The following is a 99,320-nucleotide window of genomic DNA, read 5'->3' as shown; positions in this document are numbered from 1 at the left end:
GGCCCCGCCCGTACGGTGCGTACGGGCGGGGCCGCCGAGGTGTGCGCAGGGCGCGGTCAGCTGCCGCCGCTGCCGAAGACGAGGGCCAGCGGGTCCTCCTCGTCGTACGAGCCCGAGGGCTTGTCGGCGTAGACGGTGCTCATATACAGCCGCTGCTGGGAGTAGATGATCTCCGAATAGGTGGGGCTGAACTTCATCTCCATCGCCCCGCTGGAGGTCGGGTTCTGCAGCAGCTTCGCCTTCTCGTACGACTTGGGGTCGACGCGCCAGACGGCGCCGCCCTGGTCGAACGTGCTCTCCTGGTAGGCGAGCACGAAGCCGTCCTCGTCGAGCCCGAGCGGGGTCATCGCGGCGCCCTTGGCACCGTCCGCCTTGCCGACCGGCTTGCCGGTGGCCAGGCTGAACGCCACGATCTCGTTGGCGGTGGTGCCGCTGTCGTAGCTATTGCGGTCCTCCGACCCCAGGAAGAGGGCGTCGGCCGACTTGCTGACGGCGACCTGCTTGCAGTCCTCGACACTGGTCGAGCCGCACCTGGCCTGATACTTGCCGTTCTCAGTGCTGATCTTGCCACGCACCGTACCGGCCTTGGCGCTGTCGTCGACGGACAAGAAGTCGGAGACCCCGGAGCTGGACGAGTCGCCCGCGTCGAGCCCGATCACCAGCGGATCGACGGACACGATGTACACGAACTTGAGGCCCCGCGTCACCTTATACTCGGACTTCACCGCACCCGTCTTCGGGTTCAGCGTCTGGACCAGGATCTGCGGATTGTCGAACCGACCGCACTGGCGCGCCGCGACCAGCTTGGTGTCACTGCCGGCGTAGCCGCGGTCCTTGCAGTCACCGGTGGACTGCGGCTTCCACAGCTGCTTGCCCGAGGTCGACCAGGCGGCGCCGCCACTGGAACCGCCCGCGGCGATCGTGCCACCGCCGATGGTCACCTGGTCGAAGGAGACCTTCTCGTCGCCCTCGCTGATGTCCCGGTGCCAGCGCATCTTGCCGTTCTTCAGGTCCAGCAGCGCGACCTGGCTGCAGCTCGGGTACTGGTCCTCCTTGGAGGGCTTGGCCTCCTGGTAGACGACCGCGGTCAGACCGTCCTTGGTGACATGCTCCGAGGACCAGCAGACCGCGCCGGCCAGCGGGATCGACCACTTCGGGCTGCCGCCGTTCAGCGGATAGCCGTCGATCTTGTTGGCACCGGCCTTCACGAAGGTGTCGTCGGTGGTCCACATGCCCTGGACCACGACCTGGCTCTTGACCTTCGGCATCGGGAGCTTGTTGATCAGCTGGGCGTTGACCGTCTTCGGGGCGGGCTTGTTCTCGGTGCCGCCGGTGCCGCCGCTGCTGCTGCCCTGGGTGGTCTGCTTGCCCTTGTCCTTGGCCTGCTCGTCGGACTTGTCGTCACCGCTGGTCGCGAACCATATGCCGCCGCCGATGATCAGGGCGACCGCGACCACCGCGCTGACGATGACCGCCATCCGCTGCTTGGACCGGCCGCTGCCGCCGGGGCCGCCGTGGCCCGGGCCGCCGGGGTACTGCGGCTGGGGCGGGTAGCCGTACTGCTGCTGGCCGTAGGGCTGCTGCCCGTACTGCTGGCCGAATTGCTGCTGTCCGTGCTGCTGCTGGTACGGGCTCGGGTAGCCGTAACCGCCCGCGCCCTGCGGGGGCGTCTGCGGCGGCGTCTGCGGCGGCTGCGGCGGCGGGCCGGGGGGCGGCGGGGGCGGGACGGGCGGCTGCTGCGGATAGCCGTAACTCGGCTCCTGCGGCGCGCCGAAGCCGCCCTGCGGCGGCTGATTCGGCGGCGGAGGCGGCTGTGACATGCGTATTCCTCTGTACGCGAGCCCATGAACCGACTCGGCCTCCCCCGCTATCCCGGAGGCGTTGGTGCCAAAGGCCGCCAGGATGGAGTGAATCGGACATGCGACCCGCCGGTGAGCAGCAGGGCAAGGCGGGAGTTCTTTGTATCACCCGGTCATGACAAGCCACGGACCGGTCGCCAACTCATTGAGCAGCTGAGACCGGCCCGTGACGCGACTGTTGCTCATGCGTCGTCGGCGAGTTCCAGCCAGCGCGTCTCCAGGTCGTCCCGCTCCCCCGTCAGCTCCCGCAGCTTGGCGTCCAGCTCGGCGACCCGGGCGAAGTCCGTGGCGTCCTCGGCGATCTGGGCGTGCAGCGTGGACTCCTGCTCGCTGATGCGGTCCAGCCGCCGCTCGATCTTCTGGAGTTCCTTCTTCGCGGCACGCTGCTCGGCCGCCGAACGCTGCGGCGCCTGCCCGTCGGACGGCGTCTCCGCGGCCTTCTGCTTGCCGGAACCGGAACCGGAGCCGGACGCGGACGGCGTCGCGGCCAGCGCCCGCTGCCGCCGCTCCAGGTACTCGTCCACCCCGCGCGGCAGCATCCGCAGCGTGGCGTCGCCCAGCAGGGCGAGCACCCGGTCGGTGGTGCGCTCCAGGAAGTACCGGTCGTGGCTGATGACCACGAGCGAGCCCGGCCAGCTGTCGAGTACGTCCTCCAGCTGGGTCAGGGTCTCGATGTCCAGGTCATTCGTCGGCTCGTCCAGGAACAGCACATTGGGCTCGTCCATCAGCAGCCGCAGGATCTGCAGCCGCCGCCGCTCACCGCCGGACAGGTCGCCGACCGGCGTCCACTGCTTCTCCTTCGTGAAGCCGAACTTCTCGCACAGCTGGGAGGCGGTCATCTCCTTGCCCTTGCCCAGCTCGACGCGCTGCTTCACCTGCTCGACGGCCTCCAGGACGCGGAGGCGCTTGTCGAGTTCGGCGACCTCCTGCGAGAGGTACGCGAGCTTCACGGTCTTGCCGACGGTGATCCGGCCGCTTGCGGGCTGCTGTTCGCCCTCGCTGCGCGCGGCCTCGGCGAGGGCGCGCAGCAGCGATGTCTTGCCCGCGCCGTTCACGCCCACCAGGCCGATCCGGTCGCCGGGCCCCAGCTGCCAGGTCAGATGCTTGAGCAGCATCTTCGGCCCGGCGGTGACGGTCACGTCCTCCAGCTCGAAGACGGTCTTGCCGAGGCGGGAGTTGGCGAACTTCATCAGCTCGGCGGTGTCGCGGGGCGGCGGGACGTCCTCGATCAGCGCGTTCGCCGCCTCGATGCGGAAGCGCGGCTTGCTGGTGCGGGCCGGGGCGCCGCGGCGCAGCCAGGCCAGCTCCTTGCGCATCAGGTTCTGCCGCTTGGCCTCCTCGGTGGCGGCGATGCGCTCGCGCTCGGCCCGGGCGAAGACGTAGTCGCTGTAGCCGCCCTCGTACTCGTGCACCGCGCCGCGCTGCACGTCCCACATGCGGGTGCAGACCTGGTCGAGGAACCAGCGGTCGTGGGTGACCACCACCAGCGCGGAGCGGCGGGCCCGCAGATGACCGGCCAGCCAGGAGATGCCCTCGACGTCGAGGTGGTTGGTCGGCTCGTCGAGGACGATCAGGTCCTGTTCGGCGATCAGCAGCTTGGCGAGCGCGATACGGCGGCGCTCGCCGCCGGACAGCGGGCCGATGACGGTGTCCAGGCCCTGCGGGAAGGCGGGCAGGTCGAGCCCGCCGAACAGCCCGGTGAGGATGTCCCGGATCTTGGCGTCGCCCGCCCACTCGTGGTCGGCGAGGTCGCCGATCACCTCGTGCCGGACGGTGGCGGCGGGGTCGAGCGAGTCGTGCTGGGTGAGCACGCCCGCCCGCAGGTCCCCGGAGTGGGTGACGCGGCCGTTGTCGGCCGGTTCGAGCTTGGCGAGGATCCGGATGAGCGTGGTCTTCCCGTCCCCGTTACGGCCGACGACGCCGATCCGGTCCCCCTCGTTGACCCCGAGGGACACCCCGTCCAGCAGTGCACGGGTGCCGTACACCTTGCCGACGGCTTCGACGTTGACCAAGTTGGTGACCATCACACTCCAGATACGCGGATCGACCGACGTCCCAGGGTAGTCGCGTCCGCGCACGGCTACGGCGGGCGGGCTCTCCGCTGACCGCTTACGGCGCGATGACCGCCGCCCCGGCCGCCGGACCGGACGCCGTCCGTACGGTGCGGCAGGTGCCGGAGGCCGTGAGCGCGGTGGCCACGGTCTGGGCGGCCTCCGCGTCCTTCGCCAGGAACGCGCAGGTCGGGCCCGATCCGGAGACCAGCGACGCGAGCGCCCCGGCGTCCGCGCCCGCGCGCAGGGTCTCGGCGAGCGCCGGGCGCAGGGAGAGCGCGGCGGGCTGCAGATCGTTGGTCACGGCGGCGGCCAGCGCGGCGGGGTCCCCGGTGCGCAGCGCCGTGAGCAGCGCCTCCGACGGCTCGGGGTCGGGGATGTCCTCGACGGTCGCGCCCGCCCCGGTCTCCTCCCGGAGCCGGTCGCACTCCCGGTAGACGGCCGGGGTGGACAGCCCGCCGTCCGCGACCGCGAACACCCAGTGGAACGTGCCGCCCGTCTCCAGCGGCGTCAGCAGCTCCCCCCGCCCCCGGCCGAGGGCCGCGCCGCCGACCAGGCTGAACGGGACGTCACTGCCCAGGTCGGCGCAGAGCGCGAGGAGTTCGGCGCGGCTCGTCTCCGTCCTCCACAGCGCGTCGCACGCCAGCAGCGCCCCGGCGGCGTCCGCACTGCCGCCCGCCATGCCGCCCGCGACGGGGATGTCCTTGGCGATGTGCAGATGGACATCCGGGGCGATGCCGTGCCGTGCGGCGAGCGCGATCGCGGCGCGGGCGGCGAGGTTGGTGTGGTCGGCGGGGACGTGGTGGGCGTCCGCGCCCTCGACGGTGACGCGGAGGGTGTCGGCCGGGGTGGCCGTGACCTCGTCGTGGAGCCCTACGGCGAGGAAGACGTTGGCCAGGTCGTGAAAGCCGTCGGGGCGCAGGCCGCCGACCGCGAGCTGAACGTTGACCTTCGCGGGGACGCGGGCGGTCACGGATCGGGTCACGGGGCTCCTCGGTGAGTTCGAATGTCCGGCGCCCCCATTGTCCCGCCTGCGGCGAACCGCCCCCACCAAGCCCCCTGGCGGCGTCCCGCCCCTCGGCCCGGGGCGCCTGCGGCGAGCCGTCCCCACCCCGCCCCTTCCCGAACCGGAGCTCCGCCCCGGCCCCCGCTCCTCAATCGCCGGAGAGGCTGGGATGCGGCGCCTCCGCCCCGGACCCAGCGGGGCCCGGGGACAGCCCCGAAGCGGCGACCCGAGGCAAAGGCCCTACGAGGCCCAGGGCACAGCCCTGGTGGAGGCCCGGGGGCGCAGCCCCGGTGGGGGTCCGGGGGCGCAGCCCCGGTGAGGGCCCGGAGGCACAGCCCTGGCGAGGGCCCGGGACGCAGCCCCGGCGGGGGCCCGGGGACGCAACCCCGGGCACAACCCCAGTGAGCGACCGGAGGCGCAGCCCCGAAGCGGCGGGCTGGGGCGCAGCCCTGGCGGGGTGCGGGGCGGAGCCCCGCAGTTGGGGGGCCGGGGGCTTTCCCCCGGGTCGGGCAGGGGGGGGGGGGGGGGGCCCCCCCCCTGTTGGGGGGCGGGGGGTGCCCCCCGGTTCGGGAAGGGGCGGGGTGGGGAACAAGCCCGGCGCAGGCGCCCCGTGCGGTCAGGCGGGCGGGGCGTGTTCGGCGATTTTGGCGAAGTCTTCTACCGTCAGGGACTCGCCCCGGGCCTGGGGGGAGATGCCTGCCGCCGTGAGGGCGGCCTCGGCGGCGGGGGCCGAACCAGCCCAGCCGGACAGGGCCGCGCGCAGGGTCTTGCGCCGCTGGGCGAAGGCCGCGTCGACGACGGCGAAGACCTCGTCGCGGGAGGCGGTCGTCGCGAGGGGTTCGTCGCGGCGGACCAGGGAGACGAGCCCGGAGTCGACGTTCGGGGCGGGCCAGAAGACGCTGCGCCCGATGGCGCCCGCGCGCTTGACGTGGGCGTACCACGCGGCCTTCACGGAGGGCACGCCGTACACCTTGGACCCGGGCGGGGCCGCGAGGCGGTCGGCGACCTCCGACTGCACCATCACCAGCGTGCGCTCGATGGTGGGGAAGCGGGCGAGCATGTTGAGCAGCACGGGGACGGCCACGTTGTACGGGAGGTTCGCGACCAGGGCGGTCGGCGCGGGCCCCGGCAGCTCGGTGACCTGCATCGCGTCGGAGTGGACGAGCGCGAAGCGGTCGGCGCGCCCCGGCAGCCGGGCGGCCACGGTGGCCGGGAGGGCGGCGGCCAGCACCTCGTCGATCTCGACCGCGACGACCCGGTCGGCGGCCTCCAGCAGGGCCAGGGTCAGGGAGCCGAGACCGGGGCCGACCTCGACGACGACGTCGTCGGGCCGCACCTCGGCGGTGCGCACGATGCGCCGCACCGTGTTGGCGTCGATGACGAAGTTCTGGCCGCGCTGCTTGGTGGGGCGTACGCCGAGCCGGGCCGCGAGGTCGCGGATGTCGGCGGGGCCCAGCAGGGCGTCAATGGGGTCGGTTGAGCTCACCGGGGAAGTTTACGGGGCGGCAGCGGGACCGTTCACTGGCGCAGCTTCTGGCCGCAGTGCGGCCACGGCGCGGAGCCGCGCTGCACGTACAGCTTCTTGGCCCGGTACGTCTGCTCGGCCGGAGGCGCGTCCTGGGGGCTGCCGTGGCCGCCGAGGGCCTGCCAGGTCTGGCGGTCGAGCTGGTAGAGCCCGCCGTAGCGGCCGGAGCTGTCGACGGCGCCCGGGCGGCCGCCCGATTCGCAGCGGGCCATGGCCTGCCAGTCGAGCCGGTCGGCCCCGGCGACGGCGGTGGGCGGGGTCATGGTGCCGACCCGGACGATGCGCGCGACGGGCGCCCGTACGGTCTCGGTGCGCACCTTGCGGGGCCGCTGCCGTACGCCGTCGACGGTGCGCACCTGGTAGATGGTGCGCAGGGTGCCGGGGTGGCCCTCCCGGGCGACCAGGTGGGTGCCCTTGAACAGGGTGGGGTCGGCGCGCTGGATGGTCGGGAACGGGACCGGCGTCTCGCGGATCTCCCTGCCGCCGGTGATGCGCATGACCCTCACGATCTGGCCGTCGCGCGGGAAGGTGTCCTGCGGCACGGAGGTGGTGTCGTGGCCGCGCAGGGTGATCCCGGCCGCCGCGAGCGCCTCGCCGATGGTGGCGGCGTTGGTGCGGACGGGGCGCTCGCGCCCGTCGGCCAGGAAGGTGACGGTGCGCTCGGTGCGGACGTGGAGATCGAGCCCGCTCCGGGTGATGGCGGCGGAGCGGGACGCCGACAGATAGGCGCCCTCGGCGCGCACACCGAGCTGGCGCAGCGCGCCGTCGACGGTATGGGCGGTGGTCCACACCCGGCGGCGCTCGCCGTCGACGGTGAGGGCGACGGGGCGGCCGTAGCGGACGGCGATCTCGGCGCCGCTGGTGAGGGGCTGGCCGGGGGCGGGGGCGACGATGTCGTGCGGGCTGACGTCGACGTCCTCGTCGGCGAGGAGTTCGGCCACGTCGTCGGCGTAGGTGTGGAGGGTGCGGGTGTGGCCGTCGACGCTGAGCCGGACCGCCTTGTCCTGGGCGACGAAGGCGGAGGTGCCCCCGGCCAGGGCGGCGACCACGAGCGCCTGCGGCAGCAGCCGCCGCACCGGGTCGGTACGGGCCGGGAGGCGTCCGCGCCGGGCGGCTCGGCGGGCGGCGGCACGGCCGCCCGGGACGCGGTGGCTGCCCTGCGTACGGCTCACGACAACACTCCACGGGTCACGCCTTAAAGGTGCCGCGGACTGTAGCGGAGTGTTCCGTCACTCTCCAAAGCCGATTAATTACCCTTCGTCGTCAACGGTCTTGGGGAGCACCCGGGTTCGGATAGCCGAAGACGCGCGCGGTGTTGACCGCCACGGCGGCCGCCAGGGTGCCCTCGGGGACGTCCTTGACGTCGGCCATGGCCCGCAGGGTGAACGGAATCAGGTACGGGGCGTTGGGCCGTCCGCGGTAGGGCGCGGGGGTGAGGAACGGCGCGTCGGTCTCCACGAGGAGGAGGTCGAGGGGGGCGACGGCGAGGGCGTCGCGCAGCGGCTGGGCGTTCTTGAAGGTGACGTTCCCGGCGAACGACATGTAGTAGCCGTGCTCGGCGCACACCTTGGCCATGGCGGCGTCGCCGGAGTAGCAGTGGAAGACGACGGTGTCGGGGGCGCCCTCCTCGGCGAGCACCCGCAGGACGTCGTCGTGGGCTTCCCGGTCGTGGATGACCAGGGCCTTGCCGTGCCGCTTGGCGATGTCGATGTGGCGGCGGAAGGAGCGCTCCTGGGCGGCCATGCCGTCGGGTCCGGTGCGGAAGTAGTCGAGGCCGGTCTCGCCGACGCCGCGCACCTGGGGGAGGGCTGCGAGGGTGTCGATCTCGGCGAGGGCCGCGTCGAGGGCCCGGTCGCCGCCGGGTTCCCTGGCGCCCTGCCGGGACCAGCCGTCAGGGTCACCCAGCACGATGCGGGGCGCCTCGTTGGGGTGGAGGGCGACGGTGGCCCAGACGGCGTCGTGGGCGGCCGCGGTCTCGGCAGCCCACCGCGATCCGGCGATGTCGCACCCCACCTGGACGACGGTCGTCACACCGACCGAGGCCGCCTTGGCGAGGGCGTCCTCGACGGTTCCCGTCTGCATGTCCAGGTGGGTGTGCGAGTCGGCGACCGGTACCCGCAGGGGGTCCGGGAGCGGGGGCGGAGCGTCCTTTTCCTTTTGCCTGCCGTTTTGTCCGCCGTTGTTCTTCGATGCTGATTGCGCCATGTGCGTGATTCTATGAATGCGAGCAAATGGCGCTCAGCTGACCCCTGCCGGGCTCATTTGCGATGGTGCGAAAAGGGGTGCAGCAGATTCGACAGGTGCCAGTGGTGCCCACGGCGCCGCGTGGGGCTCTCGGCGTCCGCCGCGCCGTCCGGCTCCGAACCATCCGGCTTCGGCTCCGTCATCGCACGCGGGGCGCCGCGGCGGGCGCTCTCCAGGACCGACGCGACCTGCCCCGCGCGCATGATGCGCACCAGATGCGCACCGCAGTTGACGCAGTCGGGGCTCGTCAGCGGAGACGGAACGCGCGTGCCGCCGGTGAAGTACACGACGAAGGGGTGGCCCTCGCCGTCCACGTGGTGCTCGATGTCGTACGACCGTTCCCAACCGTGCCCGCACTTCATGCAGGCGAAGGCGTAGGCCTCGTGGGCCACCTCACCGCCCGCCGGGCCGTCGGTGGGACGGGTTATCGGGTGCACGCCGTTCGAGGCTCCCGCTATTTCGGTCATGGCAGCTCCTCTTGCCCGCAGGACAAGTCTTCCGGGATTGGTACGTCCCCTTCGCTTCTCCTCCAGTGGACGCCTTTCCCGGCGGGATCGCAGCAGCTCTTCCCTCTCTTTGGGGGAGATTTAGCTGTGCACTATCGAAACCGCCCGAACGGCAGGCCTGCCCTTTGCCATTCAGTGGTGAGCTTTACCTTCGCGTGGCGCGCCCGCGGCCGCGTTCTTTGCCGCCACGACCGCATCGAACACCACCCTTTTGGGTACCCCGGCGGCCTGCGCGACCGCCGCGATGGCCTCCTTGCGGCGCTCCCCGGCCTCCTCGCGCACCGCGACCCGGCGGGCCAGCTCATCGGGACCGGCCTCGTCGGGGCCCGGTTCCGCGGCGCCCTCGACGACGACGGTGATCTCGCCCCGTACGCCCTCGGCGGCCCACGCCGCCAGCTCCTCCAGGGGGCCGCGCCGGACCTCCTCGTACGTCTTCGTCAGCTCCCGGCACACCGCGGCCCGCCGGTCCGCGCCGAACACCTCCGCCATGGCGGCCAGGGTGTCGGCCAGCCGGTGCGGGGCCTCGAAGTACACCAGGGTGCGGCGCTCCTCGGCGGCCTCGCGCAGCCGCCCCAGCCGCTCCCCCGCCTTGCGCGGCGGGAAGCCCTCGAAGCAGAAGCGGTCCACCGGCAGCCCGGATACGGCCAGCGCGGTGAGCACGGCGGACGGGCCGGGCACCGCGGTGACCGCGATGCCGTGCTCGACGGCGGCGGCGACCAGCCGGTAGCCGGGGTCGGAGACCGAGGGCATGCCCGCGTCGGTGACCAGCAGCACCCGGGCGCCGCCCGCCAGCGCCTCGACCAGCTCGGGGGTGCGCGCCGACTCGTTCCCCTCGAAGTAGGACACCACCCGGCCGCCCGGCTGGACGTCCAGCGCCTGGGTGAGGCGGCGCAGCCGCCGGGTGTCCTCGGCGGCGATCACGTCGGCCGCCGCCAGTTCGGCGGCCAGGCGCGGGGGCGCGTCCGCGGTGTCGCCGATGGGGGTCCCTGCGAGTACGAGCGTTCCAGTCACCCGGTCATCCTCGCAGCCCGCGGTTTCCGCCGCGTCGGCCGCTGTTTCCGCCGCGTCGGCCGCCGCTTCCGCGAGACACCACCTGATCCACGCCACACTCACAGACCGCTTCCCTACGATGGCCCGGTGAGCAGTGACACCGCGACCCACGCCCAGCCGGGCCGAGCCGCCGGCCAGCACCCGCCGGCCTGGCAGCGCCGGCTGCGCCGTTTCGGATACGCGGGCCGCCCCCGGCCCGGCGTACGGGAACGGCTGGTCCCGCCGTACCAGCAGCCGGGCACCCGGCTGTGGGAGACGCTCGGGGCGACCCCCGCGGTGGCGGCCAGAATCGCCCGCTGGAGCGGCTGGGGCGGGCCGCTGCTGGTCGCGCTCGTCGCCGGGCTGACCCGTTTCTGGCGCCTCGGCAGCCCGGACAACGTCATATTCGACGAGACGTACTACGCCAAGGACGCCTGGTCGGTCTGGCAGTTCGGCTACGAGGGCACCTGGCCGAAAACGGCCAACGACAAGATCCTCGACTCGCCGCAGCACATCCCGCTGAGCGACGCCGCGTCCTATGTGGTCCATCCGCCGGTCGGCAAGTGGGTCATCGGGCTGGGCGAGCAGTTCTTCGGGCTGACCCCCTTCGGCTGGCGGTTCATGCTCGCCCTGCTCGGCACCCTGTCGGTGCTGATGCTGTGCCGGATCGGGCGGCGGCTCTTCCGCTCCACGTTCCTCGGGTGCCTCGCGGGCGCACTGATGGCCGTGGACGGTCTGCACTATGTGATGAGCCGCACAGCGCTGCTCGATCTGGTGCTGATGTTCTTCGTGCTGTCCGCCTTCGGCTGTCTGCTCATCGACCGGGACAAGGCCCGGGCCCGGCTCGCGGCGGCGCTGCCGTCAGCGGTTCCGGGCAGCGACGACGAACCGGCCCGGCCCGACGCGACGGTCGGCCGGAGCCTGAAGCTGGGCGCCCGGCCGTGGCGGATCGCGGCCGGGGTGCTGCTGGGCCTGGCCGTCGGCACCAAGTGGAACGGGCTGTACGTACTGGCCGTGTTCGGCCTCATGACCGTCCTGTGGGACGTCGGCGCGCGCCGCACCGCTGGCGCCCCGCGCCCCTACCGGACGGTGCTGCGCCGCGATCTGCCGTGGGCGTTCCTGTCGACGGTGCCGGTGGCGGTCCTCACGTACGTCGCCTCCTGGTCGGGCTGGTTCGCCGCGAGCGGCACCTTCAGCCGGGCGCGCGGCTGGCGGGACAGCGGCTACTTCCGCCACTGGGCCGAGTCCCCGAAGCCGGACGGCGGCGGCTACGGCACCGGCGGTGTCTTCGACTGGCTGCTCAACCCGCTGCGCAGCCTGTGGCACTACGAGACCGAGGTCTACAAGTTCCATGTGGGCCTGGACTCGCCGCACGTCTACCAGTCCAACCCGTGGAGCTGGCTGGTCCAGTCCCGGCCGGTCTCGTACTTCTACGAGTCGCCGCGCGCCGGACAGGACGGCTGCCCCGAGGACGCCGCCGAGAAGTGCGCGCGCGAGGTGCTGGCGCTGGGCACCCCGCTGCTGTGGTGGGCGGCCTGCTTCGCCGTGCTCTACCTGCTCTTCCGGTGGGCGCTGCGGCGCGACTGGCGGGCGGGCGCGGTGCTGGCCGGGATCGCGGCCGGGTATCTGCCGTGGTTCCTCTACCAGGACCGCACGATCTTCTCCTTCTACGCCGTCGTGTTCGTGCCGTTCCTGTGTCTGGCGGTGGCCATGATGATCGGCGCCCTGCTGGGTCCGCCGGGGGCCACCGACACCCGGCGGGTGGTGGGCGCGGTCGGCTCGGGCGCCCTCGTCCTGCTCATCATCTGGAACTTCATCTACTTCTTCCCGCTGTACACGGGCCAGACGATGCCGATGGACGCCTGGCGGGCCCGCATGTGGCTCGACACCTGGATCTGACTCCCTGGATCTGATACTGGGCCAGGCCCCCGGAAGAAGGCGTTCCGAAGGGGTCGCGGGAGGTTCACACGATGCCGGTAGAGTGCCTCGAACCGCGGCCCCCACCGCACCGGTGGGGGGACTCGAAGAACACAGTGGGGGTTCTGCATGCGGAGTGGCGCGAGAGCCGCGATCGTCAGTGCGGTGTTCGCCGCCATGGTCGTCAGTGTTGCCGGCTGCGGCAGCGGCCAGGATGACTCGTCGGGTTCCCAGGACGGCGCGAACGCGTCGGGCGACGAGAAGAACACCGTGAAGAAGGTGAAGACCGGCCCGCCCAGCGCGGCCGAGGTCAAGACCACCGCCCGCACGTTCCTGGCGGCATGGTCGGCGGGCGAGACGGCGAAGGCCGCCGCCCTGACGGACGACAGCGACGCGGCCACCGCGGCGCTGAGCGGTTACCGCAAGAAGGCCCATATCGACAAGGTGGAGCTGAATCCGGGACAGGCCAGCGGCGCCAAGGTGCCGTTCGCGGTCAACGCCCAGATCGCGTACAGCGGTGAGAGCGTCCCCTGGACGTATGAATCCGCGCTGTCCGTGACGCGCGACACCAAGACGGGCAAGCCGGTCGTCGACTGGCAGCCCTCGGTCGTCCACCCCAAGCTGGGTGAGGGCGACACCCTGAAGACCGGCGAGTCCGAGGCTCCGCCGATCAAGGCCGTCGACCGGGACGGTACGGAGCTGAGCGCCACCGACCACCCGACGCTGAAGACGGTGCTGTCCGGGCTGCGCGAGCGGTACGGCAAGAAGGCCGGCGGCAAGGCGGGCGTGGAGACCTTCATCGCCCGCGGCAAGGGCTCCAAGTCCCCCGACGAGACGCTGAAGGTGCTCTCCAAGGGCACTCCGGGCACGCTGAAGACGACGATCGACGCGAAGCTGCAGGCCACCGCCGAACAGCAGGTGAGCAAGCGCAGCAAGGCGTCGGTGGTGGCCGTCAAGCCGAGCACCGGTGAGATCCTCGCGGTGGCCAACTCGCCCGCGAGCGGCTTCAACACGGCGCTCCAGGGCTCGTACGCGCCGGGCTCGACCATGAAGGTCATCACGGCGGCGACGCTGATCGACAAGGGACTGGCCGGGTACGGCAAGGCACATCCGTGCCCGAAGTACTTCAGCTACGGCGGCTGGAAGTTCCAGAACGACAAGAAGTTCGAGATCAAGAACGGCACGTTCGAGCAGAGCTTCGCCCGTTCCTGCAACACCGCCTTCATCAGCCAGGCGGGGAAGCTCAAGGACGACGATCTGACCAAGGAGGCCCGTGATGTCTTCGGCATCGGCCTCAACTGGCAGACCGGCGTGCCCACCTTCGACGGCGCGGTGCCGGTCCAGTCCGCGGCGTCCAAGGCCGCGTCGCTGATCGGCCAGGGCGGGGTGCGGATGAACCCGCTCAACATGGCGTCGGTCTCGGCCACGGCGTCCACCGGCACGTTCCGGCAGCCGTACCTGGTCGCGCCGTCCGTGGACAACCGGACGCTGGCCAAGGCGAGCAAGACGATGAAGTCGAGCACCAAGGACCAGCTGCGCAAGCTGATGAACCTGACCGCCACCTCCGGCACCGCCGCCCAGGCGATGTCCGGGATGAGCGGTGACTTCGGCGCCAAGACCGGCTCGGCCGAGGTCGACAACCAGGAGAAGCCGAACGGCTGGTTCACCGCGTACAACGGCGACCTCGCGGCCGCCGGTGTGGTCCCCGAGGGCGGCCACGGCGGCGACACGGCGGGCCCGATCGTGTCGGCCCTGCTGCGCGCGGGCGGCTGACGCCCCGGCATACGGCTGAGGAGCCGGGCGGGACGCGGTGATTCCGCGCCCGCCCGGCTTTCTGTTGGGCCGGTCAGCAGTGCGGCATACCGGCATGGCCGTTCTGCAGGGCCAGTTCCGTCACATAGCCGTTGGACGGGCCCAACTGGTCGAGCTGGACCCAGATGTTGCTGGTCCGGCCGCCCAGGCTGGCCTCCCCGCCCTCGGTGAAGCAGATGGCCTCCTCGTCGCTGCCGAACTGGACGTTGCCCCAGTTGGCGCCGGTGGTGGCGGGCACCGACCGGATGTAGGCGTCGGTCGTCACATGAACCGGGACGTTCGCCGCCTCCGCCTTGGTGCCGATGGAGTCGGCGGGCTGGGCGCTGGCCGCGGTCGCGCTCAGTCCCACCATCGCCACCGCGGCGATACCAAGACCGGCCCCCGTCAGGCGTCCACGTACACGCATGGGTCTCGCTCCTTCAGTCGTTGTGCTGCTCGTCGTGCTGTCCAGTGCCGCCGGTCGTGCTCCCCGTGGCGGCACATATGACTCTCCCGGGTGGGTGTGGAAGGGAGGTTGAAGAAACGTTGACCGGTCATTTACCGGGGTGGTTCAGGCTCGTCGTAGAGGACGTGACAGGGGGTCGAGGTGGAGTTCCGGTTGCTGGGCCCGGTGGAGGCGTCGGCCGATGGCCGACCCGTCGACCTGGGCCATCCCAAGCAGCGCACCGTCGCGGCGGTGCTCCTGTGCGAACTGGGCCGCGCGCTGCCCGCGGAGCGGCTGATCGACCGGGTGTGGGGCGAGGATCCGCCGTGCTCGGTCCGCAACATCCTCTACGGGTACATCGGGCGGCTGCGCACCGCCCTCGCCGACTGCGGCGTACCCGACGTGCGGCTGACGCGCCGCTCCGGCGGCTACGTCCTGGAGGCCGACCCCGACCGGGTGGACCTGCACCGCTTCCACCGCCTCACGGCCGCCGCCCGCGACCGTGACGACCGCGTCGGCCCGTTACGGGACGCGCTGGACCTGTGGCGCGGCGACGCCCTCACCGGGCTGCCCGGAGCCTGGGCGGAGGCGACCCGGACCCGCCTGGCGGACGAACGGCTCGCGGCGCGGCTGGAGTTGTACGATGCCGAGCTGCGACTCGGCCGCCACCGCGAACTGCTGGCGGAGCTGCGCGCCCAGGCGGCGGCGTACCCGCTGGACGAGCGGGCCGTACGGCAGCTGATGACGGCGCTGTACCGCGGCGAGCGGCAGGCGGAGGCGCTGGAGCTGTACGAGGTCACGCGGCACCGGCTGGCCGACGACCTCGGCGTCGATCCCGGGCCCGAACTGCGCGGAGTGCATCAGCGCATCCTGAGCGAGGACCCGTCCCTGGCCGCGCCGGGTGTGGTGCCCGAAGTGCCGATCGAGGCGGGCGCCCCCGGACCGCCCGCCGACTCCGCTCCCGCCGACTCCGCTCCCGCCGACTCCGCATCGCCGCAGGTGCCCGCCGGGCTGCCGCATGTGGTGGGCGGGTTCCGTGGGCGGGACGAGGAACTGGCCCGGCTGGACGCCCTGCTGCCGTCCGGCGCCGCTCCGTACACGGAGGCCGAAAACCCCGCCGGGGCGGTGGCCATCGCGGCGGTCTGCGGCACGGCCGGGGTCGGCAAGACCGCCCTGGCCGTCCACTGGGGGCACCGGGCCCGGGACCGCTTCCCCGACGGCCAGCTCTATGTGGATCTGCGCGGCTTCGACCACGACAGCGAGCCGCTGCGCCCCGGCGAGGCCATCGGGCAGTTGCTGCACGGCCTCGGGGTGGCCCGGGAGCGGGTTCCGGCCGACCGGGACGAGCAGGCGCATCTGTACCGCTCGCTGCTGGCCGGGCGGCGCATGCTGGTCGTACTGGACAACGCCGCCTCGGCGGAACAGGTGCGTCCGCTGCTGCCCGGCGGTCCCGCCTGCCAGGTGCTGGTGACCAGCCGTCAGCGGCTGAGCGGTCTGGTCGCCCGCGACGGGGCGCGGCCGCTCGTCCTCGGTTCGCTCGCCCCGGACGCCGCGCGCGAGGTGCTGACGGCCGCCGTGGGCGAGGACCGGATCGCGGCCGAACCTGAGGCCGCCGACCGGCTCGTCCTGCGGTGCGGCGCGCTGCCGCTGGCGCTGCGGGTCGCCGCGGCGCAGCTGGTCTGCGACCCCGGGCGCCCGGTCGCCGATCTGGCCGACGAGCTGGGCGACGGCGACCGGCTGGCGGCCCTGGAGCTGGACGGTGACCCGGCGTCCGCGGTCCGGCGCGCCTTCACGCTGTCGTACCGCGCCCTGGCCCCCGGGCCGCGGCACCTCTTCCGGCTGCTGGGCGTGGCCCCCGGGCCGGAGGTCACCGTGTCCGCCGCGGCCGCCCTGCTGGACACCGGCGAGCGGGAGGCCGCCGGGCTGCTGCGGGCGCTGGACGCGGCGCATCTGGTCGAGTCGCCGCGTCCGGGCCGCTACCGGCCGCACGACCTGCTGCGCGAGTACGCCGCCGAGCGGGCCCGCGCCGAGTGCGGCGCCGCCGAGCGCGGCGAGGCCCTGGAGCGGCTGCTCGCCTGGTTCCTGCGGCACGCCGACGCCGCCACCGCGTACGGGTACACCCCGCCGGTCCGGCTGGAGCGGGCCCGCGCCCAGGGCGGCGCGTTCGCGGGGCGGGACGAGGCGCTGGCGTGGCTGGAGGACGAGCGCGCCAACCTGGTCGCCGCCGTCGTCCGCGCCGCCGAGTCCGGTCCGTACCGGGCCGCCTGGCAGCTCGCGGACGAGCTGCGCACGTACTTCTACCAGCGGCGCCATCTCTCCGCGTGGGAGGACGCGGCCCAGGCCGGGCTGCGGGCGGCGCGGCGCGGCGGCGATCCGCTGGGCGAGGCGGCCATGCTGCACAGCCTGGGGACGCTGTACCGGCACACCGGCGAGGTCGAGGTGTCGCTGGAGTACCACCGGTCGGCGCTGGAGGGATACCGCCGGGCGGGGTTCGCGGAGGGGGAGGCCGCGATGCTGTGCAACCTGGGCGCCCTGTACGACGACATGGGGGACATGCGGCGCGCGGCCCAGTGGCAGGAGCGGGGCATCCGGATGTTCCGTACGCTCGACCGGCCCGGGCTGCTCGGCCCCGCGCTCACCAACAGCTCCGCCGTCGACGTCCAGCTCGGCGAGCTGCGGCGCGCGGTGGACCGGGCGACCGAGGCCATCGGGATCTACGGGCGGCAGCAGGCCTCGTCCGGCACGGTCACCGCGATGATCAACCGAGGCCAGGCACACCGGCTGCTCGGCGAACCGGACCGGGCCCTGGAAGACGGCCGGACGGCGGCGCGGCTGTGCCGGGAGCTGAGCCAGCGTCACAACGAGGCCAGCGCGCACGATCTGCTGGCCCAGGTGCACGGCGACGCCGGGCGGCCCGAGACCGCCTTCGCGCACGCCGAACGCGCCCTGGAGATCGCGGTCGAGACCAGCACCCCCAAGGACGAGGCCGACGCGCTCACCACACTCGGCGACCTGCACAGCGCGGACGGCCGCTCCGACCGCGCCGAGGCCCGGCTCACCGAGGCCCTGGACACCGCCGCCTCCCGGGGCCTGCGGCGCCAAGAGGCCGAGGCCCACATGGGCCTGGCCCGGCTCCGGGACGGCTCACGGGCGTACGAGGCGGCCGCCGACCACGCCGAACGCGCCCTGGCCATCGCCCGCGACCAGGGACTACGCCTGGTGGAATGCCGGGCTCACCACACCCTGGCCACCCTGCGCCATGCCCTGGGCGACCCACCCCAAGCCGAACACCACGCCGCCCGAGCCCAACACATCCGCTCCCAAACCGGCTACCGCCCGGCGAGACACGGCTGAGGCCGTGGCCGGTGGTGCGGTCCACGGGAGCCGGGACGAACGCCGGTGCGCGTTCCGGAGTTCCGGCACCCGCGAAATGTCGGCTCGCGGGCGTACGAGGCGCCGCCGGTCACGCGGAACGTGACCTGGTGCGGGGCATACCGCCCGCACCAGGCCGATCCGGCGCACCCGGCCGTCGCGGGCCAGGCCGATACGCCGTCGTCACGGGCGGTCGACAGCGCGCCGGGGGCCGCCCGCCGTGGCCCACGCCGCCCACAGCCCGCCGAGCGCGGGCACGCGCACGCCGGACAGCTGAGCGCGCGGCCGGGGGGCGGTGCGGGGTGCGGCACCCGGCACCGCGGCGACCGCGAAATGTCCTCGCGCGGGTCCGGCGCCCGCCGATAGCGTCGGCGCCATGGTCTCCCACACCTCTGACACCGCCGCCCATCCCCGCTTCGCCGAAGCCCTGCGCGACCTCGGCCTGGACGTGGAGATCCGGCGCTTCCCCGATGCCACCCGCACCGCCGTCGAGGCGGCCGAGGCGGTCGGCTGCGAGCTGAGCCAGATCGTCAAGTCCCTCGTCTTCGAGGCGGACGGGGCGCCGGTGGTGGTCCTGGTGGACGGCGCGTCACGGGTCGATGTCGAACTGGTGCGCCGCGCGCTGGACACGGGCGCGGTGCGGCGGGCGAGCGCCGCGCTCGTGCGCGAGACGACCGGCTACGCCATCGGCGGCGTACCGCCCTTCGGGCACCGCACCCGCACCCGGGTCCTGGCCGACCGGCGGCTGCTGGACCACGGAGTCGTCTGGGCGGCGGCGGGCACCCCGCACTCCGTGTTCGCCCTCGACCCCACGTCGCTGATCGCGCACGCCGAAGGGACCCTGGCCGACGTACGCGACACCACCGGATGACCCCGCTCGTCGCCGCCGCGGTCCTCCTCGCGGCGGTCACCCACGCGAGCTGGAACGCCATCGCCCACAACATCCGCGATCAGCTGCTCTCCTTCACCCTGGTGAGCGGCGGCGGGGCGCTGTGCGGGGTGGTGCTGGCCGCCTTCAGCCCGTTGCCCGCGGCGGACGCCTGGCCGTATCTGATCGCCTCAGCGGTGATCCACCTCGTGTACTACGCGCTGCTCATGCGCTCGTTCCACCTGGGCGACTTCGGCCAGATGTACCCGATCGCCCGGGGCACCGCGCCGCTGGTGGTGACCGTGCTCGCCGCGGTCTTCGCCGCCGAGACCCCGGACGCCTGGCAGGCGGCGGGCATCGCGGTGTCCTCGGCGGGGCTGCTGGGCGTGGCGCTGTGGGGCGCGCGGGGCGCCCGTACGAAGGAGGACGGCGCCCGTACGGCGGGGCGCGGCGGCAGGCCCGGGCTCGCGCTGGCCGCCGCCGTGGCCACCGGGCTGTCCATCGCCGCGTACACCGTCGTGGACGGCCTCGGCGTGCGCGCCTCCGGCACCCCGCTCGGCTACATCGCCTGGCTGATGATCCTGGAGGGGTTCGCGATCCCCGCCTACGCCCTCGCCACCCGCCGCCGCGCGCTCGCCGCCCAGCTCCGCCCGGTCGCCGTGCGCGGCCTGCTCGGCGGCGTCCTCTCGGTGTGCGCGTACGGCCTGGTGCTGTGGGCCCAGACGCGCGCCGCGCTCGCCCCTGTCGCCGCCCTGCGCGAGTCGTCCATCATCGTGGGCGCGGCCATCGGCACCCTCTTCTTCAAGGAGCGCTTCGGCGCCCCGCGCATCGCGGCGGCGGGCCTGATGGTGGCGGGCATCGGCCTGATGTGGCACCCGGGTTGAGCCTGCGGGCTCAGTCCGGCCGGACGGCCGGGGCGGGGGCTTGCGAGGGGAGCGGGGACGGGGCCGGGCGGTGCGGGCGGGTGGACTTGATGCGGTGCACGGACGCCAGCAGGTCGACCTGGGTCACCCGGGGCCGCCCGGTGCGCAGCACCTCCGCGGCCGCGTCGATCACCGCGCGGCAGATGTCGCGCCCGGTGACATCGTCGACGGCGGCCAGCTGCTCCGGGGAGACGTCGCCGTCCAGCGGCAGGGCGTCGGGCAGATGGCGGCGCCAGATCTCGACGCGGGCCGCCCGGTCCGGGCTCGGGAAGCGCACATGCCAGACGCGGCTGTCGAACGCGGTGTCGTAGCTGGTCACCAGGTTGGTGGCGAGCACGACCAGCCCCTCGTGGCCGTCGAGCGCGGTCAGCATCTCGCTGCGCATCGCGTTCACCGCGTGCTCCGAACCGTGGCTGGTGGTCTCGAAACGGGCGGACATCAGCGCGTCCGCCTCGTCCAGGAAGAGCACCGCGCCCTGCTCGCGGGCGGCGTGGAAGAGCGCGCCGAGGTTCTTCGGCCCCTCCCCGTGGAACTTGCTCTCCAGCTGCGAGGCGCGGGCCGCGATCACCGGGCGGCCCAGCCGGTCCGCGATCGCGTGGGCGGCCAGGGTCTTGCCGGTGCCGGGGGCGCCCTCCAGGTTGACCGCCGAGCTGGGGTGCGGCTGGATGCTGCGCAGCCCCCAGTCGTCGTACAGGACCCGCCGCTGCTCCACGGTGTGCACCGCGCGCAGCAGCTGGTCGAGCGTGCGGGCGGGGAGGACGAGGCGGTCGAAGCTGTGCAGCGGGGCGGTCGCGGTGAAGCGCGCGGCCCGCTCGGCCTCCGACGGTTCGTCCGCCTCGCGCCGCGCCCCCGGCTCGTCGGCGCGCGGGGGCGCGGTGGGCCCGGTGGGGGCGCCGGGCGGCTGGTTGGTGATGGTGACCGTGAGCGGCTGGGGTCCGTGATGGCCGCTGAACGCCTTGGCGGCGGCGATCAGACGGGTGCGCAGCAAGCCCGCCTCCACGTCGTCCGCGCCGTGCGGTATGCCGGTGACGGCGAAGGCGGTGGCGGTGGCTCCGTGGTGTTTCACCGGTGTCCTCTCTCCCCCGCCCGAGGGCGGGCGGCGGGGGTCAGCCCCAGACGGCGACTTGGTGGTTGGCGTGGGCGTTGCGGACGCGCTCGTCGGCCTGCTTGCCCTCGACGCGGCGGCTTTCGACGAACTGCTCGCGCGCGGTGTCGAATAACCCCTGGACATAGGCGACATTGCCGTCCCGGATGGACTCGGAGACGGTGACGCAGCGCAGATCGGGGTCGGTCTGCAGCCGCTCGCTGCGGGCCCGGAACCAGTCGGCGAGGTATTCGATGGTCACGACGACCACGTAGACCACCGCGACCGCCCCGAGCCCGCCGAGCGCGACGAGGACCATGGCCAGCAGGCTCAGCACGAGGGCACCGCCTTCCCGAAGATGATGAGGTCCTTGTCGCCGAAGGCCGCGGACAGCTCCTCGTCCAGCTGCCGGGTGCGGCAGACCCAGACCGGGGCGGGCGTACCGGTGCCGCGCACCGGGGTGTTGTCCGCGTCGAGGAAGAAGGTCTGGACGAGGTATTCGCGGCCCCGGCGCCGCCGCAGCACGGCCCCGGCCTCCGCCTCCGGCACCCGGGGGCGGTTGCGGACCAGGAACGCGACCACGTCGGCGTAGCCGAGGACGGGGCGCAGCGGGGCGCGCCGGGCGGCGAGCCCGTCCCGGGCCTCGCCGACCTGGTCGCCCCAGTCGATGAGGGTGTCTATCTGCCGGAGCATCAGGTCGACGGTGTCGAGCAGGGGGTTGGCGGCGGGCTTGTCGTCGGGGACGAGGGGTTCTGCCATGGGTGTCCTCCCGTGGGGCGGGCCCGGCTGAGGTGCCGGGCCCGGCACCTCCGATGCTCCTCGCCCCGCGTGTCGCCGCGCGTCCCACGGCACGGCGGGAATTTCGGCGCGCCGCTGTCGTCACCGCGTACGACAGAAACCGACACCGGCCCGCGTACGGGACGTACGGGGCCTACAGCGCTCCGTTGCCCCGGCGCGGCGCATGGGCGCCGAGCGCGGTGAGGCGGCGCAGCAGCTGGTCGGGTTTGGTGTGCCGGGAGCAGACGTACATCGCGAACATCATGCGGATGTCGGCCGGTTTGGAGCTGATGCCGCAGGCGGTCATGGCCCGGTCGATCTGGGTGCGCACGGTGGAGACCTTCACATCGAGCTGGGCGGCGGTCTCCTCGTACGAATAGCCGTCCGCGTACCACTCCAGCGCCCGTACCTGGCCCTCGCTCAGGCCCGCCGCCCAGTGGGAGAACACCACGGGCTGGTGGGCGGGCGGCTGTTCGGCCGAGGAGGCCATGTAGAGCGTGTCCAGCAGGGTCAGCTGGCCCAGCCCGGTGCGGGCGCACTGCATCCGGAACAGCTCCAGGTCTTCGCGGTAGCGGCTGTCCGCGACGTCCAGCTCCTCCAGGATCCAGGCCACCCGGGTGCCGCGCGCGGTGCGGGCGAGCAGCTCGGCGAGGTACGACGGGATGGTGAGCCCGCATTCGCGCACGGCGGTCTCCAGGGCGGACGCCAGATGCGGTTTCAGCCAGTGCGGATGGTGCCGGGCGTCCCATACGGCGTTCGCGAGGACGGCCGCGCCGACCGTCTTGCCGAAGACCGCCCGCGCCCCGCACACCCAGGGGGCGACGCGCTGGCGCCACTGCTCGGCGGCCGTGCACACCACCACGTCCGACCGGCGCACCAGGTCGGCGAACTGCTCGGCGGTGCCGACGCCCATCAGGTCGGCCACGCACACGTCGTACTCGGCGCCGCTGATGTCCAGCCCCTCCACCGAGTCGACCGCGCTGACCACGGTCAGCCGCGGGTCCGCGTTCAGCGCGGCCACCAGGCCCCGTCTGGTCATCTCGTGGTCCTCGACCACCGCCACCTGTAAGGGCTGCCCGCTGCCGCGCCCGCTCTCGTCCGTCACGCCGACGCCTCCTTTCCCGGCTCCCCCGGCTCTCCCGCCGTGACCGCTTTCCGCGCCCGTTCGCCCTGTGCGCGCCCGCCCTGCGCGCGTCCGCCCTGTGCCCGCCCGCTCCGGGCCCGTCCACCGCGCCCCCGTACGCCGCGTACGCGCCCGTCCCGCGCGCCGGGCGCGCGCTCGGCCGCCGCCGGGGCGGGGGCGATCGGCAGGGTCAGCGTCACCTGGGTGAGGCCGGGCACCGAGAGCACCCGCAGCGCCCCGCCGTACTCCGCCAGCAGCCGCTGATGGACGGCCAGGGAGCGCATCCCGGCGACCCCGGCCGCCAGCGCCTCGGGCGGGAACCCGGCGCCCTCGTCGGTGACCACCAGTTCCACCAGCTCCCCCGCACCGGCGGCCGGGTCGTTCACGATGTCCACGTGCAGCAGCGCCTCGCGCACCCCGGCGCCGCGCTCCACGTTGATCAGCAGCGCGCGCAGCGCGGCCTCCAGCAGCTCCACCTCGTGCGGACGGACCCGGGCCGCCGCGCCGACCACGCGCTCGGTGACGATGGGCTCCACCGTGAGGGTGTCGTTGGCCGCCAGCGCGACCTGCCGGTGGACCATGCCGATCAGCGGCACCGACGCGCTGAACCGGCCGGTGCTGATGAAGGTGCGCAGCCGCTCCAGGGCGACCATCGCGGACGTGCGCAGCGACGCGAGCTGATCGGTGTCGGTCACGTCGATCCGCTGGAACGCGCCCAGGGTGTGGCCGATGTGGTTGTGCAGCTCGATGGCGAGCAGCCGCCGCTGCTGCACCTCGTGCAGCTGAAGGCTCATATCGCCCAGGTCGGCGGCGAGTTGCAGCAGATACAGCGCGCCGCGCCGGATCAGATAGGCGAGCGCCGCGTAACCGGTGAGCCCGATCAGCACATCGGAGTGGGTCAGCGCCTCCGGGACACCCAGGGCGATCACCGCGGCGTACGAGGCGGCGACCGCGCCGGTGCCCGCGACGAGGACGCGCAGCGGCTGGCCGAGCGCCGAGCCGATGCTCGCACCGGAGATCTGCTCGGTGGTGAGCACCAGCAGCGGGGCCATGTCCTGCGCCCGGTCGGGGCCCATGACCACGACGCAGGCCCACAGGGAGGCGACGGCGGAGCACAGTTCGACACCGGCCGCGAGGCCGTCGTACACGACCGGCCGGGCGTCGCCCCGGTCGTCGGCGGCGTGGTCCTCCTCGTCGCGCGCCGCCACCCGCCGGTGGTTGCGGAAGATGTGCAGGGTGAACCACAGCGATTCGGCCACCACCGCCACCAGCAGCACCAACCCGCCCGTGCGGTGGGCGAGATGGCCCGCGATACCGGGCACGGTCACCGCGAACTGGATGGCGTGCATCAGCCGGAAGATCAGCAGGATGCGCAGCATCTGCCATTCCATGTCCCGCCGCGCGAGCCGGTGCCGCTGAGCCGGTGGCTCCCCCGTACGCGCGCGTGCGCCCCGTAACCCCCGTGTCCGCTCCACGCGTTGTCCCCCGTGATTCCCCCCGGGAGAGCCGCCCCCTACGGCTCTCACCCCCGGAAGGATCCCCAGTCTGGGCAGGGCCGGAACCATGCGACAGGGCCCCTTGGCCCCACGAACCCGGCGTGTGCGTGTGCGAGAGGGCGCGCGAAGGCACGAAGGAGCGTACGAACAGCGCGCTAAGCCTCCTGGCTACGCCTCCTGGGCCGCCAGCGCCGTCCGTACGGCGCGCACCAGGGCCTGCGCCCGCGGGTCCGCGGTGACGCCGCGCCGCATGCCGTTGGTGACGTACGCGAAGCCGATCCGCGCCCCCGGATCGGCGAAGGCGAGCGAACCGCCCCGCCCCGGGTGGCCGAAGGACCCCGGGCCCAGCAGCGGGCAGGCCGGGCCGTGCAGCATGTAGCCGAGCCCGAAGCGGGTCCCGACCACCAGCACTCGGTCCGGCCCGGCCGACTCCTCCGTACGCGCCAGGGTCAGCGTCGCCGGCGCGAAGAGGCGGCCGCCCGCGCGGGCCGTGCGCGCCGACGGCAGCGGGCCGATCAGCGCCGCGTAGAAGCGGGCCAGCGCGTCGGCGGTGGCGACCCCGCCGGAGGCGGGCAGCCCGGCGGCGAGGTACGCGGGATCGTTCTCGTCGGGCGCCGGGCTGATCGCGCCGAACGCCCGCCGGGTCAGCGACTCCGGGTCGGCGTACGCCTCGGCCACCGACCGCTTGGGCCGCAGCCGCAGCCCCTGCCCGGCGGGCGCCGCCGGGGCCTCCACCCGCTCGATCCGGCCGGTCCGGTGCAACTGGTCCTCGGGCAGCCCGAGCCACAGGTCCAGGGCGAGCGGCCGGGCGATCTCCTCCGCGATCCAGCGGCCGATGGTGCGCCCGGTGACGCGCTTCACCAGCTCGCTCAGCAGCCAGCTGTAGGTCTGGGCGTGATAGCCGTGGGCCGTGCCGGGCTCCCAGTCGGGGTGCTGGGCGGCGACGGCCCGCGGCCCGGATATGCCGTCGATGGCCTCGGCCGGGGTCAGCGGGGTGTCGAGGGCGGGCAGCCCGGCGCGGTGGGCGAGCAGATGCCGCACCAGCACCCGTTCCTTGCCGTTCTCCTTGAACTCGGGCCAGTACGTGCCGACCCGGCCGTCCAGGTCGAGCTGGCCGCGCTGGTGGAGCAGCAGCGGTACGGCGGAGGCGACGCCCTTGGTGACGGAGCGGACGACCTGCGCGGTGTCCTGGGCCCACGGCTCGCCGTCGCCCTCCTGGCCCGGATCCCGGGTACCGCCCCACAGGTCGACGGCCTTCTCGCCGTCCCGGTAGAGGACCAGGGCCGCGCCGCGCTCACCGCGCTTCGCGAAGTTCTCCGCGAAGGCGTCCCGGACCGGTTCGAATCCGTCGGCCACCGTGCCCTGGACGTCCACCACTGATCCGACTCCCACCCTGCTGATCCGACCGTGCTGCCGTCCTTATGGTGCAACGTGCCCGGCCGGGACGTCAGACCGGGGCCTCGGACCGGGACATCAGACCGGGGCCTTCACCGAGCGCGGATCGAAGCCGAAGGGCAGTTCCAGCCGGTGCTCCCGCATCAGCTCCTGGTCGCACAGCAATTCCTGCGTACCCCCATCGGCCGCGATCACTCCCCCGCTGAGCACCACGGACCTCGGGCACAGCTCCAGCGCGTACGGCAGGTCATGGGTGACCATCAGCACGGTGACGTCCAGGGAGCGCAGGATGTCGGCGAGTTCACGGCGCGAGGCGGGGTCGAGGTTGGAGGACGGCTCGTCCAGGACGAGGATCTCCGGCTCCATCGCCAGCACGGTCGCGACCGCCACCCGGCGGCGCTGCCCGAACGACAGATGGTGCGGCGGCCGGTCCGCGAACTCCGCCATCCCCACCCGGTCCAGCGCCCGGTGCACCCGCTCCGCCAGCTCCGCGCCGCGCATCCCGGCGGCGGCCGGGCCGAACGCCACGTCCTCCCGCACGGTCGGCATGAACAGCTGGTCGTCCGGGTCCTGGAAGACGATGCCCACCCGGCGGCGGATCTCGGCCAGGTTCCGCTTTCCCACGGGCAGCCCGGCGACCGTGACCGATCCGGCGCCCGCCTCCAGGATGCCGTTCAGATGCAGCACCAGGGTGGTCTTGCCCGCCCCGTTGGGGCCGAGCAGCGCCACCCGCTCCCCGCGCGCCACGGTCAGCTCGACGCCGAAGAGCGCCTGATGGCCGTCGGGGTAGGCGTAGGCGAGGCCGGACACCTGGAGGGAGGGCGGGGTGGCGGCGGGGCCGGTCATACGAGCATCCATCCGGTCAGGCAGACCGCGAGCGCGGTCAGCGGAAGTGCGGCGGCGTAACCCCACTGTGCACGGTCCGCGGTCACCTCGTCGATCACCGGCATCGTGCCCGTGTAGCCGCGGCTGAGCATCGCCAGATGGACCCGTTCGCCGCGCTCGTAGGACCGGATGAACAGCGCCCCGGCGGACTTCGCAAGCACGCCCCACTGCCGCACTCCGCGCGCCTCGAACCCGCGCGAGCGGCGGGCGATCCGCATCCGGCGCATCTCGTCGGTGATGACGTCCCCGTAGCGGATCATGAACGACGCGATCTGCACCAGCAGCGGCGGCAGCCGCAGCCGCTGGAGCCCCAGCAGCAGCGCGCGCAGCTCGGTCGTGGACGCCAGGATGACGGACGCCGCGACCCCGAGCGTGCCCTTGGCCAGGATGTTCCAGGCGCCCCACAGCCCGGACTGGCTGAGCGACAGCCCGAGCACGTCCACCCGCGCGCCCTCCGCGACGAACGGCATCAGCAGGGCGAACGTCACGAACGGGATCTCGATCAGCAGCCGCTTCAGCAGGAACCCGGCCGGGATACGGGCCGTCGCCGCCACCCCGGCCAGCAGCACGGCGTACAGGCCGAACGCCCACAGCGCCTCGCGGGGCGTCGCGACGACGACGAGGACGAAGCAGAAGACGGCGGCGATCTTGCAGTGCGGGGGCAGGGCGTGCACCGGGGAGCGGCCCGCCCGGTAGAGCGCATGCGCGTGTCCCGCGCCCATCTCAGCCCGCCTCGGCGTCGGCCCCGGCCCGGCGGCGCCGTACGACGACGAAGACCCCGGTGCCCACGGCGAGCGTCGCGCCGACCCCGATCACCCCGGCGAGGCCGCCGGAGAGCCGGGCGTTGGAGATGTCCTTGACGCCGTAGTCGGCGAGCGGGGAGTCCTTGGCGGCGTGGTCCTCGGTCTTCTTGTCGATGCCCTTGTCGGCGGCGACCTTCTCCAGTCCGTCCGGGCTGGCGGAGGCGTAGAAGCTCACGACGCCCGCGCACAGCAGCGCGGCCCCGAGCCCGGCCGCCCACACCCGGCGCGCGGAGCGGCGCGGTGCGGCGGGGGCGGGGGCGTCCGCCTCCTTGGCGGCGGGCGCCGCGGTGACCGTACGGGCGGTGGCGGGCGCGGCCCCGGCGGGGGTGGTGGACCCGGCGGGCGCCGCGGACCCGGCGGGCGCCGGAGTGCGCCCCGGGGTCGCGGGCGTACCGGTGCGCAGTTCCAGGCGGCGCGCGGCCACGTCCCGCGCGCCGTGGACGAGATCCGGCCGTACGGCCATCACGGCACCGACTGTCAGGGCCGTGATGGCTGCCTCGCCGATGCCGATCAGTACGTGCACGCCGACCATCGCGGTGAAGACCTTGCCGATCGCGACGTCCGCTGTGCCGCCCAGCGCGTAGAGCGCGGTGAAGGCGATGGCGGCGGCCGGGACGGATATCAGGGCGGCGACGAAGGACGCGACGGTGACCGTGCGGCGCCGGTTGGGGGCGATCTTCAGGATGGCGCGGAAGATCCCGTAGGCCACGACCGTGGTGACCACCGCCATGTCCGTGATGTTGACGCCGAGCGCGGTGAGGCCGCCGTCCGCGAACAGGACGGCCTGCATGAGCAGCACCACGGAGACGCACAGCACGCCCGTATAGGGGCCGACGAGGATCGCGGCCAGCGCCCCGCCGAGCAGATGGCCGCTGGTGCCCGCGGCGACGGGGAAGTTCAGCATCTGGACGGCGAAGATGAACGCCGCGACCAGACCGGCCAGCGGCGCGGCCTGCTCGTCGAGTTCGCGCCGCGCACCGCGCAGGCTGACCGCGACCGCGGCGGCGGCGACGGCACCGGTCGCCACCGACACCGGGGCGTCGATGAATCCATCGGGGACATGCATGCGGGGCTCCGCTCCTGAGCTGCGGGTATCCGGTCGATGGTGGCCTACCTGCACATCGTTCGCAAGAGCGCCTGCCACGCGAAAGCCCCGGCGGCGCCCCTTCCGCGAGGGAAGAGCCGCCGCCGGGGCGCGCGTTGGCCGATATACGGCCGTCTTACGCCCGGCTCACACCCGGCTCAGTTCCGGGTCCTTGTCGGAGTCCTTGACGTGCGATTCCTGCCCCGGGGTGTCCTTGTCGAGCTGCTCGCGCAGCCCCTCACCCTCGACGTCCACGTTCGGCAGCGCCTTGTCGAGCCAGCGCGGCAGCCACCACGCGGACTTGCCGAGCAGCCCCAGCACCGCCGGGACGATGGCCATGCGGACCACGAAGGCGTCGAAGAGGACCGCGGTGGCCAGGCCGAAGCCGATCATCTTCACCATCGCCTCGGACGAGCCGATGAACCCGGCGAAGACGCTGATCATGATGACGGCGGCCGCGGAGACCACCCGGGCGCCGTGCCGGAAGCCGGTGACGACGGCCTGGCCGGGGCGCTCGCCGTGGATGTACGCCTCCCGCATCCGGGTCACCAGGAAGACCTCGTAGTCCATGGCGAGCCCGAACACCACACCGATCATGAAGATCGGCATCATGCTCATGATCGGGCCGGTCTCCTCGACGCCGAACAGCTCCGCCGCCCAGCCCCACTGGAAGACCGCGACCACCGCGCCGAGCGCCGCGACGACGGACAGCAGGAAGCCGAGCGCCGCCTTGAGCGGGACGAGGATGGACCGGAAGACGATCATCAGCAGCAGGAAGGCCAGCCCGACGACGAGTGCCAGATACGGCACCAGCGCGTCGTTCAGCTTCTGCGAGATGTCGATGTTCATCGCTGTCTGACCGGTCACCAGCACCTCGGCGCCGGTGTCGGACTTAAAGGAGCCCGCCTCGTCCCGGATGTCGGCGACGACCTTCTCGGTGTCGACGCTGCTCGGCTTGTACTTCGGCACGACGGTGAGCATCGCGGTGTCGCCGGACTTGTTGAACGTCGCCGGGGTGACGGCCGCGACGCCGTCGATACCGGCGATCGTCTTGGTCACCTTGTTCACGGCGGCCTTGGGGTCGTCGCTGCCCTTGGTGTCGGCGACCACCATCAGCGGACCGTTGAAGCCCGGGCCGAAGCCGTCGGAGATCATGTCGTACGCCTGCCGCTTCTGGCTGCTGACCGGCTGCGAACCGTCGTCCGGCAGCCCCAGCTCCAGGCTGAGCGCGGGCACCGCGGCAGCGCCGAGGCCGAGCACGCCGAGCAGCAGCACCGCCACCGGGCGGCGCAGCACGAACCGCGCCCAGCGGGTGCCCATGTTGGGCTTCTCCTCCGCCTGCTCGCCCTCCGCGGCGGCGGCCGACGCGGCGGCCATCCGCTCGCGCGCCTTGCGCCCGTACACCCGCTTGCCCGCGAAGCCCAGCAGCGCGGGGATGAGGCTGATCGCGATGAGGACGGCGATGACCACCGTGCCCGCCGCCGCGAAGCCCATCTTGGACAGCATCGGGATGTTGACGACCGCGAGGCCGACCAGTGCGATGACGACGGTGAGACCGGCGAACACCACCGCGGAGCCCGCGGTGCCCACGGCCCGCCCGGCGGCCTCCTCGCGCTCCCGGCCCTCGGCCAGTTCGGCGCGGTAGCGGGAGACGATGAAGAGCGCGTAGTCGATGCCGACCGCGAGGCCGATCATCATCGCCAGTGTCGACGTGGTCGTGGACAGCCCGAGGGGGGTGGCGAGCGCGGTGATCCCGGAGATGCCGATGCCGACGCCGATGAGCGCGGTCAGGAGCGGCATTCCGGCGGCCACCAGCGAGCCGAAGGTGATGGCGAGCACGATCGCGGAGATCACGATGCCGATGACCTCGGTGGAGCCCGTCTCGGGTATCTCCTGGAGCGCGTCACCGCCGATCGCCACCGTGAGATCCGACTTCTGCGCCTTCTCCCCGGCCTCCGTCAAGCCGTCCTTGGCGGTCTCCTCCAGCTCCATGGCGTTGACCTTGTAGCTGGTCAGGATGTACGCCGTGGAGCCGTCCTTGGAGACGGCGCGGGCCTGGTACGGGTCGGCGACCGAGGCGACCTGCGGAGAGCTGGCCTTGAGGTCGGCGACGGTCTTCGTGACCACGGCCTTGTTGTCCGGGTCGGTCATCTTCTCGCCCTGGGGCGCGCGGAAGACCACCCGGGCGGTGGCGCCGTCGGCGTTACCACCGGGGAAACGCTTCTCCAGGAGATCGAAGGCCTTCTGGGCCTCGGTCCCCGGGATGGAGAAGCTGTCGTTGGCGGGCGGCGAGGCGGTCGCGGCGCCGACTCCGGCGACGGCCAGGAGCGCCACCCATATGAGGGCGACGAACCGGCGTCGCCGGAAGGCGAATCGACCGAGTTTGTAGAGGAACGTGGCCACGAGGAGAGGTGCTCCCGTCGAGTCGGTGTCACTGCTGGTCACTGCTGGCAGGTGTGGGTGACCGGACCGGCGACGAGAGCGGCGCGCCGGCCGGGTACGTATGGGGTGGTGCGGGGTGGGGAGATTCAGAGGCCGAGGGCGGGGAGGACCACGGCGTCGACGTATTCGCTGAGGTAGGCGACATCCGGCTCTTCGCCGTCGATCAGCGACCGGGCGACGAGGGCGCCGCACATCATGTGCACGACATAACCCAGGGCGGGTCTGTCCGGAGCCACTTCCCCCCGGTCGACGGCCCGCCGCAGCAGTACGTCGAGCGCGGACATCTCGGGATGGAACAGCAGCTCCCGGAGGGCCTGGTGCAGGTCCGGATGGGTGTGGATGGCCTGGGCCAGCCCCCTCATCAGGGCCGCGTCGCGCGCCGGGGCGCCGTCGGCGCACCGCACGATCTCGTGCAGGTCGCCGCGCAGCGATCCGGTGTCGACGTCCAGGATCGAAACGGGCTTGGTGTGCCGCAGCGCGGAGGCCACCAGCTGCGGTTTGCTCTTCCACTGGCGGTAGAGCGTGGCCTTGCTGGAGTGCGTGCGTGCGGCGACGGCGTCCATGGTCAGCGCGTCGTAACCGACCTCCCCGAGAAGCTCGACCACGGCCTCGTACAGCTCACCCTCCCGCTCGGGGGACAGCCTGCTGCGGCGCAGCGTCATGGCATCCCCCTTTCCGAACGAAACGGTTTCGTACTCGTTCAAGCATACGACCGCATCCGCCGCCCTTTTAGCGAAACCAAGCCGTTTCGCTCGTGGTATGCGTCACAGATTGGAGTTGCTTTGCCGGACCGGGGCCGAAAACATGGATGAGGTGAGGGAAACCAGCGATACCGACCGCGCCTATCTGCGATTTCCGCATCTGCACGGCGACTTGCTGTGCTTCGTCGCCGAGGACGATCTCTGGGTCGCCCCGCTGACCGCACGGGGCGAACCCCCCGGGCGGGCGTGGCGGCTGACCGTCGACCGCACCCGGGTGGGCCACCCCCGCTTCTCCCCCGACGGCTCCCAGATCGCCTACACGAACTGGCGCAGCCTCGACCCGGAGATCCATCTCGCCCCGGTGGACGGCGGCCCCGCCCGGAGACTGACCTACTGGGGCAGCGAGGACGCCCGGGTCTGCGGCTGGACGCCGCCCGACCCCGATCGGGACGGCGCCTCCCACATCCTCGCCGTGTCCTCGCACGGCCAGCCGTTCTCGCACTTCTCCTGGGCCTACAGCCTGCCCACCGACGGCAGCCCCGGCAGCCGACTGCCCTGGGGGCCGGTGGCCGACATCGCCGTAGCCGACCTCTCCGCCACCGCTGCCAACCCCGCCACCGGGCAGGGCGGCGACCGGCGCACCCTGCTGCTCACCGGCAAGCCGCCGCACGAGCCCGCCAGCTGGAAGCGCTACCGGGGCGGCGCGACCGGCCGGCTGTGGCTCGGCGGCGTCCGGCTGCTGCCCGAACTCGACGGCCACCTGGACTCGGTCATGGTGGTCGGCGGCCGCGTCGCCTTCCTCTCCGACCACGAGGGCGTCGGCAATCTCTACTCCTGTCTGCCCGACGGCACGGGTCTGCGCCGCCACACCGACCACGACGACTTCTACGCCCGCCACGCCTCGACCGACGGCAGCCGCGTCGTCTACCAGTGCGCGGGCGAACTGTGGCTGGTGGACGACCTCGGCCCGGACACCGAACCCCGCAGGCTGCGGGTGCGGCTGGGCGGCGCGCGGACCGGCCGGCGGCCCTACCAGGTGCCCGCCGCCTCCCATGTCGACTCACTGTCCGTGGACACCACCGGCCGGGCCAGCGCGGTGTGCGTCCGCGGCAGCCTGTACTGGCTCACCCACCGCGACGGCCCCGCCCGCACCCTCGCCGACACCCCCGGCGTCCGGGTGCGGACGCCCGAGATCCTGGGCTCCAGCGGCCGGGTCGCCTATGTGACGGACGCGGAGGGCGAGGACGCGATCGAGATCGCCTATCTGCCACGGGCGAGCGAGACCGGCGAACCGCGGCGGCTGGCCGCGGGCGGACTGGGCCGGGTGCACGAGATGGAGCCCTCGCCCGACGGCGACCAGCTCGCCGTCGCCGCCAACGACGGCCGACTGCTGCTCGTGGACACCTCCGCGGACGGGGACGGCGAGGTCACCGAGCTGGTCCGGTCGCTCAACGGCCCGGTCGCCGACCTCGCCTTCTCACCCGACTCGGCCTGGCTCGCCTGGTCCCACCCGGGCATCGGCCGCACCCTGCGCTCCATCAAGATCGCGCGGCTGGCGGACCGGACCATAGTGGACGTGACCAGCGGGCGGTTCGAGGACGAGGAACCGGTCTTCACCAGCGACGGCCGCTATCTCGCCTTCCTTTCCTGGCGCGGCTTCGACCCCGTCTACGACGTGCACACCGGTGACCTCTCCTTCCCGCTCGGCTGCCGCCCGTATCTCGTACCGCTGTCCTCCGCCACGCCCTCGCCCTTCGCGCTCTCCCCCGAGGGCCGCCCGGCGGCGGGCGGACTCGACCCGGACGACGACGCCGGGGGCGGGGAGGGCGACGGCACGGTGACCGTCGAGGTGGAGGGGCTGTCCAGCCGGGTCACCGTCTTCCCGGTGGCCGCCTCCAAGTACTCCTCTCTGTGGCCGGTCAGCGGCGGCGGCCTGGTGTGGCTGCGCTGGCCGATCTCGGGTGCGCTCGGCGAGACGTTCGCCAACCCCGCCGACACCTCCGACCGCCCCACCCTCGAACACTTCGACCTGGCCAAGGCCAAGCGCACCGAACTCACCAGTGAGCTGGACTGGTTCCGGGTCAGCGGCGACGGCTCCCGGCTCGTGGTCGTCGACGACGACGATCTGCGGGCGGTGCCCGCCACCGAGTCGGGCGACAGCGACTCCACGGTCCAGATCGACATGCGGCGCATCCAGCACACCGTGGACCCGGCGGCCGAGTGGCGGCAGGCGTACGCGGAGGCGGGCCGCATCACCCGCGCCTATTTCTGGGAGCCGGGCATGTGCGGCGTCGACTGGGACGGGGTGCTCGACCAGTACCGGCCGCTGGTCGAACGGGTCGCCTCGCCCGACGAGTTCGCCGATCTGCTGCGCGAGGTCCTGGGCGAACTGGGCACCTCGCACGCGTATGTGAGCGCCGCGCGCCGCAACGAGGGCCCGGCCCACTACCAGCGCCCCATCGGGCTGCTCGGCGCCGACCTCACGCGCGCCGAGGACGGGGCGTGGCAGGTGTCCCGCATCCTGCCCGGTGAGTCCTCCGACTCCCGGGCGCGCTCGCCGCTGGCGGGCTCCGGCATCCGCGAAGGCGCCCGGCTCACCCATGTCGACGGCCGCCCGGTGGACCCGGTGGCCGGTCCCTATCCGCTGCTGACCGCGGCGGGCGGCACCACGGTCGAGCTGACCTTCGCCTCCCCGGACGGCGAGGGCCCGCCGCGCCGGGCCGCGGTCGTCCCGCTGATCGACGAACGGCCGCTGCGCTACCAGGACTGGGTGGCCAGGCGGCGGGCGGTGGTACGGGAGTTGAGCGACGGGCGGTGCGGCTACCTGCACATCCCGGACATGGGCGGCTCCGGCTGGGCGCAGTTCAACCGGGATCTGCGCCGGGAGGTGTCGTTCCCCGCGCTGATCGTGGACGTCCGGGGGAACGCGGGCGGCAACATCAGCGAGCTGGTGGTCGAGAAGCTGACCCGCACCGTGATGGGCTGGGACCTCACGCGCAACGCCCAGCCGGTGTCGTACACCAGCAACGCGCCGCGCGGGCCGATCGTCGCGGTCGCGGACGAGGCGACCTCCTCGGACGGCGACATGATCACCGCGGCCTTCAAGATCCAGGGCATCGGCCCGGTGGTGGGACTGCGGACCTGGGGCGGCGTGGTCGGCATGACCGGCCGCCATCCGCTCGGAGACGGTACGGCGATCACGGTGCCGATGAACGCCGCCTGGTTCGACGCCTTCGGCTGGGGGGTCGAGAACCATGGCGTGGAGCCGGACATCCCTGCGCCCCGATCCCCGCTGGACTGGGCGGAGGGCCGCTACCCGCAGCTGGGGGTCGCCGTGCGGACGGCGCTGGAACTGCTGGAGCGGCATCCGGCCGCGGCCCCGCCGGGCTACGGACAGGTGCCGGACCGGCGGCGCCCGAAACTCCCCCCGCGAGGAGACAGTTGAGCGGACGAGCTGGGCAACCGAGCTGAGCAATAAAGCAAGTAATAAGCCAAGTAACGAGCTGAGCCGCCGGACCCTGCCGGGCCCTTGAGCCGGGACCTTGAGAGCCGGGACCTTGAGCGCGGCCCGCCTGCGTGCCGGGGGCGCATCCCCTGACGGATGCGCCCCCTCGCGCACACTCTCCGCGAGCCCTTCGGCGAGAGACCCGCCGACGGGCCCGCCAAGGAACCTGCCGACGAGACGACTTACATCTCCTCGAACGGCTCCTGGTCCCGCCTCTCGTCGCCCATGCCCTGCTGACGGCGCTCCCGGCCCATGCGCTCGGCCTGCTCCCGGCCTTCGGGCCGGTCCTGGTCGCGGCGCTGCTCCTGGCCTCGCTGGCCTCGCTCGCCTCGCTGGGCCTCCTGCGCCTGCTGGCCTCGCTGACCCTGCTGACCGCGCTGGGTCTGCTGGCCCTGCTGACCCTGCGCCTTGCGCTTGGCCTGCTGGGCCTTCTCGCTGAACTCGTCCTTCCCCATCTGCGTCACTCCTCATCGGGTGAAAGGGATCGGGCCCGACCAGAGTTACACGCAGGGACATACTCCGCATTTCGATCGACCACATCTATCGAATTCCCAGGTCAGCATGGTTGACAGAGGGTTACCGGTAACGCTGCGTACGGGCGGTGCGCGCCCGCTCGTCCGCCGCGCCGCCTTCGCCCACGAGATGGCCGCGCTGCTCGCGGGTGGCCGCCAGCCGGGGTTCGGCCCGGCGCATCTCACGCCGCCCCACCGCCCCGATCAACGCGGGCAGATAGCCGCGTATGGGCTGCATCCCGCGCAGCCACCACTGCGCGTACACATGGGCCGAGCGGCGCTCTATCCCCGCGACGAGCCGCTCCACGGCCGGGCCCAGCGGATACGTACGCCCCGCAGGCCACGGCATCCGCGACCGCAACTCCCGCATCACCTCGTCCCGGTCGGCGCCGCGCACCATGTCGGTGTCGGTCCAGCTGAGATAGCCGACGCCGACCGTGACGCCCCGGTGGCCCACCTCGGCGCGCAGGCAGTGCGCGAACGCCTCGACCCCCGCCTTGGACGCGCAGTACGCGGTCATCATCGGCGCGGGCGCGAGCGCGGCGAGCGAGGCGATCTGCAGCAGATGGCCACGGCTGGCGATCAGCGCGGGCAGGAACGCGCGGGCCGTGGTGACGCTGCCGAGCAGATTGACCTCCACCACCCGCCGCCAGGCCGTCTCATCGGTGTCGAGGAACGGACCGCCGGTGGCCACCCCGGCATTGGCGCAGACGATGTCCACCGCGCCGAACCGCGCCACCACTTCCTCCGCGACCCGGGTCATCGCGTCCGGGTCGGTCACATCGGCGTGCCAGTGATCGGAGTCGGTGGGCAGCCGCCCCGACACCCGCTTCAGCTCCTCCGGTTCCAGACCCACCAGCGCCACCCTGGCGCCGCGCGCGGACAGGGTGCGGGCCAGCAGCTCGCCGACTCCCCGCGCCGCGCCGGTCACCACCGCGACCCGGCCCTCCAGACTCCTGCGCGCGCTCATGTCGTCCGCTCCTCGACCGGGTGGGGGGCGTGGCCGGTGGCGGTGTCCTGTGCAGCCGTCCCGTATTCCGCGGTGAGGCGGCGGATCACGCGGCTCACCGCCCCGGAGTCCTCCACGGGGGTCATATGGCCGAGCCCGGGCAGCTCGGTGAGGCCGGTGCACCTCGGCAGCGCGGCCGCGATGGCGTGGGCGTGCTCGGGCGGGGTCAGCCGGTCGGCGGTGCCGACGATGACGGCGGCGGGCATGGTCAGCAGGCCGACGCGGGCGTCCAGGTCGAGGTCGCTCATGACATGCGCCCATCCGGCGCGCACGACGCGGGGGCAAGCGTGCACGATCCGCGCGCACGCCTCCACCATGGCGGGCGTGGCGCCCGGGCCCATCGTCCCGTACCGCAGCAGGCGCTTGGCGACGGGCGTGACCGGCCCCATGGGGACGCGCGCGCCGAGGATCGCGCGATGGATCCGCGCCCGTGCCCGCTCGGAGCGCAGCGGCACCACGCGCGCCCGCTCGACCAGCCGGGAGGCGCCGGTGCTGCACAGCACCACGGCGGCGGCGCGCTCGCGCAGTGCCGGGCGCCCGGCGGCGGCCATCACCGTCATCCCGCCCATGGAGTGGCCCACGACCACGGCCCGGCGGCCCGGCTCCAGGGTCTGCTCCAGCACCGCTTCCAGGTCGTCGGCGAGCGTGTCCGTCCGGTAGCCGCCAGGTCCGGGGGCGGTGCTGCGGCCATGGCCGCGCTGGTCGTACACGACCACCCGGTGGTCGGCGGCCAGTTCGCGCAGGACCGGCGCCCAGAAGGCGGTCGAGCAGGTCCAGCCGTGCACCAGGACGACGGCGGGAGCGGCGGGGTCGGCGGGCCCGTACAGCTCCGCGTGCAGCCGGGCGCCGTCCGCCGAGGTGACGGTCAGCTCGTGCGCGCCACCGGGCGGGGCGTACGGCCCGGCGGCGGCGTAAGGAGTGCGCCTCACAGCGATCCCCTCCCCGCGGCCGCCTCGGCGCCCTGACCGGCTCCGGGCCGCTGCCGCAGCACGTCGTACTCCGCGAGCCGCACGTGCCGGGTGGCCCTGGTGAATTCGCCGGTGGAGCCCGGCCACAGGGTCGTATTGCGGCCGTTGTCGTCCAGATACCAGCTGTCGCAGCCGCCCGAGTTCCACACTGTGCGCTTCATCCTCTCCTGGATCATGTCGTTGTAGGCGCGGACCGCCGATGGCCGGGCGTCCAGCGCGACCTTGCCGCCGAGGCCGTCCAACTGCCGCAGATAGTCGGTCAGATAGCTGAGCTGGGCCTCGATCATGAGGATCATCGAGCTGTTGCCGAGCCCGGTGTTGGGCCCGATGATCGTCAGGAAGTTGGGGAAGCCCGCCGCGCTGGCGCCGCGCAGCGCCTCCATTCCGCCCTTCCACTCCTCCGCGAGCGTGGTACCCCTCGCCCCGGTCACGCGCTGGGCGATGGGGATGTCGGTGACGTGGAAGCCCGTCCCGAAGATGATCGCGTCGGCCTCGGTCTCGGTGCCGTCGGAGCCGATCAGCGTGGTGCCGCGGATCTCCTTGAGCCCGCCGACCACCTCCACATGCGGCTTGGCGAGCGCCGGGTAGTAGTCGTTCGACAGCAGGATGCGCTTGCAGCCGATGCGGTAGCGCGGGGTCAGCCTCGCCCGCATCACCGGGTCCTTGACGGCCCGCCGCATATGCTCCCCGGCCAGCCGCTCCACGAATCCCAGCTCGGACGGCCGCTTGGTGAACGCCCCGACCTGCAACTCCCGGATCCCCCACAGCAGCCCGCGCCGCAGCGTCCCGGACACCGGCAGCCTGCTGTGCAGCCAGCGCTCGGCGCCGGTGATCCGGCGGTCCATGCGCGGCAGCACCCAGGGCGGGGTGCGCTGGAAGAGGGTGAGCCCGCGCACCTCCTTCTGGATCTCGGGCACGATCTGGATGGCCGAGGCGCCGGTGCCGACCATCGCGACCCGCTTGCCGCGCAGGTCGTAGCCGTGGTCCCAGCGCGCGGAGTGGAAGACCTTGCCGGGGAAGCCGTCGAGCCCCGGGATGTCCGGGATCTTCGGATCGGAGAGCGGGCCGGTCGCGCTCACCACGACATCGGCGGTCAGCGGCCCGCGCGCGGTCTCGATCTCCCAGTGCAGCGCCGCGCCGTCCCAGCGCAGGGCGAGCACCTCGGCGTCGAAGCGCAGATGCGGCCGCAGCCCGAAGGTGTCGGCGACCCGCTCCAGATAGGCGTGGATGTGCCGCCGCCCGGAGAAGGTGCGCGGCCAGTCGGGATTGGGTGCGAAGGAGAAGGAGTAGAGATGGGACGGGACATCGCAGGCACAGCCCGGATAGCTGTTGTCCCGCCAGGTCCCGCCGACCGCACCGGCCCGCTCCAGGACCACGAAGTCGGTGATGCCCGCGCGGCGCAGCCTCACCGCCGCGCCCAGGCCCCCGAATCCGGACCCGATCACCGCCACCCGCACGTGCTCACGCGTCAGCCCAGCCGCCATGCCGCCGCCTCCCGCCGCTCGAACTGCTCGAAACCGTGCCAGCGTTCACTGGCACGATGGGAGCGTAAGACAGGGATCCGGCGAGCGGTAGGGGCTGTGGATAACTCAGTTACCGGCGGTCACACCCCACCGCCCTCGACATAGGCTGCTGCTGTGGCGACGAGCGAAGCGGACCAGGCACGCGAGTACCGGGTGACGGAACTGGCGGAGAAGGCCGGGATCACCGTACGTACCCTGCGCTTCTACCGCGAGCGCAAACTGATCCCGCCACCCCGCCGGGACGGCCGTATCGCCTGGTACAACGACCACCACCTGGCCCGGCTGCGGACCATCACCGCCCTGCTGGAGCGCGGCCACACCCTGGGCGGGATCGCCGAGTTGATAGCCGCGTTCGAGAGCGGGCGGCGGGACGTCGGCGAACTGCTGGGGCTGGACGGCGGCCTTCCGTCCTGGTCCGAGGAGACCCCGGTCCGGCTCACCCCGCAGGCGCTCGCCGACTATTTCGACAGCGAGGCCACGGCGGAGAACCTCACCGTCTCCCTCGACATCGGCTATCTCGCGGTCGACGGCGACGACATCGTGCACATCAGCCGCCGACTGCTGGACACCTCGCGCGCCCTGGTCGACCAGGGCATCCCGCTGTCGGCCGTCCTCGCGGCCGGGCGCGAGGTCCGGGAGCATGTGGACGCCATCGCCGAGACCTTCGCCACCCTGCTGATCAGCCATGTGCTGGCGGACGCCCGGAAGCGCGGCGAGGAGATCGGCGAGACCGTGGAGCGGCTGCGGCCGCTCGCGAAGAGCGTCGTGGACGCCGAGCTGTCGATGGCCATGGACCGCCGGCTGCGGGCCGGTCTGGCGGAACGGGCGGGCGAGCGCGCGGACGACGCCGGGCACCCGCCGCCGGATCAGTGAGCGGCGCCGTAGGTGACCGTCACCGGGGCGTGGTCGCTCCACCGCTGGTCGTACGCCGGGGCCCGCTCCACGACCGCCTTCAGCGCCCGACCGGCGAGCCCGGGGGTGGCCACTTCGTAGTCGATGCGCCACCCCGCGTCATTGTCGAAGGCCCTGCCCCGGTACGACCACCAGGAGTACGGACCGTCGACGTCCGGGTGCAGCGCGCGCACCACGTCCACGTACCCCGCCTCCTCGAAGACGCGCGACAGCCACGCGCGCTCCTCCGGCAGGAACCCGGACTTCTTCCGGTTGGCCTTCCAGTTCTTCAGATCGGCCTCCCGGTGGGCGATGTTCCAGTCGCCGCACACCAGCGCCTCGCGCCCGTCGGCCGCCGCCCGTTCGCGCAGCTCCTTGAGGTACGGAAGGAACTCCGCCATGAAGCGTTCCTTCTCGTCCTGCCGCTCGGTGCCGACCTCCCCGGAGGGCAGATACAGGCTGCCGACCGTCACGCCCGGCAGATCGACCTCCACATAGCGGCCGCTGCCGTCGAACTCGGAGGAGCCGAAGCCGACCCGTACGCCCTCCAGCTCGCGCCGCGCGTATACCGACACCCCCGCCCGGCCCTTGGCCGCCGCCGGGGCGTGCACCACATGCCACCCATCCGGCTCGCGCACGGCCTCGGGCAGTTCGCGCGGCTCGGCGCGCACCTCCTGGAGGCACACCACATCGGCCGCGGTACCGTCCAGCCAGGACACGAAGCCCTTCTTGGCGGCGGCACGCAGCCCGTTCACATTCACGGTCGTCACGGAGAGCACTACGGCACGATACGACATGGAAATTCCGATGCCGCCCCAGTCGCATAGAAGTACGATCCAGCGCATGAATATCCGAGCGGTTCGCTTTGATCATCCCGACGCGGTGCGGCTCAACGACGAGGTGCAGGCGGAGTACGCCGAACGCTACGACGACGAGGGGGACATGACCCCCTTGGACGCGGCCCAATTCGACCCGCCCCACGGCCTCTACCTGATCGCCTACGACGAGACCGGCCGCCCCGTGGCCACCGGCGGCTGGCGCAGCCAGGATCGGAACGACGAGGGGTACGAGGACGGGGACGCCGAGCTGAAGCGGATGTTCGTCATACAGGAGGCGCGCGGACGCGGCCTGGCCCGCCTGATCCTGGCGGCGCTGGAGGACAGCGCCCGGGCGGCGGGGCGCACCCGTATGGTGCTGGAGACCGGCCTCAAGCAGCCCGAGGCGATCGCGCTGTACACCTCATCGGGCTATGAGCTGGTGAAGAAGTTCGGGCTGTACCGCTTCGAAGAGCTGAGCCGCTGCTTCGGCAAGCCGCTGGCACTCTCTGACGACGCCGCCGTGCACCAGATGGACCAGTCGAGCCCATGTGACGCGTCTTCACCACGCGGATAAACGGAAGGGCGGAACCCGCTCCGTCCCCGGAGCAGGTTCCGCCACACGCCGACCGGGCCTCAGCCCTTGCTGGCGAACTTCTTGCTCATCGCGCCGAACACGCCCTTCGCCTCGGCCCCCAGGTGCGGACCGGCGAGCCAGGTGTGCTCGTTCGAACTGATCGAGCTGTTCGACACCAGCACCGTCTTTCCGCCGCGGTTGACGAACCAGCCGCCGCCGGAGGTGCCACCCGTCATCGAGCAGCCGATGCGATACATGGTCGGCGTGGTCGGCGTGAACGACAACCGGCCGGGCCTGCTGGTGCAGTTGAACATCTTCGCCCCGTCGTAGGGCGGTGCGGCCGGGTAGCCGTACGCCCCGATCGAGCTGACCTTGTTGGCCGACGGAGCCCCGAACCACACCGGCACGGCCGCCCCGACCGTCTCCTGCAGCGACTTGCCGCCGCTGTTCTCCGGCTTCACGTGCAGCACCGCGAAGTCGTACGTGGAGCCCACGTTGCCGGTCTTGCCGCCCGTGTCGATCCACTGGGACGAGGTCTGCGACCAGTCGGCCCACCACACGCCGTACGGGGTCACCTCACGCTGGGCCGCGGTCTCCGCCTTGGCGGCGGGCAGCCCGTCGTCGTTGTACGACGGCACGAACACGATGTTGCGCATCCAGCCGCCCTTCTTGCCGGAGTGCACGCAGTGGCCAGCGGTCCACACCAGGTTCGACTTGCCGGGATGCGCCGGGTCCTCGACGACCGTACCCGAGCACACCATCGGCCCCTCGGGGCTGTCGAAGAACACCTTCCCCACCGGCGCCATGTTCTGGTGGTACGGCCGCGAGACCTGCTTGGCCGGTACGGCGGGCGGCTCCGGATCGGTCGCGGCCTGGCCCTCGCCCGCGCTCTGCGTGGAGAGTGTGTTGGGCGAGTCCTTCGCCTTGGACATCCGGGACGGCTGCCAGAAGTTCTTGATGACGGGATTGGCGAAATCTGACGCGTCGCGCGCCCACTTGTCCCAGTTCTTCCACCCGCCCTCCTTCCACTCCTTCAGGTCGTCCAGACTCGTCGGAACGCCCTCCGGCAGCTTGATCCCGTTGTCGCCCGGCTGACCGGCCGCGGACGTCTCACTCGACTCGGAACCGGCCTTGTCCTCACTCGACCCGCAGGCCGAGGCGGTGACCACGAGCAGTGCGGCCACGGCGGCGGCCGCCGCCGCGGAACGGCGTATGAGTGGCATGGCGCCTTATCCCCCTGTGCTGCTGTTGTTCTGCTGTGCGGAGTTCTGCAGCGGCGCTTTCGCGCCACATCCTTTCCAGGACGCCCCCACTATGCCGGTGCCTCTCGCCAGGGCCATCACCCGTCTCACGGCCCGCACACAACAGGAACGGTGTCAGCACGATTCCCTGACATCGGACGCCCCGTCAGGACGGCGCCACCAGTGCCACATCACGCCGTCTTACGCCCGCCCTCCACCAGAAGGTTCGCCGCGAACCCGAAGAACGCCACCCCGCTCACCTGCTCCATCCGGCGCCGGAACGCGGGCCGCCGGATCCGGTCGCTCAGCGCGGACGCGGCACCGGAGACCACCCAGTACCAGAGCGCCAGCTCGACGATGTCGATCGCGGTGAACACCAGGGTCGCGGTGAACACCGAGGCACCGTCCGGGGTGAACTGGGGAATCAGGCTCATATAGAAGACCCCCGCCTTGGGGTTGAGCAGATTGGTCCCCACCCCCGCGCGGAACGCCGCCCACCGCCCTCGCGACTCCGTTCCGTCCACCGCCCCCGGAAGCGCCTGCTCCGGCTCCACCTCCGACCCCGCCGCCCGGCGCGACCGCCACAGCGCGGACGCCCCCAGCCACACCAGATACGCCGCCCCCGCGACCCGCAGCGTGTCGTACGCCACACGCGAAGCCGTGAGCAGCGCCGTAAGCCCGACCGCCGTAGCGAACCCCCACACCAGACAACCGGCGAGAATCCCGACCGACGCGGCCAGCCCCGCGTTCCGCCCCTGGGACACCGACGTGCGCAGCACGAGCAGGGTGTCGAGCCCCGGAGTGACATTGATGAGCGCGGCAACGCCTGCGAAGGCAAGAGCTGATGTGAGCATGCCCGGAGACTAACCCCTCACAAGCAAAGCCCCCGCCGGGTTTCCCCGGCGGGGGCTTTGAGCTGCGGTGGACCTGAGGGGATTTGAACCCCTGACCCCCTCGATGCGAACGAGGTGCGCTACCAGTCTGCGCCACAGGCCCTTGCAACGAGTGAAACTCTAGCATCCCCTGCGGGGTGCTTGGAAATCCGTTCCCCGCTGGTCAATGGAGTGCGCGTCACTCGTTGGCGGCGCGGGGCCGGTCCTCGTCCGCGTACTGGTCGAAGAGGGGGGTGCGGCCGCGCTCCCGGGGGGTGCGGGACGGGGCCGGGGAGCCCTGGCGGGGGTCGGGCTCGGCGTGCGGTGCCGGGTCGTGGGCCGGGGCGGGGTCGACGGTGCTGGAGCGGGCGGAGCTCCAGGCGTCGGGGGCGGCGAGGTCGACGCTGCCGGTCGCGCGGGGAGCGACGGGCGCCGTGACGTACGTCGGCAGCGGGACCGGCACCGGATCCCAGCCCTCCCCGGCGGCCGGGCCGCGCTCGCGCTCGCGCTCCTGGTCCACCCACTCCGCGTGGTCGGTCTGTTCGACCAGGGCGCGACGCCCGGCCGCGTGCGGGGAGGCGGACGGGACACCGGCGGGCTCGGCCTCGGCGGGGACGGGCGGCTCGGCGGGACGGTCGTCGGCGGAGGGGCCGTCGGCGGGCGGGTGGCTGCGCGGGCGGCGCTCCCGGAGGCGCTGCGCGGCCTGCTCGGCGCGGCGCTGGTCCATGGTGAAGGTGAAGCGGCGGCGCTCCTGGGCGCGCAGATAGGCGATGTACGCGCTGAGCAGTATGGCCGGAATGGCCGGGGCCCACAGGAAGGCGAGACCGCCGACCGCCGCGACGACCGCGCCGACAGTGAAGGCGACGAAGAGGATCACGGTGGTGCGGCGACGGCGCGCAAGCACCCGCGCGCGCCGCCCGCGCTCCAGCGCGCTGGCCACGGCGGAGGCGGCCGGGGCGGCGGCCCCGGTGTCCGCCTGCGGCGCGTCCGGGCCGCCGGGAGCGGGCGCGAGCAGGGTCACGGGCTCGGCGAAGGCCCGGACGTCGACCGCGTCGGTGACGGCTTCCGGGTCGGCTGAGTAGCGGTCGGCCGAGTGGCGTTCCGGGTCGGCGGAGCGACCCCCGGCATCGGGGGCGTCCGTCTCCTGGGCGGTACGTGCCGCCAGGTCGTCCGGGGTCCCCGGGCACTCTCGGTCCTCCAGCCCCTTGGCGTAACGGCGCTCCATGCCCGCCCGTCCGGACAGCAGCCGGATGGCCGTGCTGAAGCGTTCCGTCGGACGGGCCTCATTGAGCTCGTCCTGCCTACGGAGCCACATCGGCACCAAATAGGCGGCCCAGGCCCCGACGATGACTGCGTAGATGAGGCCACTGCTACTCACGCTCACACGGTAGAGGGGTCCGCATGAGGCCATCTGCCAATTGGCGCGGTGTGTCGCACGATCTGGCTGATATCTCGAAAGTTTTTTGTGATTGTTGGGATGACCAGGCTGGGAATGGGCCCAATGTAATCGAACAGAGTTTTTATTTCTGCGATGCCCCTGGTCGGGTCCGGTGCCACCGGGTGAGCAGTCCCTCCGACAGCTCCTCCACGGTGAGCGCGAAGACCAGGTGGTCGCGCCACGCGCCGTCGATGTGCAGATAGCGCGGCCGCAGCCCCTCCTCGCGGAATCCCAGTTTCTCCACCACCCGGCGGCTCGGCAGGTTCTCCGGCCGGATGCACACCTCGATGCGGTGCAGTCCGACGGTGCGGAAGCAGTGGTCGGCGGCGAGCGCGACCGCGGTCGGCATGACGCCGCGCCCGGCCACCGCCTGATCGACCCAGTAGCCGACATGGCCCGAGCACATCGAGCCCCAGGTGATCCCGGCGACCGTCAACTGCCCGGCCAGCCGCCCCTGGTGCTCGATGACGAACGGCAGCATCCGCCCGGCATGCGCCTCGGCGCGCAGATGACGCACCATCTGCCGGTAGGTGGGCCGCTGGGTGACGGGACCGCCGGGCGCGGGCGGCGGGATGGTCGCCTCCCAGGGCCGCAGCCATTCCCGGTTGCGCTGGTTGACCTCGCGCCACACGCGCTGGTCGCGCAGCTTTATGGGGCGCAGGACCGTGTCACCATCCGCCAGCACGACCGGCCAGGGCGCGTTCAGCTCGCGCTCCCGGCGGGACCGGCGGCATCGGCTGCGTCGGCTTCATCGGCCGGTCCGGCAGGTCTGGCGGGTCCGGCGGGTCGGGGGTGGTCGCCGCCGTGGATCTGGTCGACCGCGTGCACCAGGAGCCGCCCGAGCACCGCGAGGCCGTCGCGGACGCCTCCGGTCGAGCCGGGCAGGTTGACGATCAGGGTCGTCCCCGCGACCCCGGCCAGCCCCCGGGAGAGCGCGGCGGTGGGCACCTTGGCGAGCCCTTCGGCGCGGATGGCCTCCGCGATGCCGGGGATCTCGTAGTCCAGCACCCGGCGGGTGGCCTCGGGGGTGCTGTCCATCGGGGTGAGCCCGGTGCCGCCGGTGGACACGACGACGTCGTACGAGGCGGCCACCGCTTCCCGCAGCGTGGCCTCCACCGGGTCGCCGTCGGGCACCACGCGCGGGCCGTCGACCGCGAAGCCGAGCGCGGTCAGCCCCTCGGCGATCAGCGGACCGCCCTTGTCCGGGTAGACCCCGGCGGCGGCGCGGTTGGAGGCCGTGACGACCAGGGCGCGGTACCGCGACGCTCCGTCAGGGGCGCCAGGACCGGCAGAGGCGCTGGGGGCGCTCATTCCCGGCTCCAGTCGCCGGACTTGCCGCCCGTCTTCTCCTCCACCCGTACGTCGGTGATGACCGCGCCCTTGTCGACGGCCTTGACCATGTCGATCACCGTCAGGGCGGCGACCGAGACCGCCGTCAGGGCCTCCATCTCGACGCCCGTACGGTCGGTGGTCTTCACGGTCGCGGTGATCTCGACCGCGTCGTCGGCGACCGTGAGGTCGACCTTCACGCCCGACACGGCGAGCGGATGGCACAACGGGATCAGGTCCGGGGTGCGTTTGGCGCCCATGATGCCCGCGATCCGGGCAGTCGCGAGGGCGTCACCCTTGGGGACGCCCTCGCCCCGGAGCAGTTCGACGACGCGCGGCGCGACGAGCACACGGCCGCTCGCGCGGGCGGTGCGCGCGGTGACGTCCTTGGCCGAGACGTCGACCATGCGCGCCGCGCCCGCCGGGTCGAGATGGGTGAGGTGGTCCTGGGCGCTGCTCATCGTTCTCCCGGTCCGGGCCAGGTGGCTCTGTGCGACGACACCGTACCCGCCGTAGACCCCGGCTAGGCGAGAAGGACGACGTCCACCTCGGTCCCGGGGGCCACCTCGGCCACGTCCTCGGGGATCACGAGCAGCGCGTTGGCCCGGGCGAGAGCCTTGATCAGATGCGATCCGGCGCCGCCCACCGGGGCGACCGTGCCCGGCTCGCCCGGCGTCGCCGACGGCTCGTACCAGCCCCGCAGGAACTGGCGCCGACCCTCCGGCGAGGACGCGATGCCGTCCGGGCAGACGGCCCGCACGGTAGTGCGGTGAACCAGCCCCGCGCCCAGCATGGTGCGGATCACCGGCCGTACGAACAGCTCGAAGGAGACGTACGAGCTGACCGGATTGCCGGGGAGGGCGAGCAGCGGAGTCCGGTCGGAGCCGACCCGCCCGAAGCCCTGAGGCTTGCCGGGCTGCATGCCGACGGTCCGGAACTCGACCTCGTGCATCGCCTCCTTGACCACGTCGTACGCGCCGACGCTGACTCCGCCGCTGGTGACGACGATGTCGGCGCGGCTCAGCTGGTCCTCGACGGTGGAGCGCAGCGTCCCGGCGTCGTCGGCGACCGCGCCCACCCGGTAGGCGATCGCCCCGGCCTCCTGGGCGGCGGCGGTGAGCTGGTAGCTGTTGGAGTCGTAGATGCGGCCGGGCCCGGTCTCCTCACCCGGCTGGACCAGCTCGCTGCCGGTGGACAGCACCACGACGCGGGGCCGCGGACGGACCCTGACCGTGGCCCGGCCGATGGCGGCGAGCAGCCCGATCTGGGCCGCCCCGAGGACCGTACCGGCGCTCAGCGCCAGCTCTCCCGCCCCCGCGTCGCTGCCCCGGGTGCGCACATGCTGCCCGTCCCGGACCGGCCGGAAGACCCGCACCAGGCCGCTGCCGCCGTGCGGATCCGAGCTGCGGGCGGGCATGCCGCTGACCGGACCGTCGTCCAGTCCGCCATCGGTCCACTCGACCGGGACAACGGCCTGTCCGCCGGGCGGCAGCGGGGCGCCGGTCATGATCCGGGCGGCCTCACCGGGGCCGACGGCGGGCAGCTCGCCGCTGCCCGCCGCGATGTCCCCGACGACCGTCAGCACCGCGGGATGCTCGCCCGTCGCCGCCCCGACGTCGGCCGTGCGGACGGCATAGCCGTCCATCGAGCTGTTGTCGAAGGGCGGGAGGGCCGCGGGCACGGTGACGTCCTCGACCAGGACGCAGCCCAGGGCGTCCAGCAGCTGCAGCTCGATGGGGTCCAGCGGGTGGACGTGCCCGAGGATGTCGTCGAGGTGCTCGGCCACCGACCAGACCCGGTGACGCTCCCGGCCCTCGTCCGTGCCCTGATCGGCGGCCCGTGCCGCGGTGCTGCTCAAAGTGCTACATCTCCTCGGTGACGTAACTGCGAAGCCATTCCCGGAAGTCCGGGCCCAGGTCCTCACGTTCGCACGCGAGTCTGACAATGGCACGCAGATAGTCGCCACGGTCGCCTGTGTCGTACCGCCGGCCCTTGAAGACGACGCCGTGCACCGGGCCTCCGATGTCCGGATCCGAGGCGAGCGCCTGGAGCGCGTCGGTCAGCTGGATCTCGCCGCCGCGGCCGGGCTCGGTGCGGCGCAGCACGTCGAAGACGGCCGGGTCCAGCACATAGCGGCCGATGACCGCGTACGCGCTGGGCGCGTCGGCCCGGTCGGGCTTCTCCACCAGTCCGGTGACCTGGACGACGCCCTCGTCCAGGGTGGGCTTCACGGCGGCGCAGCCATAGAGGTGGATCTGCGCGGGATCCACCTCCATCAGGGCGATGACACTGCCGCCGTGCTGCTCCTGTACCTCGACCATCCGGGCCAGAAGCGGGTCGCGGGCATCAATGAGGTCGTCGCCGAGGAGGACGGCAAAGGGCTGGTCACCTACGTGCGGGGCGGCGCACAGCACGGCGTGGCCGAGGCCCCGGGGGTCGCCCTGCCGGACGTAGTGCATGGTCGCCAGGTCGCTGGACTCCTGGACGCGGGCGAGGCGGGTCTCGTCGCCCTTGCGCGTCAGGGCCTCTTCGAGCTCGTAGTTGCGGTCGAAGTGGTCTTCCAGGGGCCGCTTGTTGCGACCGGTGATCATAAGAACGTCGGACAGGCCGGCGGTGACGGCTTCCTCGACGACGTACTGGATCGCCGGCTTGTCGACGACCGGCAGCATCTCCTTCGGGGTGGCCTTGGTGGCCGGGAGGAAGCGGGTTCCGAGGCCCGCGGCAGGGATGACAGCCTTGCTGATCCGAGTACGCGATTGAGTCATGTCCCGAACCTTATCCGGTGCCTTTTAGGCAATTGATGAGGATACGGTGAATATGACATGAGACAGGAAGTATGTGCACTCAGTGAGCACCCCCGACGCTAATAAGCCCACGTTGCGGAGACGTCTCCTGACGGTGAGGTCCGGGTTGACCGCAGATGACATCGAGGCGGCCGGGGCGTCCCTGGCGTGTCGCGCGCTGGAGCTGCCGGAGCTGGCCCGGGCGGGCACCGTGGCGGCCTATGTCTCGGTGGGGCGCGAGCCCGGTACGCGCGCGCTGCGGGACGCGCTGCGGGCGCGGGGCGTACGGGTGCTGCTCCCCGTCCTGCTGCCGGACAACGACCTCGACTGGGGCGCGGACGAGGGCCCGGACGGGCTGGTGCGCGCCGGACGGGGGCTGCTGGAGCCCGGCGGGCCGCGGCTGGGCCCGGAGGCGGTCACCCGGGCGGACGCGGTCCTGCTGCCGGGACTCGCGGTGGACCGGCGCGGTATGCGGCTGGGGCGCGGCGGCGGTTCGTACGACCGGGTGCTGGCCCGGCTGGCGCGGGCCGGGGCCGACCCCGCGCTGGTGGTGCTGCTGTACGACGGCGAGCTGCTGGACGCGGTCCCGGAGGAACCCCATGACCGGCCGGTGCACGCGGCGGTGACGCCGTCGGGGGCACACCGCTTCACCTGAGCCCCAACCGGCGACGGCCCCGCACCGCAACAGCCCCGCCAGGCGGCAGCCCCCGCACGGCAACAGTCCAGCCCGGCAACGCGACGGCCCCGCCACGGGCGCCCGAAGGCGCTGTGGCGGGGCCGGAGGTTCGCGGACCCCCTTCCCCGGGCCGGGGGCGGGAGCGGCCCGCAGCGGGCCGTCTGCGGCCTCAGGGTGTGAGGGCCAGCTGATCGTCCGTCGACTTGTCCACCGCGGTCTTGCTGAACGCCCAGGGCAGCAACTCGCCCTTCGCCCACTTCTCGGTCTGGTCCGTGTAGTGCGCGTTGTAGGCGTGACCGGAGGCACCGGTGAGGTTGATCCACCGCGACTTGTCGAAGTTGTCGAGGTTGACGACCATCCGCATCGACGGCACCCAGGTGACGTCGTAGCCGCCCGCCGCGTTCCAGCCGGTCGCGTTGACCGCGGCCTCGCCGCCCGCGAGGTCCCACGGGCCGCGGTTGAGCATCCACTGGACGACACCCGGGCCCGCGGTGCCCAGCGTCTGGTTCTTCAGCGTCAGCCGGTGCAGCCGGCCCCAGCTCCAGGTGTTGATGTTCTTGCCCAGCTTGGCGGTCAGCTCGGAGCGCGCGTCCTTCATGGCCTCGGCGAGCAGTTCGTCACGGTTGGCCGCGCCCGGCTGGTTGCGGGTGCCCGTGGTCTTCCACCAGTCGCTGCCCGGCTCCTTGAGGAGCTTCCGTACGACCTCGTACCAGCGGTCGCCGCCGTCCGGCTGGGCCTGGTCGGCGTCGCGGGTGCCGCACTCGCGGACCAGCCGGGTGTTGCCGTCCAGGTCCTCGATCGGACCGGAGTCCCCGGCCGGGCGCACCCGCAGGCACTGCCCCTTGACCCGCAGCTCCTTGGGCATCTTCTCGCCGAAGGCGAGCATCAGGGTGTTGCGCCAGACGGCGTTGAAGTACGCGGCGGCCGACGAGTCGGCGTCCTGGGTGTAGTCCCAGCCCTCCAGGAGCTTCTGGGCCTCGCGGACGAACGGGTCCTTGATGTTGATCTTCAACAGATAGGGCGTCAGCACCTTGGCGATCTCACTGCTGTTGTCCGTCTGCAGCGTCTGCATGTCGTCCGTGGAGATCTTCCCGCCGTCCTTGATCTTTGACTCGATCAAGTCGGTGATGCGCTGGCTCCGCGCGCCGTACCCCCAGTCGTCGGTCAGCAGGTACGGGTACTTCTTCTTGTCTATGACGGCCTGGTTGGCGGTGACGATGAAGCCGCGGTCGGGGTTGTACTCCCAGGGCAGCGCCGACTGCGGGATGAACTTCGACCAGCGGTAGCGCGAGTCCCAGCCGGGCGCCGGGTAGCGGCCGTCGCCCTTGGAGCGCACCGGGATCCGGCCCGGCGCCTGGTAGCCGATGTTGCCCTTGGTGTCGGCGTAGATGAGGTTCTGGGAGGGGACCGCGAAGTCGCGGGCCGCCGCGCGGAAGTCGTCGAAGTTCCGTGCCTTGTTCAGCCCGAAGACCGCGTCCATGCTGTTGGACGGCGACAGGGCGGTCCACTTCAGGGAGACCGCGTAACCGTCGCCGCGGTCGGGGGCCACGTCATCGGCCCCGCTGCCGACCGGTGCGTTCTTGCCGACGTTCGTCAGCTCGTCGTCCCGGTCGGAGACGATCGGCCCGTTGTTGGTGCCGCGTACCGTGATCGTGCGGCTCTTGCCGCCCGCGACCTTGATGGTCTCCTCACGGCTGCGGAACGGGACCTGCTTGCCGTCGTAGAGATAGTGCGTCGCGTTGACCTTCTCCAGGTAGAGGTCGCTGACGTCGGCACCCAGGTTGGTCATCCCCCAGCTGATGTCCTGGTTGTGACCTATGACCACGCCGGGCATCCCGGAGAAGGTGTATCCCGCCGTGTCGAACGGGCACTTGCTGCTGACCTGATTGCAGTGCAGGCCCATCTGGTACCAGACGGACGGCAGCTGGGGCGCCAGATGCGGGTCGTTGGCGAGCAGCGGCTTGCCGGTGGTCGTGTACCGGCCGGAGACGACCCACGAGTTGGAGCCGATACCGCTGCCGCTGGGGCCGAGCAGCGCCGGGATCTTCTCCAGGGTCTTGGACATGGACGTGAGCTGGCTCTGCAGGCCCTGGGCCGCTCCGGTGGCCCCGCCCCCGTTCACCGTGCCAGCGGACCCCGCGTTGCCCGTGGTGCCCGTGGACGTCGCCTTGGGGTCGAACTCGTCGGTGGCCTCGTTGAGCGCGCCGCCCTGGACGATCGGCTTGTTCCGGCTGTACGGGTACGACGGGTACAGCTCTTCGATCTGCTTGGCGCTCAGCCGGCTCGACGCCAGCGCGCGGTCCACCTCGTCCTGCATGTTGCCGCGCAGGTCCCACGCCATGGCCTTGAGCCAGGCGACCGAGTCGACCGGGGTCCACTTCTCGGGCTTGTAGCCGTCGTTCTCGAAGCCCAGCGCCGCGTACTCGACCGACAGCGCCTTGCCCTCATGGTCCTTGAGGTAGGCGTTGACGCCGTCGGAGTAGGCCCGCAGATACTTCTTGGTTTCGGGCGACAGCTTGGTGTCGTACTCCTGCTGCGCCACCCGGCGCCAGCCCATGGTCCGCAGGAACGCGTCGGTCTCCACCTGGCTGGAACCGAACATCTCCGAGAGCCGACCGGCCGTCATATGACGGCGGACATCCATCTCCCAGAAGCGGTCCTGCGCCTGGACGAAGCCCTGGGCGCGGAAGAGGTCTTCGGATGAATTGCCGTAGATCTGGGGTATGCCATTTCCGTCGCGCTTGACCTGGACAGGGTCGTCGAGACCCTTGACCTGCAGCGACCCCGTGGTCTCCGGGAAAGAGGCCCGCACGGTACTGATACTCCAGTACGTGCCGAAACCGGTACCCCCCAGGAGCAGCAGCACGACTGCGATCACGATCAGGCGGAGACGTCGGCTCTTCTTCTTAGGAGGAGAGCCGGTTGTGTTGGCGGGCATCGCTGTCCTTCGAGGGGCAGGGTGATCCTGGAGTGCTGGAGCAACCATAGGCGCAGGGCTGTCGCCGCCCCTACGCGGAGTCATGGCTGACGCCGTCCACCGGCCACCCCGGCCTGCCACCGGCTCCCCGGACCGCGCCACCGGCCACCCGTACCGGGTCGCCCGGACCGGCTCAGCGGACGCGCCACCGGACTCCGGACCGGGCCTCCCGCACCTCCGCGGTCGGCCCGCGTGGAAGGCCCGCGTCAAGAACCCGTAAAATGTTAGGTAAGGCAATGAAGTTCCGGTCGGCCGGGAACCGTTCATCTCGTCCCCGAAGGTCCCGCCGCTCACGTGAGAAAGGTTCGGCCCCTGACTGTCCACCACCTCAATGAACTGCTGCTGGTCTGCTCTCTCGTCCTGCTCGTCGCGGTGGCGGCCGTAAGGATCTCCTCCCGCAGCGGGCTTCCCACCCTGCTGCTCTACCTCGGGATGGGCGTCGCCCTGGGCACGGACGGGCTCGGCGTCACCTTCGACAACGCCGAACTGACGCAGGTCATCGGCTACGCCGCGCTGGTGGTGATCCTGGCCGAGGGCGGTCTGGGCACCAAGTGGCGAGAAATCAAACCCGCGCTGCCGACCGCCGCCGCACTGTCGACCGTGGGCGTCGCGGTGAGCGTGGGGGTCACCGCCGCGGCGGCGCACTATGTGGTGGGGCTGGACTGGCGGCAGGCGCTGATCATCGGCGCGGTGGTGTCGTCCACGGACGCGGCGGCGGTCTTCTCCGTGCTGCGCAAGGTGCCGCTGCCCAAGCGGCTCACCGGTGTCCTGGAGGCCGAATCGGGCTTCAACGACGCCCCGGTGGTGATCCTTGTGGTCGCCTTCTCCAGCCAGGGCTCGATCGATCCCTGGTACCAAATGATCGGCTTGATCGCGCTGGAGCTGGCGATCGGCGCGGCGATCGGTCTCGCGATCGGCTGGCTGGGCTCGTACGGTCTGCGCCGGGTGGCCCTGCCCGCCTCGGGCCTGTACCCGATCGCGGTGATGGCCATCGCGGTCGTCGCGTACGCGGGCGGCGCGCTGGCGCACGGCTCCGGCTTCCTCGCCGTCTACCTCGCCTCGCTCGTCATGGGCAACGCGAAGCTGCCGCACTGGCCGGCGACCCGCGGTTTCGCCGAGGGGCTCGGCTGGCTCGCCCAGATCGGCATGTTCGTCCTGCTCGGACTGCTGGTGACGCCGCACGAGCTGGCCGACGACATCTTGCCGGGCGTCGTCGTCGGACTGGTGCTGACCGTGGTCGCCCGGCCCGTGTCGGTACTGGTGAGCACGGCGCCGTTCCGCGTCGCCTGGCGGGAGAAGGCCCTGCTGTCCTGGGCCGGACTGCGCGGCGCGGTGCCCATTGTGCTCGCGACCATCCCCATGGTCGGCGAGGTGCCCGACAGCCGCCGGATCTTCAACATCGTCTTCGTCCTGGTGATCATCTACACCCTGATCCAGGGGCCGACACTGCCCTGGTTCGCCACCCGGCTGCGACTCGAGGAGGCGGAGGGCACCGCGGATCTCGGCATCGAATCGGCGCCGCTGGAGCGGCTGCGCGGCCATCTGCTGTCGGTGTCGATCCCCAGGGACTCCCGGATGCACGGGGTGGAGGTCGCCGAGCTGCGGCTGCCGCCCGGGGCCGCGGTGACCCTCGTCGTCCGGGACGGCAACAGCTTCGTACCGCTACCGTCGACCGTGCTGCGGCGCGGCGACGAACTCCTGGTGGTGGCCACCGACCCGGTACGGGACGCGGCCGAGCAGCGGCTGCGGGCGGTCGGCCGGGGCGGCAAGCTGGCGGGCTGGCTGGGCACCGGTGGCGGCTGATGGCGTGGCGTAGGTCACCGTCTGCCGTACCGCAGTGGACTGGCGGGCCGGAATACTGCACTATGGAGCGTCGTTAGCACTCAACGAGTGAGAGTGCCAGGAGGAAGTACGTGCCGACCTACCAGTACCAGTGCACCGAGTGCGGCGAGGGCCTCGAGGCGGTGCAAAAGTTCACCGACGACGCGCTCACCGAATGCCCCGAGTGCCAGGGACGCCTGAAGAAGGTGTTCTCCGCGGTCGGCATCGTCTTCAAGGGCTCCGGCTTCTACCGGAACGACAGCCGTTCCTCGTCCAGCGGCTCGAGCGGCAGCTCGGCGAAGCCCGCGGCGAAGAGTGACAGCGGCTCGTCGTCGGACAAGGGCTCGTCCCCCTCGTCCTCCTCCTCGGACAGCTCCTCGGGGTCGTCTTCCTCCTCCTCGTCTTCCTCGTCGACGTCTTCTTCTTCGTCGACCACGTCATCGTCGAGCAGCACCAGCTCGGCCGCCTGACACTCACGTCACCGCGCCCCCGCCGCTCCCTCCCGGGAAGCCGCGGGGGCGCGGTGCGTGCGGGCACCGTGAGCGGCGGCTGACTAGGGTGATCGCATGGCTGAGACGAGCAGCACACAAGCGGACATAGGGGTCATCGGAGGGTCGGGGTTCTATGCCTTCCTCGACGATGTGACCGAGATCACCGTAGAGACTCCCTATGGGGCTCCGAGCGATTCGCTCTTCCTTGGCGACATCGCGGGACGGCGGGTCGCCTTCCTGCCCCGGCACGGCCGCGAGCACCATCTGCCACCGCACCGGATCAACTACCGCGCCAACCTGTGGGCCCTGCGCGCGCTCGGGGCGCGGCAGGTGTTCGGACCGTGCGCGGTGGGCGGACTGCGGCCGGAGTACGGGCCGGGGACGCTGCTGGTGCCGGACCAGCTGGTGGACCGTACCAAGGGCCGTACGCAGACCTACTTCGACGGTGAGCCGCTGCCGGACGGGCAGGTGCCGAACGTGGTGCACACGACCTTCGCCGACCCGTACTGCCCGGTGGGGCGGCAGGCCGCGGTGACGGCGGCGCGCGGACGCGGCTGGGAGCCGGTGGACGGCGGGACGATGTGCGTGGTCGAAGGGCCGCGTTTCTCCACTCGCGCGGAATCGCGCTGGCATGCCGCGCAGGGCTGGTCGGTGGTCGGGATGACCGGGCATCCGGAAGCGGTTCTCGCCCGTGAACTGGAGCTGTGCTACACGTCGTTGACGCTGGTCACCGACCTGGACGCAGGGGTGGAGACGGGTGAGGGCGTCTCGCACGCCGAGGTGATGAAGGTGTTCGGCGAGAACGTCGGGCGGCTGCGCGAGGTGCTCTTCGACGCGGTGAGCGGCCTTCCGGACAACGCCGAGCGGGACTGCCTGTGCACGCACGGGCACGACGGCTGGGACCTGGGGATCGAGCTGCCGTAGCGGCTGGACTGGCCGGGGGGTGCGCTCGTGTGGGTGGCCGAGTTGTCCACAAGGCGGCGGCCGTCCACAGGCCCCAGCGGGATCGGGCGGGGCCGGGCATGGTGAAGGGGCCCAGAAGCTCCCGGCTCCTCACGGCAGGCGGTGTTGTGCCATGTCCCATCCGTTCTCCGCGCCCCCGTCCCCCACGTCCCCGTTTCCCGCGCCCCTCTCCCCCGGCTCTTCTCCGCTGACCCGTGCCACTCCCCCGGCCCGGGCGGTGCCGCGCTTCGGTCCGGTGCGGGTGGCGCGCGACGGCAGATACCGGCTGCGGCGGTCCGCGCGGCGACGGCGGCGCTCGATGGCGGCCGGGCTGGCGCTGACGGCCGCCGCGCTCGCCGCCGCCGCACCGTCCGGTCAGGGATCCACGCGCCCGGAGTCCGCACCCGCCGCCCCGGCCGGGGGCCGCTACGAACCGCCGCGCCCCGCCATGGTGTCCGCGCCGGTCCGGATCGCCGACGCGGCGGCGGTGCGGCTGCTGCGCCCCGGCGACCGGGTGGACGTGCTGGCCACGCCCGCGCCCGACGCCGTCCGGCGCAACGGATCCGGTGCCCCGGCGCGGGTGGTCACGCGCGGTGTCCGGGTGGCCGCCGTTCCCGGCCTCCGGGACAGCGGCCCGCCGGATGACGGGGCGCTGGTGGTGCTCAGGGTTCCGCGCGCGGCCGCCGCCTCGCTCGCCGGGGCCGGGGCCACCTCACGGCTGGCGGTGACCCTGTGCCGCTCCTGACATGCGTGCCTCGCCTCCAAGCCCAGCTCGGCGCCGGTGTAGGTTGCGGAACCGTCCGCTCCAGCACCGTGGCGGCGAGAGAAAGGCAGTGGGTTGAGCACAGAGAAGGTGCCCGAGGAGAAGCAGAGCGTCCTGGAGGGCTTCAAAGCCTTCCTGATGCGCGGCAATGTGATCGACCTCGCGGTCGCGGTGGTGATCGGAGCCGCCTTCACATCCGTCGTGAACTCCATAGTGAAGGGCTTCATCAATCCCATCGTGGGTGCCTTCGGCACGAAGGACCTGGAGAAGTACCGCTCCTGCCTCGAGGCACCCTGCGAGACAAACGCGGCGGGCGAGGTGGTGCGCGGCATCCCGATCCTGTGGGGCAGCGTGCTGTCCGCCATCCTGACCTTCCTCATCACCGCGGCGGTGGTGTACTTCCTGATGGTGCTGCCGATGTCGCGCTATCTGGCGCGCAAGGCCGCCAGGGAGCAGCAGGCCGAGGAGGAGCTGGCCGAGACGGAGGCCGAGGAGATCAGCCTGCTCCGCGAGATCCGGGACGAGCTGGTGGCCCGGCGCGAAGGCGGCCCCAGCTCCTAGCCGAGCGCCTGCTCGGCATCGCGCGCCGCCTGGGCTCTCGGCGCAGTCAGGGCCCTCGGCGTGGGGCCTTCCGCCCTCAGAGGTGGTGGGGCGGCTTCTCGTCGAGGAACCGGGCCAGATCCGCGGCGCTGTCGGCGCCGTGGCCGCCGGAAGCCCGCTCGCCCCACCCGCGGTCCGTATCGTCCGAGGACGGCTGCGCCAGCGGATCGTCGAAGATCAGCGCGGCGGCCGGATCGCGCGGTTCAGGGGCGGGGGCGGTGCTCATGGCTCAAGCGTACGACCGCGGCAGCGGTTCGGTGTACCGGCCGAGTTCGTCGTGCCACCACAGGTCCCGGCCGGGCTTCCAGGACACCGGGCGGGAGAGACGGTGCACGACCAGCACGTTCCGGACGCCGGGGCAGCCGGTGAGCGCCCGGTCGACGACCTGCTTGAGCGGGTACTGCTCACCGCAGCGCTGTTCCCCGTCCGCGGTGATGACGATCTTGGCGTCCATCTCCCTGACCCGGTCGCGCAGTTCATGCGGGCGCAGTCCCACCGGCAGGCTGCCGCGTACGACATCGAGGCGGCCGCAGGCGAGCGTGGCGATCACGGATTCGGGCACCAGCGGCAGATGCACCGCCACCCGGTCACCCGCCCGGACCCCCAGCCGGGTGAGAGCGGCGGCGGCCCTGGCGGCCTGGTCGAGCAGTTCGGCGTGGGTCAGCTCCTCGGTGCAGTCGGGCTCGCTGATCCACCGAAGGGCCACTGGGGCGGTCTGCCGGGTGGCGGCGGCCAGCGTCGGGAGCTCCTCCGTACGGGAGGTTCGGAGCGCGGCGGTCTTCATTGAGGCGGGGACGAACGGCATAACGCACAGCCTGCTGTCACGGCATCAACGTCTGATGAACGCCCGCTATATGTGGCCGCGTTGGCCCGGCGCTCGCCCTCCCGAAGTGCCTTCGGGAGCCTTCTTTACGGGGCCGGATACGCCTCGGTGTACGACCATGGCACGAGTCGCCGTGCTACGCATAGCGTTCATGGATGCCGAGCGAACGACCAACGCCGAGCAAACGACCGACGACTTCCCGCGAGCCGGCCGGGCCGACGCACTGACGGACGTACCCGGGCTGCGCGTCGGTCATGCGCGGCGCACCGGAGACGGGTGGCTGACCGGCACCACCGTCGTGCTGGCTCCCGAGGGCGGCGCGGTCGCCGCCGTGGATGTGCGCGGCGGCGGACCGGGCACCCGGGAGACCGACGCCCTCGATCCGCGCAATCTCGTCCAGCGCGTGGACGCGGTCGTGCTGACCGGCGGCAGCGCGTTCGGGCTGGACAGCGCCTCGGGGGTGGCCGGTTGGCTGGAGGAGCGCGGCCGCGGTTTCCGGGTCGGCCCCGATCCGGCGCAGGTCGTCCCGGTCGTCCCGGCGGCCGCCCTCTTCGACCTCGGGCGGGGCGGTGACTGGCGGGCCCGGCCGGGCGCGGACCTGGGCCGGGAGGCCGCCGAGGCGGCGGCCGGAATGGAGCCGGGTGCGCCGTTCGGGCAGGGCAACGCGGGCGCGGGCACGGGCGCGGTGGCCGGTGGGCTCAAGGGCGGCACGGGTTCGGCGTCGCTGGTGCTGCCGTCGGGCATCACGGTGGCGGCGCTGGTGGTGGTCAACGCGGTCGGATCGGTTGTCGACCCGCGGACCGGCGTGCTGTACGGGCAGGGGTATGAGCCGTCCGGTGACGGCGGGCCCTACCGCCCCGGCCGGGAGGAGCACGCGGAGGCGGTGCGCCGTCTGGCCGCCGCGCGGGCCGAGTCGGAGCGGCGCCAGGCCGCGTCGGTGCGGCCTCCGCTGAACACCACCCTGGCCGTGGTCGCCACCGACGCCGCGCTCACCCGGGCCCAGGCGCACAAGCTCGCGGGCACGGCGCACGACGGTCTGGCCCGGTCGATCCGGCCGGTGCATCTGATGTCCGACGGCGACACGGTCTTCGCCCTGGCCACCGGTGATCGCCCGCTGGTGCCGGAGGAGAGCGGGAGCGGTGCGGAAGATCCGGCGTTCGGGGTGCACCGGGAGAGCGGGGCGCTGAACGAGGTGCTGGCAGCGGGGGCGGACGCGCTGACCCGGGCCGTGGTCAAGGCGGTGCTGGCGGCGGAGGGCGTGGACGGCCCGGGCGGGGTCTTCCCCGCGTACCGGGATCTGTACGGCGGACCGTTCTGACCGGACGGCTCCGAGTGGGGCCGAGAGGGACCAACAGGGCTGAGAGGGAGGGGATGCGCCATGGATGCCGATCTGCTGGACGCCGATCTGCTGGTTGTCGGCGGCGGTCCTGCGGGCTGTGCGGCCGCCGTGATGGCGGCGAGCCTCGGGATGCGGTCCGTCCTCGTCGAGTCGGGCGATGTGCTGTGCGGTGCGCTGCGGCGCATCCCGGTGGTGGCAAACGTGCTGGGCTTCACCACCGGCCCCGGGCTGGCGGCGGCGATCGAGGCCGATGTGGAGAGGTGTGGCCTTTGCCGGGTCGACCTCGGGCGGCGTGCCACGCGCATCGACGCGTTCGAGGACCGCGTGGACGTGAGGGTCGAGGGTCCTGAGGGAACCATGGCCGCCGGTGTGCGGCTGACGGCGCCCTATGCCGTTGTCGCCACCGGAGTCGGGCCGCTGGCGCCCGCGGCCGCCGAGTGGCTCGCGGGGGCGGAGGGCCGTGCCCTGCGCCCGCTGTGGGAGGCGGACGCCGAGGCGATCACCGGCCGCACGGTGCTGGTCCTGGGCGCGGACCGTCCACTGGGCACCCTCGTCCGCGCCCACCCGGGGCTGCGGACCCGGTTCCTGGTCGCCCATCCGCCCGAGGACACCTACAAGACCGAGGAGATCGGGCAGGACGCCCGGGTGGAGCTGGTGGCCGTACGGCGGCTGGAGTTGGGGCCGCCGTCGGCGCCGCCGCGAGCCGAGGCGCTGACCGTCGCGGGCGAGCGGCGTGCTCTCACGGCCGACCTGGTGTTCCTGAATCTGGCCAGCGCCCCGGCGCCGCCCGGCGGGTCCCTCGTCTCGGGCGGGTCCGGTTACTGCCCGCCCGGGCGCCAGCACCCGAGGATCCGTACCGCAGGTGATCTGCGCTCCGCCCGCTTCCAGCGCATCGCGACCGCGATGGGCTCGGGCAGCGAGGCCGCGCTCAGCGCCTACTACGCTGCGCGCGGCCTCGCCACGGATGAGTCAGGGGGCGGTTGAGATGGGGTCAGACCGCGACCGCCACCTTCTCCTCGTCCCCGGCGGCGCCCTTCGCGGAGGCGTCACCACCGGCCGGGGCCGTGGCACCGGCCTCCGTCTTCTTCCGCAGCCCCTTGAGGAAGACCACCAGTCCGGCCGACACCACGGTGCCCGCCAGGATGGACAGCAGGTAGAGGAACGGCTGCCCGATCAGCGGGACCACGAAGATGCCGCCGTGCGGGGCGCGCAGCGTGCAGCCGAAGGCCATCGACATCGCACCGGTGATCGCGCCGCCCACCATCGAGGAGGGGATCACCCGCAGCGGGTCCGCCGCCGCGAACGGAATGGCGCCCTCGCTGATGAAGGAGGCGCCCAGCACCCAGGCGGCCTTGCCGTTCTCCCGCTCGGTCTTGGTGAACAGCTTCCCGCGCACGGTGGTGGCCAGCGCCATCGCCAGCGGCGGGACCATACCGGCGGCCATCACCGCGGCCATGATCTTGAGGCTGCCGTCGCTCGGGTTGGACACCGCGATGCCGCCGGTCGCGAACGCGTACGCGACCTTGTTGACCGGACCGCCGAGGTCGAAGCACATCATCAGGCCGAGGATCACGCCGAGGCCGATGGCGTTGGCGCCGGAGAGCCCGTTGAGCCAGTCGGTCATCGCCTCCTGGGCGGAGGCGATGGGCTTGCCGATCACCACGAACATCAGGAAGCCGACGATCGCCGAGGAGACGAGCGGGATCACCACGACCGGCATGATGCCGCGCATCGCCGCCGGGACCTTGAACCGCTGGATGCCCATCACGACCGCGCCCGCGATCAGGCCCGCGGCCAGACCGCCGAGGAAGCCCGCCTTGATCGTGGTCGCGATGAAGCCGCCGACGAAGCCGGGCACGAGCCCGGGCCGGTCGGCCATGCCGTAGGCGATGTACCCGGCCAGGACCGGCACCAGGAAGGTGAAGGCCGCGCTGCCGATCTGGAAGAGCAGCGCCGCCCAGCTGGCGCTCTCGGTCCACGTGAAGTGGTCCGCGACCGACTTGGCGCTGGCGATCTCGTAACCGCCGATCGCGAAGGCGAGCGCGATGAGCAGACCGCCCGCGGCGACGAACGGGACCATGTAGCTGACGCCCGTCATCAGCCACTTGCGCAGCCGGGTGCCGAAGCCGTCGCCGCCCGCGTCCATCGGGGCGGAGCCCTCCGAGGCGTCATCGGCCGCGCCCGCCGGTGCGCTGGTCTCGCCGCGCGCCGCCTTGTCGCGCGCCTCGGCCACCAGCTCGGCCGGGCGGTTGATGCCCGCCTTGACCCCGACGTCCACCGTGGGCTTCCCGGCGAACCGCTCCTTGTCCCGGACCTCCACGTCATGCGCGAAGATCACCGCGTCGGCGGCGGCGATGGTGGCGGCGGGAAGCTTCTCGAACCCGGCCGAGCCCTGGGTCTCCACCACCAGCTCGACACCGGCCTCACGGGCCGCGTTCTCCAGCGACTCGGCGGCCATGTAGGTGTGCGCGATACCGGTGGGACACGAGGTGACGGCGACGATCCGGAAGGGCGCCGTCGGCTCCGTCGGCTCCGCCGGGGCGCTCGCCGCGTCCTTCGGCTCCTCGGCCACGGGCTCCTCCGCCGCGCTGTCCGTGGCGCTGTCCGTGGCGCTGTCCGCCTCGGCGGACGGCTCCTCGTCACCGCGGACCAGGGCGGCCGCCCGGGCCGGGTCGTCGGCGGCCCGCAGGGCGCCGGTGAACTCGGCGTTCATCAGAGACCGGGCGAGGCTGGACAGAATCGTCAGGTGATCGCTGTCCGCGCCCGCGGGGGCCGCGATCAGGAAGATCAGGTCGGCCGGTCCGTCCGGCGCGCCGAAGTCGATCCGGGCCGCGCTCCGCCCGAAGGCCAGCGTCGGCTCGGTGACGTGCTCGCTGCGGCAGTGGGGTATGCCGATGCCGCCGTCCAGGCCGGTCGGCATCTGCTCCTCGCGGGCCGCCACGTCGGCGAGGAAGCCGTCGAGGTCGGTGACCCGGCCGGCCGCGACCATGCGCTCGGCCAGCGACCGGGCGGCGGCTTCCTTGGTGTCGGCGGACAGGTCAAGGTCGACCAGATCCGCGGTGATCAGCTCACTCATCTCGCGGCTCCCTTGGGTGCGATGCCGCCCTGGGACAGGCGGGCGGAGGGGGTGGGGACTAGGGGGTGGGAGTGGGTCGGGCCGGTCACGCGGGCTCCTTGAGCACGCGATCCAGCGGGACGTCCGAGGTCGTGGTGACGGCGGACGGGTTCAGGTCGGCCGGGGTCGGCATCACGCTGCCCGGCAGTTGTACGGCGGCCGCGCCGTGGGCCACGGCCGAGGCGAGCGCCGCGGCTCCGGTGCCGCCCGCGGCGAGGAATCCGGCGAGCGAGGCATCGCCCGCACCGACATTACTGCGGACGGCCGCGACCGTGGCCGTGCCGAAGTACGTACCGGTCCCGTCGACCAGCAGCTGACCGTCGGCGCCGAGGCTGGCCAGGACGGCGCGGGCACCCAGCTCGCGCAGCTCCTCGGCGGCCTTGACCGCCTCGCCCACGGTGGAGATCGGGCGGCCGACGGCCTGGGCCAGTTCCTCGGCGTTGGGCTTCACCACATCGGGGCGCTCGCGCAGGGCCGCGGTCAGGGAGGGGCCGGAGGTGTCCAGGGCGATCTTGGCCCCCGCGCGGTGGGCCCGGGCGACCAGCTCGGCGTACCACTCGGGGGCGAGCCCGCGCGGGAGGCTGCCGCAGCAGGCGATCCAGTCGGCGTCGGCGACCCGGCTGCGCACCGCCTCCAGCAGCGCCTCGGCCTCGGTGTCGCTCAGCTCGGGCCCGCTCGCGTTGAGCTTGGTGAGGGTGCCGTCCGGCTCGGCGACGGAGATGTTGACCCGGGTCGAACCGCGCACCGGCACGCCCGCCGCCTCGATGCCCAGCTCTTCGAGGAGCCGGGCCAGCAGCGCGCCCTCGGGGCCGCCGAGCGGCAGCGCCGCCACGGTGCGGTGCCCGGCGGCGGCCACGGCGCGCGAGACGTTGACGCCCTTGCCGCCGGGGTCGACCCGGTCGGTGGTGGCCCGCAGCACGGCGCCGCGCTCCAGCGCCGGAATCTCGTACGTACGGTCCAGGCTGGGATTGGGGGTGACGGTGAGGATCATGCGCGTGCTACTTCCGTGCCCTGCTTTTCGATGGCGAGGGCGTCCTGTGGGCTGAGGCCGGTGTCGGTGATGAGCAGGTCGACGTGGTCGAGACCGCCGAAGCGGGCGAAGTGCTCCTGGCCGAACTTGCCGGAGTCGGCCAGCAGCACGACCCGGCGGGCGGCGCTGATCATGGCTTGCTTGACGGCGGCCTCCGCGAGGTCGGGGGTGGTCAGCCCGCTCTCCGGTGAGAAGCCGTTGGTGGCGAGGAAGACGACATCGGCCCTGACCTCGCCGTAGCCGCGCAGCGCCCAGGCGTCGACGGCGGCCCGGGTGCGGTGGCGGACGCGGCCGCCGACCAGGTGCAGGGCGATGCCGGGGTGGTCGGCGAGGCGGGCGGCGATCGGCAGCGCGTGGGTGACGACGGTGAGCCCGGCTTCCAGCGGGATGGCGGCGGCGAACCGGGCCGCCGTCGACCCGGCGTCGATGATCACGCTGCCGTCGGCGGGGAGTTCGGCGAGGGCGGCGCGCGCGATGCGGTCCTTCTCATCGGCGGCGGTGCCCTCGCGCTCGGCGAGGTCGGGCTCGAAGTCGAGACGTCCGGCCGGGATCGCACCCCCGTGCACGCGGCGCACCAGACCCGCCCGGTCGAGGGCCCGCAGATCGCGCCGCACGGTCTCGGCGGTGACCTGGAACTCCTCGGCGAGGGACAGGACATCCACCCGTCCGCTGTCGCGGGCGAGCCGGAGGATCTCCTGCTGACGCTCCGGTGCGTACATGTGGGTTTACGTCCCTTCCATGCCCGAACCTGTGATTTCGCGGCCAGATTACGTCGCCGCTTCCGGAAAGTAAACAGACTCGGGCACGAAGCAAACTCGACCGGGCAGACTCTGATCATCTTCACGGCAGACTCGGGTCATCTTCGAAAGCACCGCCCGGCCTGACCTCGACTTCAATGCGAAGTCCGAATGCCGCCAGACACCCCCGCCCCGCCCCGGCAGGATCAGTCATGCCCGAGGGAATCACAGCACATCCGGATCTCCCTCGCTCTCCTCACATTCTTCGTATGCATCGCATCTGGGAGCACACATGACACTCGACGGCAAGGCGGCCCTGGTCACCGGCGGCAGCCGCGGCATCGGTGAGGCCATCGCCCACCGGCTCGCCGAGGACGGCGCGGATGTCGCCCTGACCTACCATCACCAGGCCGACCGCGCGGCGAACATCGTCGAACAGATCAAGGCACTGGGCCGCCGGGCCCTGGCGATACAGGCCGACAGCGCGGACCCGGAGGCGGTGCGGGCGGCCGTGGCCGGGGCCGCCGACGAGTTCGGGCGCCTGGACATCGTCGTCAACAACGCGGGCGCGGGAGCCCTCGGACCGGTCACCGAGCTGTCGCTGGAGGACGTCGACCGCGTCCTGGACGTCAACGTCCGGGCACCGTTCCTGACCGCCCAGGCGGCGGTCGAGCGGCTGACCGACGGCGGGCGGATCATCAACATCGGCAGCTGCATGGCCGAGCGCGTCGCCTTCCCCGGCGGCAGCCTCTACGCGACCAGCAAGACCGCGCTGACCGGCCTGACCAAGGCGCTCGCCCGTGAGCTGGGCCCGCGCGGAATCACCGTCAACCTGATCCACCCCGGCCCGATCGACACCGACATGAACCCCGCCGACGGCGAAAGCGCCCCCATGCAGAGCGGCTTCACCGCGCTCGGCCGCTACGGACTGCCGTCGGAGGTGGCCGCGACCGTCTCCCACCTCGCGGGCGACAGCGGCCGCTACATCAGCGGGGCGTCGATCGCCGTCGACGGCGGCTTCGCCGCCTGACCGAAACCCGGAAAGGAAAGGAAAGGAAAGGAAGAGCCCCGGCGCTCGGGGGAGTGCGCCGGGGCTCGGTCTATGGGGTCTGTGGCGGACAGTCGGTCCATGCGGCGGCGCGGCGGGCTCAGGCCGCGGCGTCGAAGCCGGTCTGGCGGGCCATCTTCTTCAGTTCCAGCAGGGCGTGCTTCTCGATCTGGCGGATGCGCTCACGCGTGAGCCCGTGCTGCTTGCCGACCTCGGTGAGCGTGCGCTCCCGCCCGTCGTCGATGCCGTACCGCGCCTTGATGATGGAGGCGGTCCGGTCGTCGAGGCGGCCGATGAGGTCCTCCAGCTCCTCACTGCGCAGCAGCGTCATCACCGACTGCTCGGGCGAGACGGCCGACGTGTCCTCCAGCAGGTCGCCGAACTGGGTCTCGCCCTCGTCGTCCACCGACATGTTGAGGCTCACCGGGTCGCGCGCCCAGTCGAGCACGTCCGAGACCCGCTCCGGTGTGGAGCCCAGCTCCTCGGCGATCTCCGCGTGCTCCGGCTCGCGGCCGTGCTCACGGTTGAACTCACGCTGCACCCGGCGGATCCGGCCCAGCTCCTCGACCAGGTGGACGGGCAGCCGGATCGTACGGGACTGGTCCGCGATCGAGCGCGTGATGGCCTGGCGGATCCACCACGTGGCATACGTCGAGAACTTGAAACCCTTGGTGTAGTCGAACTTCTCCACGGCGCGCACCAAGCCCGCGTTGCCCTCCTGGATCAGGTCGAGCAAGGGCAGACCACTGCGCGGATAACGGCGCGCCACGGCCACGACCAGGCGCAGGTTGGAGCGGATGAAGACATCCTTGGCGCGGGCGCCCTCGGCGGCTATGGCCTCTAGCTCCTCTCGGCTCGCACCCGCGGCTCCGGTGTCCTCGGCCTCTCCGTCCAAGATCTGCTGGGCATACACACCCGCCTCGACAGCCTGGGACAGCTCGACCTCCTTCGCCGCGTCCAGCAACGGGGTGCGAGCGATCTCGTCGAGATACATGCCGACCAGGTCGCGATCGGCGATCTCCCCGCCTGTGGCGCGAACACTGTTGGCCCCATCAGCCCCACCTGTGGTGGCCTGATTGCGGGCGACGGCACGGGTTGCCATGCGTGCTCCCTTACAGATGGATCGGGCGCGGACTATGAACGGACCTTCCCTGGGCGGGTGCCCCGTCCGATGGAAACAACGACTGGAATCCGGACAGAATTCCCAAGCCGCGCCCACCTTTTTACGATCATGCAGTACCCTGTGCCGCCACAGGGGGTTCAGCGTGACGCCGCAGCGTCGAGAAAGCGCAGGCCAGGGGCACCCCTTGCCGCCGGGACCGCCCGCCTTCCCCACGCCTTCCCGCCTCACTCTCACTCCACAAGACGGATCCCACGGCCTTCTGGTTGCCCGGTCCGGGCTTGCCGGAGACCCGGCGCGGGTGTGCGCTGGAGGGGAGGAGGTTCTGCCATGAACAGTTCCGTCTCGGCCCCCGAGCGCAGGCGCCACCGGCCGCGTCCCCCCGCCACCCCGCTCCACGCCTCCGCCTCCTGGGTGGTCCCCGTCGTACTGGGCGTCCTCAGCGGCGGCTACGCGATGTTCATCGACCACAACCAGGGCTCGACCCTGCCCTCCGCCGCGCTCCTCGGCCTGGTGGCGGCGGTCGTCGTCGGCGTGGCCTGCTATGCGGCCGGGCGGATCCAGGGGCGGGTACTGCCGGAGGTCCGGGCGGGGCTGTACGGAACGCTCCTCGGCTGCGTGATCGGCTTCCTCTACTGCCTGAGCGGTGCGGCGGTGGGGCGGGCGTCCGGCGTCGGCCTGGGGGTGGCGCTGGCGATGGCTGCGGTCACGTTCTACGTCATCCACGCCCGGTCGGACTGAACAGCCCGACGGAACAGTCCGACGGAACAGTCAGGCTAAGCGGCACAGCCTGAGCAGCAGCCACGCCTCAGCCGAACTGCACCGACCGCTTCGCCAGCCCCATCCAGAAGCCGTCGATCACACTCCGCTGGCTGCCCAGCTCCGCCTCCGCCGCGCCCAGCGTGACGAACAGCGGGGCGAAGTGCTCGGTGCGCGGGTGGGCGAGGGCGCCGCTCGGCGAGGCGTGCTCGAAGTCGAGCAGGGCGTCGACGTCCTGCCCGGCGAGCGCCCGCTGCCCCCAGTCGTCGAACTCGGTCGACCAGTCGGGCGGGGTCGGCCCGGTGTGCCGCAGCGCCGCCAGGTTGTGGGTGAAGAAGCCGCTGCCGACGATCAGCACGCCCTCGTCGCGCAGTGGGGCGAGCTTGCGGCCGATGTCCATCAGCTTCCGCGGGTCCAGGGTCGGCATCGAGACCTGTAGGACGGGAATGTCGGCGTCCGGGTACATCTCGGCGAGCGGGACGTAGGCGCCGTGGTCGAGACCCCGGTCGGGGATGTCCTGGACGGGCGTGCCCGCCGCGCGCAGCGTCTTGCGGACGCGCTCGGCCAGCTCGGGGGCGCCGGGCGCGGCGTAGCGAACCCGGTAGTAGTGCTCGGGGAAGCCCCAGAAGTCGTAGACCAGCGGAATCGTCGTGGTGGCCCCGATGGCGAGGGGGGCTTCCTCCCAGTGCGCGGAGATCATCAGAATGGCTGTGGGACGGGACAGTTCCGCCGCCCAGGCGGCGAGCTGTCCGGGCCAGACCGGGTCATCGGCGAGCGGCGGAGCACCATGGCTGAGATAGAGGGCGGGCATACGCGACACGGCGACGGCTCCTCGACCAGACGAACGACCAGACGAACGCAGTAAAGCTTGAAGTCTCAAGCAGTAGCTGAGATGACGGTACCGCACACTTGTTTAAATTTCAAGAAGTAGACTTACTATGAACGATGTGGACGCCATGAACTCCCCCGCAGACGCAGACGCAGGCAAAGACGCCGACGAGCCGCGCTGGCTGAACGATGACGAGCAGCGCACCTGGCTGGCCTACATCCAGGCCAGCATGTTGCTGGAAGACCATCTCGACCGTCAGCTGCAGCGCGACGCGGGCATGCCGCACGTCTACTACAGCCTGCTGGTGAAGCTCTCCTGGGCACCCCGCCACCGGATGCGGATGACCGAACTGGCCGAGGCCGCCAAGATCACCCGTTCCCGCCTCTCCCACGCCATCACCCGCATGGAGAAGGACGGCTGGGTACGGCGCGAGGACTGCTCCTCCGACAAGCGCGGACAGAACGCGGTGCTCACCGAGAAGGGGTTCGGCGTCCTCAAGGAAACCGCCCCCGGCCATGTCGACGCCGTCCGCTCGGCGATCTTCGACCGGCTCACCACGGAGCAGATCGCCCAGTTCGGCGACGCCTGCCGGATCATCGCCGACGGACTCCAACCCGAGGGCGCCGACCTCCCCTGGCTGCGCTGAGCCAAAAGGGCTGAGCCAAACAACAGGGAGGGCCCCGCTCCACCGGGCAACACCGGGGAGCGGGGCCGTCTCATCCGCAGGGGCCGTCATCCGTACGGGCCATCAGTGCGCCATGACCGGAACGGCGTCCTCCACCGCCTCGTCGCCCGAACCGGCGACCGCGCCGCCGCCGTCCTGCCTCCCGGCGCTGATCAGCGTGGTGGCGATCGCCGCCGCCAGCAGCAGGATGCCCACCGCCCAGGCGATGGCCGCGGTGTAGCCGTGCACCATCGACTGCAGCTGCAGCAGCTTCGCCGAAGAGGCCGAAGAGGCCGTGGCCGCGTGGCCCGTGGCGTACGCCGTGGTGGCGCTGGCGGCGATGGTGTTGAGAAGCGCGGTGCCGATCGCGCCGCCCACCTGCTGCGAGGTGTTGACCATCGCGGAGGCGACGCCCGCGTCGCGCGGCTCGACACCATGGGTGGCCAGGCTCATCGCGGGCATGAAGGCCGTACCCATGCCGAGGCCGAGCAGCAGGATCGCGGGCAGGATCACCGCCGGGTACGAGGTGTCCAGGTCGATCTGGGTCAGCAGCAGCATGCCGGACGCGGCGACCAGGAAGCCCGGCCCCATCAGCAGCCTCGGCGGAACCCTGGTCATCAGCCGGGCGCCGATCTGCGTCGAGCCGGTGATCATGCCCGCGACCATCGGCAGGAAGGCGAGACCGGTCTCGACCGGGCTGTACCCCTTGACGATCTGCATGTAGTAGGTGAGGAAGAGGAACAGCCCGAACATGCCGATGACGGCGAGTCCGAGCGAGGCGTAGACCCCGCCCCGGTTGCGGTCGGTGATGACACGCAGCGGCAGCAGCGGCGCCTTCACCCGGGACTCGACGATCACGAAGGCGGTCAGCAGCACGGCGGCCGCGACGTACAGGGCGATGGTCGGCCGCGCGCTCCAGCCGTCGGACTCGGCGCGAGTGAAGGCGTAGACCAGTGCGACCAAGCCCGAAGTGGCCAGCAGCACACCGGGGATGTCCAGCTTGGAGGGGTTACGGCTTTCGCTGGGCTCGCGGATCACCGCGATCGCACCGGCTGCGGCGACGGCGGCGAACGGGATGTTGACGAAGAACGTCCAGCGCCAGTCCAGGTATTCGGTGAGGACGCCGCCGAGGATCAGGCCCACGGCACCGCCGCCGCCCGCGATGGCGCCGAAGACGCCGAACGCCTTGGCCCGCTCCTTGGCGTCGGTGAACATCACGGCGAGCAGCGAGAGCGCGGAGGGCGCGAGCAGCGCGCCGAACACGCCTTGCAGTGCGCGGGCGCCGAGCAGCATGCCGCTGCTCACCGCGGCGCCGCCGAGCGCCGAGGCCGCGGCGAAGCCGACCAGCCCGACGATGAAGGTCTGCTTACGGCCCCACAGGTCCGCGACCCGGCCGCCGAACAGCAGCAGGCCGCCGAAGGCGAGGGCGTACGCGGTGATGACCCACTGCTTGTTGCCGTCGGAGATGTTCAGGTCGGCCTGGGCCGAGGGCAGCGCGATGTTCACGATGGTCGCGTCGAGGACGACCATCAGCTGGGCGAGGGCGATGAATATCAGCGCGTTCCATCGCCGGGGATCGGCATATGACGTCTTATGTGGGGCCGTTTCAGGCATGGATGGGCCTACCTAGCGGTGCGGAGAGTGAGAAAAATGGGACGAGTTGTCACCCGGTTCGCACCGGGTGGAGTCATTGAGTGAGAGCTGACGCCGCGCGACGTCGCACAAGGACGTCACACGAAGGTGAAGACCGGTGGACGCGCGAAAAATAAGCGGTGTGCGGTGAGCGGCCGGGTGCGGGCTACGTCACGGCCGGTGCTGCAGATCCTCCAAGGTGACGGCGGAGCCGGGAAGTTCGGAGCGTGCCGGAGCCGACAGCCCGTCCAGAAAGAGCTGTAGGTGCCGGTGGACGAAGGCGTCGAAGTCCACGCAGCCGCTGCCGGGCAGCGGCCGGGTGAGCTGGGTGAGGGCGACCATCAGATCGCCGACGTCGATGTCGGCGCGCAGCTGGCCGGTCGCCCGGGCGGCCACCATCAGGGCGTCGATACCGGCGTCCAGACGGTCATGGGCGGCGATGTGGTCAGGGTGATCCTTGTCGATGCCGTCGGAGAACAGAGGGCACAGCGCGCCGATCCGCTCATCCGCCGCCGCGTGGACGAAGCGCCGCAGCGCCAGGAAGGCGTCGACCTCCTCGACCAGGGCCGATTCGGCTTGTTCGGCGACGCGGGACATCACCGACAGGGTCACGTGGTGGATCAGTTCACGGCGGTCCGCGAAGTGGCGGTAGAGGGTGGCGTTGCCGACCCCCGCCCGCCGGGCGATCTCGTCGAGCGGGACCTCGGCCCCGTGCTCGACGAGCACTTCGCGCGCGGCCCCGACGATCCGTTCCCGGTTGCGCAGGGCGTCGGCACGCAGCCGGGGCGGTGCGTGCCGTGCGCGATCCGCGGCGCGTGCGGCGGTGACTCCGGCCATGACAGCTTCCCCTTCCGTGTCCGATCGTCCTGGCATCAGAGCATCCGACGATGCTCGGTTCGAGGTTCAAGATTTCCGGGGAGACAGTCCCCGTTTGTGCGATCACCGGTTTAAACGGGGAACCACTCCCCGGAATTTCCCCGTCCATGAGTGACCTGCATCACACCTGATCCGCGCGCATTTCGCCCGCCCGGCCCAGCCGATTCGCCGGAACGGACGCACCCCACGGGCGCCCCCGCGCGCACCGGCACACCGTGAACGGCAATGAAGCAGACCCGCGAGGCCCTCCGCCCTCGAATACGCAGGCTCCGCCGAGGCAGCGCGTTCACCATCGCCACCGTGCTCACGGTCGCGGTGGTCGCCCCGGCGGCGATGCCACGTCCGGGAAAACCGGCGGCCGCCAAGCGGGCCCCGGCTCCCGTGACCACCGCGCGGGCCGGATCGCTGGAACCGTGCTCCCTCGCCCCCGGTCCCGGGCTGCAGATGTCCGAGGGCATCCCCACCAGCCACGGCTACAGCCGCAGTACGGGGACGGTCAACGCCCTCAACCTGATGATCGACTTCCCGGATGTGCGCGGCAAGGGCACGGCCCGCGAGCGCTTCGAGGAGTTCTTCCCGCAGACCTCACGGTGGTTCGCCCGCAGCTCCTACGGACGGCTCGACTACCGGCCCGCGATGCCGGTCGGCCACTGGCTGCGGATGCCGCACTCGTTCCGCTCGTACGGCATAAAGCGCGGCAGCCCCTTCGAGCCCGGCTACCGCAAACTGGTCGCGGACATAGCGAGAACGGCCGACCCGAAGGTGGACTTCCGCCGCTACGACCTGGTGAACGTCCTGGTCACGCCCAACGCCGGGCCGCCCGCCGCGCATGCGGTGCTCTCCGTGACGTACGCCGACAACCAGCGCGCCCCGACCGCGGACGGGGTTCCGCTGGCCAATGTCTCCTTTGTCTACAGCCGTCAGGACGACGGTTCCGGTTCGCTCCGGAAGACCGGCTTCCGGGTCCTCCCCCACGAGAACGGCCATGTCTTCGGCCTGCCCGACCTCTACACCCGTGGCGGCGGCGACAACGTCGGCCACTGGGATGTGATGTCCGAGGACTGGGGCGCCGGGAACGACCTGCTGGCCTGGCACAAGTGGAAGCTCGGCTGGCTCGGCGCCCGCCAGGTCGGCTGCGCCGCCCGCCCCGGCACCACGGTGCACGCGCTGTCGCCGCTGCACCGCCCGGAGGGCACCAAGCTCGTCTTCGTGCCGGTCTCGGACTCCGCCGGATACGCCCTGGAGGCGCGCGCCGAGGGCGGCAACGACGAGGCGGTGTGCAAGCCCGGCGTCCTGGTGACCTGGGTGGACACCCGTATCGACTCGGGCGGCGGCCCGGTCACCGTCATGGACAGCTCCCCGGGCGGCCACGGCTGCACCCAGGAGCGCAACGTCCACCCCGGGCTCAGCGACGCGGCCTTCGGCCCCGGCGAGACGTACCAGGGCGACGCGGACGGCGTGCGCGTCCGCGTCCGGGTCACCGGCCGGGACGCGGACGGCTCCTACCGCGTCGAGGTCACGCGCCGCGCCAGTGCCGGCGCCCGAGGCTGACCAGCAGCAGCTGCTTACGGGCGGTGTCGGCGATCCGCTCGCGCTCCTCCTCGTCCCCCTGCGCCTCCATGAACGCGGTCGCCGTCGTCACCATCCGGTCGACGTACAGCTCGGCCAGCATCCGGACGTCCTCCGGCGGCCAGCCCGCCGGGGTGAGCCGGGGCGCGAAGGCCGTGGCGACCTCGTCGGTCAACCGCCCCAGCTCGGCGGCGATCGCCTCCCGCACCGGCCGCACCCCGCCGTGCCGTTCGCGCGCGATGAAGCGGATGTGGGTGGGGTGGCGGCGCACATGCTCGGCGACCGCCTCCACCACGGCGTCGATCCGCTCCTCGTCCCCGTCCCGCTCGCTGAGGATCGCGCGGATCATGCCCTGCAGGCTGCCCAGGGACTCCTCGACCAGCGCCACGCCCAGATCGGCCATGTCCCGGAAGTGCCGGTAGAAGGCGGCCGGGGCCATGCCCACCACCCGGGTCAGCTCCCGCAGCCCCAGGCTGCTGAGGCTCTGGTCCTCCAGCAGCCCCAGCGCCGCGTCGAGCAGCGCGCGGCGCGATTTGCGCTTACGGGCCTCACGGATCCCGCATGTGTGACTCATATCATTCCAGTAAACAGGTGTTCGCCGACCTTGGCCAGCCGTACGCGGGGGTAGCCTAGATGTCAGTGAACAGTTGTGAATCCAATTGTTCACTTAATGAGTATCCGCACCCCGGATCCACCACCATGAGAGAGGCTCACATGCTCTTCATCGTCGCGGCTCTCGCCCTGATGGGGGTTCTGCTGGGCGCGGCGGCACATACCCCGCTCCCGGTCTTCCTCGCCGCTTCCGGCGTCATCGGCGCATGGCTGCTCATCTTCTTCATCCGTGAACGCACCGGGCACAAGGAGAGCTGACCCATGGCACTCACCGCACCCACCCGCACCTCGCCCCTCCGCGCGCGCCAGGACGCCGACGGCATGGCCGTCGCCTCCTTCGTGCTCGGCCTCATCGGCACCCTCCTCTTCAACGCGGTCTTCGGGCCCTGCGCCATCGTCCTCGGAGCGCTCGCGATCGCCCGCGGCACGAAGCGGCGGGGCCGGGCGCTGCTCGGCATCGCGCTCGGCATCGCGGACGTGATCCTGCTGGTCGTCCTGATGACACTGGACCACTCGGTCTTCTGGCAGTTCGGCAGCTGAGCTGAAGCTCCCGGCGGCCCTTCCACTCAGTGGAAGGGCCGTTGCCGGTGCGTGACCCCCGTCACCACGCTGCTGTGCATGACCGCATTCGCACGGAACCAGTGGTACGTCGCCGCCTACGGCCGGGAAATCGGCCGCGAGCTACTGGGGCGCACCATCCTGAACGAGCCCATCGCCTTCTACCGCACCGAGCCGGACGGCACCGCATCGCAAGGCACCGTCGTCGCGCTCGCCGACCGCTGTGTGCACCGCCGCTACCCGCTCTCGGCCAGCCGACTCGACGGCGACAAGGTCGTCTGCGGCTACCACGGCTTCACCTACGACACCTCCGGCACCTGTGTGTTCGTGCCCGGCCAGAAGCGCGTCCCGCGCACCGCCCGGGTCGCCTCGTACCCCGTCGTCGAGCAGGACTCGCTGGTCTGGGTGTGGATCGGCGATCCGGCGCTCGCCGATCCGGCCGCGATCCCGCGCGCCCCCTGGCTCGCCGATCCGCGCTGGACGACGGTCGGCGGCATGGAGCCGATCGACGCGGGCTACGGGCTGCTCGTGGACAACCTGATGGACCTCTCCCACGAGACGTATCTGCACGGCGGCTACATCGGCACCCCCGAGGTCGCCGAGACCCCCATCACCACCGAGGTCGACGAGGGCGCGGGCATCGTGCGGGTCAGCCGCCACATGGACGACGCCGCCTGTCCTCCCTTCTACGCACGCTCCACCGGCATCGAGGGCCGCATCACCCGCTGGCAGGACATCGAGTACCACGCGCCCTGTCTGTATCTGCTGCACAGCCGCATCGCCCCGGTCGGGGTGCTGCCGGAAGCGGACGGCTCCGATCCGAACGCCTTCCATGTGGAGATCACATACGCCATCACGCCCTCCACGGACCAGCACGTCTATGACTTCTGGGCCGTCTCCCGGGACTTCGCCCAGGACGACGACGAAGTCACCACCTTCCTCCACGACTTCAACCGCACCGTGGTGATGCAGGACGTAGACGCGCTGAACCTGCTCCAGAAGGCGCTGGACACCGAGCGCGAGGGCTATCAGGAGCTGAGCATCAACATCGACACCGGCGGCCTGGCCGCGCGCCGCATCCTCGCCCGCCTCGCCGCCGAGGGCGAGCGGCCTCAGGGTGAACGGAACGCCTCGTCCCCGGCGATGACCGCCCCATGAACACCGCCGAGGTCTACCGCATCGACTGGCTGCCCGGCACCGATGTGCTCCACGGCGTCTGCCACTGCGGTGCCGAGCGCTCCGCCGAGGACCCGGTCGAGCTGTGGCAGTGGATGCTCGCGCACCCCGACGGACACACCCTCGCTCCCCCGCAGCAGAAAGGCCCCACCGCGTGAGCAGCGCCACCTCCAGCGAAACCCAGGAGTACGACGACACCCTGCTGGTGGCCGCCAGAGCCGACGCGGCCACCGACGTGGTGACGCTCACACTCCGTCATCCGGCCGGGCGCGAACTGCCCGGCTGGGAGCCCGGCGCCCATGTCGACCTCGTCCTCGGCGACGGGCTGATCCGCCAGTACTCGCTGTGCGGGGACCCGGCGGACCGTACGGCCTGGCGGATCGCGGTGCTGCGCGCGCCCGATGGACGCGGCGGTTCCGCCCGGGTCCACGACGCGCTCACCGAGGGCGCGGCGGTGCGGGTGCGCGGGCCGCGCAACCACTTCGCGCTGCGCCCGGCCGCCCGTTACCTGTTCATCGCGGGCGGCATCGGCATCACCCCGATCCTCCCGATGACGGCTGCCGCCGAGGCCGCGGGCGCCGACTGGACGCTGCTGTACGGCGGGCGCACCCGCGCCTCCATGGCCTTCGCCGACCAACTCACCGGCCGCTACGGCGAGAAGGTGCGGCTGGTGCCGCAGGACGAGGCGGGGCTGCCGGACCTTGTGACGTATCTCGCCGAGCCCGGCCCCGGCACCCTCGTCTACTGCTGCGGCCCGGAACCGCTGCTGCGGGTCGCGGAGGAGCGGTGCCAGGCCTGGCCGACGGGCGCGCTGCGCACCGAACGGTTCCAGCCCCGTCCGGTGGACACGAGCGACGAGGACGACGGGTCGGAACAAGCGAACTCCGGCGGTTTCGAAGTGATTCTCGACCGATCCGGACGCTCCCTCACCGTCAAACCCGGACATAGCGTGCTGCGTACCCTGGAGGAGGCCGGGGTGCCAGTTTTGTACTCCTGCGAAGAGGGCACGTGTGGTACGTGCGAGACGGATGTCATCGAGGGCGAGGTGGACCACCGCGACTCCGTACTCACCGACGAGGAGCGGTCGTCGGGCGAGACGATGATGATCTGCGTCTCACGCTGCCGGGGCCCAAAGCTGGTGCTGGACCTGTGAACGACCTGTGAAACGACGCTGAACGAGCGCCGCAGCCTCTCAAAGAATGGGACGGGGTAGCCCCGCCCACTGGACAAACGGGTTGGTTAGGCTAACCTAAGTACGCCTTCGGGATGCCGTCCCTGGGCACCGTCCCCGTACATCTGATGAGAAGGCAAGCTCCATGCGGTCCATGCGCCACGCCAGAGAACTTCCGCTCTCCCGTCGCGGTCTCCTCGCCGCAGGCGGGGCCACCGGACTCGGAGCCCTGGTCACCGCCTGCGGTGGCAAGGGCGGTTCGGACTCCGGCGGAAAGGGCGGCGGCTCCTGGTCGTTCACCGACGACCGCGACAAGAAGATCACCAACGATGGTCCTCCCGAGCACATCGTCGCCTACGTCGCCGCGGCGGCCGCGCTGTACGACTTCGGCATCGACAAGCAGATCACCGGCGTCTTCGGCCCGACCAAGCTCAAGAACGGCAAGCCGGACGTGCAGGCCGGGGACATCGACGTCGACCGGCTGACCAGCCTCGGCCAGACCTGGGGCCAGTTCAACGTCGAGAAGTACGCCTCGCTCAACCCCGATCTGCTGATCACCAACATGTTCGACCCGGGCGCGCTCTTCTACATCCCGGACGACAGCAAGAAGAAGATCCTCCAGCTGGCCCCCAGCTGCGCCATCAAAACCGGCCGGGTCTCCATGCTGGAGCCCATCAAGCGCTACGCCGCGCTGGCCGAGGCGCTCGGCGCCGACCTCAAGGCCAAGAAGGTCACCGACGCCAAGGCCCGCTTCGAGAAGGCGTCCGAAGAGCTGCGCAAGACCGTCAAGTCGCACAAGATCCGGGTCATGGCCTGCTCCGGCAGCGCCGATCTCTTCTATGTCTCCAACCCGAAGATCAACGCAGACCTGATCTTCTTCGAGGAGCTGGGCGTCGAGTTCGTACAGCCGCGGAAGCCCGACAAGGGCGGCTACTTCGAGAGCCTGAGCTGGGAGAACGCCGACAAGTACGACGCGGACGTGCTCTTCCTGGACAACCGCACCGCGACCCTCCAGCCGGATGCCCTCAAGTCCAAGCCGACCTGGTCGAAGATGCCCGCAGTCAAGGCCGACCAGATCACGCCCTGGAGCAGCGAGCCGCGCTTCTCCTACGCCGGTGCGGCCCCGCTCATCGAGTCCCTCACCAAGGCCATCCAGGACGCGAAGAAGGTCAGCTGACGCGGACTGACCGGCTACCTGCGCCGACCCCCGTCAAGCGAAGGGAAGACGTCGATCCCATGACGACCGCAGCCACCACCACCCGCCCCGCCACCGCCGTACCGTTCCGCTTCTTCGACGCGCACGTCGTACGGACCCGGGCCCTCGGACCGTCCATGTCCCGGATCACCTTCAGCGGCACCGGCCTCGGGGACTTCACCACCGGCGGCCGCGACCAGCGTTTCAAACTGTTCCTGCCGCACCCCGGCCAGCCCGCCCCGGTCGTGCCGGTGGAGGACGGCGAGGGCTGGTTCGCCACCTGGCGGACGATGGACCCGGCCGTACGCGGCATCATGCGCTCGTACACCGTGCGCGAGCAGCGCCGCGAACCCGACGAGATCGACGTCGACTTCGCGCTGCACCCCGACGGCGGCCCCGCCGCCACCTGGGCCGCGCGCGCCGAGTGCGGCGACCGCGTCACCCTGCTGGGCCCGGTCGTCGAGGACAACGGCGGGGTCGACTTCCGGCCGCCGTCCGGCACCGACTGGGTGCTGATCTCCGGCGACGAGACCGCGCTGCCCGCCGTCGCGGGCATCCTCGACTGGCTGCCCGCGGGCACCCCGGCGAAGGTGTGGATCGAGGTCCAGCACGCCGAGGACATCCAGCGGCTGCACACCGAGGCCGACGCCGAGATCACCTGGCTGGTCCGGGACGGCGCCACCCCCGGCTCCCCGCGCTCCGCCCTGCTGCTGGACGACGTACGCGCCACCGCGCTGCCCTCCGGCACCCCGTACGCCTGGATCGCGGGCGAGGCCGGAACCGTCAAGGAGATGCGCCGCCACCTGGTGCGCGAACGCGGCTTCGAGCGCAAGGCGGTGACCTTCACCGGCTACTGGCGGCTCGGCGCCTGTGAGGAACAGCTCGTCGAGGAGGCCGTGAGCGGCAGCGGCCCGAAGTCCGACGACTGATCCGCCGAAGCCGCCTGAGCCGACTGACCCGCCCGAGCCACGGCCCGCTCCCCCTCCCCGTAACCGCTCACTGACCCCACCACTCGTCCCCCACTGATCACCCATCAACTGGCCGACGGATTCCGATCGCCGCGGCGCGCCACCGCGCGCCCCGGCGCCCCGGCCGGGGCACCCGCATGCCCGCGATCACCCCACAGCCCCACCCCCACACCCCCACAGGCACGCCCGCGGGCGCGCACACACCCGTGCGCCCGCACGCTCCAGGAAGGACAGACCGTGAGTTTCCTCGCGCAGACCGCTGAGGACCCGTCGCCGGAGTCGATACCCGGGGCGGCGGATGGCAGGGCCCACCTCTTCAACGACCGTACGGCGGAGAGCTACCGGCGCTCCGTGACGGACGGCGTCGGCCTGGTGGCCTCCACCGTCGCCCGCACCGAACGCCCGTTCACCGGCGTGACCCCGGGTGAACTGGCCCCCGAGATCTCCGGCATCGACCTGGAACAACCGCTGGGCGACCCGAGCGCCGCGCTGAAAGAACTCGAGCGCGTCTACCTCAAGGACGCCGTCTACTTCCACCACCCCCGCTACCTCGCCCACCTCAACTGCCCGGTGGTCATCCCGGCGCTGCTCGGCGAGGCGGTCCTCACGGCCGTCAACTCCTCCCTCGACACCTGGGACCAGAGCGCGGGCGGCACCCTCATCGAGCGGCGGCTGATCGACTGGACCGCCGAGCGCATCGGTCTCGGCGAGGCCGCCGACGGCATCTTCACCAGCGGCGGCAGCCAGTCCAACCTCCACGCGCTGCTGCTGGCCCGCGACGAGGCCTGCAAGCTGGTGGAGAAGGAAGCCGCCGCGTCCGGGGAGCCCGTCCCCCCGAAGTCCGAGATCCTGCCGCGGCTGCGCATCCTCACCTCCCAGGCCAGCCACTTCTCCGTGAAGAAGTCCGCCGCCATCCTGGGGCTCGGCTACGAGGCCGTCATCTCGATCCCCTGCGACCAGGACCGGCGCATGCGCACCGTCGCCCTGGCCCGCGAACTCGACCGCTGCCGCCAGGAGAACCAGGTGGTCATGGCCGTCGTCGCGACCGCCGGGACCACTGACTTCGGCTCCATCGACCCGCTGCCCGAGATCGCCGAGCTGTGCTCGCGGCACGGCTCCTGGATGCACGTGGACGCCGCGTACGGCTGCGGACTGCTGGCCTCCCCCACCCGCCGCCATCTGCTCGACGGCATCGAGCGCGCCGACTCGGTCACCGTGGACTACCACAAGTCGTTCTTCCAGCCGGTCAGCTCCAGCGCCGTCCTGGTCCGCGACCGCGTCACGCTCAGCCACGCCACGTACCACGCGGACTACCTCAACCCCGAGCGCAGCGCGAAGAACCTGATCCCCAACCAGGTCGACAAGTCCATCCAGACCACCCGCCGCTTCGACGCCCTCAAACTGTGGCTGACCCTGCGCGTCATGGGCGCGGACGCGGTCGGGGCGCTCTTCGACGAGGTCGTGGACCGGGCCGCCGAGGGCTGGGGCCTGCTGGACGCCGACCCGCGGTTCGAGGTCGTCACCGAGCCGCAGCTGTCCACGCTCGTCTTCCGCTACGTACCCGGCGACGACTCCGACCCGGACCTGGTCGACCGCGCCAACCTGCACGCCCGCGAGGCCCTGGCCGCCTCGGGCGAGGCCGTGGTGGCCGGTACCGTCGTCGACGGCCGCCACTACCTGAAGTTCACCCTGCTCAACCCGGAGACGTCGCTGCGCGACATCGCGTTCGTCCTCGACCTCCTCGCCGAGCACGCCGGTCAGTACCTGGCCCTGCACATCGAGCCCGAACTCAGCCACTCCCGCGCCAGCTGAGTCGCTGAGTCCCAGCCGAGTCGCTGCGTCACTGACCGCCGCAACACCCCGGAGAACCACCGTGCCCACCCCGCACATATATGACTTCGTCGCGGTCGGCCTCGGCCCCTATAACCTGGGCCTGGCCTGCCTCACCGAACCGATCGACGAGCTGGACGGCCTCTTCCTGGAGAGCAAGCCCGACTTCGACTGGCACCCGGGCATGCTGCTGGACGGCGTCACCCTCCAGACCCCGTTCATGGCCGACCTCGTCACCCTCGCCGACCCGACCTCCCCGTACTCCTTCCTCAACTACCTGAAGGAATCCGGGCGGCTGTACTCGTTCTACATCCGCGAGATCTTCTATCCGCTGCGCGCCGAGTACAACAAGTACTGCCGCTGGGCCGCGGGCAAGCTCTCCAGCGTCCGCTTCGGCCACGAGGTCACCTCCGTCACGTACGACGACGCCGACGGCCTCTACACCGTGCGCTCCCAGCGCCCCACCGGCGAGACCACCGAGCACCGCGCCCGCCATCTGGTCCTCGGCACCGGCACCCCGCCCTTCATCCCCGAGTCCTGCCAGGACCTCGGCGGCGACGTGCTGCACAACGGGCGCTACCTGGAGCACAAGGAGACGCTGCAGGCCAAGGAGTCCATCACGATCGTCGGCAGCGGGCAGAGCGCCGCCGAGATCTACCAGGACCTGCTGGCCGACATCGGCAGCCACGGCTACCGCCTCAACTGGGTGACCCGCTCGCCGCGCTTCTTCCCACTCGAATACACCAAGCTGACGCTGGAGATGACCTCGCCGGAGTACGTGGACTACTTCCACGCCCTCCCCGAGGACACCCGCTACCGGCTGGAGACCGAGCAGAAAGCCCTGTTCAAGGGCATCGACGCGGATCTCATCAACTCGATCTACGACCTGCTCTACCAGCAGAGCCTGGACGGCCCGGTGCCCACCCGGCTGCTCACCAACACCGCGCTCACCGGCGCCTCGTACGACGAGTCCACCGGTACGTACACCCTCGGGCTGCGCCATGGGGAGCAGGAGCGCGACTTCTCCCTCACCACCCAGGGCCTCGTCCTCGCCACCGGCTACCGCTACCAGGTGCCCGCCTTCCTGGAGCCGGTGCGCGACCGCATCCGCTGGGATAACCACGGCCGCTTCGACGTCGCCCGCAACTACAGCATCGACACCACAGGGCGCGGCATCTTCCTGCAGAACGGCTCCACCCAGGCGCACAGCCTCACCTCGCCCGACCTGGGCATGGGGCCGTACCGCAACTCCTGGATCATCCGCGAGCTGCTGGGCCGCGAGGAGTACCCGGTCGAGAAGTCCATCGCCTTCCAGGAGTTCGGCGCGCCGGAGGGACCGCTCACATGACCCTGTTCAAGCGTCACGACGACCGTCTCGGCGGCTTCGAGCTGCGCGCCCTCGACCCGGAGGCCGACGCCGCGCTGCTGCACGGCTGGGTGACCCACCCCAAGGCGTCCTACTGGATGATGCAGGACGCGACCCTCGCCGACACCGAGGCCGAGTACCGCAGGATCGCCGACCACCCGCACCACGAGGCCTTCATCGGCCTGCACGAGGGCGAACCCGCCTTCCTCGCCGAGCGCTACGACCCGGCCCACGTCGAACTGGTGGGGCTGTACGAGCCCCGCGAGGGTGACGTCGGCATGCACTTCCTGTGCGCGCCGACCGACACCCCGGTGCACGGCTTCACCCTCGCCGTGATCACCACCGTCATGGAGTTCTGCTTCGACGACCCCGCCGTACGGCGCGTCGTCGTCGAGCCCGACGTCCGCAACGACGCGGTGCACGCGCTGAACGCGGCGGTCGGATTCGACGTCGTCGAGAAGATCGTCAAACCGGAGAAGGACGCCTACCTCAGTACCTGCACGCGCGAGCGCTTCGTCGCCGCGCGCGCCGCCCAAGGAGTATTCCGATGAGCCCCCGCGATGCCGTCGCCCACCTCACCCCCGACCTGTGGGAGCGGGCGGGCCGCCTCCTCATACGCAAAGCCCTCGCCGAGTTCACCCATGAGCGCCTGCTGAAGCCCGAGCTGGGCGAGGACGGCCGCTACGCCGTCACCAGCGACGACGGCTCGGTGACGTACCGCTTCGCCGCCCGCGTCCTCACCCTGGACCACTGGGTGGTCGACGCGGACAGCATCACCCGCCACGGCCGGGACGGCGCCGAACGCCCGCTGGACGCCCTCGACTTCTTCATCGAGCTGCGCGGCGCCCTCGGCCTCAGCGACGACATCCTCCCCGTCTACCTGGAGGAGATCAGCTCCACCCTCTCTGGTACGGCCTACAAACTGGCCGCCGAGCCGGTGGGCGCGGCGCAGCTCGCCAAATCCGGCTTCCAGGAGATCGAGACGGGGATGACCGAGGGTCACCCGTGCTTCGTCGCCAACAACGGGCGGCTCGGCTTCGGCATCCACGAGTACCTCTCGTACGCCCCGGAGACCGCGAGCCCCGTCCAGCTGGTCTGGCTGGCCGCGCACCGCGACCACTCCACCTTCACCGCCTCCACCGACCTCGACTACGACGCGCTGGTGCGCGACGAGCTGAGCGAGGAGACCCGGGCCCGCTTCGCGGAGACCCTCAGCGGCCAGGGCCTGGACATCGCCGACTACCACCTGCTGCCGGTGCACCCCTGGCAGTGGTGGAACAAGCTGTCCGTCAGCTTCGCCGCCGAGGTCGCCCAGCAGCGGCTGGTCTGGCTCGGCACCGGCGAGGACGAGTACCTGGCGCAGCAGTCGATCCGTACCTTCTTCAACGCCAGCCACCCGTCCAAGCACTATGTGAAGACCGCCCTGTCGGTCCTCAACATGGGCTTCATGCGGGGCCTCTCGGCCGCCTACATGGAGGCCACCCCGGCCATCAACGACTGGCTGGCGGGCGTCATCGCCGCCGACGACGTCTTCCAGGCCGCCCGCTTCTCGATCATCCGCGAGCGGGCCGCCATCGGCTACCACCACCGCCAGTACGAGGCCGCCACCAACCGGTACTCCCCGTACCGGAAAATGCTCGCCGCCCTGTGGCGCGAGAGCCCCGTCGCGTCGCTGGAGCCCGGCCAGCGTCTCGCCACCATGGCCTCCCTCCTCCACACCGACGCCGACGGCGGCTCCTTCGCCGGCGCCCTCATCGAGGAGTCCGGCCTCACTCCGGCGGAGTGGCTGCGCGGCTACCTGGACGCCTACCTCACCCCGGTGCTGCACTCCTTCTACGCCTACGACCTGGTGTTCATGCCGCACGGCGAGAACGTCATCCTGGTCATCGAGGGCGGCGCCGTCCAGCGGGTGATCTTCAAGGACATCGCCGAGGAGATCGCCGTCCTGGACCCGGAAGCGGTCCTGCCCCCGGCCGTCGAGCGCATCCGCGCGGACGTTCCCGAGGACAAGAAACTGCTGTCCATCTTCACCGACGTCTTCGACTGCTTCCTGCGCTTCCTCAACGGCATCCTCGTCGCGGACGGGATCGTCGAGGAGGACACCTTCTGGCAGACGGTCGCCGACAGCGTGCGCGGCTACCAGGAGGCGATGCCGCACCTGGCGGACAAGTTCAAGCAGTACGACATGTTCGAGGAGGACTTCGCGCTGTCCTGCCTCAACCGGCTCCAGCTGCGCAACAACCGCGAGATGGTCGACCTCCAGGACCCGGCGGGCGCGCTCCAGCTGATCGGCACCCTGCGTAACCCGATCGCCCGGTTCCGCCCGGAGGGCTGAGCGGCACCGATGGCCATGGGCACCGCCGCATGTGCGCGGCGGTGCCCGTGGTGTTCTACGACTTCCCGGTGCCGAAGTACGGTCGGCAGACCCCACCCTCATAGTCGGTGGCGATCTCCAGCACCTCCCGGCCGTCCTCCGACGGCAGCAGGCTGGAGCTGTAGTTGGGGCAGGAGTCGAGCTTGCCGGACTTCACGGCGACCGGGGCCGGGATCTCGCGCCACGCTCCTTCCCCGCCCTTGCTGTTGGTCCAGATCGTGCGCCCGCTGCCCTGGGCCCGGCTGCCGTCCTTGTTGTACATCGCCTGACCGATCAGCAGCAGCTTGCCCTGCGGATTGCCCTCCTCCGGCGCCCAGGCCAGGTTCGGCGCGTGCAGGAAGTACTTCCCGTCCGCCGTCTCCGCCCGGGTGCCCAGGTCGGACGGGTCACCCCAGTCCCATCCGTCGCGGGACGTCCGCAGATGCGCCACGCACGCGTACTTGCCTCCGGCCGCGCAGATCTCGTACGTCATGACGTACGTCCCGTTCGGCAGCTTCCGCACGACCGGCATCCCGGGCCGGTCGGACTCCAGCTTGCTGGTGACGGTGTCGCGCGGCCCGCTCCACGAGACGCCGTCCTTCGACCGCACGGCGACGAGCTTCTGGCTGTGGCGCGGATCGGTCTCGTCGGAGTAGTGGCAGACCAGGTTCCCCTGCGCGTCGATGGAGAACTCCGGCTCCCACAGCCCCTTGGCGTTCGGCGAGGTGGCGACCGTGGACAGAGGGCTCCAGTTCCGCCCGTGGTCGGTGCTCTTGAACACCCGGATCGACATCCGGGGCTCGGGCTTCTCGTCCTGCCCGAAGGACGCGGCCCACAGCAGCGTCCCGGCGGGCATGTCGCCGACCTGCTTCGGCAGCTCGTACAGCGTCGCGCAGCACAGCCCCTTGCCGTCCGCGGCCTTCGGATCGGCGACGGTGCCCACCTGGCGGAAGCTCTTGCCGCCATCGCTGCTCTCCTGGATCTGCCCCACGCCATCGCCCCCCTTGTGGACGACGGACGACGCCAGCACGCGCCCGTTCGCGCTCCCGCTGTGCTGCAGCCGTATCGCCCGCGGATACAGCGCCCCGCCCTCCCCCAGCGCGGCGCGCCCCGCCATCTTCCCGGGCGCCGCGTTGTTGCTCACCGCCCCCTTCCCGGACTCACTGTCCGGTTGCGGATCGCCGCGGCACGAGGTGAGCGACAGAGCGCTGAACGCGACGACGAACGTCATGAGGAATGCCGCCGGGCCGCTGCGCCGACGTGAACGGAGAATGGTGGTTGCTGGCATGGGACAAGACTGCTCGTCGGCGCTGATGATCCACTAACAGGCCACTAACAGGAACGCACCCTTCCCCTTGACGGCTTGCGTCGCACGCAATAGTTGCATACGCCCCATATTACCGAAAGCCCGATACTTCACCCAGCCCCCAAACCGCTGGACGGACGCCCAACGGAGGCGAACCCCGAAGACCACATCCGCTACGCTGTGGGTGGTCAGTCGATGCCTCCGTAGCTCAGGGGATAGAGCACCGCTCTCCTAAAGCGGGTGTCGCAGGTTCGAATCCTGCCGGGGGCACGCACCAGCGCGAACGCCCCGGATCGAGCACGGTCCGGGGCGTTTGGCGTCCATCGGGGTGGTCAGGCGAACAGCCCCGAGCCGAGCGGGCGTTGCCGGTCGAAGCCGGGGAGGATCAGGAAGGTCGCGCTGGCTGTCGTGGTGGTGAAGCGCAGCAGTGCGTCGGCGGTGTCCATGTGGGCGAGGGTGGCGGTGAAGGTCCGCAGGTCGTTCTGGAAGCTGACGAAGAGCAGGCCGGGGGCGGGCTCGTCGGTGCTGTAGGAGCGGCGGAGCATGAGACCGGCGCCGACCACGGTGGGGTTCGCCCTGCGCACGTGGGCGTCCGCGGGGACGAGGTAGCGTCCGTCCGGTGTCTTGGCGCCGAGTTCCGGGCCCGAGGACACGGGGCCGCCCGAGAGGGGGACGCCGCTGGCCCGGCGCCGCCCGAAGACCGCCTCCTGCTCGGCTACGGACAGGGCGGCGAACCGGGGCAGGTCGAGTTCCATGCGCCGCAGTACGGCGAGGGTGCCCCCGGCGACCTCGGGGGGCCCGGCCAGCCACAGGTCGCGTCGTTGTTCGGCGGCGGTGTGCGGGCCCACGATGCCGTCGATGAAACCGAGCGGGTTGCGTGGCGCGGTGAGGCCGTTGCCGACGGGCACGTTCGCACCGCGGCGTGCGGACTGCCGCCAGCGTTCGTGGACGCGGTCACCGGCCTGATCCAGCAGCGCGGCGGCGACGACCGGTGGGAGCAGCGCGTCGCTGGCGCAGATCTGCAGCAGCAGGTCGCCGCCGCGTGCCCGCGAGGCGATCCGCTCGCGGGAGAAGCGCGGGAGGTCGGCGGCGCCGGGCAGCGAAGCGCCGACCGTGCGCACCAGCCGGGGCCCCACGCCGACGGTCACGGTGAGGTCGCCCGGCGGCAGGCCCAGCAGCCGCGGGTCGGTCCCGGCGACGAGCGCGCGGATGGCCTGGCCGAGGTCGGCCAGGAGCGGGCCGGGAGCCACGGCGGCACCGAGGTCGGCCACCACGGCCAGCAGGTTGCGCTGGGCCGGCTGGGGGAGCGTAATGCCTGCCTGATGCCGACCCGTCGCCGCGACCGGCGTCGGCGCGGCCGCTGCCGTAGGGGCGTGACGGCCTGGCCGGGCGGAGTCCGATGTGCACCCGGCGGTCAGACCGGCGGCCACCATGATGCCGGTGGCATCGAGGAACGCGCGGCGCGACGGAGGGTGATCGGCTCGATGCATGGGGTGCAGGGTGCCACACTCGAATCGTGCGCGTCGGTCAATCTCACCAATTACGGCGTGGAATTGGGCGTTCTGCCAGACTCGGATCATGCCTCGATTAGCTCTTCGCGTGGTGGCGGCGGTACTGGGCACGCTGACATTTGTGGTCGGCTGCGGCGGCGGTGATGACGGATCGGACAAGGGTCGGCGACCGAGCGGTGCGCGGGTGACGATCCGCGTACCCGCCGATGCCCCGACGATCTCGGATGCGGTGTCCTTGGCCCATCCCGGTGATCTGGTGCTGGTCGCTCCGGGCGTGTACCACGAGTCGGTGAAGATCGACACGGCTCGCATCACTCTTCGCGGCGCCTCCCGGCACAGGGTCGTCATCGACGGGCGGTTGCGGCAGCCGAACGGTGTCGTCGTCGCGGCGCCCGGAGTGGCAGTGGAGAACCTGACCGTGGAGAACAACACGCAGAACGGGGTCCTGGTCACCGGTTCGGCGAAGGCCGCCGCCGGGCTGCCGGGGCAGAGCGGCGGCTACGACACCGGCGACGAGCCCGTCACGTTCCTGAAGTCGTTCCTGGTCTCGCATGTGACCGCGACCCGCAACGGCCTGTACGGCATCTACGCGTTCTCCGCGCAGAACGGCGTCATCGAGCATTCGTACGCCTCGGGCGGCGCCGACTCGGGGATCTACGTCGGCCAGTGCAAGCCCTGCGACATCGTGGTGCGGGACAACGTCGCCGAACTCAACGCGGTCGGTTACGAAGGCACCAACGCCAGCGGCGACATGTACGTGGTCCGCAACCGCCTGGTCGGCAACCGGGTCGGCCTGACCACCAACTCCGACCACCAGGAGAAGCTGCTCCCGCAGCGGGGCTCCGTCATCGCGGGCAATCTGATCGCCGCCAACCAGCAGAAGGCCACCCCGCAGCAGGCCGACGGCGGTTGGGGCACCGGCATCGGCGTCGACGGCGGCAGCGACAACCAGTTCATCCGCAACCGCGTCGCCGACCACAGCAACGCCGGGCTGGTGATCACCGCGACCGCCGACATCCCTTCGGTCGGCAACCGGATCGTGGACAACACGTTCACCGGCAACGGCGTCGACGTCGGCTGGACGTTCCCCGCCGCCACCCGGGGGCGGGGCAACTGCCTGCGCGGCAACGATCTGCGCACCACCGTGCCCGCCCGGCTCGCCACCACCGCGTCCTGTCCGCTGCCCGCCAAGTCGCCCTCTCCGGGCGGCCGGTGGACGATGCCGACCGCACCCGGCGGCATCGCGTTCACCAAGGTCGCGGCGCCCGGTCGGCAGCCGCAGTTCCCCCACGCCACCACTACGGGCGCCACCGCCGTCCCGGCCGTACCGGCCCTGCCGACGACGGAGGGCATCCGGCTGCCGTCGTCGTCCCTGCTCGCCGCGCACGCGCGGGTACGGACGTCCTGAACAGCGGCTACCGGGTCGTCGGGGTGGTTCCGGGTACCGGCTTGACCGGCACGTACTCGTGGGTGTCGAAATCCATGACGACCGGCTCCGGCTGCGAACCCACGCTGACGCGCACCCGGTACATGGTGCCGTCGGAGCCGATCCAGTAGCGCACGTTGCCCGCCGTACCGGAGCGGTCCGGGGAGGACGGCCCGGTCATGACGTCCACCCGGCGCCCGTTCACCTGCTCCCGCCCCCGCCAGGCGGCGCCGTTCTGCGACAGCAGTCCGGCGTTGTCCGGCCGGTCGCCGCCGAGACCGAGCGCGATGGACAGGGAGGTGTCCAGCGCGCTGCCGGACGACAGCAGCGGACGGTCGTGCCAGCCCGCGCGGGGCGGCGACGCGGGTGCGTGCGCCGGGGCGTCCGTCATCGGGCGGACGTGCACCGAGGTGGGCGTCCACTGGATCAGCCCGTCGCTGGACCTGTCGCGCCCGGTGCCGCGCACCACGCCGTAACCGAGCTTGCCTCGGTAGTCGACGGACCCGGTGACGATCAGCCCACCGGCGGTGCTCGGCACGTTGATCGTCACCGCGCGGCCGTGCGCCTCGTAGTTGCGGAACCGCGTCATCGCCAGCCGGTTCACCTCATCCGACGTCAGTGCGCGCGGACCGCCGGGGCCGGAACCGCCGTCGGCGGCCAGGAACACGGCCACCGCGACGGCCGCTCCGCCGATGACCGCTACCACCCAACGTGGCCGCGGCCATCGGCGCCGGTCAGCCGCACGGGCTGGTAGAGGTTGTCCGCTTCTCACCCTCCGCACGCGGCGCGACGTTTCCGGCTCACGAACGCGATGACCAGACCCGCACTCACCAGCAGACCGACGAGGCCGATCGCCTCCGGCAGCCTGGACATACCGGTGTGGGCCAGCGAACCCCTGACCCCACCGGAACCCGTACTCCCACCGGCCGGGGCCGGGTCGGCAGGCGGCGCGCCTGACGGCGGTGAGCCCGGGTCCGGAGCCGGTGGTGAGGTCGGGTCCGGGGAATCGGTCGGGTTCGGGCTCGGGGTCGCGGAATCGGTCGGGGTCGGGCTCGGGCTCGTCGAATCGGTCGGGGTCGGGCTCGGGGTCGGCGTTGCCTTCGGGATGTACACCCCGGCGTCGATGGTGTGATCGACCCCGCCCGGCTTGTCCGGCGCCGTGACGGGCGCGGAGCCGTCGCACAACCGCCCGGTGGTCGGCGGGGTCACATTGGAGTCATGCGCACGGTTGCCACCGGCTCGCGGAAGCGTGAACCGCAGCTCGCTCGCCGCGGGCTGCTCGGGCACCTTGCCGGTGTCCGCGGTGCACACGTCGAACTGCACCGTGTACTTCGCGCCCGGCGTCAGCTCGTACTCGGCGCCGACACCACCGAAGTAGTACTCACCGGCGGCATCGGTCCTGGTCGTGGCGACTTGCTTGCCGTCCGCGTCCAGCAGGTTGATCGTCGCCCCCGGGAGCAGTACGTGCCCCGGGTCCTGGATCCCGTTGTGGTCGCCGTCGAACCACACGACGTTGCCGATCTGGATCGGCGCGTTCGCCGCCGCGTACGCGATGTCACCGAGCCCGCCTGCCTTGCCGAACCCGCCTTGTTCCCGGCTGACGAACTGGAATCCGTTGGCCTTCGGGTTGTTGCCCGGGCCCTGACCTGTCGTGATGTCGTGGTACCCGGTCCCTGAGGTCGCGACGTCGACGACCGGGTCGAACTCCGTGCTGGCGACCCACTGCTGCTGCGGGATATAGGCCACCGACCCCAGCGCGGTCTCCTGGTGCGCGTTGGCGTAAGTGTCGCCCGGGAAGTATTCGGCGACACCGGCGGGCTGGCCGCCACTGTTGGCGGGGGTGGCGTGGTTGGGGCAGCTCCCGGTGCCTTCCCACTGGTATTCGCCGGTGGGAGTGGCGCAGACCATGGTGATGTCACCACCGGACATGCCGTTTTCCGCCGTGTCGTTCCCCGGGCGGGGGTCCAGACCTCCCCAACTGAGTACGTCCATGAAGCGGTCGCGGAAGCCCAGGATCATCGAGCCGTCGCGGGCGAAGGCGAGGGAGGCCAGCTCCGGCTGCGGATCGATGAAGACGCCGCCCGCCTTCCGGTCGTCCCACGTGTCCAGGCTGGTGTTCCACGGGTTCCAGTGGGTGGCCTTGTCGCCGGAACCGAAGACGCTGCCGCGTTCGCCCGTGAGCGGGTGGCTCAGCACCGTGGTGAACCGCTTGCCGTCGTAGGTGGAGACGAACGCCTTCAGGTCCGCGCGCTTTTGCGTGCTCTCCGCGCTGCACACGCCGCCCACGTGCAGTGTGTTGTTGTGGACCTGGAGTCCGAACGGCCGCCAGTCGTCGGGGCTCGCGCACCCCGGGTCCGGGATCGGGACCGTCGACTTGGGCGCCGCGGCGGTGTTCCCTGTCGCGTCGAAGCTCACGAGGCTGCGCGTCCGCAGGTTCACCGCGTACAGCGTGGAGCCGTCCTCCGACAGGGCCAGGCCGCCGATGCTCTCCTTGCCCGGCGCGTCCGTGAACCCGGCGTCCTTGATCATGTTAGCGGTGTCGTGCCGCGTCACCGCGGCGTCCGGCACCCGCGCGAACAGCTGCGGCGCACCCGAGCCGTTGACCGGCACCGTGTAGATCGCGCCCCCGCCCTGCGGCCCGTACGGGGTGTACCGGCGGGCGAACGCGCTCTGGAACAGCTGGGCCCGGTCCTTGTCGTACGCCAACCCGAACGTCGTGCCCACCTGGTCCTGCGTGGCCAGCGTGGTCGGGCACGCCACATCGGTGGGACACGTGCCCCGGGTCTTCGTCCCGAACGCCACCAACGCCCGGTTGTCCGTCCCGTTGGCGCCGTTGTGGACCGGTACGAAGTACCGCGAGTCCGGCAGCGCGTAGTCGGCCGGGTCCCACACGCCCGTCACCACCGAGGCGTTCTTTCCGTCCGACACGTCCACGAACGACGTGAAGCTGTTGAAGTGGTTCTCCGCCGTCGACGCGGGCGCCGCCCGCAGATAGTCGTTGTACGGCGCCGGGATGCTGACGTCGACGCGGTACTGGCCGCCGCTCAGCGCCGTCGATTGCGCCACCACGACCTTCCCGGTGGCATCCGTGACGCCGGTGACAACGTGCCCGGCGGGGTCGGTGATCTCCACCCTCATGCCCCGCTGCGGCACGTCCATCGTCGCGTTGACCACGCCGGTGCCGAAGAAGTCGCGCAGCACCTCAACCGTCAGCGTGCCGTCGGCGGCCGAAGCGGCGGCCGGTCCAGCCGTCGCCCCCACGGCGCCGCCTGCCAGCAGCAGAACAGATAACCCTATGCGCGCCAGCGGCCCCGTGAGTCTGCGGGCCGACCGGCGTGCGTCTCTGCCGATTCGGTTCATGGCATCACACTCCACACTTCTCTTGTCGCGAAAACGAAGCCCCCGCTTGTCGCCGCACGTCCACTTCGTGGCGCCTGATGCGGACATAAGTTCGGGAAGTCACGGAAAAGAAAAAGGGCCCACTGCTGTGGCGTGGACCGCGTTGCGATAATCGCTTTTGATGTTACTAACGGGGCATAAGCGCCGTGGACAAGGAAAAACGAACGCGCGTTCAATGCCTTGGCCAGGACCACTCTGGGTTGCAGGTTCTTGCAGCTCAACCACGACACCCTCGCCCCCACCGCCGACCTCGCCGACCGCCACCGCGAGCAGCGCGCGATATCCTATCCGCTGAAGTCCCGCCGCCACCAGCGGAACCCCTGGCATTCACAGGGATTCGAGATAATGTGCGACGTTGACGCGATGACCGGATGCGGTCCCGTTGGATGCGCATACGCCCGGACGACGCTCCCGGGACGCACTCGTCAGGCAGGGGCGTCACCCAGCCGAAATTGGCCCGGTTCACCTGCCTCCGCGTGATTACCGTGGCGTCATATTTGGCTTTGAATCTCGCAGATTCGAACCGGGCGGGAGCAGCGGCCCGGGCCGGCGGCTGCCGCGGCCGTAGCCCTCACGCCGCGGATCGTACGGCTCCTCAGGCGACCGGGCGGCACGGTCGCCGACGTACGCCCTGGTCGCACCGAGCGATGTCGGCGAGCACGTTGACCGTGAAGGTGGACTCGACCCCGTCGGGTACCTCGGCCGGCGCGTCGGCGTACTGCACGCCCCCTCGCCGCCCACCGGTGCGGTGTCCACCACTGGGACCGGCAGCACCCAGGCTGATGTGGCGCCGCGCGGCGAGAATGAGCCCTTGGATTCTCCCGCTCCGGCTTCGCCGTGCTCCTGCGCGCCTGGCGCGACCGCCTCCCCCCGGCCGACGCCGGGTTCACCGTGACAGCCCAACCGCCGCGCTCCGGGGCTGCGCCGCGAGGCGCTGGCAGTTGGCCGGGCTCTCGGTCGACTACGCCCTGCGGCTGGAGCAGGGACGCGCGAAGGACCCCTCAGCCCAGGTCGTCGGCGCCCTCGCCCGGGCCCTCCAGCTCTCCCGCGCCGAGCGCAACCAGCTGTACCGGCGCACCGGGCTCCTACTGCCCCAGAACGGGAACTGCTCGACTGCGACGCCCTCATCGTCCCCGGCGCGGACCTGCGCATGGTGACCTACACGGCGGCGGCCGGGAGCGACGACGCGGCGAAGCTCGACCTGCTGCGCATCACGGGCGGCCGTGCCGCCACCCCGCACCCCTGACCGGCGGCCGGATTCTCCACATTGTCTGGGCGGACCTCATCGCAGCCATCGACCGCCCGGAGACTGGACAGGTCTGGCTGTTGGCAGCAGATACCGAAGGGCGCTTCCGAATCAAGATGATCTTGGAGGAGCAGGCCTCTGCTTGAGGGTGACGTTCAGCGGGCGCGCGACCTTCCCAACGATGCTCTCGCTCTCCGCAGCCCACCTCCTTGGTAGACAGCGAGGGGGCGATATCGTCTCCCGCATGACTTCTGCGCAGGGTGGCGAGCTGACCGTCCGAGGGGAAAGCGTTCAGAGATTATACGCTTTCTACATAAATGACCGATTTCGGGTCAATCGCCGCTATCAGCGTAAGTTGGTCTGGAGCGTCGAAGAAAAGCAGCGTCTCATCGACTCCCTCCTCAAAGACCTACCGATCCCGCTCTTCCTCGTGGCCGAGATCGGAAACCCGGGCGATGTTTCATTCGAGCTCATTGACGGCATGCAACGACTCAACGCTGTCTTCGCCTTCCTTGAAAACGAATACCCTATTGGTGGCGCCTACTTCGATCTGGATTCCCTGGCCGACACCAAGCTCCGCAAAGACAACGGCGAGATCTCGCAGAGGCACCCTGTCATGTCACGGGAGCTCTCTGTCCATCTGGCCAATTACACTGTCGCCTTGTCCGTGTATCGGCCAGCGAACTCGGCGAGCGTCGACGAGGTTTTCCGACGCATCAACTCCGGAGGCCGGAGACTCTCAAGGCAGGGACTTAGGCAGGCCGGAACGCTATCTCCGCTGGCAGACCTCGTGCGCGTGATCTCATCAGAGGTCCGAGGGGACACATCACCCACCGATGTGGTCACGCTGCGCACAATGCCAAAGCTGAGCATCACGAACAGAGACCTCGACTACGGAGTCCAGGTTGATGACATTTTCTGGGTGCGCGAAGGGGTACTCCGGCGTGAAGATGTTCGGGAATCCACGGATGAGCAACTCGTCCTGGACATCCTCATCGACTGCTTGATCGACCCTCTTCCAAACTCCGGAACCCGCTTGCGGGACGAGTACTACAATTACACTGACATTGACCCGGAAGACGTCGAGACAAAGGCTTCTCGACAGGTAGGTGCAGCAATCGAAGCCTACGGAATGGACCGCATAAGGGATCACTTTATGCAGGCATACGATGCCCTGCGGTCCGTCCTGGCGCAGCAGGAAAAGAAATTTTCAGGACTCATTAACACCAGCAGTGGAGGGCGTTCACCCCGCTATTTTCACGGCGTGTTCATGGCCTTCTATGAATTGATGTTCAAGGATGGCTGTTACCTGGTCGACCCGAAGCTTGCAAGCAAACGCCTGCAAGGCATCGGATCCAGCGTTATGGCGGTTCCGGGTGGTGGCGGCGACTGGCGGCGAGACTCCAAACGGCAAACCATCAACGCCGTCAAAGGTGTTCTGAATGATGCCTTCGAAGAAGGCAACAACTCCAGACAGGATCTGGGTCGCTATGGGTGGGCCAGTCAGCTCGAGAGATTGCTAGGCAATGCCCTTGTTGAGCAACAGACATTCGATTGCAAGCAAGGCTTTCTGAAGTTGAATGACCCTCGAGAGTTCGACAAAGAATCACTCAAAAAGATCTGTCGAACGATTACAGCAATGGCCAATATGGGTCCGAACGTCACCGGATATGTCGCCATCGGAATTGCCGATAAAGCGAGCCACGCGACGCGCGCCGAAAAGCTGGATTCCATCGAGGCCGTCATATGCCGCGAGTTTCACATTGTCGGGATCGAGCGGGAAAGTGCCCGTCTTGGCAAAACTCTGAACGACTATTGGATCTGGATTTGCCAGAAGCTGCAGTCAGCAAAAGGCATGGATCCCGATTTGGCGCGCCGTGTAACAGCCGAGTCTAAATTGGTCAACTACCAGGGAATGATAGTGGCTCTCCTGAAGGTCACTTCGGGCTCCAGCCCCTGTTTCTACGACGAAGAGATGGTTGAGCGATCAGGGTCCGAAACTCTGTCCGTTTCCCCTGGAGAGTACCTGCGGGTCTATCAGCGCTTCATGACTCAGAGCTGATGAATGGGTGCGGACGGCCATGAGGTTCGGTCGCTGTTTCGGCGTGCCTCGAAGGGCGGTGGCCAACCAATCCATGGGCACCAGAAGCCGTCCAGCCCATCTGTTCGCATCGATGGGAGAACTGGCATCGGCCGGAAAATCAACATCAGTGGACGGCAACAGGAGGCCGCTTTCGTGATCGACAGGTGGGCATGGCCTGTTTCGGTAGCCGCTCAACCGCGCCGTCGCTCGTATCGGTGGCAGGGGAACACGCAGGAAGGGGCCGTCGGCAGTTGGGCGACCGTCGCATCCTGTCCATGACGCTCGTGCCGTCCGACCGGTAAGGCTTCGGAACTTTCGCGATTCGTTCCGGAACGCTTCTTGACTGTTGATGTGGGCAGCTCAAAACTGCGTCACATGAAGGACACTCCGGCGCGTCGCGGACGCGGACGCGGTCGATCAAGGCCGCTCGGTCGGTTAAGGCTGCTCATCAGCGCGGCCTGTACGACGGTGCTGGTTGCCGTGTCGGCGTTGGTGCTGCCCGGCACCGCCCACGCCGACACCGTCATCACCACGAACCAGACCGGCACCAACAACGGCTACTACTACTCCTTCTGGACCGACGCGCCGGGAACCGTCTCCATGACCCTGGCCTCCGGCGGCAGTTACAGCACGTCGTGGCGCAACACCGGGAACTTCGTCGCGGGCAAGGGCTGGAGCAACGGCAGCCGCAGGAGCGTGACGTACTCGGGCACGTTCAACCCATCCGGCAACGCCTATCTGGCGCTCTACGGATGGACGTCGAACCCGCTCGTGGAGTACTACGTCGTCGACAACTGGGGCACGTACCGGCCGACGGGGACGTACAAGGGCACCGTCACCAGCGACGGCGGTACGTACGACATCTACAAGACGACGCGGTACAACGCCCCGTCCGTCGAAGGCACGCGCACCTTCGACCAGTACTGGAGCGTGCGGCAGTCGAAGCGGACCGGCGGGACGATCACCACCGGCAATCACTTCGACGCCTGGGCGCGCGCCGGGATGCCGCTGGGGAGCTTCAAGTACTACATGATCCTCGCGACCGAGGGCTATCGGAGCAGCGGTAGCTCCAACATCACGGTGAACGGCGCCGGTTCGGTACCGGCGCAGGCACCGGCGCAAGCACCGGCGCAGGCCTCGGCGGCGGCCTGCGCCGGGTACGTCGGGCTCACCTTCGACGACGGTCCGTCCGGCAACGCACCCGCCCTGCTCACCGCGCTCAAGCAGAGCGGGCTGCGCGCCACGATGTTCAATACGGGCCAGAACGCCGCCGCCAACCCGGCCCAAGTCCGGGCCCAGGTCAGCGCCGGGATGTGGGTCGCCAACCACAGCTACACCCACCCCCACCTGACCCAGCTGAGTCAGGCGCAGATCGACGCGGAGATCTCCCGGACGCAAACGGCGATCGGGGGCGCGGGCGGCGGCACGCCGAAGCTGTTCCGGCCGCCGTACGGGGAGACCAACGCGACGGTGAAGTCGGTCGCCGCCAAGTACGGCCTGACCCAGATCCTCTGGGACGTCGACTCGCAGGACTGGAACAACGCCAGTACGGATGCGATCGTGCAGGCCGCCGGGCGGCTGACCAACGGCCAGATCATCCTCATGCACGACGGACCCGCCAACACCCGCGCCGCGATCCCCCGCATCGCACAGGGGCTGGCCGCCCGCGGCCTCTGCGCCGGGATGATCTCGCCGCAGACCGGCCGCGCGGTGGCCCCGTCGTAGGTTGTCCCGACAGTGCCCCGACAGATGCCCCGACGTAAGAGGGCTCAGGTGTTCAGCGCGGCTATCAGGGCCTTCGTCACGTCCTCCGTCGTCGCGGTGCCACCCAGGTCGCGGGTGAGGATGCCCGCCGCGGTCGTCGCCTCGATGGCCTGGCGCAGGCGGGCCGCGGCGGCGGGGAGGCCGAAGTGGTCCAGCATGAGGGCCGCGCTGCCGACCGCGCCGATGGGGTTGGCCAGGCCCTGGCCCGCGATGTCGGGGGCCGAGCCGTGGACCGGCTCGAACATGCTGGGGAAGCGGCGCTCGGGGTTGAGGTTGGCGCTGGCGGCCAGGCCCAGGCTGCCCGCCAGGGCGCTGCCGAGGTCGGAGAGGATGTCGGCGTTGAGGTTGGAGGCGACGACGACGGACAGGTCCTCGGGGTGGAGGACGAACTTCGCGGACATCGCGTCCACGAGGACGCTCTCCGTCTCCACGTCCGGGTAGTCGGCGGCGACGCGCCGGAAGACGTCGTCCCACAGGACCATGCCGTACTGCTGCGCGTTGCTCTTGGTGACGGACGAGACCTTGCGGCGGGTGCGGGTGCGGGCCAGGTCGAAGGCGAAGCGGATGACGCGTTCGCAGCCGACCTCGGTGAACAGGGACGACTGGACGGCGACTTCGCCGCCCGGGCCTCGGCCGGAAAGGTTGCGGCCGCCGAGGCCCGCGTACTCGCCCTCGCTGTTCTCGCGGACGACGACCCAGTCCAGCTCGGTGTCGTCGGCCTTGCGCAGCGGGCTCTGGACGCCGGGCAGGAACTGTACGGGGCGGACGTTGGCCCACTGGTCGAAGTTCTGGCAGATCTTGAGGCGCAGCCCCCACAGGCTGATGTGGTCGGGGACGGTCGGCCAGCCGACCGCGCCGAAGTAGAGGGCGTCGAAGTCCTTGAGGCGGTCGAGGCCGTCGTCGTCGATCATCTTGCCGGTGCGCTCGTAGTACTCGCAGCCCCAGGGGAACTCCTCCCAGGCGAAGGCGAAGGCCTCGTCGGTGTGACGGGAGTCCTCGGCCAGGGCGTCCAGGACGGCGCGTCCCGCCGCGACGACTTCCTTGCCCACGCCGTCGGCGGGGATGGCGGCGATACGGAACGTACGGGGCGCACGGGACGTACGGGGGGCGGCGGTCATGGGTGCCTCCGGCTCGCGGGGGTGTGGTGTGCGTCCGAGTCAACACAGGGCGGGCGTGGCGCGTCCAAGACCTGGTTTCGATGCGACGTATAGGCGTGGCCGATGGGTCGGGCGTCAGTCCGGGAGGGCTGTGTCCCGTGCCCGCCGCGCGGCCAGGGAGCCGGTGAGGGCGAGCAGGGCCCGGGCCGCCGGGGTGAGGTGCGCGGGCAGGCTGACCATCGCCACGTGCAGGTGGGCGGTCGGTTCGAGGGGTGCCACCGCCGCGCCGCAGCGGCGGGCGAGCCGGGTCCAGGAGGAGGGCAGGACGGCGGCGCCGACCCCGGTGAGGACCAGCGGCAGGATCGACGTCCGGTGATCGACTACGGTCACGATCTGCGTGCCGGTGCCGCCCGCGCTCGCCGTGATGTCGTTCGCCGTGATGTCGTCGACGATGCCGCGCATCAGGCTGCCGGTGCGGGACGCGATGAGCTTGTGGCCCGCCAGGTCCCCGGGCCGGATCGTGACCCCGTCCTCGATCGCCCCGCCGGGCGCGGCGACCACGACGAACGGCTGGTCCTCGACGTGCAGGACGTCAAGACCGGACGGGTTCACGGGGCTGGCGGAGCCCAGCAGGCCCAGTTCGCAGGCGCCGCTGCGTACGAGGGACAGGACCTCGTCCGGGGTGAACGCGGCCTGGGTGCTCACCGTCACGGACGGGTGCAGCTCGGCGAAGCGGTGGATGAGGGTGGTGAGCGGTTCGATGCCCGGCGAGGGCATGGTGGCGACCTCGACGGTGCCGCCCTGCAGCCCGGCGAGCCCGGCGGCGGTGTCGCGTACGGCGGCCAGGTCCCGCAGCACGCGGCGGCTGGGCTCCAGCAGCTCCGCCCCGGCCTCGCTGAGGACGACGCCCCGGCCGACGCGGTGGAAGAGGGCCACGCCGAGGTCGGCCTCCAGGGTCGCCATGGCCTGCGACAGCGACGGCTGGGCCACGTGCAGGGCGGTGGCCGCCTTGCTGAAGCCGCCGTGTTCGACGATGGCCAGGAAGTATTCGAGCTGCCGGGCGTCCACGGTGCCTCCCCGGGCGACGGATCTGGGCTGCGGCGGCTGCGGCTCGCGGCTTGCCAGTGCTTGTGCCTGCCGCGTCCGTTGCCGGGTCAACCTATCCGCCCCCGGACGTCGCTACCCGATCCAGCGCTCGGCGAGGGCCCGTCCGCACCGGGCGAGCAGCCGCGCGGACAGCTCGCTGTCGTGGGCGCAGTCCCGGTCGGTGAGATCGGTGAGCGCCTGGACGGAGCGGAAGTGGGCCGCCGTCCGGTCGGCGGGCAGCGTGCACCGGCCCGCTACGGCGTGCACCGGTACGCCCCGCCGACGAGCCCGCGCGGCGAGCGCGACCGGCAGCTTCCCCGACAGCGACTGCTCGTCGAGGCTGCCTTCCCCGGTGACGACGAAGTCGCTCCCGGCCAGCAACTCGTCGGCGCCGAGCAGGGAGAGGAAGTAGTCGGCCCCGGAACGCACCCGTCCGCCCAGCAGCATCCCGGCGTACCCGAGCCCACCGGCCGCCCCGGCCCCCCGCGTACGGGCGAGGCGGGCCGCGTCGGGCACATCCGCCGCGTCCGGGACGCCCGCCGCGTCCCGGACGCCCGCCGCCTCCAGCTCGCG

General features: G+C 71.4%; 88 protein-coding genes, 2 tRNA genes and 2 pseudogenes. 38 read left to right on the top strand and 54 right to left on the bottom strand.

The window, feature by feature from the left end; all coding sequences use genetic code 11:
* Positions 1–56: 56 nt before the first annotated feature.
* The 8 genes from ACFV9T_RS26250 to rsmI all read right to left on the bottom strand — a co-directional run bounded on the left by ACFV9T_RS26250 (position 57) and on the right by rsmI (position 10,202).
* Positions 57–1,820 (bottom strand): hypothetical protein, encoded by a 1,764-nt coding sequence (locus ACFV9T_RS26250; RefSeq protein ID WP_385444462.1) that lies wholly within the window; start codon positions 1,818–1,820, stop codon positions 57–59.
* A 221-nt stretch (positions 1,821–2,041) separates the two neighbouring features.
* The gene (locus tag ACFV9T_RS26245) at positions 2,042–3,883 is read right to left on the bottom strand and encodes an ABC-F family ATP-binding cassette domain-containing protein (protein ID WP_385444461.1); all 1,842 of its coding nucleotides are present in this window, start codon (positions 3,881–3,883) and stop codon (positions 2,042–2,044) included.
* An 85-nt stretch (positions 3,884–3,968) separates the two neighbouring features.
* Positions 3,969–4,895 (bottom strand): 4-(cytidine 5'-diphospho)-2-C-methyl-D-erythritol kinase, encoded by a 927-nt coding sequence (locus tag ACFV9T_RS26240; protein ID WP_385444459.1) that lies wholly within the window; start codon positions 4,893–4,895, stop codon positions 3,969–3,971.
* A gap of 637 nt (positions 4,896–5,532) precedes the next feature.
* A complete protein-coding gene (rsmA, locus tag ACFV9T_RS26235; RefSeq protein WP_385444458.1) occupies positions 5,533–6,402 on the bottom strand; it encodes a 16S rRNA (adenine(1518)-N(6)/adenine(1519)-N(6))-dimethyltransferase RsmA in 870 nt (289 codons plus the stop codon).
* A 32-nt stretch (positions 6,403–6,434) separates the two neighbouring features.
* Entirely contained in the window at positions 6,435–7,613 is a 1,179-nt protein-coding gene (locus ACFV9T_RS26230) for a ubiquitin-like domain-containing protein (protein ID WP_385444457.1), read from the bottom strand.
* Positions 7,614–7,704: 91 nt separating this feature from the next.
* Positions 7,705–8,646, bottom strand: a complete 942-nt coding sequence (locus ACFV9T_RS26225) for a TatD family hydrolase (RefSeq protein WP_385444455.1) — start codon at positions 8,644–8,646, stop codon at positions 7,705–7,707.
* 53 nt (positions 8,647–8,699) lie between these two features.
* Positions 8,700–9,152, bottom strand: coding sequence for a hypothetical protein (locus ACFV9T_RS26220; RefSeq protein ID WP_385444453.1), 453 nt, complete (start codon positions 9,150–9,152; stop codon positions 8,700–8,702).
* A gap of 171 nt (positions 9,153–9,323) precedes the next feature.
* Complete coding sequence (gene rsmI / locus ACFV9T_RS26215; protein ID WP_385444451.1) at positions 9,324–10,202, bottom strand: 16S rRNA (cytidine(1402)-2'-O)-methyltransferase; 879 nt, start codon at positions 10,200–10,202, stop codon at positions 9,324–9,326.
* Between the two features lie 126 nt (positions 10,203–10,328).
* On the opposite strand from rsmI, the gene ACFV9T_RS26210 reads away from it, so the two are divergent.
* On the top strand, positions 10,329–12,119 hold the full coding sequence (locus tag ACFV9T_RS26210) for a dolichyl-phosphate-mannose--protein mannosyltransferase (RefSeq protein ID WP_385444449.1): 1,791 nt from the start codon (positions 10,329–10,331) through the stop codon (positions 12,117–12,119).
* A gap of 147 nt (positions 12,120–12,266) precedes the next feature.
* Entirely contained in the window at positions 12,267–13,910 is a 1,644-nt protein-coding gene (locus ACFV9T_RS26205) for a penicillin-binding transpeptidase domain-containing protein (protein WP_385444447.1), read from the top strand.
* Between the two features lie 73 nt (positions 13,911–13,983).
* Here the strand turns inward: ACFV9T_RS26205 and ACFV9T_RS26200 are convergent, their stop codons facing one another.
* Complete coding sequence (locus ACFV9T_RS26200; RefSeq protein WP_385444445.1) at positions 13,984–14,355, bottom strand: hypothetical protein; 372 nt, start codon at positions 14,353–14,355, stop codon at positions 13,984–13,986.
* 180 nt (positions 14,356–14,535) lie between these two features.
* Here ACFV9T_RS26200 and ACFV9T_RS26195 point away from each other — a divergent pair, with 180 nt between their 5' ends.
* Positions 14,536–17,727 carry a BTAD domain-containing putative transcriptional regulator gene (locus tag ACFV9T_RS26195; RefSeq protein ID WP_385444443.1) on the top strand — a complete coding sequence of 1,064 codons (3,192 nt, stop codon included), beginning with the start codon at positions 14,536–14,538 and terminating at the stop codon, positions 17,725–17,727.
* Between the two features lie 201 nt (positions 17,728–17,928).
* Here ACFV9T_RS26195 and ACFV9T_RS26190 read toward each other — a convergent pair whose 3' ends face one another.
* Positions 17,929–18,123, bottom strand: a complete 195-nt coding sequence (locus ACFV9T_RS26190; RefSeq protein WP_385444442.1) for a hypothetical protein — start codon at positions 18,121–18,123, stop codon at positions 17,929–17,931.
* Between ACFV9T_RS26190 and ACFV9T_RS26185 the strand changes: the two genes are divergently transcribed.
* Both ACFV9T_RS26185 and ACFV9T_RS26180 read left to right on the top strand, forming a co-directional pair.
* On the top strand, positions 18,122–18,616 hold the full coding sequence (locus ACFV9T_RS26185; RefSeq protein WP_385444440.1) for a YbaK/EbsC family protein: 495 nt from the start codon (positions 18,122–18,124) through the stop codon (positions 18,614–18,616). The genes ACFV9T_RS26190 and ACFV9T_RS26185 overlap by 2 nt on opposite strands.
* Positions 18,613–19,497 carry an EamA family transporter gene (locus ACFV9T_RS26180; RefSeq protein WP_385444438.1) on the top strand — a complete coding sequence of 295 codons (885 nt, stop codon included), beginning with the start codon at positions 18,613–18,615 and terminating at the stop codon, positions 19,495–19,497. The genes ACFV9T_RS26185 and ACFV9T_RS26180 overlap by 4 nt, the downstream gene beginning before the upstream one ends.
* Positions 19,498–19,507: 10 nt before the next feature.
* On the opposite strand, the gene ACFV9T_RS26175 is transcribed toward ACFV9T_RS26180, so the two are convergent.
* From ACFV9T_RS26175 to ACFV9T_RS26125, 11 genes are all read right to left on the bottom strand, one after another.
* Positions 19,508–20,602, bottom strand: coding sequence for an ATP-binding protein (locus ACFV9T_RS26175; RefSeq protein ID WP_385444437.1), 1,095 nt, complete (start codon positions 20,600–20,602; stop codon positions 19,508–19,510).
* Positions 20,603–20,642: 40 nt separating this feature from the next.
* Positions 20,643–20,957, bottom strand: coding sequence for a hypothetical protein (locus ACFV9T_RS26170; RefSeq protein WP_385444435.1), 315 nt, complete (start codon positions 20,955–20,957; stop codon positions 20,643–20,645).
* Positions 20,951–21,379, bottom strand: coding sequence for a hypothetical protein (locus ACFV9T_RS26165; RefSeq protein WP_385444434.1), 429 nt, complete (start codon positions 21,377–21,379; stop codon positions 20,951–20,953). The genes ACFV9T_RS26170 and ACFV9T_RS26165 overlap by 7 nt, the downstream gene beginning before the upstream one ends.
* A gap of 172 nt (positions 21,380–21,551) precedes the next feature.
* Complete coding sequence (locus ACFV9T_RS26160; protein WP_385444432.1) at positions 21,552–22,502, bottom strand: sigma factor-like helix-turn-helix DNA-binding protein; 951 nt, start codon at positions 22,500–22,502, stop codon at positions 21,552–21,554.
* A complete protein-coding gene (locus ACFV9T_RS26155; protein WP_385444430.1) occupies positions 22,499–23,899 on the bottom strand; it encodes a hypothetical protein in 1,401 nt (466 codons plus the stop codon). Before ACFV9T_RS26155 ends, ACFV9T_RS26160 begins: the two co-directional genes overlap by 4 nt.
* A 285-nt stretch (positions 23,900–24,184) precedes the next feature.
* Positions 24,185–25,393: a serine hydrolase domain-containing protein gene (locus ACFV9T_RS26150; RefSeq protein WP_385444474.1), complete on the bottom strand. Its 1,209-nt coding sequence runs from the start codon at positions 25,391–25,393 to the stop codon at positions 24,185–24,187.
* A gap of 96 nt (positions 25,394–25,489) precedes the next feature.
* Positions 25,490–26,257 (bottom strand): energy-coupling factor ABC transporter ATP-binding protein, encoded by a 768-nt coding sequence (locus ACFV9T_RS26145; protein ID WP_385444428.1) that lies wholly within the window; start codon positions 26,255–26,257, stop codon positions 25,490–25,492.
* A complete protein-coding gene (cbiQ, locus tag ACFV9T_RS26140) occupies positions 26,254–27,018 on the bottom strand; it encodes a cobalt ECF transporter T component CbiQ (RefSeq protein WP_385444427.1) in 765 nt (254 codons plus the stop codon). The genes ACFV9T_RS26145 and cbiQ overlap by 4 nt, the downstream gene beginning before the upstream one ends.
* Before the next feature lies 1 nt (position 27,019).
* Positions 27,020–28,165 (bottom strand): energy-coupling factor ABC transporter permease, encoded by a 1,146-nt coding sequence (locus tag ACFV9T_RS26135; protein WP_385444425.1) that lies wholly within the window; start codon positions 28,163–28,165, stop codon positions 27,020–27,022.
* Between the two features lie 165 nt (positions 28,166–28,330).
* Positions 28,331–30,586 carry an MMPL family transporter gene (locus ACFV9T_RS26130; protein WP_385444472.1) on the bottom strand — a complete coding sequence of 752 codons (2,256 nt, stop codon included), beginning with the start codon at positions 30,584–30,586 and terminating at the stop codon, positions 28,331–28,333.
* A gap of 125 nt (positions 30,587–30,711) precedes the next feature.
* Positions 30,712–31,281: a TetR/AcrR family transcriptional regulator gene (locus tag ACFV9T_RS26125; protein WP_385444471.1), complete on the bottom strand. Its 570-nt coding sequence runs from the start codon at positions 31,279–31,281 to the stop codon at positions 30,712–30,714.
* Between the two features lie 148 nt (positions 31,282–31,429).
* Here ACFV9T_RS26125 and ACFV9T_RS26120 point away from each other — a divergent pair, with 148 nt between their 5' ends.
* Positions 31,430–34,771, top strand: coding sequence for a S41 family peptidase (locus tag ACFV9T_RS26120; protein ID WP_385444423.1), 3,342 nt, complete (start codon positions 31,430–31,432; stop codon positions 34,769–34,771).
* Positions 34,772–35,013: 242 nt separating this feature from the next.
* Here the strand turns inward: ACFV9T_RS26120 and ACFV9T_RS26115 are convergent, their stop codons facing one another.
* From ACFV9T_RS26115 to ACFV9T_RS26100, 4 genes are all read right to left on the bottom strand, one after another.
* Complete coding sequence (locus ACFV9T_RS26115) at positions 35,014–35,286, bottom strand: hypothetical protein (RefSeq protein ID WP_385444422.1); 273 nt, start codon at positions 35,284–35,286, stop codon at positions 35,014–35,016.
* Between the two features lie 121 nt (positions 35,287–35,407).
* Entirely contained in the window at positions 35,408–36,313 is a 906-nt protein-coding gene (locus ACFV9T_RS26110) for an SDR family oxidoreductase (RefSeq protein ID WP_385444420.1), read from the bottom strand.
* On the bottom strand, positions 36,310–37,281 hold the full coding sequence (locus tag ACFV9T_RS26105) for an alpha/beta fold hydrolase (RefSeq protein WP_385444418.1): 972 nt from the start codon (positions 37,279–37,281) through the stop codon (positions 36,310–36,312). Before ACFV9T_RS26105 ends, ACFV9T_RS26110 begins: the two co-directional genes overlap by 4 nt.
* Complete coding sequence (locus ACFV9T_RS26100) at positions 37,278–38,804, bottom strand: flavin-containing monooxygenase (protein ID WP_385444417.1); 1,527 nt, start codon at positions 38,802–38,804, stop codon at positions 37,278–37,280. Before ACFV9T_RS26100 ends, ACFV9T_RS26105 begins: the two co-directional genes overlap by 4 nt.
* Before the next feature lie 153 nt (positions 38,805–38,957).
* Here ACFV9T_RS26100 and ACFV9T_RS26095 point away from each other — a divergent pair, with 153 nt between their 5' ends.
* Positions 38,958–39,716 (top strand): MerR family transcriptional regulator, encoded by a 759-nt coding sequence (locus ACFV9T_RS26095; protein WP_385444415.1) that lies wholly within the window; start codon positions 38,958–38,960, stop codon positions 39,714–39,716.
* On the opposite strand, the gene ACFV9T_RS26090 is transcribed toward ACFV9T_RS26095, so the two are convergent.
* On the bottom strand, positions 39,710–40,513 hold the full coding sequence (locus ACFV9T_RS26090) for an exodeoxyribonuclease III (protein ID WP_385444414.1): 804 nt from the start codon (positions 40,511–40,513) through the stop codon (positions 39,710–39,712). The two genes, ACFV9T_RS26095 and ACFV9T_RS26090, sit on opposite strands and share 7 nt — an antisense overlap.
* 64 nt (positions 40,514–40,577) lie before the next feature.
* Here ACFV9T_RS26090 and ACFV9T_RS26085 point away from each other — a divergent pair, with 64 nt between their 5' ends.
* Positions 40,578–41,126: a GNAT family N-acetyltransferase gene (locus ACFV9T_RS26085; RefSeq protein ID WP_385444412.1), complete on the top strand. Its 549-nt coding sequence runs from the start codon at positions 40,578–40,580 to the stop codon at positions 41,124–41,126.
* 59 nt (positions 41,127–41,185) lie between these two features.
* Here the strand turns inward: ACFV9T_RS26085 and ACFV9T_RS26080 are convergent, their stop codons facing one another.
* The 9 genes from ACFV9T_RS26080 to galU all read right to left on the bottom strand — a co-directional run bounded on the left by ACFV9T_RS26080 (position 41,186) and on the right by galU (position 48,771).
* On the bottom strand, positions 41,186–42,349 hold the full coding sequence (locus ACFV9T_RS26080; RefSeq protein WP_385444410.1) for a trypsin-like serine peptidase: 1,164 nt from the start codon (positions 42,347–42,349) through the stop codon (positions 41,186–41,188).
* 209 nt (positions 42,350–42,558) lie between these two features.
* Positions 42,559–43,221 (bottom strand): LysE family translocator, encoded by a 663-nt coding sequence (locus tag ACFV9T_RS26075; RefSeq protein ID WP_385444409.1) that lies wholly within the window; start codon positions 43,219–43,221, stop codon positions 42,559–42,561.
* 68 nt (positions 43,222–43,289) lie between these two features.
* Positions 43,290–43,363, bottom strand: a tRNA-Ala gene (locus ACFV9T_RS26070).
* Between the two features lie 75 nt (positions 43,364–43,438).
* Entirely contained in the window at positions 43,439–44,617 is a 1,179-nt protein-coding gene (gene glpR, locus ACFV9T_RS26065) for a gephyrin-like molybdotransferase receptor GlpR (protein WP_385444407.1), read from the bottom strand.
* 142 nt (positions 44,618–44,759) lie between these two features.
* Complete coding sequence (locus ACFV9T_RS26060; protein ID WP_385444470.1) at positions 44,760–45,383, bottom strand: GNAT family N-acetyltransferase; 624 nt, start codon at positions 45,381–45,383, stop codon at positions 44,760–44,762.
* Positions 45,380–45,988 (bottom strand): molybdenum cofactor biosynthesis protein B, encoded by a 609-nt coding sequence (locus ACFV9T_RS26055; protein ID WP_385444406.1) that lies wholly within the window; start codon positions 45,986–45,988, stop codon positions 45,380–45,382. Before ACFV9T_RS26055 ends, ACFV9T_RS26060 begins: the two co-directional genes overlap by 4 nt.
* The gene (gene moaC / locus ACFV9T_RS26050; RefSeq protein ID WP_385444405.1) at positions 45,985–46,467 is read right to left on the bottom strand and encodes a cyclic pyranopterin monophosphate synthase MoaC; all 483 of its coding nucleotides are present in this window, start codon (positions 46,465–46,467) and stop codon (positions 45,985–45,987) included. The genes ACFV9T_RS26055 and moaC overlap by 4 nt, the downstream gene beginning before the upstream one ends.
* Positions 46,468–46,529: 62 nt before the next feature.
* The gene (gene glp, locus ACFV9T_RS26045) at positions 46,530–47,864 is read right to left on the bottom strand and encodes a gephyrin-like molybdotransferase Glp (RefSeq protein ID WP_385444403.1); all 1,335 of its coding nucleotides are present in this window, start codon (positions 47,862–47,864) and stop codon (positions 46,530–46,532) included.
* A gap of 4 nt (positions 47,865–47,868) precedes the next feature.
* Entirely contained in the window at positions 47,869–48,771 is a 903-nt protein-coding gene (gene galU, locus ACFV9T_RS26040) for a UTP--glucose-1-phosphate uridylyltransferase GalU (protein ID WP_385444401.1), read from the bottom strand.
* 73 nt (positions 48,772–48,844) lie between these two features.
* Between galU and ACFV9T_RS26035 the strand changes: the two genes are divergently transcribed.
* On the top strand, positions 48,845–49,444 hold the full coding sequence (locus ACFV9T_RS26035; RefSeq protein ID WP_385444400.1) for a 5-formyltetrahydrofolate cyclo-ligase: 600 nt from the start codon (positions 48,845–48,847) through the stop codon (positions 49,442–49,444).
* 190 nt (positions 49,445–49,634) lie between these two features.
* Here ACFV9T_RS26035 and ACFV9T_RS26030 read toward each other — a convergent pair whose 3' ends face one another.
* Positions 49,635–52,403: a penicillin acylase family protein gene (locus tag ACFV9T_RS26030; RefSeq protein ID WP_385444399.1), complete on the bottom strand. Its 2,769-nt coding sequence runs from the start codon at positions 52,401–52,403 to the stop codon at positions 49,635–49,637.
* Positions 52,404–52,485: 82 nt separating this feature from the next.
* Here ACFV9T_RS26030 and ACFV9T_RS26025 point away from each other — a divergent pair, with 82 nt between their 5' ends.
* From ACFV9T_RS26025 to mscL, 6 genes are all read left to right on the top strand, one after another.
* The gene (locus ACFV9T_RS26025) at positions 52,486–52,662 is read left to right on the top strand and encodes a hypothetical protein (protein ID WP_385444397.1); all 177 of its coding nucleotides are present in this window, start codon (positions 52,486–52,488) and stop codon (positions 52,660–52,662) included.
* Positions 52,663–52,736: 74 nt separating this feature from the next.
* Positions 52,737–54,245 (top strand): potassium/proton antiporter, encoded by a 1,509-nt coding sequence (locus ACFV9T_RS26020; RefSeq protein WP_385444395.1) that lies wholly within the window; start codon positions 52,737–52,739, stop codon positions 54,243–54,245.
* A 110-nt stretch (positions 54,246–54,355) separates the two neighbouring features.
* On the top strand, positions 54,356–54,733 hold the full coding sequence (locus ACFV9T_RS26015; protein ID WP_385444393.1) for an FmdB family zinc ribbon protein: 378 nt from the start codon (positions 54,356–54,358) through the stop codon (positions 54,731–54,733).
* A gap of 96 nt (positions 54,734–54,829) precedes the next feature.
* Positions 54,830–55,678, top strand: coding sequence for an S-methyl-5'-thioadenosine phosphorylase (locus tag ACFV9T_RS26010; RefSeq protein ID WP_385444392.1), 849 nt, complete (start codon positions 54,830–54,832; stop codon positions 55,676–55,678).
* Positions 55,679–55,829: 151 nt separating this feature from the next.
* On the top strand, positions 55,830–56,441 hold the full coding sequence (locus tag ACFV9T_RS26005) for an RcpC/CpaB family pilus assembly protein (RefSeq protein ID WP_385444390.1): 612 nt from the start codon (positions 55,830–55,832) through the stop codon (positions 56,439–56,441).
* 93 nt (positions 56,442–56,534) lie between these two features.
* Entirely contained in the window at positions 56,535–57,020 is a 486-nt protein-coding gene (gene mscL / locus ACFV9T_RS26000) for a large conductance mechanosensitive channel protein MscL (RefSeq protein ID WP_385444389.1), read from the top strand.
* Positions 57,021–57,096: 76 nt separating this feature from the next.
* Here the strand turns inward: mscL and ACFV9T_RS25995 are convergent, their stop codons facing one another.
* Both ACFV9T_RS25995 and ACFV9T_RS25990 read right to left on the bottom strand, forming a co-directional pair.
* Positions 57,097–57,285 (bottom strand): hypothetical protein, encoded by a 189-nt coding sequence (locus ACFV9T_RS25995; RefSeq protein WP_385444387.1) that lies wholly within the window; start codon positions 57,283–57,285, stop codon positions 57,097–57,099.
* A 3-nt stretch (positions 57,286–57,288) separates the two neighbouring features.
* Positions 57,289–57,864: an AMP-binding protein gene (locus ACFV9T_RS25990; RefSeq protein ID WP_385444385.1), complete on the bottom strand. Its 576-nt coding sequence runs from the start codon at positions 57,862–57,864 to the stop codon at positions 57,289–57,291.
* Between the two features lie 169 nt (positions 57,865–58,033).
* Between ACFV9T_RS25990 and ACFV9T_RS25985 the strand changes: the two genes are divergently transcribed.
* Both ACFV9T_RS25985 and ACFV9T_RS25980 read left to right on the top strand, forming a co-directional pair.
* Positions 58,034–59,200 (top strand): P1 family peptidase, encoded by a 1,167-nt coding sequence (locus ACFV9T_RS25985; RefSeq protein WP_385444383.1) that lies wholly within the window; start codon positions 58,034–58,036, stop codon positions 59,198–59,200.
* 60 nt (positions 59,201–59,260) lie between these two features.
* Complete coding sequence (locus ACFV9T_RS25980; RefSeq protein ID WP_385444381.1) at positions 59,261–60,205, top strand: FAD-dependent oxidoreductase; 945 nt, start codon at positions 59,261–59,263, stop codon at positions 60,203–60,205.
* A gap of 7 nt (positions 60,206–60,212) precedes the next feature.
* Here the strand turns inward: ACFV9T_RS25980 and ACFV9T_RS25975 are convergent, their stop codons facing one another.
* The 3 genes from ACFV9T_RS25975 to ACFV9T_RS25965 all read right to left on the bottom strand — a co-directional run bounded on the left by ACFV9T_RS25975 (position 60,213) and on the right by ACFV9T_RS25965 (position 64,085).
* Positions 60,213–62,297 carry a fructose-specific PTS transporter subunit EIIC gene (locus ACFV9T_RS25975; protein ID WP_385444379.1) on the bottom strand — a complete coding sequence of 695 codons (2,085 nt, stop codon included), beginning with the start codon at positions 62,295–62,297 and terminating at the stop codon, positions 60,213–60,215.
* Positions 62,298–62,382: 85 nt separating this feature from the next.
* Positions 62,383–63,327: a 1-phosphofructokinase gene (gene pfkB / locus ACFV9T_RS25970; RefSeq protein WP_385444378.1), complete on the bottom strand. Its 945-nt coding sequence runs from the start codon at positions 63,325–63,327 to the stop codon at positions 62,383–62,385.
* Positions 63,324–64,085, bottom strand: a complete 762-nt coding sequence (locus ACFV9T_RS25965; RefSeq protein WP_385444376.1) for a DeoR/GlpR family DNA-binding transcription regulator — start codon at positions 64,083–64,085, stop codon at positions 63,324–63,326. The genes pfkB and ACFV9T_RS25965 overlap by 4 nt, the downstream gene beginning before the upstream one ends.
* Positions 64,086–64,395: 310 nt before the next feature.
* Here ACFV9T_RS25965 and ACFV9T_RS25960 point away from each other — a divergent pair, with 310 nt between their 5' ends.
* Positions 64,396–65,133 carry a 3-oxoacyl-ACP reductase family protein gene (locus ACFV9T_RS25960; RefSeq protein WP_385444374.1) on the top strand — a complete coding sequence of 246 codons (738 nt, stop codon included), beginning with the start codon at positions 64,396–64,398 and terminating at the stop codon, positions 65,131–65,133.
* A 118-nt stretch (positions 65,134–65,251) separates the two neighbouring features.
* On the opposite strand, the gene ACFV9T_RS25955 is transcribed toward ACFV9T_RS25960, so the two are convergent.
* Positions 65,252–66,253: an RNA polymerase sigma factor RpoD/SigA gene (locus tag ACFV9T_RS25955; RefSeq protein WP_385444372.1), complete on the bottom strand. Its 1,002-nt coding sequence runs from the start codon at positions 66,251–66,253 to the stop codon at positions 65,252–65,254.
* A 348-nt stretch (positions 66,254–66,601) separates the two neighbouring features.
* Between ACFV9T_RS25955 and ACFV9T_RS25950 the strand changes: the two genes are divergently transcribed.
* Positions 66,602–67,012, top strand: coding sequence for a hypothetical protein (locus ACFV9T_RS25950; RefSeq protein WP_385444371.1), 411 nt, complete (start codon positions 66,602–66,604; stop codon positions 67,010–67,012).
* 67 nt (positions 67,013–67,079) lie between these two features.
* On the opposite strand, the gene ACFV9T_RS25945 is transcribed toward ACFV9T_RS25950, so the two are convergent.
* Positions 67,080–67,841 carry a dioxygenase gene (locus ACFV9T_RS25945; protein ID WP_385444469.1) on the bottom strand — a complete coding sequence of 254 codons (762 nt, stop codon included), beginning with the start codon at positions 67,839–67,841 and terminating at the stop codon, positions 67,080–67,082.
* Between the two features lie 145 nt (positions 67,842–67,986).
* On the opposite strand from ACFV9T_RS25945, the gene ACFV9T_RS25940 reads away from it, so the two are divergent.
* Positions 67,987–68,505, top strand: coding sequence for a MarR family winged helix-turn-helix transcriptional regulator (locus ACFV9T_RS25940; RefSeq protein ID WP_385444467.1), 519 nt, complete (start codon positions 67,987–67,989; stop codon positions 68,503–68,505).
* Between the two features lie 102 nt (positions 68,506–68,607).
* Here the strand turns inward: ACFV9T_RS25940 and ACFV9T_RS25935 are convergent, their stop codons facing one another.
* Together ACFV9T_RS25935 and ACFV9T_RS25930 are read right to left on the bottom strand one after the other, a co-directional pair.
* A complete protein-coding gene (locus tag ACFV9T_RS25935) occupies positions 68,608–70,137 on the bottom strand; it encodes an MFS transporter (RefSeq protein ID WP_385444369.1) in 1,530 nt (509 codons plus the stop codon).
* Between the two features lie 189 nt (positions 70,138–70,326).
* Complete coding sequence (locus tag ACFV9T_RS25930) at positions 70,327–70,992, bottom strand: TetR/AcrR family transcriptional regulator (RefSeq protein ID WP_385444368.1); 666 nt, start codon at positions 70,990–70,992, stop codon at positions 70,327–70,329.
* Between the two features lie 264 nt (positions 70,993–71,256).
* Here ACFV9T_RS25930 and ACFV9T_RS25925 point away from each other — a divergent pair, with 264 nt between their 5' ends.
* Positions 71,257–72,582: a M6 family metalloprotease domain-containing protein gene (locus ACFV9T_RS25925; RefSeq protein WP_385444366.1), complete on the top strand. Its 1,326-nt coding sequence runs from the start codon at positions 71,257–71,259 to the stop codon at positions 72,580–72,582.
* Here ACFV9T_RS25925 and ACFV9T_RS25920 read toward each other — a convergent pair.
* Positions 72,548–73,174: a TetR family transcriptional regulator gene (locus ACFV9T_RS25920; protein ID WP_385444364.1), complete on the bottom strand. Its 627-nt coding sequence runs from the start codon at positions 73,172–73,174 to the stop codon at positions 72,548–72,550. The genes ACFV9T_RS25925 and ACFV9T_RS25920 overlap by 35 nt on opposite strands.
* Before the next feature lie 125 nt (positions 73,175–73,299).
* On the opposite strand from ACFV9T_RS25920, the gene ACFV9T_RS25915 reads away from it, so the two are divergent.
* The 11 genes from ACFV9T_RS25915 (at position 73,300) to ACFV9T_RS25865 (ending at position 83,811) form a co-directional block, all read left to right on the top strand.
* Positions 73,300–73,470 (top strand): hypothetical protein, encoded by a 171-nt coding sequence (locus ACFV9T_RS25915; protein WP_154685945.1) that lies wholly within the window; start codon positions 73,300–73,302, stop codon positions 73,468–73,470.
* A 3-nt stretch (positions 73,471–73,473) separates the two neighbouring features.
* Positions 73,474–73,752, top strand: coding sequence for a DUF4190 domain-containing protein (locus ACFV9T_RS25910; RefSeq protein WP_385444362.1), 279 nt, complete (start codon positions 73,474–73,476; stop codon positions 73,750–73,752).
* 78 nt (positions 73,753–73,830) lie between these two features.
* Entirely contained in the window at positions 73,831–74,928 is a 1,098-nt protein-coding gene (locus tag ACFV9T_RS25905; RefSeq protein ID WP_385444360.1) for a Rieske 2Fe-2S domain-containing protein, read from the top strand.
* A complete protein-coding gene (locus ACFV9T_RS25900) occupies positions 74,925–75,104 on the top strand; it encodes a hypothetical protein (protein WP_385444358.1) in 180 nt (59 codons plus the stop codon). The genes ACFV9T_RS25905 and ACFV9T_RS25900 overlap by 4 nt, the downstream gene beginning before the upstream one ends.
* A complete protein-coding gene (locus ACFV9T_RS25895) occupies positions 75,101–76,099 on the top strand; it encodes a PDR/VanB family oxidoreductase (RefSeq protein WP_385444356.1) in 999 nt (332 codons plus the stop codon). Before ACFV9T_RS25900 ends, ACFV9T_RS25895 begins: the two co-directional genes overlap by 4 nt.
* Before the next feature lie 172 nt (positions 76,100–76,271).
* A complete protein-coding gene (locus ACFV9T_RS25890) occupies positions 76,272–77,294 on the top strand; it encodes an ABC transporter substrate-binding protein (RefSeq protein ID WP_385444354.1) in 1,023 nt (340 codons plus the stop codon).
* A 59-nt stretch (positions 77,295–77,353) separates the two neighbouring features.
* Positions 77,354–78,241, top strand: coding sequence for a siderophore-interacting protein (locus ACFV9T_RS25885; RefSeq protein WP_385444352.1), 888 nt, complete (start codon positions 77,354–77,356; stop codon positions 78,239–78,241).
* 276 nt (positions 78,242–78,517) lie between these two features.
* Positions 78,518–80,092, top strand: coding sequence for a pyridoxal phosphate-dependent decarboxylase family protein (locus ACFV9T_RS25880; protein WP_385444350.1), 1,575 nt, complete (start codon positions 78,518–78,520; stop codon positions 80,090–80,092).
* 61 nt (positions 80,093–80,153) lie between these two features.
* Entirely contained in the window at positions 80,154–81,458 is a 1,305-nt protein-coding gene (locus tag ACFV9T_RS25875) for a lysine N(6)-hydroxylase/L-ornithine N(5)-oxygenase family protein (protein ID WP_385444348.1), read from the top strand.
* Positions 81,455–82,027, top strand: a complete 573-nt coding sequence (locus ACFV9T_RS25870) for a GNAT family N-acetyltransferase (protein WP_385444346.1) — start codon at positions 81,455–81,457, stop codon at positions 82,025–82,027. The genes ACFV9T_RS25875 and ACFV9T_RS25870 overlap by 4 nt, the downstream gene beginning before the upstream one ends.
* On the top strand, positions 82,024–83,811 hold the full coding sequence (locus ACFV9T_RS25865; protein WP_385444344.1) for an IucA/IucC family protein: 1,788 nt from the start codon (positions 82,024–82,026) through the stop codon (positions 83,809–83,811). The genes ACFV9T_RS25870 and ACFV9T_RS25865 overlap by 4 nt, the downstream gene beginning before the upstream one ends.
* A 55-nt stretch (positions 83,812–83,866) precedes the next feature.
* Here ACFV9T_RS25865 and ACFV9T_RS25860 read toward each other — a convergent pair whose 3' ends face one another.
* Positions 83,867–85,117: an exo-alpha-sialidase gene (locus ACFV9T_RS25860; RefSeq protein ID WP_385444342.1), complete on the bottom strand. Its 1,251-nt coding sequence runs from the start codon at positions 85,115–85,117 to the stop codon at positions 83,867–83,869.
* Positions 85,118–85,332: 215 nt separating this feature from the next.
* On the opposite strand from ACFV9T_RS25860, the gene ACFV9T_RS25855 reads away from it, so the two are divergent.
* Positions 85,333–85,405, top strand: a tRNA-Arg gene (locus ACFV9T_RS25855).
* 62 nt (positions 85,406–85,467) lie between these two features.
* On the opposite strand, the gene ACFV9T_RS25850 is transcribed toward ACFV9T_RS25855, so the two are convergent.
* A complete protein-coding gene (locus ACFV9T_RS25850; RefSeq protein ID WP_385444340.1) occupies positions 85,468–86,625 on the bottom strand; it encodes a Dyp-type peroxidase in 1,158 nt (385 codons plus the stop codon).
* Between the two features lie 88 nt (positions 86,626–86,713).
* Between ACFV9T_RS25850 and ACFV9T_RS25845 the strand changes: the two genes are divergently transcribed.
* Positions 86,714–88,054, top strand: coding sequence for a right-handed parallel beta-helix repeat-containing protein (locus tag ACFV9T_RS25845; protein ID WP_385444338.1), 1,341 nt, complete (start codon positions 86,714–86,716; stop codon positions 88,052–88,054).
* 7 nt (positions 88,055–88,061) lie between these two features.
* Here ACFV9T_RS25845 and ACFV9T_RS25840 read toward each other — a convergent pair whose 3' ends face one another.
* The 3 genes from ACFV9T_RS25840 to ACFV9T_RS25830 form a co-directional block, all read right to left on the bottom strand.
* Positions 88,062–88,745 (bottom strand): hypothetical protein, encoded by a 684-nt coding sequence (locus tag ACFV9T_RS25840; protein WP_385444465.1) that lies wholly within the window; start codon positions 88,743–88,745, stop codon positions 88,062–88,064.
* A gap of 95 nt (positions 88,746–88,840) precedes the next feature.
* On the bottom strand, positions 88,841–91,333 hold the full coding sequence (locus tag ACFV9T_RS25835; protein ID WP_385444336.1) for an SdrD B-like domain-containing protein: 2,493 nt from the start codon (positions 91,331–91,333) through the stop codon (positions 88,841–88,843).
* Positions 91,334–92,066: 733 nt separating this feature from the next.
* Positions 92,067–92,195 (bottom strand): hypothetical protein, encoded by a 129-nt coding sequence (locus ACFV9T_RS25830; RefSeq protein WP_385444334.1) that lies wholly within the window; start codon positions 92,193–92,195, stop codon positions 92,067–92,069.
* A gap of 119 nt (positions 92,196–92,314) precedes the next feature.
* Between ACFV9T_RS25830 and ACFV9T_RS25825 the strand changes: the two are divergent.
* From ACFV9T_RS25825 to ACFV9T_RS25810, 4 genes and pseudogenes are all read left to right on the top strand, one after another.
* A pseudogene (locus ACFV9T_RS25825) lies at positions 92,315–92,598 on the top strand (helix-turn-helix domain-containing protein); the annotation flags it as partial.
* A gap of 363 nt (positions 92,599–92,961) precedes the next feature.
* On the top strand, positions 92,962–94,779 hold the full coding sequence (locus ACFV9T_RS25820) for a DUF262 domain-containing protein (protein ID WP_385444333.1): 1,818 nt from the start codon (positions 92,962–92,964) through the stop codon (positions 94,777–94,779).
* 396 nt (positions 94,780–95,175) lie between these two features.
* A pseudogene (locus ACFV9T_RS25815) lies at positions 95,176–95,883 on the top strand (glycoside hydrolase family 11 protein); the annotation flags it as partial.
* Positions 95,881–96,525: a polysaccharide deacetylase family protein gene (locus ACFV9T_RS25810; protein ID WP_385444464.1), complete on the top strand. Its 645-nt coding sequence runs from the start codon at positions 95,881–95,883 to the stop codon at positions 96,523–96,525. The pseudogene ACFV9T_RS25815 and the gene ACFV9T_RS25810, both read left to right, overlap by 3 nt.
* A 44-nt stretch (positions 96,526–96,569) precedes the next feature.
* Here the strand turns inward: ACFV9T_RS25810 and ACFV9T_RS25805 are convergent, their stop codons facing one another.
* The 3 genes from ACFV9T_RS25805 to ACFV9T_RS25795 all read right to left on the bottom strand — a co-directional run.
* Complete coding sequence (locus ACFV9T_RS25805) at positions 96,570–97,682, bottom strand: tartrate dehydrogenase (protein ID WP_385444331.1); 1,113 nt, start codon at positions 97,680–97,682, stop codon at positions 96,570–96,572.
* A gap of 114 nt (positions 97,683–97,796) precedes the next feature.
* Entirely contained in the window at positions 97,797–98,729 is a 933-nt protein-coding gene (locus tag ACFV9T_RS25800) for a LysR family transcriptional regulator (RefSeq protein WP_385444329.1), read from the bottom strand.
* A 111-nt stretch (positions 98,730–98,840) separates the two neighbouring features.
* A partial coding sequence (locus tag ACFV9T_RS25795; RefSeq protein WP_385444327.1) for a glycerate kinase occupies positions 98,841–99,320 on the bottom strand: 480 nt, incomplete at its 5' end.

The organism is Streptomyces sp. NPDC059850, assembly GCF_042731515.1.
Taxonomy (GTDB): Bacteria; Actinomycetota; Actinomycetes; order Streptomycetales; family Streptomycetaceae; genus Streptomyces.
The sequence above is the reverse complement of the archived record's forward strand: the minus strand, read 5'-3'. Positions and strand labels throughout refer to the sequence as shown.

What these genes read in the sequence shown, in the direction of transcription:
- ACFV9T_RS26155 (WP_385444430.1), bottom strand. Translation starts at nt 23,899, where the DNA reads ATGCTGCGCATCCTGCTGATCTTCCGGCTGATGCACGCCATCCAGTTC.
- ACFV9T_RS26205 (WP_385444447.1), top strand. Translation starts at nt 12,267, where the DNA reads ATGCGGAGTGGCGCGAGAGCCGCGATCGTCAGTGCGGTGTTCGCCGCC.
- ACFV9T_RS25930 (WP_385444368.1), bottom strand. Translation starts at nt 70,992, where the DNA reads ATGGCCGGAGTCACCGCCGCACGCGCCGCGGATCGCGCACGGCACGCA.
- ACFV9T_RS25845 (WP_385444338.1), top strand. Translation starts at nt 86,714, where the DNA reads ATGCCTCGATTAGCTCTTCGCGTGGTGGCGGCGGTACTGGGCACGCTG.
- ACFV9T_RS26010 (WP_385444392.1), top strand. Translation starts at nt 54,830, where the DNA reads ATGGCTGAGACGAGCAGCACACAAGCGGACATAGGGGTCATCGGAGGG.
- ACFV9T_RS26180 (WP_385444438.1), top strand. Translation starts at nt 18,613, where the DNA reads ATGACCCCGCTCGTCGCCGCCGCGGTCCTCCTCGCGGCGGTCACCCAC.
- ACFV9T_RS25935 (WP_385444369.1), bottom strand. Translation starts at nt 70,137, where the DNA reads ATGCCTGAAACGGCCCCACATAAGACGTCATATGCCGATCCCCGGCGA.
- ACFV9T_RS26200 (WP_385444445.1), bottom strand. Translation starts at nt 14,355, where the DNA reads ATGCGTGTACGTGGACGCCTGACGGGGGCCGGTCTTGGTATCGCCGCG.
- ACFV9T_RS25960 (WP_385444374.1), top strand. Translation starts at nt 64,396, where the DNA reads ATGACACTCGACGGCAAGGCGGCCCTGGTCACCGGCGGCAGCCGCGGC.
- ACFV9T_RS25820 (WP_385444333.1), top strand. Translation starts at nt 92,962, where the DNA reads ATGACTTCTGCGCAGGGTGGCGAGCTGACCGTCCGAGGGGAAAGCGTT.
- ACFV9T_RS26030 (WP_385444399.1), bottom strand. Translation starts at nt 52,403, where the DNA reads ATGCCCGCCAACACAACCGGCTCTCCTCCTAAGAAGAAGAGCCGACGT.
- ACFV9T_RS25850 (WP_385444340.1), bottom strand. Translation starts at nt 86,625, where the DNA reads ATGCATCGAGCCGATCACCCTCCGTCGCGCCGCGCGTTCCTCGATGCC.
- ACFV9T_RS25945 (WP_385444469.1), bottom strand. Translation starts at nt 67,841, where the DNA reads ATGCCCGCCCTCTATCTCAGCCATGGTGCTCCGCCGCTCGCCGATGAC.
- ACFV9T_RS26185 (WP_385444440.1), top strand. Translation starts at nt 18,122, where the DNA reads ATGGTCTCCCACACCTCTGACACCGCCGCCCATCCCCGCTTCGCCGAA.
- ACFV9T_RS25915 (WP_154685945.1), top strand. Translation starts at nt 73,300, where the DNA reads ATGAGAGAGGCTCACATGCTCTTCATCGTCGCGGCTCTCGCCCTGATG.
- ACFV9T_RS26250 (WP_385444462.1), bottom strand. Translation starts at nt 1,820, where the DNA reads ATGTCACAGCCGCCTCCGCCGCCGAATCAGCCGCCGCAGGGCGGCTTC.
- ACFV9T_RS25870 (WP_385444346.1), top strand. Translation starts at nt 81,455, where the DNA reads ATGACCCTGTTCAAGCGTCACGACGACCGTCTCGGCGGCTTCGAGCTG.
- ACFV9T_RS26110 (WP_385444420.1), bottom strand. Translation starts at nt 36,313, where the DNA reads ATGAGCGCGCGCAGGAGTCTGGAGGGCCGGGTCGCGGTGGTGACCGGC.
- galU (WP_385444401.1), bottom strand. Translation starts at nt 48,771, where the DNA reads ATGACTCAATCGCGTACTCGGATCAGCAAGGCTGTCATCCCTGCCGCG.
- ACFV9T_RS25805 (WP_385444331.1), bottom strand. Translation starts at nt 97,682, where the DNA reads ATGACCGCCGCCCCCCGTACGTCCCGTGCGCCCCGTACGTTCCGTATC.
- ACFV9T_RS25890 (WP_385444354.1), top strand. Translation starts at nt 76,272, where the DNA reads ATGCGCCACGCCAGAGAACTTCCGCTCTCCCGTCGCGGTCTCCTCGCC.
- ACFV9T_RS25885 (WP_385444352.1), top strand. Translation starts at nt 77,354, where the DNA reads ATGACGACCGCAGCCACCACCACCCGCCCCGCCACCGCCGTACCGTTC.
- ACFV9T_RS26145 (WP_385444428.1), bottom strand. Translation starts at nt 26,257, where the DNA reads ATGACCGGCCCCGCCGCCACCCCGCCCTCCCTCCAGGTGTCCGGCCTC.
- ACFV9T_RS25955 (WP_385444372.1), bottom strand. Translation starts at nt 66,253, where the DNA reads ATGGCAACCCGTGCCGTCGCCCGCAATCAGGCCACCACAGGTGGGGCT.
- ACFV9T_RS26115 (WP_385444422.1), bottom strand. Translation starts at nt 35,286, where the DNA reads ATGGGGAAGGACGAGTTCAGCGAGAAGGCCCAGCAGGCCAAGCGCAAG.
- ACFV9T_RS26055 (WP_385444406.1), bottom strand. Translation starts at nt 45,988, where the DNA reads ATGAGCGCCCCCAGCGCCTCTGCCGGTCCTGGCGCCCCTGACGGAGCG.
- moaC (WP_385444405.1), bottom strand. Translation starts at nt 46,467, where the DNA reads ATGAGCAGCGCCCAGGACCACCTCACCCATCTCGACCCGGCGGGCGCG.
- ACFV9T_RS25975 (WP_385444379.1), bottom strand. Translation starts at nt 62,297, where the DNA reads ATGAGTGAGCTGATCACCGCGGATCTGGTCGACCTTGACCTGTCCGCC.
- ACFV9T_RS25900 (WP_385444358.1), top strand. Translation starts at nt 74,925, where the DNA reads ATGAACACCGCCGAGGTCTACCGCATCGACTGGCTGCCCGGCACCGAT.
- ACFV9T_RS25940 (WP_385444467.1), top strand. Translation starts at nt 67,987, where the DNA reads ATGAACTCCCCCGCAGACGCAGACGCAGGCAAAGACGCCGACGAGCCG.
- ACFV9T_RS25910 (WP_385444362.1), top strand. Translation starts at nt 73,474, where the DNA reads ATGGCACTCACCGCACCCACCCGCACCTCGCCCCTCCGCGCGCGCCAG.
- ACFV9T_RS25950 (WP_385444371.1), top strand. Translation starts at nt 66,602, where the DNA reads ATGAACAGTTCCGTCTCGGCCCCCGAGCGCAGGCGCCACCGGCCGCGT.
- ACFV9T_RS25865 (WP_385444344.1), top strand. Translation starts at nt 82,024, where the DNA reads ATGAGCCCCCGCGATGCCGTCGCCCACCTCACCCCCGACCTGTGGGAG.
- ACFV9T_RS26165 (WP_385444434.1), bottom strand. Translation starts at nt 21,379, where the DNA reads ATGGCAGAACCCCTCGTCCCCGACGACAAGCCCGCCGCCAACCCCCTG.
- pfkB (WP_385444378.1), bottom strand. Translation starts at nt 63,327, where the DNA reads ATGATCCTCACCGTCACCCCCAATCCCAGCCTGGACCGTACGTACGAG.
- ACFV9T_RS26025 (WP_385444397.1), top strand. Translation starts at nt 52,486, where the DNA reads ATGGCTGACGCCGTCCACCGGCCACCCCGGCCTGCCACCGGCTCCCCG.
- ACFV9T_RS26005 (WP_385444390.1), top strand. Translation starts at nt 55,830, where the DNA reads ATGTCCCATCCGTTCTCCGCGCCCCCGTCCCCCACGTCCCCGTTTCCC.
- ACFV9T_RS26245 (WP_385444461.1), bottom strand. Translation starts at nt 3,883, where the DNA reads ATGGTCACCAACTTGGTCAACGTCGAAGCCGTCGGCAAGGTGTACGGC.
- ACFV9T_RS25995 (WP_385444387.1), bottom strand. Translation starts at nt 57,285, where the DNA reads ATGAGCACCGCCCCCGCCCCTGAACCGCGCGATCCGGCCGCCGCGCTG.
- ACFV9T_RS26080 (WP_385444410.1), bottom strand. Translation starts at nt 42,349, where the DNA reads ATGCCACTCATACGCCGTTCCGCGGCGGCGGCCGCCGCCGTGGCCGCA.
- ACFV9T_RS25990 (WP_385444385.1), bottom strand. Translation starts at nt 57,864, where the DNA reads ATGCCGTTCGTCCCCGCCTCAATGAAGACCGCCGCGCTCCGAACCTCC.
- ACFV9T_RS25980 (WP_385444381.1), top strand. Translation starts at nt 59,261, where the DNA reads ATGGATGCCGATCTGCTGGACGCCGATCTGCTGGTTGTCGGCGGCGGT.
- ACFV9T_RS26100 (WP_385444417.1), bottom strand. Translation starts at nt 38,804, where the DNA reads ATGGCGGCTGGGCTGACGCGTGAGCACGTGCGGGTGGCGGTGATCGGG.
- ACFV9T_RS26220 (WP_385444453.1), bottom strand. Translation starts at nt 9,152, where the DNA reads ATGACCGAAATAGCGGGAGCCTCGAACGGCGTGCACCCGATAACCCGT.
- ACFV9T_RS25905 (WP_385444360.1), top strand. Translation starts at nt 73,831, where the DNA reads ATGACCGCATTCGCACGGAACCAGTGGTACGTCGCCGCCTACGGCCGG.
- ACFV9T_RS26190 (WP_385444442.1), bottom strand. Translation starts at nt 18,123, where the DNA reads ATGGCGCCGACGCTATCGGCGGGCGCCGGACCCGCGCGAGGACATTTC.
- ACFV9T_RS26085 (WP_385444412.1), top strand. Translation starts at nt 40,578, where the DNA reads ATGAATATCCGAGCGGTTCGCTTTGATCATCCCGACGCGGTGCGGCTC.
- ACFV9T_RS25920 (WP_385444364.1), bottom strand. Translation starts at nt 73,174, where the DNA reads ATGAGTCACACATGCGGGATCCGTGAGGCCCGTAAGCGCAAATCGCGC.
- ACFV9T_RS26075 (WP_385444409.1), bottom strand. Translation starts at nt 43,221, where the DNA reads ATGCTCACATCAGCTCTTGCCTTCGCAGGCGTTGCCGCGCTCATCAAT.
- ACFV9T_RS26225 (WP_385444455.1), bottom strand. Translation starts at nt 8,646, where the DNA reads ATGGCGCAATCAGCATCGAAGAACAACGGCGGACAAAACGGCAGGCAA.
- ACFV9T_RS25965 (WP_385444376.1), bottom strand. Translation starts at nt 64,085, where the DNA reads ATGTACGCACCGGAGCGTCAGCAGGAGATCCTCCGGCTCGCCCGCGAC.
- ACFV9T_RS25925 (WP_385444366.1), top strand. Translation starts at nt 71,257, where the DNA reads ATGAAGCAGACCCGCGAGGCCCTCCGCCCTCGAATACGCAGGCTCCGC.
- cbiQ (WP_385444427.1), bottom strand. Translation starts at nt 27,018, where the DNA reads ATGGGCGCGGGACACGCGCATGCGCTCTACCGGGCGGGCCGCTCCCCG.
- ACFV9T_RS26120 (WP_385444423.1), top strand. Translation starts at nt 31,430, where the DNA reads ATGGATGAGGTGAGGGAAACCAGCGATACCGACCGCGCCTATCTGCGA.
- ACFV9T_RS25860 (WP_385444342.1), bottom strand. Translation starts at nt 85,117, where the DNA reads ATGCCAGCAACCACCATTCTCCGTTCACGTCGGCGCAGCGGCCCGGCG.
- ACFV9T_RS25985 (WP_385444383.1), top strand. Translation starts at nt 58,034, where the DNA reads ATGGATGCCGAGCGAACGACCAACGCCGAGCAAACGACCGACGACTTC.
- ACFV9T_RS26135 (WP_385444425.1), bottom strand. Translation starts at nt 28,165, where the DNA reads ATGCATGTCCCCGATGGATTCATCGACGCCCCGGTGTCGGTGGCGACC.